The organism is Enterobacter sp. MEB024 (assembly GCF_030209635.1).
GTDB classification, from domain to species: Bacteria; Pseudomonadota; Gammaproteobacteria; order Enterobacterales; family Enterobacteriaceae; genus Enterobacter; species Enterobacter ludwigii.
The window spans coordinates 1-115,343 of record NZ_JARVRQ010000011.1 but is presented as its reverse complement, the minus strand read 5'-3'; the positions used below and the strand labels follow the sequence as shown (position 1 = coordinate 115,343).

The following is a 115,343-nucleotide window of genomic DNA, read 5'->3' as shown; positions in this document are numbered from 1 at the left end:
CGCCAGGGCGCTGGCCACCAGCTCATAGTGTGCCGCCTGGAACATTACCGGTTCGCGGTCTTCGCCCGGCTCGTACTTCAGACCGGAGTTGGTAAACGGTGCAAAGTCTTCGTGGAAGTTGGCCTGGTTATTGATCTCGTTAAAGGTCATCCAGTACTTCACTTTATGCTGGTAACGTCTGAACACAACTTCCGCAAAGCGAACAAAGAAGTCGATCAGCTTACGGTTACGCCAGCCACCGTATTCGGTGACAAGGTGGAACGGCATCTCGAAATGGGAAAGGGTAATAACCGGCTCGATGCCATACTTCAGGCACTCGTCAAACAGGTCGTCATAGAATTTCAGGCCAGCTTCGTTAGGCTCCAGCTCGTCCCCTTTCGGGAAGATACGCGTCCAGGCGATGGAGGTACGGAAGCATTTGAAGCCCATCTCGGCAAAGAGTTTGATGTCCTCTTTATAGCGATGGTAGAAATCGATGGCTTCATGGTTAGGGTAATTTTTCCCTGGCAGCACGCCGTTGGTGATTTCACGCGGCACGCCGTGCGCGCCGGCCGTCATCACATCGGCAACGCTGATCCCCTTACCGCCCTCGTTCCAGCCCCCTTCCAGCTGATGCGCTGCGACCGCACCGCCCCACAGAAAATCTGCTTTGAATCCAGACATACACTTTCCCTCATTCTGCGTTATTTTCTGCAAAAACAATTACAGAAACCGGTTTCATCCTGATGATGTGCAAAGGGGCTTTCTGTTGCAAGGAGAAAACCGAAACCGGTTTCATTTTCGTGAACAGACTCAACTTTGGGCGCATTCGCAGGGCCTGCTGAAAAAAAAATCCTCTCGCCGAGAATAGGCTCGCAAACGTTTGCCTGGACTGTTAGAATTGCGCCGATTTTTCTTACTAGCTATGCAATCGCGTGGGGACTTGAGCCGTGACCAACAAAACTTCTCTCAGCTACAAAGATGCCGGTGTTGATATTGACGCAGGTAATGCGCTGGTTGACCGAATCAAAGGTGTGGTGAAAAAAACCCGCCGCCCGGAAGTGATGGGTGGTCTGGGTGGATTCGGCGCACTGTGCGCGCTGCCGCAAAAATATCGTGAACCTGTTCTGGTCTCGGGTACTGATGGTGTAGGGACGAAACTGCGCCTGGCGATGGATTTAAAACGTCACGACACGATCGGTATCGATCTGGTCGCGATGTGTGTTAACGACCTGGTGGTTCAGGGCGCAGAGCCGCTGTTCTTCCTGGATTACTACGCGACCGGAAAACTGGACGTGGATACCGCAGCAAGCGTCATTAATGGCATTGCCGAAGGGTGTCTGCAGTCTGGCTGTGCGCTGGTCGGTGGTGAAACCGCCGAAATGCCCGGTATGTATCACGGCGAAGATTATGACGTCGCAGGCTTCTGCGTTGGCGTAGTAGAAAAATCAGAAATTATCGACGGCAGTAAAGTAGCTGATGGTGATGTGCTGATCGCGTTGGCCTCCAGCGGCCCGCACTCGAACGGCTACTCTCTGGTGCGTAAAATCCTCGACGTGAGCGGCAGCGATCCACTGACCACCGAGCTTGATGGCAAGCCACTGGCTGACCATCTGCTGGCGCCGACCCGCATCTACGTGAAAAACGTGCTGGAGCTGATCGAGAAGGTTGACGTGCACGCCATTGCCCACCTGACCGGTGGCGGCTTCTGGGAAAACATTCCGCGCGTCCTGCCGGACAACACCCAGGCGGTAATTGACGAATCGTCCTGGCAGTGGCCGTCCGTCTTTAACTGGCTGCAGACTGCGGGCAACGTGAGTTCACACGAGATGTACCGCACCTTTAACTGTGGCGTGGGCATGGTTATCGCGCTGCCAGCAAGCGAAGCGGATAAGGCGATTACGCTGCTGACCGACAAAGGTGAAAACGCGTGGAAAATCGGTATTATCAAAGCATCCGATTCCGAACAGCGTGTGGTCATTGAATGAAAAACATTGTGGTGCTCATTTCCGGTAACGGAAGCAATTTGCAGGCGATAATTGACGCCTGCAAACAGAAGAAAATCAACGGCACCATTCGGGCAGTATTCAGCAATAAGGCCGACGCGTTCGGCCTTGAACGTGCCCGGGAAGAGAACATTCCCGCGCACGCGCTGGAAGCCAGCCAGTTCTCCGGACGTGAAGCGTTTGACCGGGAACTGGTTCAGGAGATTGATGCCTACGCGCCTGACGTTGTCGTGCTGGCGGGGTATATGCGTATCCTGAGCCCGGCCTTTGTCGGGCACTACGCTGGTCGTCTGCTGAATATCCACCCTTCCCTCCTGCCGAAGTATCCCGGCCTGCACACCCATCGTCAGGTTCTGGAAAACGGCGATGAAGAGCACGGTACCTCCGTGCATTTCGTTACCGACGAGCTGGACGGCGGGCCGGTGATCCTGCAGGCAAAGGTGCCGGTCTTTGAAGGTGACAGCGAAGACGACGTTACCGAACGCGTGCAGACGCAGGAACACGCCATTTATCCTCTGGTGGTAAGCTGGTTTGTTGACGGGCGTCTTCAGATGCGCGACGGTGCCGCCTGGCTGGACGGCGTCAGGCTCCCTGCACAGGGTTATGCCGCTGACGAGTAGTTTGTTTGATGTGCCCGGCGGCGCGACGCCTGCACGGGCCTGTGGTCTTCACTGTCGGGTGAGCACCGCGCTTCCCGACATGCCCTTCCCCCAACCCTCTAAAATCCCCCAGAAAAAAAATAACTGTCATACTTTTCTGGCACTGTTGGACATATCGTGGAAATGCTCGCCATAATAAGGACGAGACGGATTTACCACGTCCTGTGATTGAACTGGAGTGTGAGCTGTAATGGGTCAGGAAAAGTTATATATCGAGAAAGAGCTAAGCTGGTTAGCATTCAACGAACGTGTACTCCAGGAAGCGGCAGACAAAAGTAACCCGCTTATCGAGCGTATGCGTTTTCTGGGGATTTATTCCAACAACCTGGATGAGTTCTACAAGGTTCGCTTTGCCGAACTGAAACGGCGAATCATCATCAGCGAAGAACAGGGCTTAAACTCTCACTCGCGCCATCTGCTGGGCAAAATTCAGTCGCGCGTATTGAAAGCCGATCAGGAGTTTGACGGCCTGTATAACGAACTGCTGCTGGAAATGGCACGCAATCAAATCTTCCTGATTAACGAGCGTCAGCTTTCTGTTAACCAACAAACCTGGCTGCGTCACTATTTCAAACATTACCTGCGCCAGCACATTACCCCTATTCTGATCAACCGCGAAACCGATCTGGTGCAGTTCCTGAAAGATGACTACACCTACCTCGCGGTGGAAATTATTCGTGGCGACACGATTCGTTACGCATTGCTTGAGATCCCGTCCGATAAGGTGCCGCGCTTTGTGAACCTGCCGCCGGAAACCCCGCGCAGACGCAAGCCAATGATCCTGCTCGATAATATCCTGCGTTACTGCCTGGACGACATCTTCAAGGGCTTCTTCGATTACGACGCGTTAAACGCCTACTCCATGAAGATGACCCGTGATGCCGAATACGATCTGGTGCACGAGATGGAAGCCAGCCTGATGGAGCTGATGTCATCCAGCCTGAAACAGCGCCTGACGGCGGAGCCGGTGCGTTTTGTTTATCAGCGCGATATGCCAGATGCCATGGTGGAAATGCTGCGCGACAAGCTGACCATTTCTCGCTATGACTCCATCGTGCCGGGCGGTCGTTACCATAACTTTAAAGACTTTATTGGCTTCCCGAACGTCGGCAAGGCCAATCTGGTGAACAAACCGCTGCCGCGTCTGCGCCATCTCTGGTTCGATAAATTCCGCAACGGTTTCGACGCCATTCGCGAGCGCGATGTCCTGCTCTACTATCCGTACCATACGTTTGAACACGTGCTGGAACTGCTGCGTCAGGCTTCGTTCGACCCGAACGTACTGGCGATCAAAATCAACATCTACCGTGTGGCAAAAGATTCCCGCATCATCGATGCGATGATCCATGCGGCGCACAACGGCAAAAAAGTGACCGTGGTGGTTGAGCTGCAGGCACGCTTCGACGAAGAGGCAAACATTCACTGGGCGCGCCGTCTGACGGAAGCCGGTGTCCACGTTATCTTCTCAGCACCTGGGCTGAAAATTCACGCCAAGCTGTTCCTTATCTCCCGTAAAGAGGGGGAGGACGTGGTGCGTTATGCCCACATCGGGACCGGGAACTTTAACGAAAAAACCGCGCGAATTTATACCGACTACTCGCTGCTGACTGCCGATGCACGCATCACTAACGAGGTTCGCCGGGTGTTCAACTTTATTGAGAACCCGTACCGCCCGGTCAGCTTCGATTATCTGCTGGTCTCGCCGCAGAACTCACGCCGCTTGCTGTACGACATGATCGATAAAGAGATCGCCAATGCCCAGAAAGGGCTGTCGTCGGGCATTACGCTGAAACTCAACAACCTGGTCGACAAAGGGCTGGTGGATCGTCTGTATGCGGCGTCCAGCTCCGGCGTTCCGGTCAATCTGCTGATACGCGGTATGTGCTCACTGATCCCTGAACTCGAAGGCATTAGCGACAATATTCGCGTGATCAGCATTGTTGACCGCTACCTGGAACACGATCGGGTCTATATTTTCGATAATGCGGGTGATAAACAGGTCTATCTCTCTTCTGCAGACTGGATGACGCGCAATATTGACTACCGAATTGAAGTCGCGACACCGCTCCTGGATCCGCGGCTGAAACAGCAGATCCTCGATATCATCGAGATTCTGTTCAGCGATACGGTGAAAGCACGCTATATCGACAAAGAACTCAGTAACCGCTATGTACCGCGCGGCAATCGCCGTAAAGTGCGGTCGCAACTGGCGATTTACGACTATATCAAATCACTCGAGCAACCCGATTAACCTATGCCGATAAATGATAAGACCCCACGCCCGCAGGAATTCGCCGCGGTCGATCTTGGTTCTAACAGTTTCCACATGGTCATCGCCCGTGAGGTGGATGGCGCGTTGCAGATCATCGGTCGTCTGAAGCAGCGTGTACACCTGGCGGATGGTCTTGATGAGCGCAGCATGCTCAGCGAAGAGGCAATGGAGCGAGGCTTAAACTGCCTGTCGCTGTTTGCTGAACGCCTGCAGGGCTTCTCGCCCTCCAGCGTATGCATTGTAGGCACCCACACGTTGCGCCAGGCGCTGAACGCGCCTGAATTCCTCAAGCGGGCCGAAAAAGTGATCCCCTACCCCATTGAGATTATCTCCGGTAACGAGGAAGCCCGTCTGATTTTCATGGGTGTTGAACACACTCAGCCGGAAAAAGGACGCAAGCTGGTCATCGACATCGGCGGCGGCTCTACAGAACTGGTGATCGGCGAAGATTTTGAGCCGCGTCTGGTCGAAAGCCGTCGTATGGGCTGCGTCAGCTTTGCGCAGATGTATTTCCCGGGTGGCACAATCAGCCGCGAAAACTTCCAGCGCGCGCGCATGGCCGCTATCCAGAAACTGGAGAACCTGGCCTGGCAGTACCGTATTCAGGGCTGGAACGTAGCGCTGGGCGCATCGGGCACCATCAAAGCGGCACATGAAGTGCTGCTGGCGATGGGTGAAAAAGATGGGTTTATCACCCCTGAGCGCCTCACCTTGCTGACCGAAGAGGTGCTGAAACATAAAAGCTTTGACGCCTTAAGCCTGCCGGGTCTTTCCGACGAGCGCAAAGCGGTATTCGTACCGGGGCTGGCTATCCTGTGCGGCGTATTTGATGCGCTGGCAATTAAAGAGCTGCGTCTTTCCGACGGCGCGCTGCGTGAAGGTGTGCTGTATGAAATGGAAGGCCGTTTCCGCCATCAGGATATTCGTAGCCGCACCGCGCAAAGCCTGGCAAACCAGTACAATATCGACCGCGAACAGGCGAAGCGCGTGCTGGAAACAACCGTTCAGATATACGACCAGTGGCAGGAGCAGAACCCTAAGCTGGCGCATCCGCAGCTTGCCGCCCTGCTGAAATGGGCAGCGATGCTGCACGAAGTGGGACTGAATATTAACCACAGCGGAATGCACCGCCACTCAGCCTATATCCTGCAAAACAGCGATCTGCCTGGCTTCAACCAGGAGCAGCAAACCATGATGGCGACCCTGGTGCGCTACCATCGTAAAGCCATCAAGCTTGACGATCTGCCGCGCTTCACGCTGTTTAAGAAGAAGCAATTCCTGCCGCTTATCCAGCTGCTGCGTCTCGGCGTGCTGCTCAATAACCAGCGTCAGGCCACCACCACCCCGCCCACGCTGAAGCTCAAAACGGATGACAACCACTGGACCCTGAGCTTCCCGCCAGACTGGTTTAGCCAGAATGCGCTGGTGCTGCTGGATCTGGAAAAAGAGCAGCAGTACTGGGAAGCGGTCACCGGCTGGCTACTCAAAATCGAAGAAGAGAGCTCAGACGTCGCGGCGTAACCCCTCAGGCCTCGACCGGCGACGCCTCTGCTTCCAGCAGTGACTCAAGCGCCACCGGTCTGCCAATCAGATAACCCTGCACATAATCGATACCTAGCGCGTGAACCGCGCTACGTATCTCTTCTGTTTCGACATACTCCGCGACCACCAGCATTTTCTTCATTCGCGCCAGATGGCAAATCGAGGCCACTATCTGATAGTCCAGACTGTTGTTGACGATATTGCGGATAAAGCTTCCGTCTATCTTAAGGATATCGGCGTCCACACTTTTCAGCCGCGCGTAGCTCGCATAGCCGGTACCGAAATCATCAATCGCAATGCGTACCCCCATTTTTTGCAACTGCCTGAGGGTATGTAACGCCTGCTCACCACTGCCGAAGGTGCTGCACTCGGTCACTTCAAATATCAGCTGCCAGGGTTCGACGGCGTATTTCGCCAGCAGACGACTCACCTCAGCCGGGAACTGCGCACGGCACACTGTGGAAGGGCCCAGATTAATGGCAAAACGCTGGCCAGGCAGATTTACCCGATGCTCTGCCAGGAAGCGTAGCGTGTTCTCCAGTACCCACAAATCAACCCGCGACGACAGACCAAATTCCTGGGCGACGGGCAGGAATTGCAAGGGAGAGAGCAACGCCCCGTTTGCATCCGACATCCGCAGCAACACCTCGTGGTAGCAATCGCCCCGCACGCCGCAAACCGGCTGGACCAGCAGAGTAAACGCGTTACTGTCGAGCGCACTTTGCAGACGGCTCATCATCGCAACCTTGTCCTTCAGGCTACGCTGGAGATGGACAGCACCGCGCTGCTGCAGATTTTCCGGATGGTTGGTCGAAATCGACAGATCGGCAATCACCCCCAGTTCACCGAGGACCAGATAGAGGTGGGTCACCGGTGAGCGCACATAGCAGTAGCTCACGCCCACCTGAGGCTGCAGCGGCATCCCATCCCAGACAAAGCGGAACTGTTTAATATGCTCGTCCAGCGCCTCGATGCGTTGCTGGTGCGATTCCGCGTTAAGGCGAACCGCCAGGTCACAGCCGGTGAGGTGATAGACCCGCTCACTGGGCTGCAAGGTGCCATTGACCCATTGCGCCAGCTGCTGTTTATACAGGATCCGCAACAACACCCCGTAATTTCGGCCCAGCACCTCCAGCTCCGGAATGCGCAGCAAACAGAGCGCCGACCACGGGTTTTTGGCAAGATCGCGCGACAAGGCCCGCAGGTTCGGCATATGGACAACCGGGTCGAGTAGCGCCAGCCTGCGGGAACGTTTATTTGCGGCGCGCTGGCAGGTGGCCAGCATCGACATGTAAATCACCACAAACGAAAAGACCAGATAGCTGGAAGAGGTAATTGCCAGCTGAATGTCATACCCGGACTGTTGAGGGATATAGCGGTAAAAATAGTGGATGGACACCAGCAGCACCGGGGTCCAGATAAGCGACATCAGCTTATAGCCAAACCGCATCGCTCCCCACAACATCACCGGCATCAGCAACGACAGGGTGTAGTTGGTGGTGAAAATCGAGCTGTTTTCATTCATCGGGAGCAGCAGCAGGGTAAGCAGCCCGCCAAGCGCAATGGCCCACAGCAGAAATTCAATGACCGTCACCTTTTTGTCTATCTGCATTCGCACCTGCGAGACAAGACTTCTGATATACCGCGGATGGCGAATCAGACGGATCAGTAAATAGCTTAACGGCACGCCCGTCAGCCCGCTGACCAGCAGCGCCTGATAGTTAATCAGCGTGCGAATGTTAAGCGGGGTCAACCCCTCGAGGCTCTGACAGCTCTCATACACACCCAGATAGAGGGCAAACTGGAACAGCACCAGAAACAGCGTCGCGGGGCAAAAGGCCTGCCAGAAGATACGCTGCGCCATCAGTCTGACATCCCCGTAAGCCGTCATGCTGCGTCTGGGCGCAAACACCCGATAACCTCCCCAGCTGAGCACAACAGGGACAATAAAATGAAAAATGCCGGCGATGGTTTCGAACAACCCAACCGACGGGTAGTAGCGGATGAACAGTGACAATACGATGCCGGGAAGCGCTTCCAGACCAAAAAACATCATCACCGAAAGCAGAAAGGAGAGAGGTAAATAATAGAGTGCCACCAGACCATCGCCCAATCGGGTAAAGGTATTGGCAACGCTTAATACAGGCAGTAAACCCACCGGTAAAATAAGCGGTAAAGCCCACCAGCGGTCTTTATTGTTTTTCAGGAAAGAAATAATGTTCATAGATGCCCGTTTAAACCCCTTTCGCTCCAGAGGGAAATGAAGACAGGCATCCAACCTGACGTACCTGCCGCCCGACAACGTGCGGGGCGAACAGTATGGAGGTGGGATTTTAAATACCAGGCCAGGGAAACCGTTGACTTAAATCAAACTAATTTACTCAAACGATCCTTTCTTACATTTTTTTTGAAATAGTTTTCTTCATATTATCAATATGGTAAATGCAATTATTAATTTCAATAACATTAATTAATGTAACTATTGACGGTTATTTACACATTTGCGAATTGACCCTCTCTTCCCGCTGTGCCTTAATATCCCTGTCGCCCAAAAGGGCATGCCCAGGAAAAACACAGTGAGTCAGGCCACGCGTATGCGAAAACGACATCAGTTCAACACCCGGATGACCCGCATCATACTGCTTATCAGCTTCCTGTTCTTCTTCGGCCGCTTCGTTTACTCCTCTATTGGCGCCTGGTATCACCATCAGGACAAGACCCAGTCACAGCAATCCAGCCTGACCGTTGATTCAGCCGATCGCTAACGCGTCGAAGGATTTTGTAATATCCGAATTATCCCTGCTATTCCTTTGCTCAGGATTTTATCCTGGCGCATCACCACAGCCAGCTGTCGCTGCAGCACGGGCGTGAGCGACATCATGCATAGCCCTTCGCGGTCAGCCGCCAGATCTACGGCCATACGCGGCACGATACTGTAGCCAAGCCCCGCACGTACCATCCGCTTGATCGCCTCGATGCTGCCCAGCTGCATCACCGGCGTGAGGATTCGCCCCTCGGCCGCAAACCAGTCGTCGATCAGCGCCCGGGTTCCGCTGCCTGATTCAAAAGCAATGAATGGCTGCGCGTGCAACGCAGCCGGCGTCAAAGACTGAAAACCGTCCTGCTGGTCCAGCGACGCGATAAAAACAAACTCTTCGTCCATCACCGGCGTAACGTCGAGCGCTCTTCCGCTCACCGGTAACGTCACCAGCCCCATATCAAGTCGGTTTTCTTCAATTGCCCGGACGATGTCGAGCGTATTGCCGGTCGTCACGCCCACTCTGAGAAGCGGATAGTCGCGTCCGAGCTGCTGCAACAGCGGCGGCAGAAGATGAATGCAGGCCGTTGCGCCCGTGCCAAGCGTAATGGTGCCACTCACGTCGTGGCTGAACTCACTCACAGACCGAATGGCTTCATCCACCGCCTGCTGAATACGCTCCCCGTGCACCAGCAACGCCTGCCCGGCAGCCGTGGGTTTGATACCCCGCCCGGTACGCTCTACCAGCCGGGTTTGCAGAAACTGCTCCAGCTGGCGGATTTGCAGGCTGACGGCCGGCTGGGAAATGCCCAGCAGGTCCGCCGCCGCGGAAAAACTGCCGCGCTGGATAACCAGACGGAACGTCGCGAGATAGCCCAGGTTGAGCGTTGTCATTCAAAGTTTCTCTTATACAGCGCATAAGGTGACTGACCTGCCAGCACAATAGCGCGCTCGCTATGCTCAGGACAACTGCATAACGGAATGAAAAACAATGAAAACACATGTCCTTCCCCGTCACCTCGCCCTCCGGGCAGGTTGTCATCAGCTTATCAACTGGGGGATCTCGTTTTATATGCCCGGGACCTTTGCCCAGGCCATTGTGGCCGACCGGGGGTGGTCATCACCGCAGCTCTACCTCGGCCTGACGCTGGCGATGCTGGTAATGGCGATGGTCTCCCCTTTTGTCGCCCGACTGCTGGCGTACGCTGGCGGGCAGAACGTGGTGATGAGCGGAACGTTACTGATTGCTGCAAGCTGCGCGGGCATGGCATATACGCAGACGCTGTTCGGCTGGTACGGTGCCTGGCTGGTTGCCGGTATCGGAATGCGGCTGTCGCTGTATGATGCGCTGTTCGCCGCGCTGGTGAACCTGTACGGCCAGCAGGCACGCAGAACGATCTCGCGCATCACGCTTGCAGGCGGGCTGGCCTCAGCGGTTTTTTGGCCGCTGGGTGATGGACTGCTGAAAGTGATGAGCTGGCAACACGCATTGCAGATCTACGCCCTCTTTGGCCTGCTGAGTGCGGTGCTGATTCGCACGCTTCCCCACCAGCAGCTGGCGGCCCCCCCGCACGTTACCGCGCCGCCCGTGCGCGAGGAACGGCGTAACGGCTGGCGGTATGCCACGTTTATTGCCCTCATGACCTTTGTCTCTAACGGCACGTCCACCCATCTGCCAGAGTTTATTGCCAGTTTTGGCCTGCCGGTCGCCATCGGCATGCTGTGGGGAGTAGGCCAGACGGGCGCACGCGCCACGGAGGTGCTGGCGGGTGCACGCTTAACCCCGCTCAACCTGACGCTCCTGACCGCCCTCGCCATGCCGCTCTGCTTTGTTATCGGGTTAAGCAGCTCGCTGTTTGTCGGGTGTGCCGCCGGTTTTGTGCTGGGCTACGGCGCCATCAACGGGCTGATGACGATAGTAAAAGCCACCCTGCCGCTGACGCTTTTCAGCGCCGAAAGCTATGCCCGCCGCACCGGCATGCTGCTCATTCCCGCACAGCTTTTGGCCGCGGCATCGCCGTTTGCCTATGCGTGGCTAAACAAAACGCTGGGGATCGCCGGCGCAATGTGGGTTTCCACCGCGCTGACGCTGGTGATTGCCGGGCTGGCGATAGCGATTGTGCGCAGTACCAACCCCGCGCGAAATGATGAAATGTATCCCACTGTATCCGGAGCGCCACGCTGACAAGCCGGTACAAAACGCCGTTCCCCGCAAACATCCCGGATACATAAAAATGGTTTTCTGTGTCTGTCATTGTTTGAAACCGAATTTGAAACCGATTGAGGAGAGACTCAGATGATCCGTCGTTATTTACTGCTCCCTGCACTTGTTCTGGCGTCAGCAACCTGCTCCTGGGCCGCACCGCTGGATAACCTCAGCGCTGCCGACGTCAACGGCCCTGCCGCTGTTGCCCCGCTGGAACGTCCACAGCCGGCCGCTAAGCTGATTGTCGATCCACCGCTTGCCGGCCCGCTGAGCAAGGGGGCGGTCTTTATTCAATACCGGGCTGAAAACCTGCGCATCGAGCCGGTATTCGGGCCCGATGCGCTGAAGGTCACACCACGTATCGGCCATATCCATGTCGTGGTGGATGACGCCCCCTGGCACTGGGCCGATACCAGCGGAGAGCCAATCATTCTGGTTGGGTTACCCGCCGGGAAGCATAAAGTGACCATAATTCTGGCCGACCCCACGCATAAACCCATCGACCATAAAACCATTGAATTCACCGTACCGCCTCACGCAACGGTCCATCATTTTTAAGGAGCCAGACAATGAAAGCACGTTCTGTACTGACGGCGGGTCTGCTGGCGCTTTCAGCCAGCGCCTTTGCTGAGAGCAAAACCAGCGTGGTGCTGGTCCATGGCGCGTTTGCCGATGGCAGCAGCTGGAACAAGGTCATTACCCGGCTGCAAAAACAGCATACCGAGGTGATTGCCGTCCAGCTGCCGCTCACGTCGCTTAAAGATGACGTTGCCGCCACCCGGCGCGCCATTGCACGGGCGCATGGCGATGTGGTGCTGGTAGGTCATTCCTGGGGCGGAACGGTGATCAGCGAAGCGGGCAACGATGCACGGGTAAAATCCCTGGTCTACGTAGCGGCCTTTGCGCCTGATTCCGGCCAGTCGACGGCGGACCTGGCGGGAAGTTACCCACCGCCAGCGGGGAATGCGGATATCGCAAAAACGGCAGACGGGTATTTGTATCTCCCGCCAGAAGCCGTGATGAAAGACTTCGCACCGGATGCAGGCGCCGTTGAACAGCAGACCATTGCAGCCACTCAGGGGCCGATCAAGGCCGACGCGTTTGCGGAAAAAGTGGGCCATGCGGCCTGGCATGAAAAGCCAAGCTGGTTTGTGGTCAGCAAAAATGACCGGATGATTAACCCGGAGCTTGAACGTGCGATGGCGAAAACGATCCACGCGAAAACCACGGAAGTGGCAGCAAGCCACGTGTCGATGGTGAGTCAGCCGGATGATATTGCCCGCACGATTGAGCAGGCAATCACAAACCATTAAGAATGACACAACAGCCCGCGATGAGCGGGCTTGCGAAGGGTGAGTTACTTCACTTTCTGCACTTCAGTATCTTGCGCCTTCAGCGCCGTTCCATCCTGCGCTGCTGGCGCCATCAGGGGAACCGGCTTGCCGGTACGCCTGTCGATCAACAGCGAGTGGCGCTCCCCGCGTTCAAACAGATGCTGCTCTCCCCACTGGCGAAGCGCAACGACGATGGGAAACAGGCTTTCGCCTTTGTCCGTCAGGACATATTCCTGATACGACGTACCGTCCGACGCCCCCTGCATCGCGAGAATGCTCGCGTCGACCAGCTTGCGCAGCCGGTCAGCCAGAATGTTACGCGCAACCCCGAGATCCCGCTGAAAATCCCCGAAACGGCGCATGCCGTCAAAAGCATTGCGCACAATCAGAAGCGACCAGCGATCGCCAATCAGATCGACGCTGCGGGCAACGGGACAAAATTCCTGTTCAATCGGTTTACGAGACGGCACAGCGTTACCTCGGCAGGTCAGTCAACAATAACTGGTTGCATTTTAAAACTGCATAGCCTAGCCTTCAACTGGTTTCTTTTTAAAACTAGATTTTCAAGGGCGAGGATTTGAACATGTCACACGCGTCACCACTACCGTCAGATCGAAAAACCGGGCACGTCCGCTCAGGCGACATGCCGCGTAGCCTGGTGTGGCTGTTCGCCCTCGCCAGCGGCTTAAGCGTGGCCAACGTCTATTACGCACAGCCGTTGCTTGACGCGTTGTCCAGAGACTTTGGCATCAGCCATGGTGCCATTGGCGGCGTGGTCACCGCCACGCAGATTGGCTGTGCTCTGGCTCTGCTGTTCGTGGTTCCTCTGGGGGATAAAGTGGATCGCCGGCGCCTGATGGCGCTACAGCTTGTCGTACTGGTGGCCGCTCTGGTCGCGGTCGGCATGGCGCAGACGTCAACGATGCTGCTGGCGGGTATGCTCGCCACTGGCTTGGCAGGAACGGCCATGACGCAAGGGCTTATCGCCTATGCCGCCAACGCCGCGTCGCCGCATGAGCAAGGCCGCGTTATTGGTGCGGCACAAGGCGGGGTATTTATGGGCCTGTTAGTGGCCCGCGTCGTCTCCGGAGGCATCAGTGATATCGCGGGCTGGCGTGGCGTGTATCTCTCTGCCGCCGGGCTGATGATCATTATTGCGTTTCCGCTGTGGTGGAGGCTGCCCCGCTTGCCTGCGGTGCCTGAAACGATGAGTTATCCGCGCCTGATTCACTCAATGCTGACCCTGCTGCGGGAAGAAAAAGTCCTGCAGGTGCGCGGCGTACTGGCTTTACTGATGTTCGCTGCGTTCAATATTTTCTGGAGCGCTCTGGTGCTACCGTTAAGTGCCCCACCCTATAACTTATCGCATACCGCCATTGGTGCTTTTGGCCTGGCCGGAATGGCAGGCGCGTTAGCGGCAACCCGGGCCGGCGAGTGGGCCGATCGGGGATATGCCCGGCGCACCAGCGCGGCTGCGCTGGTCATGTTACTCCTGGCGTGGTGGCCGATTTCACTGATGGATCGTTCGCTCGGTATTTTGCTCATTGGCATCGTGCTGCTCGATTTGGGCGGGCAGGCGCTGCATGTCACCAACCAGAGCCTGATCTTTCGCGCCCGCCCCGAGGCGCATAGCCGGCTGGTCGGGCTTTACATGCTGTTTTATGCCGTCGGCAGCGGTCTGGGCGCGCTGAGCACCACGATGACGTATGCCATCGCGGGCTGGCAGGGCGTCTGCCTGACTGGCGCAGCGGTGAGCCTGGTGGCGCTGGTGTTCTGGTGGGTAACGCGCAAGACAGGATAATGTTGATAAAAAAAGCCCGCGGGGTGCGGGCTTCTGCAACGTCAACGTGGATAGTCGCGGTTGATCCACGCGTGATCGTCTTCCCAGGTGAACATCCATTTTCGCACCGGACCGGCCATCACGTTGAGATAGTAGCTGTCATAACCAGCCAGCGTCGCCACCGGATGGTACCCCTTCGGCACCATCACCACGTCGCGGTTATAAACGGCCATACACTCATCCAGCGACCTGTCGTCGGTATAGACCCGCTGCATGCAGAACCCCTGCCCGGGATTGAGGCGATGATAGTAGGTCTCCTCCAGGTAGGTTTCCTGCGGTGGATTATCCGTATCGTGCTTATGGCTCGGGTATGAACTGGTACAGCCTTCGTGGGTCCAGACCTCAACCACCAGCAGGCTGTCGGCGGGTTGATCTTCCGGCAGAATGTTGTGCACGTAGCGCTGGTTATGGCCTTTGCCACGCGCTTGCGCGTCGATATCCTGCGGAGCGATAAGCCGTGTCGGGAAGGTCCCTTTGCCGGGTGCGACACAGACCGCCAGCTCCAGCGTCGTCAGCGCCTTAATCTGCACCGTCTCCTGCGGCGTGACGTAGACCGCCCAGGGCTTTATGCGCTCAAACGGGCTCATCCGCTCGCCGATGTCAGTAAACTGCGCGGTAGGTGTGCTGACAGAGGCCCGTCCGGCCACCAGCACCAGACAGCGCTCTTCGCTGACGGCGGGCAGCGTCAGCGTCTGCCCTTCCTGCAGTTCATACGCTTCAAAGCCAACGTATCCCCAGCCCGCGCGTTCCGGCGTGACGGACTGGGTACGGCCCTCCGCACTCGGCGGTTGCCAGCGTGATAACAGACGTGACATGTCACCTCCTCAGATAAGCCCGGCGTCGCGCGCCAGACGGCTCAGGTTGTTATACCCCAGACGGGCGTAGGTCAGCGGGTGAGCGATAGCAGGATCCTGCTCCGCCTCCACCACCAGCCAGCCGTGATAACCCTGCGCCTTCAGCAGCCGCATGATGGGCGGATAGTCCACGCAGCCGTCACCCGGTACGGTGAAGACCCCACTTAGCACCGCATCAAGGAAGCTGGTTTTGCGGTTTTTGACGTCCGCCAGCACGTCGGCACGCACGTCTTTGCAGTGAACATGGTTAATGCGAGATGCCCAGAGCTGGGCCACCGCCAGCGGATCAGCCCCGGCAAAGGTCAGATGGCCCGTGTCCAGCAGCAGGCCCACCTCTTCACCGGTATGGGTCATCAGGTTATCGACATCTTCAGCGGACTCAATGACCGTTCCCATATGGTGATGGTAGGCAATCTGCACCCCCTGCTGCTGCGTGTAGCGGGCAAAAGCGGTCAGCTTCTCGCCGTACTCTTTCCAGCGCGCCTGAGGGAAGCGCGGGCGAAGATGAACCGGCGTCTGTTGCTCGCCGTGAATACAGCCGCTCACTTCGGCGAATACCAGCACCTTTGCCCCCAGTTCGCGCAGCAGCGTCAGGTGGGACTGCACGGCGGCAATCTCCTCCTCCACGCTACGCTCCAGCAGACGCCCTGAATACCAGCCGGAGACCAGCTGCAGATCGTGGCGCTGCAAAATGGGGCCAAGCAGGCGCGCCTCACGCGGGAATTTATTGCCCAGTTCGAAACCGGCAAAACCGGCCTCTTTCCCTTCGCTCAGACAGGTATCCAGCGGCGTCTCCGCGCCGAGTGAAGGCAGATCGTCGTTCGTCCATGTCAGCGGGTTAATGCCTAATTGCACACTCATTGTCGTCTCCTGAATTATGCGTGTCCGCGCTCGCGCCACCAGGCGATAAGCTGCAGGTAATTGTCCCGGATGCGTGCCACCAGCTGCGCATCGTCAATATCGTGTTTCAGCCATGCACGGGACGCATCGCCAAACAGCGTGCGTCCTACGGCAAAGCCCTTCACCAGCGCGTGTCCCGAGGCGGCTTTAAAATCAGCACGAAGCTGCTCAGCCGGGGCGTCCAGCCCGAGGATCACTACGCCACGGCAGTGCGGATCCCGACGTTCAATAATCTTGCTCAGCGCCGTCCAGCCATCGGCAGAGAGCGGCGGCAGTTTCCACCAGTCGGGAGAGATCCCCAGGTTGTAAAAACGCGAGATGGCGCGCAGGTAAAGCTCATCGCTGCGCGGCATGCTGGCAGGCAGAATCACCTCCAGCAGCAGTTCATGACCGGACTGGCAGCAGGCGTGGTAGACCTCTGCGATTTTCTGCTCCTGTTCCAGACGCAGGCCGTGCGCATCTTCCGGATGGAAAAAGACCAGGCATTTCACCACATGCTCCTGCGGCCAGCTGATGAGCTGCGTGCCGATGTTACCGTGCTCCATCTCCAGCGGCCGGGAGCCCGGCAGCTCAATAGGGCGGCCTATCCACCACCCTTCGCCGGTAATCGCGTTCAGGGCGTCCTGACCAAAAGTGCCGTCACACAGCAGGCCGGCTTTGCCCTCAAGCCCTGCGCTGCTGGCCGCCTCACGGCTGGCCTGCAGAATAAGCTGCTTCAGCGCCGGGATGCGCTTCAGGGATGCCCCGCACTGCAACGCCATATCTTCCAGCTGGCTGCGATGATCGAAGGCCATCACGCACAGCTCCGGCCACTCGCGGCGGCGGGTAGTGACGCGGTGCAGATGGTTCAGGCGCGTGTCAAGATCGGGACGCGGCACCGACGCCGCACGCGACAGGTAGTCGTCCAGCTCAGCCTTGCTCGGCATCGCCGGGGCACAGCCGTGGCGGGAAACCACCAGCGCACCACACGCGTTGGCATAGCGGCAGGCCTGCTCCCAGCCTTCGTCGTTAAGGTAGCCGCGCAGCAGGCCGGACATAAACGCGTCGCCCGCACCGAGCACGTTCAGCACCTCAACGCGCACGCCGGTCACCGTCAGACCCTCATCCAGCCGGGGCGGTATAGCGTCGGTGTACACCGAACAGCCAAGCGCTCCACGCTTGCAAACCAGCGTGGCGTTACTCACGGCGCGCACGCGACCCAGCGCCTGCAGGGTATCGGTACTGCCACCTGCAATGTGGAACTCTTCTTCGGTGCCGACAATGACGTCGAAAAGGTGCAGCACCTCCTGCAGTTCACGGGTCACGTTTTCCGCGGCAATAAAGCGCGTCTCCCCGTCCCCTAATGAGGTCAGCCCCCACAGTACCGGCCGGTAGTCGATATCCAGCACCGTGCGAACACCGTGACGGCGGGCATAGTTAAGCGCCGTCAGCACCGCGTCACGGGTCTGAGGGTGCGAGAGATGGGTCCCGGTGATGGCAAGGCACCGTGCGGAGGCAATGTAGCGTTCGTCCACATCGCTGGCCGTGATGGCCATATCCGCGCAGTTATCGCGATAAAAAATCAGTGGAAAGGTGTCCCGGTCTTTAATGCCGAGGAGCACCAGCGCCGTCAGGCGTTCTTTGTCGGTGATCAGATGGCTGGTATCGCAGCCCACCTGGTGTAATTCTTCTCGCAGGAAGCGTCCCATATGTTCATCACCGACGCGTGCCAGCATCGATGAGCGCAGCCCCTGACGCGCCGTCCCGTAGGCTACGTTGCCGGACGAGCCGCCGAGATATTTCGCGAAGCTCGACACATCTTCAAGACGGGCACCAATTTGCTGACTGTAGAGGTCTACCGCCACGCGGCCCATGCATATCACATCAAACTGCTTTTCCACGTTGATACCTCATCAGACAATGTCGTTCACGTTCAGCCAGCGGCCTTCCTGGTGCGAGAGTGCGATGGCGTCCAGCACCCGCGAAACCTTCCAGCCCTCTTCAAAGTCCGGCCACATCGGCACATCAGCGGCAATACCGTCGACCAGGTCGCGTACTTCCACCGTTTTTTGATCGTTAAAGCCGATACCATGGCCCGCCCCCATGCAAAACGCACCATAGTCCGGATGTGACGGACCCACGAGCAGCGTGCGGAATCCCTGGCGGTTTACCGGGTCGTCATGCAGATAGAGCTTCAGTTCCGCCATCCGCTCCTGGGTAAAACTGATGGCCCCTTTGGTGCCGGTTATCACATACGACAGTCCCATCTTGCGCCCGCAGGCGACGCGGGACGTTTCAATCACCCCTTGTGCTCCGCCGGCGAAACGGACCATCGCGTGCGCCTGATCTTCATTTTCAACCGCAACGTTTTGCGACGAACCGGCCTGCGCCGGGCGCTCAGGCACAACAATTTTTAAATCACCGCAGACCTGCTGAATGTCCCCGACCAGATACTGCGCCATGTTGACGATATGCGCCGCCAGGTCCCCCAGTGCACCCAGCCCGGCGGTCTCTTTAAAACAGTGCCAGTGAATGGGAGAAAGCGGGTCGGCCATATAATCTTCGTTGTGGGTACCGTAGAAGTGGATCACCTCGCCAATCTCGCCGCGGGCGATGATCTCTTTCGCCAGCTGTGCCGTCGGGTTTTTCATGTAGTTAAAACCCACCAGCGTTTTCACCCCTGCCCGCTTCGCGGCGTCCACCATTTCACGTGCGTCATGGGCATTCAGCGCCAGCGGCTTTTCCGAGTAGACATGCTTACCGTGGCGAATGGCCTCCAGCGCCATCTCTTTATGCAGATGGTTGGGCGAGCATATATCCACGACATCAATCGCCGTGTCAGCCACCAGTGCCCGCCAGTCGCCGGTTGAGCGGTTGAAGCCAAAGGCCTGCGCCCGCTCTGCCGCCAGCGCGGGCGTCACTTCCGCCACCATCTCGCGCACCAGTTTGCCGCGCAGGGTAAATACCGTCGGCGCCTGAGCATAGGCGATGGCATGTGCCTTGCCGATATACCCGGTGCCAATCAATCCAATACGAACCTCTTTCATCCTGATCCTCACAATGCGCCGCGACGGCTCTTGGCATAGGTGTCGAATGCCACCGCCAGAACGATAATTAATCCGGTGATTATTTGCTGGTAATAGGCCGAGACGTTCATCAGCACCAGACCGTTAATCAGGATCCCCATAATGATGGAACCAATGATGGTGCCGCCGATGCGTCCATAGCCGCCCATCAGCGAAGTACCGCCAATGACTACCGAGGCGATAACGCGCAGTTCAAAGGAGATCCCGGCGACCGCTTCCGCACTGCCAAGACGAGCGCTGAGAATGAAGCCCGCCAGTCCCGCCAGACAGCCAATCAGCACATAGACACTCACCAGCACGCGCTTCACGTTGACCCCCGCCAGGCGCGCTGCCTCCGGGTTACCGCCGATGGCATAGACGAAGCGTCCCCAGCGGGTTTTATGCAGCGCCAAGTACCCGCCAAGCGCCACGATGGCGAAAATCCAGATTGGAATGGAGATGCCAAGCAGCTCCCCGCGTCCCCACCAGCGATAACCCGGGTCGAAACCTGCAATGGGCGCGCCGTCGTTAATCACCAGCGTCAGGCCACGCCAGATGGTCATCCCGCCGAGCGTGACGATAAACGGCGGCAGGCGCAGGCGGGTTACGCCCAGGCCGTGCAGGAAGCCAATCGCCGTGCCCATCGCCAGACAAATCCCCAGCCCAATCAGCCAGCTCATGCCGCCCCAGGCGTTCGGATCAACGGTGGTGAAGTTGTCGCCCTTAATCACGTATGCGGCGGTCATGGCGCAGACCGCCAGGATGGAGCCGACAGAAAGATCGATACCGGCAGTCAGAATGACGAAGGTCATCCCCACGGCCATGATCCCGTAGATGGATACCTCGGTCAGGATGTTGAAAATATTGCGTTCAGAGAAAAAATTGCTGTTCTGCGACTGAAAGAAAATCAGCAGCAGGATCATGAAAATCAGTACCCCGAAGCGCTCGAAGAAGGCGATGGGATCGAGGCGTCCGCTGCGTTTCACCGGAACCTGCGTTTTAGAAATCATCTGCGTCATGGAAAACTCCGTTATGCCGCGTTGAGGGCGTTGTGGTTGATGGCCATCATCGTCATCAGCCGCTCTTCGTTAGCGTCGTCGCCGTGGATCTCACCGGTCACCCGGCCTTCACTGAGCGTGATGATCCGATCGGATACCGCCATCACTTCAGGCAGATCGGAGGAGATCACGATCACCGCCACGCCCTGTTTGGCCATATCAAACAGCACCTGGTGCACTTCCGACTTGGTGCCCACGTCGATACCACGCGTCGGCTCATCGACAATCAGCACCCGAGGGTTCAGCGCCATGCAGCGCGCCAGGATAACTTTCTGCTGGTTACCGCCGGAGAGCTTGCGCACCTCCTGCGCGCTGTTGACCATTTTGATCTGCAGCGCCTTGCGGTAGGACTCAATCAGATCGTCCTCTTTGCGGGTATTCACAAACCAGCGCCACTGCATCAGAGAAGAGAGACTGGAGAGCGACAGGTTGTCGCGAATCGATAACCCCAGCACCGCCCCCTCTTTCTTGCGGTCTTCCGGGACCAGCGCGATGCCCTGCTCAAGGGCGTACATCGGGTCGCGCGGTTGATACGGGACGCCGTCCAGTTCAAAGCTGCCCGAGGTAAAGGCATCCGCCCCGAACAGGCAGCGCGCCACTTCGGTGCGCCCTGCCCCCACTAAGCCGGCAATGCCCAGTACTTCTCCGGCGTGGACATGGAAGCTGATGTCATGCAGGGCAATGCCGTGCGGATCCAGCGGCGGTTTTTCGCGGCTCAGCCCTTTTACTGCCAGACGGACCGGCTTGTTTTCATGATGGGTTTCGCTGGCGGGACGACGATTAAAGGCCACGTCACGCCCCACCATCAGACGGATCAGCTGCTCGACATTGGTTTGCGCCACGGCACCACTGCCGGTGAAACGGCCGTCCTGGAAAACGGTAAAGCGATCGCAAAGCTGGAAAACTTCGTGCAGTCGGTGGGTAACGTAAATAATGCTCACCCCCCGGTTTTTCAGCTCGCACACCACGCGGTGCAGGCTTTCCACCTCGCTGTCGCTCAGCGCCGCGGAGGGTTCATCCATGATGATCAGCCTGGCGTTCAGCGTCAGCGCCCGGGCAATCTCGACCATCTGCTGCTGGGCTACGCTCAGACGGGCGACAGGCGTGGTTGGCGCAACGTTCAGCTGCAGATAATCGAGGATCACCTGCGCCTCCTGGTTCACCGCTTTTTCGTCGACAATCAGGTTACGTTTACGCGGCTCACGCCCGAGAAACATGTTTTCCGCGACGGTCATATTGGGCAGCAGGTTAAATTCCTGATAGATAGTGATAATGCCCTTGTTCTGCCGCTCAACCGGTGAATCGTCCACCGGCAGCGTGTCGCCGTTGAACCAGATATCCCCGCGCGTTTGCGGCTGTGCGCCCGCCAGGGCTTTCAGCAGCGTGGATTTCCCCGCTCCGTTCTCACCCAGCAGCGCGTGGATCTCCCCGGCACCGACGGTGAGCTGTGCGCTGCTCAGCGCCCAGACACCAGAAAAGCTTTTTGCCAGGTCGGTCACTTTCAGTAAGGGTTGCGACATCGGTCTGCTCCTCCTTAATAGGGAGCCGCCACCTGCGCGGCGGCTCCGGATAAATCAGTTACCGGCCTCACTGATGCGCTCAGCCTGCTGCAGATTTTCTTTGGTGATAAGCGTTGGCGGGTAGTCCGCGCCGGTGATGGCTTTCTTCTCACGCACGTTGGCCACCAGCTGGCTCATCGCCGTTTGTACCGCGAAGCCCGGGCGCTGATCCGCCGTGACCGCCAGCCAGCCGTCGCGCACGCGCGCCAGCGCCTCAGGGACCGCGTCAAAGCCGGTCACCAGAATTTCGCCTGGCTTCACGCCCTGGCCCTGCAGCGCTTCAATTGCGCCCAGTGCCATGTCGTCATTGGCGGAGAGGATCACCTGTGGGCGTTTCGGCAGTGACGGCAGAACGCTTTCCACAATGCGCATCCCTTCAGAACGCATCCAGTTGCCGGTCTGATCGGCAACGATCTTGTACTTGTCCCCGCCCGCCTTCAGGCTGTCGCGGATCCCTTTGGTACGTTCAATGTTGGAGGAGGAACCTGGCTGGCCGGTGAGCAGAATAATGTCTGCCCCGTTGGGGAATTTGCTTTTAACGAAGTCGCCAATCGCCTGCCCGCCTTTGTAGTTGTTGGCACCAAAATGCGGCACCTTCTTCTGGCTGTCGACGGAGCGGTCAAGCGTCACAACGGGCAGATTCGCATCCTGAATTTCATCCACCGCGCTGGAGACGGCATTGACGTCATTCGGGGAGACGATGAACCCCTGCGCACCACGGGTGATGGCGTTTTCCAGGTCAGCGACCTGTTTCGGCGAGCTGCCCTGCCCGTCCAGTACCTGAAGCTTTACGCCCATCTCTTTTGCGGCTTTTACCGCGGTACGCTGCATGTGAACTTCAAACGGCATCGCCAGGTTTGGTGTACTGAAAACAATTTGCTCGTTTTCGGCCATTGCTGCCCCGGCGGTCATGGCGATGAGGGCGGCTAAGATCAGTTTTTTCATTATTATGTCTCTCTGTGAAGGGTGGTTGTGTTTAGAGGACGATCTCACGTTGGCTACGCAGGGATTCCAGCGCTTTATCCGCCAGGTACAGCGCACGTTCACCATCGTCGCCGCTACAGTCAGGCGTCGCTTCGCCGCGCAGCACCGCAACAAAGTGTTCCCATTCCGCGGCGTAAGCGGATTTGTAGCGCTGCAGGAAGAAGTGTTCCGGCAGCGCGCCGGTGCAGCCCTGTTTGCCGTAGTGCTGCACCTGATTTTCAAGAATATTGCCCGCGCACAGCAGGCCTTCTGAGCCGTGCAGTTCCAGGCGCTGGTCGTAGCCATAAGAAGAGCGGCGGCTGTTGACGATGGTCGCCATCGCGCCGGAGGCATACTTCAGTACGATAAACGCGGTATCGATATCCCCCGCCTCGCCAATTGCCGGATCCACCAGATTGCTGCCCTGGGCATACACCGACACCGGCTCTTCGCCCATGATGAAGCGCGCCATATCAAAATCGTGAATGGTCATGTCGCGGAACATACCGCCGGAAACGCGCACATATTGCGCCGGTGGCGGGGACGGGTCGCGGGAGATAATCAGCAGCGATTCGGGCTTACCGATCCGCCCGGCCTGCACCTCGGTTTTGACCCGACGAAACTGCGGGTCAAAGCGGCGGTTAAAACCGATAAACAGCGGTACGTTGTACTCGTTAACCACTTTCAGGCAGTCGCGCACGCGGGCAAGATCCAGGTGTACCGGCTTTTCACAGAAGATCGCTTTGCCGTGGCGGGCGGCCATCTCAATCAGATCCGCGTGGGTGTCCGTCGCAGACGCGATCAGCACGGCATGAACGTTTGGGTCGCTCATCGCGTCCTCCAGGCTCTGCAAACGAGCCTGATATTGCGTGGCGAGGCGGGTGGCAAATTCCTGATTCGGGTCGACCACAGACCAGAGCGTGGTCTCACTGTGGCTGGCGATGTTAGCTGCATGTACCTGGCCAATTCGGCCAGCGCCCAGTAAAGCAATGTTAAACATAACGGCTCCCGGTGTTGGTGAATGCTGTGAACTAACGACCCCTTAAATAAAACATTTATTTCATTTTTATAAATAGTGAAAATTATATTTTTGAGTGCGGGTTAACACTTTTGAGATGATTGAGATAAATTTTGTTATCAATATCACAACATTGCAGCCGCGCCGCGATGCATTTGCCACAGGAACACAGGAGACAAAATGGCGACAGGTGTGCCCTCTCCCGTGGCGGGAGAGGGTGAGAATGAAGCCAGTGAAAAATGAAATGAAAATTTCGTTATGGCGGGAAATACTTAATACTGGCGTGCTTTTTTCAGCTGCGCCTGGGTTTGCTCGGCGGCTTTGCGCACCGCAGACGATCCCGCGACCTGCGCATCACCGGTTCGCCACCATGACGCGTAATCATGGGTCATGGTTTTTGGCAGCACTTTGATATCCAGCAGCGTTGGGCCAGGATGCGCCCGCGACGCCGCCAGCGCCGCCAGCAGACTCTGCTCGTCGTGGACCCGCCACGCGCGACAGCCGTAGCTTTCCGCGTTCTGGGCGAAATCGACTTTTACCAGCGGTCCGTCAAGCCGGCCTGAATCTGGATTTCGATGACGGTTTTCCGTACCGAAGCTCCCCATCCCGTGCCCCATCTGCAGGTTATTAATGCAGCCGAAGCTGGCATTATCAAACAGCAAAACGGTGACGTTAATCCCCTCCTGCACCGCGGTTTGTAGCTCGGAGTGCAGCATCATGTAGGAGCCATCCCCCACCATGGCGTAAACCGGCTGATGCGGGCTGGCAAGCTTCGCGCCTATCGCCGCCGCAATCTCATACCCCATGCAGGAGTAGCCGTACTCCAGGTGATAACTGTCCGGCGTCTTCACCTGCCAGAGGCGCTGTAAATCCCCGGGCAGCGATCCGGCCGCGCCCACAACGATGGCGTTATCTTCAATATGTTGATTGATAAGCCCCAGCACCCGCGTCTGGGTCAGACGGGTGTTGAGCGCCTCACCGTATTCCGCCAGCTGCACATCAAGGTGCCCTGCCACTTCAGGCACATCGTCGGGATGCCACTGACGGCCCCATAAGCGCTGGCACTCCGCATGCCAGGCAGATTTCGCCTGAGCGATCTCCTCTCCCCAGTGGCTTCGGTACGCGGGGAGCGCCTGCGTTAAAGCGTGCAGCCCGGTTTGCGCATCGGCAATCAGCGCCGTGGCATCCAGTTTCAGGGCATCAAACTCGGCGACATTCAAAAGCAGGAACTCGACGTTCGGATGGGAAAAGAGCGCTTTGGAGCCGGTGGTAAAGTCCGTCAGGCGCGTGCCGATGCCAATCACCAAATCCGCCCTGGGTGCAAGCTGGTTAGCGGCCATTCCGCCCGTCACACCGATCCCCCCCAGATTAAGGGGGTGATCGCTTACCAGCGCCCCCTTTCCGGCCTGGGTTTCGGCAAACGGCAGCCGCAGCGTCTCGACAAATTCCCGAAATGCCTCATGCGCGCCGGAATAACGCACGCCCCCGCCACATACCACCAGCGGACGGTGTTTACGGGCAATCAACGCCTGTGCCTGGGCCAGACGCTGGGGGTCAGGCGGACGGCGTTCAATGTGATGCACGCGACGCGCAAAGAAGCTCAGGGGATAATCCCAGGCTTCGCCCTGCACGTCCTGCGGCAGGCAAATGGTCACTGCCCCCGTCGCTGCAGGGTCAGTAAGCGTTCGCATCGCATTTAACATCGCGCTCATTAACTGTTCCGGACGGTTAATGCGGTCCCAGTAGCGTGAAACGGGACGGAAGCAGTCGTTGGTGCTGATACTGAGATCGTGGTACTGCTCGATTTGCTGCAAAACCGGATCGGGCTGGCGGCTGGCATAGATATCCCCCGGTAACAGCAGGAGCGGAATGCGGTTCGCGGTGGCGGTCGCCGCGGCCGTCACCATATTAGCCGCGCCGGGCCCGACGGATGAGGTGACGGCAAAAATGCGCCGACGGCGATGCTGTTTAGCGAATCCGGTCGCCATATGGGCGATGCCCTGTTCGTTACACCCCTGCATCACCTGCAGGTGGCCAGGATCCTGCTCCAGTGCCTGGCCTATACCCAGCACGTTGCCGTGACCAAAAATGGTCGCCACGCCCTTCACAAAGGGCGTTTCGTGTCCATCAATGGAGACATATTGTTGATTAAGGAATCTGACCAGGGCCTGAGCCATGGTCATACGTTCGGTTTGCATAAAACCTCCTGTCAGCCCAGCGTCGGCATGGAGAACGCAGCGCCAGTCTCCTGCTGCATTTCCGGCCAGCGTGCGGTGATGGTTTTCATTCGGGTGTAGAAACGCACGCCGTCGTTGCCGTGGACATTCAGCGCACCAAAGATCGAACGCTTCCAGCCACCAAAACTGTGGAACGCCATCGGCACCGGGATCGGCACGTTCACCCCAACCATCCCCGCCTGCACCTCTTCGCAGAAGCGGCGCGCGCAGCCACCGTCACGGGTAAATATTGCCGAGCCATTACCATATTCATGCCGGTTAATCAGGTCCACCGCGCTGCTGTAATCTGCAACACGCACCACAGAAAGTACCGGCCCGAAAATCTCTTCTTTATAAATGGTCATCTCCGGCGTGACGTTATCGAACAGCGTTGGTCCAACAAAATAGCCCTGCTCGTGGCCTTTCACGCTGAACCCACGGCCATCCACGCGCAGGCGGGCTCCCTGAGTTTCCCCGCTGTCGATATAGCCCAGCACTTTGTTACGGTGTGCCGAGGAGATAAGCGGCCCCATTTCGTTCTCTGGCGTCTGGTCCAGACCCGGTCCGACGCGCAGCGCGGCAATCTGTTTTTCCAGCCGGGAACAGAGTTCATCAGCGGTGTTATCCCCCACCGCCAGCACCACCGACAGCGCCATGCAACGTTCTCCCGCCGCGCCGAAGGCAGCGCCCATAATCGCGTTCGTCGCCATATCCATATCGGCATCCGGCATTAAGATGCAGTGGTTTTTTGCCCCGCCCAGCGCCTGACAGCGTTTACCGTGGGCGGAGGCGGTCTCGTAAATGTATTGGGCGATCGGCGTTGAACCGACAAAGCTCACAGCCTGCACGCGCGGGTCAGTCAGCAGCACGTCAACCGACTCTTTATCGCCCTGCACCACGTTAAACACGCCGTCAGGCAGGCCGGCGTCTTTCAGCAACTTTGCCAGCGCGAGCGCCAGAGAGGGATCTTTTTCCGACGGTTTCAGCACGAACGTGTTGCCGGTGGCCAGCGCAATCGGGAACATCCACATCGGCACCATTGCCGGGAAATTAAACGGCGTGATCCCGGCACAGACGCCGAGCGGCTGCATCAACGAGTGGCTGTCGACACCGGTGCCGACATTAGCGGAGTGCTCACCTTTTTGCAGATGCGGGATGCCGCAGGCAAACTCCACCACTTCCAGGCCGCGGGTCAGCTCGCCCACCGCGTCGGAGAAGACTTTGCCATGCTCTTCGCTGATGATGCGTGCCAGGCGCTCCATGTTCTCTTCCAGCAGCGCTTTGAAGCGGAACATCACGCGTGCGCGTTTAAGTGGAGAATGACGCGCCCAGCCAGGAAAAGCCTGCTGTGCTGCGGCAATCGCCTGTTCGGTTTCCTGTGCCGTACTCATCACCACCTGGCGGATCTGCTCTCCGGTGGCCGGGTTGAAGATTGCCTGAACGCGCTGGCCTGAACCGGTGACACACTCGCCGTGAATAAAATTCGCTACCGTCTCCATCCTTAACCTCTCGCTGTTGATACGTGACTGTTACCTGAACACTATATATGAAACAAATATTCCATTTTAAGTTGAAATAAAATAAATGATGATTATTGTGATCAAGGATGGATTTTTATGTTAACAGCCACCATCACCGGTGCAGCCTGCGCTATTAAGGCATTTCAGGCGTTGAAAAGCGTGAAGCTTCTGTTTCATTTTTGAGGCCAGATGGACGGCCGGCATTTAAAAGACGCGGTTTTGCGTTTAGAATCATAAAACTATGCATAGGGGGTAAAATGACCACAGCAACCAGCCTGAATGAGCTGCAGCAGCAAATCCGCGATCGCTACGATAGCCTGAGCAAGAGGCTGCAGCAGGTCTCCCGCTATGTGCTGGATAATACCAACAGCGTGGCCTTTGATACGGTCGCCGTCATTGCCGAGCGTGCCGATGTGCCGCCGTCAACGCTGATCCGTTTTGCCAATGCTTTTGACTTCACCGGCTTCAACGAGATGAAACAGCTGTTTCGTATGAACCTGGTGGAAGAGACCGCCAGCTACAGTGACCGCGCCCGGCTGTTTCGCGAAATGGAAAGTCAGGCCGTCCCGGAAACCCCGCTCGATATCCTTCAGGAGTTCGCCCGTTCAAATGCGCAGGCCCTCCAGCAGCTGGCCGCCCGCGCCGAGCCGGAGATGCTGGAGCGCGCCGTGCAGTTGCTGGCCGACGCCGACACAATCTATATCGCCGGGTTACGCCGCTCGTTTAGCGTCGCCGCCTATCTGACCTACGCCCTGAGCCACCTGGAGTGCCGCCCTATTCTGCTCGACGGAATGGGGGGGATGCTGCGTGAGCAGATCAACCGCATCAAGGCGCAGGACATTGTGGTATCGATCAGCTTCTCGCCGTATGCGGAAGAGACGGTGATGGTCAGCGAAACCGCCGCCAGCGTCGGCGCGCGGCAGATTGTGATCACCGACAGCCAGATAAGCCCGCTGGCCACCTTCAGCGATCTCTGTTTTGTGGTGAAAGAGGCGCAGGTTGACGCGTTTCGCTCGCAGTCGGCGACGCTGTGCCTCGTGCAGTCGCTGGTGGTAGCGCTGGCATATCGGCTGGGCAGTGGGAAGTAACGGAGAATAAAAAACCCCCTGCGCAAGCAGAGGGTTTGGGGTGATATCAGGGGAAAATCATTCCCACTCAATCGTAGCCGGTGGCTTACCGCTGATGTCATACACCACGCGGGAGATACCGTTCACTTCGTTGATAATGCGGTTAGAGACGCGGCCCAGGAAGTCGTACGGCAGGTGCGCCCAGTGCGCGGTCATGAAGTCGATGGTTTCTACCGCACGCAGGGAAACAACCCAGTCGTACTTACGGCCATCGCCCATCACGCCGACAGAGCGCACCGGCAGGAACACGGTGAACGCCTGGCTCACTTTGTTGTACAGGTCAGCTTTGTGCAGCTCTTCAATGAAGATAGCGTCCGCACGACGCAGCAGGTCGCAGTACTCTTTCTTCACTTCGCCCAGCACACGCACGCCCAGACCAGGACCCGGGAACGGGTGACGGTAGAGCATGTCGTATGGCAGACCCAGTTCCAGGCCGATCTTACGTACTTCATCTTTGAACAGCTCACGCAGCGGTTCAACCAGGCCCATCTTCATCTCTTTCGGCAGGCCGCCCACGTTGTGGTGAGATTTGATGACGTGTGCTTTACCGGTTGCGGAAGCCGCAGATTCAATCACGTCAGGGTAGATGGTGCCCTGCGCCAGCCATTTAACGTCTTCCAGCTTCAGCGCTTCTTCATCGAACACTTCAACGAAGACGCGACCGATGATTTTACGTTTCGCTTCCGGATCGTTCTCGCCGGCCAGCGCGTCGAGGAAGCGCTTCTCGCCTTCCACGTGAATGATGTTCAGACCGAAGTGGTCGCCGAACATATCCATAACCTGCTGCGCTTCGTTCAGACGCAGCAGACCGTTGTCCACGAATACACAGGTCAGGTTTTTGCCGATTGCGCGGTGCAGCAGCATCGCGGTGACAGAGGAGTCAACACCGCCGGACAGGCCGAGGATCACTTTGTCATTGCCAACCTGCTGGCGGATACGCTCAACGGCGTCGTCGATGATTTTTGCTGGCGTCCACAGTGCTTCACACTGGCAGATATCACGCACGAAGCGTTCCAGCATGCGCATACCCTGACGGGTGTGGGTCACTTCCGGGTGGAACTGCACACCGTAGAAGCGTTTTTCTTCGTTCGCCATAATCGCAAACGGGCAGTTATCGGTGCTGGCAACGGTCACAAAGTCAGACGGGATTGCGGTGACTTTGTCGCCGTGGCTCATCCACACGTCCAGCAGCGGTTTGCCGTCTGCGGTCAGGGAGTCTTCGATACCGCGAACCAGCGCGCTGTCGGTGACGACTTCAACCTGCGCGTAGCCAAACTCACGCTCGTTAGACCCTTCTACGTGGCCGCCCAGCTGCATGGCCATGGTCTGCATACCGTAGCAAACGCCGAATACCGGCACGCCCGCTTCAAACACGTACTGCGGTGCGCGTGGGCTGTTCTCTTCGGTGGTGCTTTCCGGGCCGCCGGACAGGATGATGCCGCTTGGATTGAATTCGCGAATCTGTGCTTCCGTGACATCCCATGCCCACAGTTCACAGTAAACGCCCAGTTCACGCACGCGACGTGCCACCAGTTGAGTGTACTGAGAACCAAAGTCCAGGATGAGAATGCGATGTTTATGAATGTTTTCCGTCATTGACGCTAATTCCGAGGCAAGTGAAACAAATACAGAGCGCCCGGCATGAGCCGGGCGCGGAAATTTATCAGGAGCCCAGACGGTAGTTCGGGGACTCTTTGGTGATCGTCACGTCGTGAACGTGGCTCTCCTGGATACCCGCACCGCTGATGCGTACGAATTCCGCTTTAGTACGCAGCAGGTCGATGGTACCACAGCCGGTCAGACCCATACAGGAGCGCAGGCCGCCCATCTGCTGGTGAATGATCTCTTTCAGGCGGCCTTTATAGGCAACGCGGCCTTCGATACCTTCCGGTACCAGTTTGTCAGCGGCGTTATCGCTCTGGAAGTAACGGTCGGAAGAGCCTTTGGACATCGCGCCCAGGGAGCCCATACCACGGTATGATTTGTAAGAACGGCCCTGGTAGAGTTCGATTTCGCCCGGGGATTCTTCAGTACCGGCCAGCATGGAGCCAACCATGACGGCTGCAGCACCTGCAGCGATCGCTTTCGCGATGTCGCCAGAGAAGCGGATACCGCCGTCAGCGATAACCGGAATACCGGTGCCTTCCAGCGCTTCAACCGCGTCGGATACCGCGGTGATCTGCGGAACGCCTACGCCAGTCACGATACGGGTGGTACAAATAGAGCCAGGACCGATACCGACTTTCACCGCGCTGCAGCCTGCTTCAGCCAGTGCGCGAGCGCCTGCGCCCGTTGCAACGTTACCGCCGATGATCTGCAGGTCTGGGTATTTCGCACGGGTTTCACGAATACGTTGCAGAACGCCTTCGGAGTGGCCGTGAGAGGAGTCAATCAGCAGTACGTCAACGCCCGCAGCCACCAGCGCGTCAACACGCTCTTCGTTACCTGCACCCGCGCCAACGGCAGCACCTACGCGCAGACGGCCATGCTCGTCTTTACAGGCGTTAGGTTTACGTTCTGCTTTCTGGAAATCTTTAACGGTGATCATGCCCAGCAGGTGGAAGTTCGCGTCCACAACCAGTGCTTTCTCAACGCGCTTCTCGTGCATTTTAGCCAGCACGACGTCACGGGTTTCGCCTTCACGGACGGTTACCAGACGCTCTTTCGGGGTCATGTATACGCTGACAGGCTGGTTCAGGTCAGTCACGAAACGCACGTCACGGCCGGTGATGATACCCACCAGTTCGTTATCTTCGGTGACAACCGGGTAACCGGCGAAACCGTTACGTTCGGTCAAGGCTTTCACTTCGTGCAGGGTGGTGGTTGGCAGAACGGTCTGTGGGTCAGACACGATGCCGGATTCATGTTTCTTCACGCGGCGAACTTCTTCAGCCTGACGCTCGATAGACATGTTTTTATGAATAAAGCCGATGCCACCTTCCTGTGCCAGGGCGATAGCCAGGCGCGCTTCAGTCACGGTGTCCATTGCCGCAGAGAGCATAGGAATGTTCAGGCGAATCGTTTTCGTCAACTGCGTGCTGAGATCGGCAGTATTCGGCAGAACGGTGGAATGAGCGGGAACTAGGAGGACGTCGTCAAACGTCAGTGCTTCTTTAGCGATACGTAGCATGGGCAATATCTCTGACCTGGTGGGTGGTTAAATATTGCCGTGGCATTATACAGAGCGTAACCGATTGCATCCACACTTTTTTATAAAAAAACCTTGCACTCCCCTCTCAGCAGGTTACTATCGACTGAATAACTTGCTGATTTAGAATTTGATCCCGCTCACATGTTATCCACTCAATCCCCCTCAATTTTTACTGTCAGCCGCCTTAATCAGACGGTTCGTTTGCTGCTTGAGCAGGAAATGGGGCAGGTCTGGATCAGCGGTGAAATCTCTAACTTCACGCAGCCTTCATCTGGTCACTGGTACTTCACGTTAAAAGACGACACCGCTCAGGTGCGCTGTGCAATGTTCCGCAACAGCAACCGCCGCGTGACGTTTCGCCCTCAGCATGGTCAGCAGGTTCTGGTTCGCGCCAATATCACCCTGTATGAGCCGCGCGGCGATTATCAAATCATCGTCGAAAGTATGCAGCCTGCGGGCGAAGGTGTGTTGCAGCAGAAGTACGAGCAGCTAAAAGACAAACTCTCGCAAGAGGGTCTGTTCGATCAGCAGTTCAAAAAACCGCTCCCCTCACCTGCCCACTGCGTTGGGGTGATTACGTCAAAAACCGGGGCGGCACTGCATGACATACTTCATGTCCTCAAACGCCGCGACCCGTCCCTGCCCGTTATCATCTACCCGACCGCTGTTCAGGGTGATGACGCACCGGGTCAGATTGTCCGCGCTATTGAACTTGCAAACGCACGTCAGGAGTGCGACGTGCTGATTGTCGGGCGTGGCGGCGGTTCGCTGGAAGACCTGTGGAGCTTTAACGACGAACGCGTGGCACGGGCCATTTTCGCAAGCCAGATCCCGGTCGTCAGCGCCGTCGGCCACGAAACGGACGTGACAATAGCTGATTTTGTGGCGGATTTACGCGCGCCAACGCCCTCCGCAGCCGCGGAAGTGGTGAGCCGCAATCAGCTGGAGCTGCTGCGCCAGCTGCAGAATGGTCAGCAGCGTCTGGAAATGGCGATGGACTATTTCCTGGCCAACCGGTCGCGCCGGTTTACCCAGCTTCATCATCGCCTGCAACAGCAGCATCCGCAATTGCGGCTGGCCCGTCAGCAAACCGTGCTGGAGCGTCTGCGTCAGCGAATGAACGTCGCACTGGATATTCAGCTCAAGCGCGCGGTCTCGCGCCAGCAGCGTATTACTCAGCGCCTGAACCAGCAGAACCCACAGCCGAAGATTTATCGCGCGCAAACGCGTATCCAACAGCTTGAGTATCGACTGGCAGACACTATCCGCGCACGTCTTAGCATCACACGTGAACGCTTTGGCAACGCCGTGACCCACCTCGAGGCGGTCAGCCCGCTCTCGACGCTGGCACGAGGCTATAGCGTAACGACCGCCACCGACGGTAAAGTGCTGAAGCAAACGAAGCAGGTGAAATCCGGAGATGTTCTCACCACCCGTCTGTCAGACGGCTGGGTGGAGAGCGAAGTGAAAGAGATTAAACCGGTGAAAAAAACGCGCCAGCGAAAAACCGGATAATTCTTCGTCGGTTACAAACTATACTGCTGCTATTCCCTTTTATCTGGCCTTGCCCGAACTAAGGAGAGCAGCATGTCATATCTTCACAGCGTCATTCCCCCCTATATTCTTCGTCGCATTATCGAAAGTGGTTCTGAGCCGCAGCAGCGCTGCGCCCGTCAGACGTTAACGCATGTGCAAACGCTCATGGCGCATATGCCGGGCAAACCCGCCGCGCCGCACGTCAATAAAGCCGGTCAACTGGAGCGTGATATTTACGATGCCAGACAGACGCAGGAGCTGCCGGGTACTCAGGTGCGTTATGAGGGCCAGCCGTCAAATGGCGATGTGGCGGTTGATGAAGCCTACAATTATTTGGGGGTCACCCATGATTTCTTCTGGAAAATGTATCAGCGCGATTCGCTTGATAATAAAGGCCTGATCCTGACCGGTACCGTGCACTATGGCCGGGAATATCAGAACGCCTTCTGGAATGGTCAGCAGATGGTCTTTGGTGATGGCGACGGCGAAATATTTAACCGCTTTACCATTGCCATTGACGTCGTGGCCCACGAGCTAAGCCACGGTGTCACCGAGACCGAAGCCGGGCTTATCTATTTTGAGCAGTCTGGCGCGCTGAATGAATCATTGTCAGATGTGTTTGGCTCGCTGGTCAAACAGTACCACCTCAAACAGACCGCCGATGAAGCCGACTGGCTGATTGGTGAGGGGCTGCTGGCAGACGGTATTAACGGCAAAGGGCTGCGCTCCATGTCAGCGCCCGGCACCGCCTATGACGATCCTCTGCTCGGTAAAGACCCGCAGCCTGGGCACATGAAAGACTTTATCAAAACGCGCGAAGACAACGGCGGCGTACACCTGAATTCAGGTATTCCCAACCGGGCGTTTTATCTGGCCGCGAAGGCGATTGGGGGTCATGCCTGGGAAAAAGCGGGATATGCCTGGTACGACACAGTTTGCGACCGTCACCTGGCGCAAGATGCCGATTTTGAGGCCTTCGCAAAACTGACGGTTGCCCACGGCGAGAAACGGTCCGGTGGCGACGTGGCGGCTGCGATAAAACAAGCCTGGGAACAGGTGGGAGTGCTGTAAATGCAGGTTCCGGAACTCACAGATGACGCCGTCGTTGAGCTGGCCCGGGAAGGCGGCGTCGCTTTTATCCCTAAGCTAAGCGGCCAACGCACCATTACGCTTTCGTCACTCAATGAGGCCCAGCGTCAGCGCGTGGTAAGCATCCTGGAGCAGGCATTTCCACGCGGCCAGCCGCCGGGTGAACCCACCTCGCCGGGGAGTGGCGATCAGCGTTATTTTCGCATCCAGATAATCTGGACTCAGCACAATCAGGCCCAGTACACCGATATGATTGTGCTGGTGCCTGAGCAGGAAGCCCCTGAGTCGCTGGTCGAGCTATGGCAGAAAGGCGAAGGCTGCGTGTGTGATTAAGCTTCAGCCGGGACAAACTCCACGCGCTTTTTAGAAATCAGGCCGTGGCCGTTCTGGCAGAAATAATCCACCGCACCGCAGGCTTTTAAGACCTGGAGTGGCTGATGACACTCCGGGCAGCGGGCTTCGAGCGCGATATCCTTATCGCAGTGCTCACAGTGGGCGACGCCATTTTGCACTTCAAGCTCTGCTTGGCAATCCGGGCAGGTAATCGACATGATGACTCCTTTGCTGGGCATTCTGTAATACGTTGATATTAACACGCAGCACTCAGTGCGGGCCACGCAGCTGTTGCTGTAAGGTCAGCAGCAGTTCTACTTCCGCCATTCGACGGCGTGTCGTCCGGCTCACTTCTTCCGGGTCACATTCGAAAAGACTTTTCTGCCCCAGAATGCGCTCTACCAGGCAGTGCATATAAATCGTGCCTGGAATATGCCAGCGCTGAACCCGATCGCCGTCCGTCAGCACGAGCACATCTTCTGCTCCGTGACGATCGTGGCTTATGACGCGCCCGTCATGCAGATACAGCCGTAACCCTTTTTGCCCGCCTGACGGTCCCGCATATTTGTTGAGCCAAATCTCCACCGGAATGCCACTAAGCTGCCCGCGAAGATGAGCGCTGCCCTCTGCCGTGGTGAGATCGCCCTGTTTGATCTCACGCCCAAGCCGGTCAGTAGCGGCCACCACCTGCAGCGTCATATCATCCCCGCCCCCCAGATAACGCACCGTTTCACGCAGCATCGCCAGCACATGCGTGCCGATGTCCAGGATAACGCCGTCAGGATGGCGAAGCGTGCGGGTGTCCACTTCACCCGTGGCGAAGTTAAGCGCGACAGGTTCTCCTTTTGCGTTAAACCCGCTCGGTTCCTGCAAAAAACCGTCAATTCTGGCGATATCAGCAAAAGTCCCGATCAGCCCAAGCTGAACCGTTGCGAGGCGCGCCATCCAGTGGTCAAGTGCGAGCACACGGGACGCCGCACCGGGCAACGCCAGCAGCCTGTTCAGTTTTTCGAGCTGCGCGAGCGTGGCGACGATGGGTTTTTCAACCACGATCCGCACCACAGGAGACGCCAGGGCGTGCTCCAGAACCTCAAGATGCTGCAGAGAAGCCGTGGTAATAAACAGGGTATCAAGAGGATGCGAGAGAAGTTCGGTGAGAGAGGCGCAGCGCGTCACGCCTTCAGGGTGTCTGCCAGGCTGAACATCAAAACCCAGGCAGTGCAGTGAATCGCCATACAGATTGTGTAATGCAGGTAAATAAGCGGTTTCCACCACCGCGCCAAGACCAACAAACCCTAACAGCATCTTCTACCTCGTCGAGTAAATTACCGGGGCAAACGCCTGCCCCGGTATTGACGAGCGAGGCGTTATCAGGCGTTAGCGGCCGGTTTAGTCTGCGCATTTTCCAGCATGCGACGTACCGGAACAATGAGGACGATCAGCACCGCGGCACAAATCAGCAGCGCGATGGAGCAACGTGCGAAGAGATCCGGCAGCATATCCAGCTGGTCGGCCTTCACGTGACCGCCAATCAGACCTGCCGCCAGGTTGCCCAGCGCACTTGCGCAGAACCACAGGCCCATCATCTGCCCACGCATTCTTTCCGGTGCCAGCAGCGTCATGGTCGCCAGACCAATCGGGCTCAGGCACAGTTCCCCCAGCGTCAGCATCAGGATGCTGCCCACCAGCCAGAATGGCGACACGCCCGCGCCACCGTTATTCAGTACGTTCTGCGCAGCCAGCATCATCAGACCAAAGCCTGCGGCGGCACACAAAATACCAATAACAAACTTGGTGATACTGCTCGGACGAATGTTCATGCTGGCAAGTTTCGGCCAGGCCCAGCTGAATACCGGTGCCAGCAGGATGATGAACAGGGCGTTAATCGACTGGAACCATACCGCCGGGATTTCGAAATCACCGATCATGCGGTTAGTGTAGTCGTTGGCAAAGAGGTTGAATGACGTTGGCTTCTGCTCGAAGGCGGACCAGAAGAACGCGGCGGAGACCAGCAGAATAAAACAGACCAGAAGTCTGGCACGCTCTTTACGATTCAGGCCTGCAAAAAGGAACAGGTAGATAAAGTAGAGGGCAACGGACGCCGCAATCACGTAAACCAGCACGCTGGCTACCGCAACCGGGTTAATCACAATCACACCCTGCGCGATCAGCGTAACGATAACCGCCACACCCACAGCCAGCGCCAGCAACCATGCGCCCACGCCGTTTCTTTTCACCACCGGGCTGTTCCAGGTCGAGTCCAGCCCCACTTCGCTGTCATAGCGTTTCATTGCCGGAACGGCAAACACGCGGAAGATGATCAGGGCAACCAGCATCCCGATGCCACCAATGCCGAAGCCCCAGTGCCAGCCGTGAGATTTAATCAGCCAGCCGGAAATCAGCGGCGCGATAAACGAGCCCATGTTGATGCCCATGTAGAACAGCGAGAAACCACCGTCACGACGCGCATCGCCTTTTTTGTACAGCGTCCCCACCATGACCGAGATACAGGTCTTAAACAGACCAGAACCGAGCACGATGAACATCAGGCCGATAAAGAACAGGTTATCGCCCATGATGGCCGAAAGCGCAATCGACAGGTGGCCGAGCGCAATCAGGATGGATCCGTACCAGACGGCTTTCTGCTGGCCGAGCCAGTTATCCGCCAGCCAGCCCCCCGGCAGTGCGGCCAGGTACATGGTGCCGGCAAAGATGCCCACAATTGCCGACGCGTTTTCACGTGCCAGCCCCATCCCGCCGTCATACACGGTGGCGGCCATAAACAGGATCAGTAATGGGCGAATGCCGTAAAACGAGAAACGTTCCCACATTTCGGTAAAGAACAGCGAACCGAGCGGATAAGGGTGGCCGAAGAACGTTCGGCTTTCTTTTTGATTAACAGAGGATTGCATAATTCTCCCAGGAAGGTATGTGTCGTGCTTGTAAACACCAGCATGTACGCCGGCCAGTTACGTATCTGACCGATTTTTTACATGCGGCGAAAAGTTAGTTAACCATTTGATAACCAGTCGCTAGTTTTGTCTAGTACCGGCCCCTGGACTTTAAGATGAAAATTCGATGATTGTCTACTTTCTTAGATTTAAACTTGGTTAAAAGTGAATAGTGATTGACATCACACAGAGTGGACTGGCGGTATGAGCGGGCGAAAAAAAGCCCGCGATCAACGCGGGCTTCAGAAAGAACGGCAAAGCTTATTTGCTTTTCTTAATGTGCTTAATCAAACGCTTACGCTTACGCATCTGGTTTGGCGTCAGGGTATTGCGCTTGTTGGCGAACGGGTTCTCCCCTTCCTTGAACTGGATGCGGATTGGCGTGCCCATTACGTCCAGTGATTTACGGAAGTAGTTCATCAGATAGCGCTTGTAAGAATCCGGCAGGTCTTTAACCTGGTTGCCGTGAATCACCACGATTGGTGGGTTATAACCACCGGCGTGAGCATATTTCAGCTTCACGCGACGACCACGCACCAGCGGCGGCTGATGGTCTTCTGCTGCCATGTTCATGATACGGGTCAGCATGGCGGTGCTCTGACGACGGGTGGAGCTGTCGTACGCTTCACGCACGGACTCAAACAGATTACCTACACCGCTGCCGTGTAACGCAGAGATAAAATGCACGCGAGCAAAGTCGATAAAGCCCAGACGGAAGTCGAGCGTCTCTTTCACCTGCTCTCTCACCTCATTACTCAGGCCATCCCATTTGTTGACCACGATAACGAGTGAGCGCCCACTATTCAGAATGAAGCCGAGCAGAGAAAGGTCCTGATCGGAGATACCTTCACGCGCATCGATGACCAGCATGACCACGTTGGCATCTTCAATCGCCTGCAGGGTTTTGATAACGGAGAATTTTTCCACCACATCGGTGATTTTCCCGCGCTTACGTACGCCTGCGGTATCAATGAGCACATACTCACGCTCATCGCGCTGCATCGGGATATAAATACTGTCGCGGGTGGTGCCCGGCATGTCGTAAACGACCACACGCTCTTCGCCGAGGATACGGTTAGTAAGTGTAGACTTACCTACGTTTGGACGGCCCACGATAGCCAGTTTGATCGGCAGGTCCTGCGGGTTGAAGTCGTCTTCAGGCTCTTCCTCGCCCGCTTCGCCGTCTTCGAACTGCGCCCAATATTCGGCGTCTTCATCGATCTCTTCCGGCGGGTTAACTTCATCAACCCACGGCAGCAGAACGGTTTCCAGCAGGCTGGTCACGCCACGGCCATGAGATGCCGCGATCGGGTAGATTTCGCCCAGACCTAAGGACCAGAAATCCGCAACCGCCTGGTCTGCATCAATACCGTCAGTTTTGTTCGCCACCAGGAAAGTGGGTTTTTCACGCGAGCGCAGATGTTTCGCAATAGCGGAGTCCGCCGGCATCAGGCCTGCGCGAGCGTCCACCATAAACAGAACCACGTCAGCTTCTTCAATCGCCAGCAGCGACTGTTCCGCCATACGGGTTTCAACACCATCTTCTGTCCCGTCAATACCACCGGTATCAATACAGATGAACTCGCGTCCTTCTACTTCTGCACGACCGTACTTACGGTCACGCGTCAGCCCCGGGAAATCCGCAACCAGCGCATCACGGGTGCGTGTTAAACGGTTAAAAAGAGTGGATTTTCCAACGTTAGGGCGCCCGACAAGCGCGACCACAGGTACCATGTTTGAAGCCTCATAAAATTCAAATAAACGTCGCATTTGCGGCGTTTTTAAAAATGTCAAAACGGCTCCTGAGTGAACAGGAGCCGTTTAGTATACTACAACCGCTGGGTAATTAACGCGTGATCGCGTACAGCGTGCCGTCTTTTGCCTGAATCAGCAGTTTGCCGTCAGCCACGACCGGTTCCGTCAGGAAACCTGAGCTGTCGACTTTTTGCTGAGCAACAAAACGACCGTTGTCCGGGTCAATCCAGTGCATATACCCTTCGCTATCACCCACCACCAGGCTACCGTTATACAGTGCTGGTGCGGTCAGCAGACGGTGCAGCAGATCGCTTTGCGTCCACAGCGTAACACCACCTTCGGTGCTGAGCGCCAGCAGACGGTCGTTCTGATCGACCATATAGATACGGTTGCCATCAACCACGAAATCATTTACCGAGCCCAGTTCACGTTTCCACATGACCTGGCCGCTGCGCAGATCCAGCGCGGTCAGGTTACCGTTATAGGCCAGTGCGTAAACCACACCGTCTACGATAACCGGGGTCGTGTCGACATCGCTCAGACGATCGATTTCCGTTGAGCCTGTCGCCTGGGAAATACGCTGCTGCCAGATCATCTGGCCTTGCTGCATCAATACCGCGCTTACACGACCGTTGTCACCGCCAACAATGGCAGCACCAAAGGCGGTAGCCGGCGCAGATTCACCGCGCAGGGACAAGGAAGGCATATCCAGGTTCACGGTCCATTTCACCAGACCATCGGCTTCGTTCAGCGCCTGCAGCTGGCCGTTGCTGGTGTGGATCAGTACCATGCCGTCGCTCACGACCGGACGAGACAGAGACTCACCGGCCACGGAGGTTTGCCATGCAACAGAACCATCGCTGGTGTTGAGAGCATAGACCTGGGCTTTTTCGCTACCCACGTACACATGCCCACCGGCAACGGTCAGACCGCCAGAAAGCAGTGCCGGTTTACGAGAGAACCAGCCGTCTTTTTCCGCCAGGTTAACCGACCACACTTCTTTCCCGTCATCGGCATTAACCGCCTTCACGGTACCTTTGCGGTCAGCCGCATAGATAACGCTGTCGGCAAAAGCCGGGTGCAGGTTGGAATAAAAATCACCAATACCATCGCCCACGGAGGTGCTCCACGCGGTGGACGGGGTAAACTGGTTTTCAACAGTCGGCAGTGGGGACATTTTCACAACGTCTTCTTCGCCACTGAACAGTGAACAGCCACTCAATAACGTAACAGAAAGCAGTCCTGGCAGAAGTAATTTACGCAATTGCATCGGGTCCCTCTCAGACGGACAAATTATTTATTTTCATCTGCATCATTTCGCTCAGCGCAGGTGAAGCTTTGCTCTCTACGCCAGCTTGCCACGCTTTACGCGCGCCCGCTTTGTCACCTTTGCTCAGCAGTGCTTCACCGCGCAGATCGGCAACAATGGCAGCAAAACCTTCACCTTTGATGGTATCGAGCGTTTTCAGCGCATCGTCAGCTTTTTTCTGCTGAACCTGAATACGAGCCAGGCGCAGATTGATTACCGCTTTCAGATTTTCATCACTGGCGGCGGTTAGCCCTTGTGACAGCAGGCTAGCGGCTTTATCCAGCTCGTTCTTATCAACGTACTGCTGCGCCACTTCCAGTGCGGCCAGCGCACCGTAGGTGTTTTTGTTGTCAGCGGCAAATTTCTCTGCCGCCGTCAGCGTTTGCGGCTGATCGGCACGGATTGCGCTAACGGTATTTTCATACGACAGCGACGCGTCACGCGCGGAGTCCGCCTGATGACTGTTCCAGTAACGCCAGCCTACCAGCGCACCGACACCTAAAATAACCCCAACAACCAGCGCCTTGCCGTTTTCGACAAAGAAGCGTTTAATCGCGTCGACCTGATCGTGTTCGTTCTCGTAAATTTCCACGCAGTCCTTCTCCTTAGCCCAATAGAGTGCGCAAGTGCGCCGCAACGCCGTCCTGCGTTACCGTTGTCTGCTCACCAGAGCGCAGGTCTTTCACAACCACTTCGCCGTTAGCCACTTCGGACTCGCCCAGCACCAGTGCAATACTTGCGCCCCATTTATCGGCACGAGCAAACTGTTTTTTGAAGTTGCCGCCGCCATGGTTGGTCATCAGCTTCACGTCCGGCAGTGCATCACGCACGCGTTCCGCAAGCTGCATTGCCGCAGGCTGCGTTTCCGCGCCTGAGGCTACCAGGTATATATCGACAACGGAATCTGCTTTAAATTCCGGATTAACTGCCTGAACAAGCAAAACAAGTCGTTCAAGACCCATGGCGAAGCCAACGCCAGGGGCTGGACGACCACCAAGCTGCTCAACAAGACCGTCATAACGACCGCCGGCACACACGGTGCCCTGGGAACCGAGGCTGGATGTCACCCACTCGAACACGGTGCGGTTGTAGTAGTCCAGACCGCGCACCAGACGCTGGTTCACGGTATAAGCAATGCCCGCGGCTTCCAGCAGTTTGCACAGACCCGCAAAGTGCTCACGTGACGCTTCGTCCAGGTAGTCGCCCAATGCAGGTGCATCGTTCAACAGCGCCTGTACGTCAGGGTTTTTGGAATCCAGCACGCGCAGTGGGTTGCTGTACATACGACGTTTGCAGTCTTCGTCCAGCTTCTCTTTGTGCTGCTCCAGGAACGCAACCAGTGCGTCACGGTAGTTCGCACGTGCTTCCAGAGAACCGATGGAGTTCAGTTCCAGTGAGACATGCTCAGCAATGCCGAGCGCACGCCACCAGCGGGCAGTCAACATAATCAGTTCGGCGTCAATGTCCGGGCCCTGCAGGCCAAAGACTTCCACACCCAGCTGGTTGAACTGGCGATAACGACCTTTCTGTGGACGTTCGTGGCGGAACATCGGGCCGATATACCACAGGCGCTGCTCCTGATTGTACAGGAGACCATGTTCGATGCCGGCGCGTACGCAGCCCGCCGTACCTTCCGGACGCAGTGTCAGGCTGTCGCCGTTGCGGTCCTCAAAGGTGTACATCTCTTTTTCAACCACGTCGGTCACTTCGCCGATCGCGCGTTTGAATAACGGGGTCTGCTCTACAATCGGCAAACGGATTTCGCTGTAACCGTAGCTGCCGAGCACCTGTTTGAGTGTGCCTTCAATGCGCTGCCAGATGGCGGTTTCGCCAGGCAGATAATCGTTCATGCCGCGGATGGCTTGAATGTTTTTTGCCACGTTTATTCTCTTTCTATATACAAAAAAGAACCCAAAGAATGGGTTCAATCATACATGGGAAGCGCCACGCTTCCCATCACGTTATTTTTCAACCTGCTGAATGCTGATGCGCTGCGCTTCATCCATCATTGTTGCTTTGGCACGGATGCGGGCTTCAAGCTGGTCGATCATGTCACTATTATCCAGACGATCTTTACGCACGCCATCTTCATAGAGACCACTTTTCTTGTTACCGCCGGTGACGCCGAGCGTTGACACCAGGGCTTCACCCGGACCGTTCACCACGCACCCGATGATGGAGACGTCCATCGGGGTGATGATATCTTCCAGACGTTGCTCAAGCGCATTCACCGTGCCAATCACGTCAAATTCCTGACGTGAACAGGTTGGGCAGGCAATGAAGTTGATCCCACGTGCGCGGATACGCAGTGATTTGAGGATATCGAAACCGACTTTGATCTCTTCTACCGGATCGGCCGCCAGCGAAACGCGCAGGGTGTCACCGATCCCTTCCGAGAGCAGCAGCCCCAGACCGATCGCCGATTTAACGGAACCGCTACGAAGGCCACCGGCTTCCGTAATCCCGAGGTGCAAAGGCTGATCGATCTGTTTTGCCAGCAGGCGATAAGACTCTACTGCCAGGAACACATCTGAGGCTTTTACGCTGACTTTGAACTGATCGAAGTTCAGACGATCAAGATGATCAACGTGACGCATCGCGGATTCAAGCAGCGCCTGCGGCGTTGGCTCACCGTATTTTTCCTGCAGATCTTTTTCCAGGGAACCGGCGTTAACGCCGATACGGATAGGAATATTTTTATCGCGGGCGCAATCCACCACCATGCGGATACGCTCTTCGTTACCGATGTTGCCCGGGTTAATACGCAGGCAGTCGACGCCATATTCAGCAACTTTCAGCGCAATGCGGTAATCGAAGTGGATATCAGCAACCAGCGGAACGCTGACCTGCTGTTTGATCAGTTTGAACGCCTCTGCGGCATCCATTGTCGGCACGGAGACGCGAACAATGTCCGCGCCTACACGCTCTAACGCTTTGATCTGATTGACCGTCGCTTCCACGTCAGTGGTGCGCGTGTTGGTCATCGACTGGACGGCGATAGGAGCCCCATCGCCGATTGGCACATTACCAACGTAAATCCGTTTCGATTTTCTACGTTGAATCGGAGCCTGGTTATGCATGAAAAATCTCCCGCGTTGCCCGTCTGTTACTGTGCTGCTGATTGTTCGGCATTAACGGTAAGACGCGCAACCTGGTTAGTTCTGATAAAGCGGCTCAGGTCGACAGGTTTTCCTTGATACTGGATCTGTACTGCTGCCGGAGCGCCGATTTTAAGTTTATACGGTGCCTGGCCGGTTAGGTTTAACGTGCCATCTTTACGCTGCAGACCGCTGAACAGTTTTTTACCTGTTGCATCGGTCACTTCCAGCCAGCAGTCAGCAGAGAAGTTCATCACCAGCGCATTTGGGTCCGCCGCCGGCGCAGCCGTTCCGGCCGGGTTGGTTGGCAGTGACGCAGCACCGTTGTCCGCAGGCTGAGTGGCCGCTGGCGCGTTGGTCGCGGTATCCACGTTTGCCTGAGAAGGGGCAACCACCGCGTTTGGATCCTGAGCCTGAGGCGCAGGGGTATTAGCCGTTGCGGCGGGTGCCTGCCCGGCATCGGTTGCAGGCGCATCGGTCGCGGCAGTCTGCGGCTCGCTGGAGGTGGCAGCACCTTCGGTATTCAGCGGCACGCTCTGAGCGTTGTCATTGCCGGACTGATTGAGCTCGGCGGAGGATTGATCGGCCATGGTGGTGATCTCTTCCTGCTGCGCCTTGTGGTTTTGCCACCACCATGCGCCCGTCAGGCCGATTACCACAAACAGCACCAGCCAGGTAAAGCTCATCAGCCAGCCATCACGTTTTTTACGACGTTTTCCCAGGGAGAAGGTCTGCATCGGCGCAACTTTTGCTGCGCGGACCGGTGCCTGCTTCTCCATCATTGGCAGTAATTCTTCTTCAGGGATATGCACCAGTTTTGCATAAGAGCGGATGTAACCACGCAGAAATGTTGAAGCCAGATCGGCCGGAGCCTTATCTTCTTCAATATCGCGAACCGTGGAAACCTTCAGACATAAGCGTTCTGCAACGGCTTGCTGGCTGAGTCCGAGTTGTTCACGGGCGTTGCGAAGACGAACGCCAGTGGAGAGTGCTTCATGTTGGTCGTGAGTGGCTTCAGTATTCATTCGCTACAACTACTGGTACGTGAAAAAAAAGGGTTCAGGTGCCGGTAAGTCACAATGCCACCCGCACCGCGAAAGTTCTGATCAGTTAACCTTGAACAGACAGTATAAGACTGTCAGCCCGGAGATGACAGCACAGCCCTGCCCGTCAGGATAAACTGTTGTTACGTCGTTACATACTGCCCGAAAGTCGGATGAAACGCACCGTAATTATTGATCAGTCATCACGAATCTGACTGATTATTCAGTAAGATTATGCTTCACGGCGCAAATAATGCGCCGTGAGTGCATAAGAATCAAACAGCTTTGACCGCAATCGTCTCGCCCTGCATACGTTTACGCAGGGTACGTTTGGTACGGTCAATCACATCACCTGCCAGCTGTCCGCATGCAGCATCGATATCATCACCACGGGTTTTACGCACGATAGTGGTGAAACCATACTCCATCAGCACCTTGGAGAAACGGTCGATACGGCTGTTCGAGCTACGGCCATAAGGCGCGCCCGGGAACGGGTTCCATGGAATCAGGTTGATTTTGCACGGCGTATCTTTCAGCAGTTCAGCCAGCTGATGCGCATGCTCGGTACCGTCGTTTACATGATCGAGCATGACATACTCGATCGTCACGCGGCCCTGGTTCGCGTTGGATTTCTCCAGGTAGCGACGCACGGCGGCGAGGAAAGTTTCGATATTGTACTTTTTGTTGATGGGTACAATTTCGTCACGGATTTCGTCGTTCGGTGCATGCAGGGAGATCGCCAGCGCAACGTCAATCATGTCGCCCAGCTTGTCCAGTGCAGGCACTACGCCTGACGTCGACAGCGTTACGCGACGCTTGGACAGACCAAAGCCGAAGTCATCCAGCATGATTTCCATCGCCGGAACGACGTTGGTCAGGTTCAGCAGTGGCTCGCCCATGCCCATCATCACTACGTTGGTGATTGGACGGGTCCCGGTCACTTTCGCCGCACCGACGATTTTCGCCGCACGCCACACCTGGCCGATAATTTCAGACACGCGCAGGTTACGGTTGAATCCCTGTTGAGCGGTTGAGCAGAACTTGCACTCCAGCGCACAGCCCACCTGAGAGGAGACGCACAGCGTGGCGCGGTCTTCTTCCGGGATGTAGACGGTTTCAACGCGCTGATCGCCAACAGCAATCGCCCATTTGATGGTGCCATCGGCAGAGCGCTGCTCCTCCACCACTTCTGGTGCACGGATTTCAGCCACTTCTTTGAGCTTATTGCGCAGCACTTTGTTGATGTCAGTCATGTCATCAAAGTTGTCGCTGCAATAGTGGTACATCCATTTCATGACCTGATCGGCACGAAACGGCTTCTCGCCCATCTCTTTAAAGAACTCGCGCATCTGCTGACGGTTCAGATCCAGCAGGTTAATTTTTCCATTTTTATTTGGAACCGCAGGAATGGCGACTTCGGAGGTATTCACTAATTCAGACATAATTTTTTCCGGCCTCGTTGTTACACGTTATGGCCCATGGAGGGTTGAAAAGAAACGCCCCGGAAAGCAGTCTGCTCGTCCGGGGCGTTGCATTGTACAAAGTCTGGCGCAGGGATGCCACGTCTGCACGCGGCATTTACGAAAATAATGTGTAAACGAAACCGTTAAATTAACGGGTACGTGGACACACTTCGCCTTCAGCGAAGAAGAACGCGATTTCACGAGCGGCAGATTCAACAGAATCGGAACCGTGGGTGCCGTTCTCGGTGAAGCTGTCTGCATAGTCAGCGCGCAGGGTACCAGCCAGTGCGTTATCCGGGTTGGTCGCACCCAGCAGGTCACGGTGACGCTGTACTGCGTTTTCGCCTTCCAGTACGGATACAACGATCGGGCCAGAAGTCATGAACTCAACCAGGCCGTCGAAGAATGGACGACCTTCGTGCTCAGCGTAGAAACCGCGAGCCTGCTCAACGGTCAGGTGCAGCATTTTGGTGCCAACGATTTTGAACCCTGCTGATTCAAAGCGAGCAAAGATGCTGCCAATAACGTTTTTTGCCACCGCGTTTGGTTTGATGATGGAAAAAGTACGTTCAATAGCCATGATAACCTCTGTAAATGTTCTGTTGTTTTTCATACCTGAGTATGGTGTGGCGCGGATTATAATGAGCAATAGCGCCATTGCCTATGGATTCAGGTAACATTTTTTTAAAATGAGACGAAGATTAGCAACAGCTCACAGCAGAAGAGACGTTTAACGCTACTGCAGCGTGAAATTCACCGTCGCCACCTGCCCCGCTTCATCCATCACCAGCACCTGATAATCACCTGATTTATCAAGCTGCAAGGTGTAAACCCGGCTCTTCACCGCCAGCGGTTCGCCATTCAAAAACCACCAGCGTTCACCGCTATTGCCGGTGGCCTGTAGCGGTAACGAGACGCGGGATTCCCCCGGCAGACGCTTGATAACCGCGCCTTCACGCACGCCAGTCAACATCAGCGGTGCAGGTGAGTCCTGCGACAAGGGCGGACAGGTAGCCGATGGCGAAGGGATCCGTGCTGAGCGCCGCTCGGCTGCAGGCAGCCAGGGTTCCAGCGGCAGCGGCCAGACATCCAGAACTTTCTCGATCGCATCCGGGCAGTCTGCCGCCACGCGTTTGCCCTCTTTATCCAGCCAGACCGGGAAATGGATCCCGCGAATACCTTCCTGTTCCGGTAGGAGCAATGTCGGCGGCTCGCTGCCGTCCAGCAGCCAGGTCGCCAGGCGACGACGGCAATTTTCGCTCCCTTCCGGCAGCGACTGGCCGCCCGGCCAACAGATGACGCCGCGTCCCACACCGTCAGGGCGCGGGTCGCGTGGCAGACGCGCCTGATCGAGCGTTGAACCAGACTGCAGTACATTATTCACCTGGTTAAGCAGAGGTACCGCGCTCGCAAACCCAAACTGACCCGCCACAGGCGTGCCGTCCGGTCGTCCGGTCCAGATCCCAATAACGTAACGGGCATTCAGCCCTACCGCCCATGCGTCACGGTAGCCATAGCTGGTTCCCGTTTTCCATGCCAGAGGTACCACCTGCGGCAGCGCATTGTCCGGCAGCGGCTGCGCCTCATTGGCCAGAATACGGCGAATGATCCACGCCGCCCCCTGGGATAACAACGGCCGCTCTGACAAGGGATCGCCTGGCTGTAAGCGCAGCCGGCCCGCTTTACCGTGTCGGGCGAACGCGCTATAGGCCGCGGTGATATCGGCCAACCGCGCCCCTGCCCCGCCCAGGATCAGCGATAAATTCGGCTGTGCGCCAGCAGGTAAAATCAGCGGCAAACCTGCATTACTCAACATCGCAGCAAAACGTTTTGGTCCGTATGCCTCGAGCACCTGCACGGCGGGCAGATTAAGGGAACGTACCAGCGCTTCACTCATACTCACCGGCCCATGGAATCCACTGTCGAAATTACCCGGGCGATAATCCCCCGTTTTTCTTGGAACATCCTGGAGCAGCGATGCCGGGTGGATCAAACCGTCGTCCAGCGCCATACCGTAGATAAAGGGTTTGAGCACCGATCCCGGCGATCGGATCGCATTCACCATATCCACATGGCTAAACCGGGTGTCATCGTTAATGTCGACCGATCCCACCCAGCCACGCACTTTCATATCCGTGTGATCGACGACGATCATTGCCAGCGAACTGCGAGCCGGCAGACGAGATTTCCAGTTCATCGCCAGTTCTTCAAGCTGCCGCTGCAGGGACGCATCCAGGGTAGTCACAATTTTAGTATCGCGACTTTTACTGAGCATCATGCGCGAAAAGAGCGGTGCCAGCTGCGGCATTTGCCGGGGCGCCAGCCATACCGCTTCTTCACGGGACTCCTTAACCTGGCTTGCCGACCAGACGCCCTGCGTCACCATCCGGTCGAGCACTTTGTTGCGTGCCGCTTCTGCACGTTCCGGCCAGCGGTCAGGACGTAACCGGCTTGGCGCCTGCGGCAATACGGCGAGCAGCGCCGCTTCGGAATAGCTAAGCTGCGAAGGTGGTTTGCCGAGATAGGTCCAGCTTGCCGCACCAATCCCCTGCAGCGTACCGCCAAACGGGGCGCGGTTAAGATAAAGCGTGAGGATGTCGCGCTTAGAGAGGTGCCACTCAAGCTGCATGGCTCGCCAGAGCTGACGAATTTTGCCACCAAAAGTGCGCGGATGCGGATCCAGCAGGCGCGCCACCTGCATGGTGAGCGTGCTGCCGCCTGAGACAACCCTCCCGGAGGTAAGATCCTGCCAGGCGGCGCGCAGCACAGAGAACGGATTCACGCCTGGATGGTCCCAGAACCAGCGATCTTCATACTGGATCAAGGCTTCAAGATAGCGGGGAGAAACCTCTTCGAGAGTGACCGGATAGCGCCAGATCCCTTCGCTGTCGGCAAAACGCCAGAGCGGTGTGCCCTTTTCGTCCACCACCACCCGTGCGGGGTTGACCTCTTTCAGAGGCAACGGCCACAGGCGATCAGCGGCCAGAATGAGCCCCCATAAAACGAGAAGCGCTCCCGCCAGCCACAGCCAGCGGGAGCGTATCAGACGTACAAGGCGCATATTACGGTACAACAATCAGCGGGCCACTGGCCGCACCTGTTGCCCGCCACTGCGGAACATACATGGACTCCACCATCGGGACCGGCACCTCATAGGTTCCCGGCGTCACGGCGCGCGCCAGATAAACCAGCGTGACCGGCTGCCCTTCGTTAACCGGCACCGCCGCCACAAAGCGATCGTCGCGGAATTCCATATGCTGAATATCCGCCTGCTGCATCTGACTGAGCAGGTTCTGCACTTCGCTGCCGCTGTCCTGCAGGCTGGCGCTGCTGCTCGCCAGGTTCTGGTTTTCCAATTCCAGTCCCGCCGGGAGGAGATCGACAACCAGCGCATCCGGCACGTTCTGGCTGGCCTTCACTTCAAGCCATACCAGCACCAGCTCGCCGCTCTTCAGGGACGTGAGCGACTTTGTGCTGCCGTCGGTTGCCAGAATATGGCGCTCAATCTGCAGCACGTTAGACGATGGCTGAGGTGCAGATGCCGGATAACCGGTGCTATCAAGGCGTACCCACAGCGGTGTGCTACCGGTATTGGTCACCTGCAGCGCGCCAAGCTGGTCGCCGTTCACGTTCTGTACCAGGGCTTTATCACCGCCTGATGCGGTATCCGCCAGAGACGTTTGCGCCTGCCATGCACCGGACAAAGTTTGCAGCGAACGTCCGGCCAGGAACAGGGCGTTACTCTCCTGGGTCGAGAGCCAGCGCTGGCTGAAAGCTTGTTCCGACAAGGCGTTCAGCAGCGTATTTTGCGCATCCGGCAGAAGCTTGTACTCCTCAAGCAGAGAGAGCATCAGCGCATTATCACGAAGCGCACTGCCATAATCGGCCATCCAGTTTTTGCTGTCGTTACGCGGCGTTTTGATGGCCAGACCCAGCGCCTGCTGGCTGCGCGGTGCGTCGCCCATCAATTTAAGCGCCATCCCCAGCTGCATCAGCGGCAGCCCGGAAGCGGCCTGTCCGTGACGTTCCCAGATTTCACGCAACGCACCAAGCGGGGCTTTTTGCTGACGAGCCAGCACCAGCGCGGCATAGGCCTGCACCGCAAATTTACTGGCCTGGGTATCATCGCTGTAGCGGATGGACATCATGCCCGGGTCCTGCAGGTAACGAAGCAAGCGGCTGTTGGCGTTGTTAACCGCCTCAGCAGGCACGCTGTAGCCCTGCTCGCCTGCACGAACCAGGAAGTCAGTGACATAGGCGGTGAGCCAGTACTCCTCCGGACCGTTTTTATCCCAAAGCGCGAAACCTCCGTCATCACGCTGCATCTGCAGCAGACGGGAGATTCCGATATCAATGGCCGCACGGCGCTTGTCATCCGTATCCCCTTTGATGCCAAGCGCGGTCAACTGCGCCGCGTTGGTGTAGAGCGACGGGAACAGACCACTGGTGGTTTGCTCCAGACAGCCATACGGGTATGCCTGCAGCTCACGAATATAGCGCGCCAGATTCAGAGGCGGTTTCCCGCTCAGCAGCAATTGTCCCTGTAGCGTGGCAGGAGAGAAGCCATTAAGGTGCTGCGCCGGTGCACTCCACGACTCACCGGGATTCAGCATGGCACCGGTGTTAACGGTCTGCGCCGGGAATGCCGGACGAACGCCGATTTTCCAGCTCTTCTGTTGTGCAGCGAAAGTCTCGCCCGGCAGCTTCAGGCCGGTCACCTGAGCGGTCACTTCACCATCACCGTAGCCATCCAGCGCACGTACCGGTATAAACAGGGTGCTGCGCGCGCCCGGCGGTAACTTCACGGGCTGCGGCTGTGCGCCCTCAAGCGACAGCTTGCCGGTAGCGGTAAAGGCAACGTTCAGCGTTTGCGGCTGGTCCGTCAGGTTGGTCACATCCAGCGTCAGGCGTGAGGTATCGCCACTTGCCAGGAAGCGCGGCGTGTTCAGTTCGGTAATGATTGGGGCGGCGACAATCACTTTACCTTCGCTGCTGCCGAAATCATCTTCCGTCCAGGCCTGCGCCATCAGACGCAGCTCGCCGTTGAAGTCTCCAATGGGCAGTGTCACGGTCCCTTCACCGTTAGCATCGAGCTCGACCGGCTGCGCCTGCTGGGCAATGATAGTCACGTGGTTCACCGGTGGTTTACCGCCGCGCTTAAGCTCATCGCCGTCACCACCAAAGCGCAGTGCAGCCATGCGGCCCTGCCCTTCAATGACCTGACCGTAAATATCGTAGATATCCGCGCCGTAGCGCTTCTGACCGAAGAACGCTTCCCACGGATCCGGGGTAACGTAATCGGTGATGTTCAACACGCCGCTGTCCACTGCCGAGATCAGCACATTCACTTTCTGCGGAACGGCGCCTTCTTTGACGCTGGCCTTCACCTTCACGGACAGCGTCTGGTTTGGCCGCATTTTCTGCGGATTTTCCAGCGCGACATTCAGGCGGCGATTCTCATCGCCCATCGGCAGATGCAGTAACCCGACGGCACGTTTCGGCGTCGCTGATTTGGATTTATCGCCAGGGCGTACCACCAGCGTGCTGAGATAGAGATCGTGACGTTTCCAGGCCTTATCCACCGGGATTGAGAGATCGAGCCCGTTGGCCGGTACGTCGATCTCTTTCCACCACAGCGGCCCTTCGCTGGACTCGATCATCGCATAGCCTTTACCCGCCGCCGGAGCAGCGATATGCAGCTGGATGGTATCTCCCGGCTGATAGGAAGGCTTGTCCAGTTTCATGGTCACACGGTCAGGGCGAGCGGCACCGGTGCCGTCGCTATTATCCTGCCAGCTGTAGCCGGCCCAGAAGCGCACGCTGCTGACCATGTCGTCCGGCGCTTTGACCTCCAGACGGTACGAACCCCACTCCACCGGGAAGGTCACTTTACCGGTTTCATCGGCCTTAAGGGTCAGCTCCTGCTCGCCCTCAACCAGGTCTTTCTGATCAAACTGTGACTGCCAGCCATCGCTCTCTGACCAGTTCCAGTAGTAGTCACGGCGCTCACGGATCAGGCGAACCTGTAACCCGGAAACCGCCTTTTTTGCCCCGCTGGCATCGGCATAGACGATATCAAAGCTGGCATTGCCGTTTTCATCCACGATCGGCTGGTTGACGGTAGTGTCAGTGCGGTAGTCGTAAACGGCCTTACTGGCAAACTGAGGACGGATACCCGGCAGATCGGCCGCCGGCCAGATGGCCTGCTCAGCACGGCGCGTCACCGGGCGACCGCCCGATTCCAGAAGGCTGGCCTGCAGGATCAGCTGCAGCGGTGAATGCGCCTCTTTCCACTGGCTTTCGGTCGAGACCTGTCCGCGCCCCTGTTCATCAAGGGTTAGCTGAACTTCATCCAGGCTGCGGCTCAGGTTCTCTTCGGCGATATCACCGAACTGGAAGCCCGGTAGTGCAGCGACGGCTTCGCGCAGCGGTCGCAGGAAAAGCTGGCCTTGCAGGGAATTTCCGTTGGCAGGTGCGCCATACAGGTAATAACCCGCAATGTTAAAGTCGACGTTATCCTCGGTGGAAACCGGCGCTTTTTGTCCCGTCAGATTAAGCGCCATACGCTCCGGCATAAAATCTTCAACGTGGAAATCCCACAGGCGCTGTTGGTTATCGCCGGTATTGGCGCGGATATGCCACATACCGGTCTGCGCCCCGCCGTCCAGGGAATAATTGAAGCGATAGAGGCCGTTCTCAGGCTGTATGACAACCGTGCGTGCCACCTGTCCGTCCGGGCGCAGTACGTCGAGTTTAACCGGCTGGGCAGGAAGCGGTTTACCGTCGCTGTCGCGCAGCAAACCATTGAGGATCACCGTTTCGCCAGGGCGATAGAGATCGCGCGGGCCAAACATAAAGAATTGCTTGCTGTAGCCTGGGCTACCTGCGATATCAAACTCCGCCAGATCGAGGGCCGGAAGCTTGAGGTCAAGCAGCGTGGTCTGTCCGTCTTTGCTGGCCAGAATCAGCGCGGCTTCTTTGTCAGTCTCAAGTTTTGCGTGGCCGTCAGCATCGCTGTTCGCTTCGGCAAGCGTCTGCCCTTTATCATTCAACAGGGTGACGGTAACGCCGGATTGCGCCGCGCCATCTTCCAGGCTCTGGGTGAAAATATCCAGACGGTTATGATAACGGTGAGCGGACAACCCAATATCACTTAAGGTAAAGAGCGTCGCGGCATTGCTGTAGTTATAGTGCCCGGCCTGATTCATGACCGCGATGTACACGCCTGACTGCTGGAGCGGCTTAATATCCCGCAGCGGCAACAGCAGTTTTTCACGGGTGTTGCGTGCCGGATTGAGGTCAAACCGGCCGGTATACACCAGGTCCGCCATTTTGAGCAGATTATCGGACTCCCAGTTGGTCAGGGAGTTACGGTACTCCCACTGGCTGACAAAGGAGGCCAGGGATTCAGGCTTCACGCGGTAGAAATTCACGTCAACATTGTTGACGTTGAGCGCCATTACCGGCAGACCTTCCACCACCTTGCCCGGCAGCAGCGAGCCACGGCTGGCAAAACCGACCGTCGGTTCAACATCCCGGGTAGTCAGGGCTTTTTCGTAATCGATACCAAATGTCGCTTTGTTCAGCGCCTGCAGATCACGTTCAACGGTGACAACCAGATTGCGGTTGGGTTCCAGATGGCGCAGGCGTAGCTCTTTCAGGTTAGGTGCGAGTTCCCACGCCCCGTCAACCTTGCCGCTTTTTTTATCCACCACATGCACTGTTTTGGCGAAATCCTGATCGGGATTAAGCGGAACAGAGAAGGTCAGCACCAGCGTGGCCGCGCCATCAAGCTGCACCTCTGAAGTATCCAGCAGGGTGAGCGCTTTGCCCTGACTCTGTGCCGCCAGCGTTGCCAGCTTTTCAGCGTCCGGCTTTTCCGGTGCTTTCGGTGTCGTTGCTGTGGATGCTGCGGGAGCCGCAGCCTGAGAGTTATCGTCGCTGTTATCACAGCCGACAAGCGAAAATGTGGTAAGCAGCGCGAGAGAAATCGCGGCTAAGCGAAACGGTGTCATCCTTTGTCCCTGGCCCATGGAGCCTGTTGGTCGTCTTCCGGATAAGTATTATCCGCAAGTTTCATTAATACAAAAAGTCTAATTTTAGAATCTGGAAAGCACCTCGCAGAGCGACGACGCCTTTACTCAGGCACTGCTATGCCGATCACAGTCGCAAACGTCACATGTTACCTTTTACGTCATTTGTTTTTAAAACAAGAAGATAGCTGGATTACCTCGCCTTTAGCCTGCTAGCTTTAAGCTCAAGACGCACCCCGAGTGCGCGGTTCACTAAGAGAGACAGTCATGAAACGAGCCGTGAACGCCCTACAAAATTTCGGAAAATCGTTGTACGGACCGGTACTTATCTTACCGATCGTCGGTCTGTTTATCGCATTCGGTAACGTCCTGGGGAACGGTAACCTCGCAGAGTATGTGCCGTTTCTCGGCCATCCGCTGATTCAGCATGTTGGTCAGCTTATCGCGAAATCGGCCGTGTCAGTACTGGTTAACCTGGCACTGGTGTTTGCCGTCGGGATACCGATTGGCCTGGCCACGCGTGATAAAGGCTATGCGGCCCTGATCGGCCTGGTGACCTTTGTTGTTTTCATTAACGCGATGAACGTTACGCTGCAGCTCCAGGGCGAACTGGCTCCCGCTGACCAGATGAAAGCCGCCGGGCAAAGTATGGTGCTGGGCGTGCAGGTGCTGGAGATGGGCGTTTTCGCCGGGATCCTGACAGGGGCGCTGTCCGGATACTTGTACAACAAGTACTCCGGCGTACAGTTTAACGGCGCGATGGCCATCTATTCCGGCCACTGTTTCGTCGCCATCGTCATGCTTCCTGTCTCAATGCTGCTCGGCGTCGTGATGAGCGAACTGTGGCCATTTGCCCAGCATGGCATCAGCGCACTGGCGCTGGCGATCAAAGGTTCCGGGCCTTTTGGGGTGGCCATTTACGGCTTCCTGGAACGCATTCTGGTGCCGACCGGCCTGCATCATCTGGTCTATACCCCCTTCCTGTATACCGAACTTGGGGGGACGCAAGAGGTATGCGGCACGGTTTATCAGGGCGCACGCAATATCTATTTCGCCGAAATGGCTTGTCCGGAAGTGAAGCAGTTGAGCAGCACGGTAGTGTGGGACGCGCGCGGCATCAGCAAAATGTTTGGCCTGCCCGCGGCGGCGCTGGCGATGTACATGACCGCCAGGCCGGAGCGCAAAGCGGCAGCCAAAGCCATCCTGATCCCGGCAGCATTAACCTCTTTGCTGGTGGGCGTTACCGAGCCGATTGAGTTTTCGTTCCTGTTCGTCGCTCCACTGCTGTTTGTGGTACATGCGGTGCTGACCGGCATCGGCATGATGCTTTTCTCCCTGTTCGGTGTTCATGCCATCGGCGCTAACGGAATTATCGATTTTATTCTTTATAACCTGCCGCTCGGCACGGAGAAGTCCAACTGGCCGATGTACATCGTGGTCGGGCTCATCATGTTCGCGCTCTATTTTGTGGTGTTCCGCTTCCTGATCCTGCGCTTCAACATGAAGACGCCGGGACGCGAGGATGACGATCAGGAGACGCGCCTGTACAGCAAACAGGAGTATCAGGCGAAGGGGAACAATGACGGGCTGGGTGAATCCATCGTGGTGGGACTGGGAGGCCGGGAAAACATTGAGGTAGTGGATAACTGCTACACCCGCTTACGCGTCACGGTGAAGGATGTCTCCATCATCGACGAGCCGCGTCTGAAAGCGACCGGCGCGAAAGGGATTATCAAACAAGGTAACAACGTTCAGGTGGTCTACGGGCTGCATGTCAAAAAAATGCGAGAAGCCGTTGAGACGTTTCTCTGAGAGGAGCTAAAGATGTTTACACCCCCTTTTATTCTGTCGATTGCCGGTGGCGGCAGCACCTATACGCCAGGTATCGTGAAAAGCCTGATGGTACGCCTGCAGGACTTCCCGCTGGCCGAGATTCGCCTATACGATATCGACGAAGCACGCCAGAACACCATTGCACCGGTGGTGGAGAAGGTCATTCGCGACCACAGCCAGAGCATTACCTTCACCGTGACTACAGACCCGGAAGTCGCGTTCAGCGGGGCGCACTTTGTCTTCGCCCAGATGCGTGTCGGCCAGTACAGAATGCGTGAGCAGGATGAGAAGATCCCGCTGCGCCACGGCGTGGTGGGCCAGGAAACCTGCGGTCCTGGCGGGCTGGCATACGGCCTGCGCACGATCCTGCCGATGGTCGAGCTGATCGATCTGGTGGATCGCTACGCGCATGAAAAAGCCTGGATCGTGAACTATTCCAACCCGGCAGCGATCGTTGCGGAAGGGGTGCGCCGCCTGCGACCGGACGCCCGCGTGCTTAATATCTGCGATATGCCAGTGGCGGCGATGCGTAACATGGGGGCCATTTTGGGTGTGGACCGCCACAAGCTGGAGGTGGACTACTTTGGTCTGAACCACTTCGGCTGGTTTACCCGCGTGCGGGTGGACGGCGAGGACAAGCTGCCGGAACTGCGTCGGCATATCGCGAGGTTCGGCCTGCTGACGGAAGATGCGGCCAAAACCGATCCGCAGCACTCGGATCCGTCGTGGGTGAAAACCTGGCGCAACATCAAGCCCATCATGGATAACTTCCCGGAATATCTGCCAAACCCCTATCTGCAGTACTACCTGATGCCAAACCAGATTGTGGGGCATCAGAACCCGGACTATACCCGCGCGAACGAAGTGATGAACGGGCGTGAGAAAAAGCTGTTTGCCGCCGCAGAAGAGTATAAGCGTACCAGGATTTTACCGGATGCCTTCCACGTGGGCGTCCACGGCGAGTTTATTGTCGATGTCGCCTGCTCGCTGGCATTTAACCTGCGTCAGCGCCATCTGGTAATGGTGGAAAACCGCGGGGCGATAACCAATCTGCCGTACGACGCGGTGGTGGAAGTCCCGGCCTACATCACCTCTGAAGGGCCAGAGCCTATCCGCGTGGGTCGGGTCCCGTTGTTCCATCAGACGCTGCTACAACAGCAGCTCGCCTCTGAACAGTTGCTGGTGGAAGCGACCATTGAAGGCAGCTACGAAAAAGCGCTACAGGCGTTCACCCTGAACCGTACCGTGCCCACCATGGAGCACGCAAAAGCGATTCTCGATGAGATGATTGACGCCAACCGTGACTACTGGCCTGCGCTGCAAAAAGCCTGGCAGAACGGTGAAGCGGTGAAAAAATAGGGTCGTGCTCGCGAGTTGAACGTGGTTTGCTTGTCGGTGTCAGAAAAAACACCGACAATCCTTTTTTACGGAAAAGAATGGAGGCAACCCATGTCCACCTCATATTTTGTCGCCGCCGACTGGCTGATTGAGCACGGTGACGATCCGGAAGTACAGATTATTGACGCGCGTATGGCACCTGCCGGGCAGGAACACCTTCGCGATATGGTCGCAGAATACCGCGCAGGGCATTTGCCGGGCGCGGTATTTTTTGATATTGAAGCCCTGTCCGACCATAACTCCCCTCTCCCGCACATGCTGCCGCGACCGGAAGCGTTCTCCGTGGCGATGCGCGAACTTGGCGTCAATCGTGACAAACACCTCGTGGTTTACGATGAAGGTAACCTCTTCTCCGCACCGCGCGCCTGGTGGATGCTGAAAAACTTTGGCGTGGAGAAAGTCTCAATTCTTGCAGGCGGCCTCGCGGGCTGGAAGCGTGATGAACTGCCATTGCAGCAGGGCGACGTGACGCTGCCGGAAGGCGAGTTCGACGCGACGTTTGATGCGCATCAGGTAAAACGTCTGACCGACGTGCTGGTGGTCAGCCATGAAAAAACGGCGCAAATTGTCGATGCCCGCCCTGCAGCGCGCTTTAACGCCCAGGCGGATGAACCGCGTCCGGGGCTGAAGCGCGGCCATATTCCCGGCGCGTTGAATGTGCCGTGGGGCGATCTGGTGTTTGAAGGTGAATTAAAAACGACCGATGAGCTGCGCGCTATTTTTGATCGTCAGGGCGTGGATTTGCATCGTCCCGTTATTGCCAGTTGCGGGTCCGGCGTCACGGCCTGCGTGGTGATTCTGGCGCTCGCCACACTCGGTGTAAACGACGTGACGCTCTATGATGGCGCCTGGAGTGAATGGGGTGCACGAGACGATTTGCCCGTTGAACCGGCCAAATAATGGATAACCGTCTGGCCACGCTGTTAACGCGCGGGGCGTCACTGACCCGCGCGGAATATCGCGTGCTGGCCCACCTCACAGAGCATCCTCTGCTGGTGGGCAATATTACGGTGCGCGAACTGGCGCAGGCGACGTTCGTCTCAACCGCTACCATTATGCGTTTGTGTCAGAAATTAGGCTTCAGCGGTTTCAGCGAATTTATCTGGCACTGCAAACAGCTGTTAACCGAGACGCCGTATATCGCTGCGCAGGCACAACAGCGCCCCGAACTGCCGGCGCTTTTCAGTCAATTTATCGCGAACTATCAGCACACCTTTCAGTGGGTAACGCAGGAGAAGCGCGCGCAATTTTCGACGTTACTGCGCCAGAAAGAGAGTTTCTTTCTTTATGGCGCCGGCTTCTCTTATCTCTTCGCCGAGTACCTCACCAAGAAATTGCAGGTGCTGGGCAAAACGGCGTTTATTTCCGGGCCGGGCGATAGCCGAAACATTTTCCTCAGCAACGCTGCGCGGTATCAGGTGTTTATCGCCGTCTCACGCAGCGGTGAAACCGAACAGGTGCTGGATAAAGCGCGGATCGCGAAAAACGTGGGGATGACGGTCGTGGCTTTTACGCGCGCTTCGGCCAATACGCTGGCGGGAATGGCAGATTTGCACTTTGCCTTATATGACGAGGCGGTACATTACGCCGCAGAAGCCGCTGGCGTGACGTCGTTTGAGTCGAATCTGGTCCTGCTGATGGATTTACTGCTGCTGGAAGCGACGGGGTGAAAAATCACCCCGCGTAATCAGATAATGCGGGTGGTTTTGAGATCGCGCAGGAATCCGCCCCAGCGACGCTCGTAAAACGGCGTGATGTGCTCGGTAATAAAGTGGCTGATGCCCTTCTCATCCTTCTTCACCTGACAGATATCGATCGGCTCATCACCCGGCAGCGTATCGGTGGCAACACTGCCCGCAGCCTGAATAATCTCCTCGATATCGCCATCTGCTTCAATGCCAATCAGCAGTACCGGCTGTTCATCCGTGCTCTCTTTAACAGAGCAGAGGAACGCGCGCCTCACGGGTTTGAGGGTTTTGAACAGCGTGGTCAGCGAATCAATCATCTGCGCAGGGGGGTCGGCTACTTCAGACAACAGCAGCGTTTCGCCCCCTTCCAGCACTTCCTGCGTACTGAGCGGGTTGCCCTCCTCGCCAATCAGATGATTGATTTCACGCGGGGTGAACTCTTTCCCGGTTGGCAGTTTGGCATTGAGGAACAAGGTCTGGCCCAGCGTCATTTCGAAGAGAGTGCGCACCGGCATCACCACGAACGCCTGCTCGTCTTCAACGGCCTGCTGCAGCGCTTCCAGCGAGGTGAAGAACGGGATCACCGACGTGCCGTCGTCTTTCTCCCAGTGGAGCAGGTCCAGCGCGCTGTCTTCAACAACCTGTTCGCCTTCCGCTGCGGTACCCGGAACCCAGACGGTGGACTCCAGCAACGTGCGGAAAAATGCCGGACGGTGGGCGGGCTCGGTCGCCGCCTGTTCCAGCAGAGTTTCTAATTCGTTTTTCGTTTCAGACATAGTTTGGTTACTTCAACATAATGTCGGCTGGCGCAAGGCTAACAGGCCTACAAAACCGTAGGCCCGGACAAGCACAGCGCCGCCGGACAAAGACAATTACTCGGCAGTCAGCAGGTTCGCGATAGTACGCACGCCCAGTCCCGTTGCCCCTGCAGACCACTGCTCAACGGCCGCTTTACGGTAGGTTGCGGAGCAGTCGATGTGCAGCCAGCCCTCGTGATAGTTCTCAACGAAGTGAGACAGGAAGCCGGCCGCCGTGCTCGCACCCGCCGGATAGGCTGCGCTCGCGGTGTTGTTCAGTTCGGCGAAGTTAGACGGCAGCTGGCTGCGGTGGAATTCGGCCAGCGGCAGACGCCAGAACGGTTCGTTCTCCGCGGCCGCACTTGCCAGCAGGCGGGCTGCCAGTTTGTCGTCAAAGCTGAACAGCGCATGGTAGTCGTTGCCCAGCGCGGTTTTCGCCGCACCGGTCAGGGTCGCCATGTCGATAATCAGCTCTGGCTTCTGCGCAGACGCGTCGATGAGACCATCGGCCAGCACCAGACGACCTTCCGCATCGGTGTTCATCACTTCCACGTTTTTACCGTTACGGTAGCGAATGATGTCGCCGAGCTTAAAGGCATTACCGCTCACCATGTTGTCCGCACAGCACAGGTAAAGCTTCACGCGCTTGTTCAGACCGCGCGTAATGGCAAACGCCAGCGCGCCGGTGATGGTTGCCGCGCCGCCCATATCGGACTTCATGGAGTCCATGAACGCGCTCTGCTTCAGGCTGTAACCGCCGGTATCGAACGTGATGCCTTTCCCGACCAGGCAGGCAAATACCGGTGCTGCTTTATCACCGGTTGGGTTGTAATCCAGCGCCAGCAATACCGGAGGACGCTCGGAACCGCGACCCACGGTGTGGATCCCCATATAGTTCTGCTCGCGCAGGTCTTCACCTTTGGTGATGCGGTAAGACATTTTGTCGCCCGCCACGCCGCACAGCAGATCAACGGCGCGCTGCGCAAGTTGTTCAGGACCCAGCTCTTCTGCCGGGGCGTTAATGGTATCGCGCACCCAGTCGATAATGGTCAGACGGCTTTCCAGCTCTTTCTGACCCGCTTCGTCGAGCGTCGCCCACTCGAGTTTACGGCTGCCTTTCGGTCCTTTGTAACCCGCCCAGAATGCCCAGCTGCGGTCGATATCCCAGCCTTCGCCGTCCAGGGTGACATGTTTAATGCCCAGACCATCAATTTTGCGCGCCGCGCGCTGGATCAGACCCAAATCATCGTTGCCAGTCAGGTGCAGGGTAATACCGTCGTTGTTGATACTGTAGGTGGCTTTCTCGCCCCAGCGCGCGTCAGCAGGCTGATTCGAGATCGTAATCTTCATCGCTTCGGTCATTTTATTTATCCTTATTAGCAAACGGGCCGCCTGAAGGCAGCCCGTAAGGTGATTTATTCTGCTTCATCTAACCAGACTAACAGAATCGCCTCCAGAATTTTTTCATTGGATGCGTTTGGATCGTCGTCAAAATCGTCTAAATCGCAGATCCACTGATGCATATCGGTGAAGCGTACGGTTTTAGGATCGAGATCCGGGTTAGCGTCGTAGAGCGCTTCGCCGATTTCACGGCTGTCAGTCCACTTCAGTCCCATATCAGTGCTCGCGTGCGTGGTTGATGGTGTAGCGTGGGAATTCCACGACCAGATCTTCATCGGTCACCAGAGCCTGGCAGCTCAAACGGCTGTCTGGCTCCAGACCCCATGCTTTATCCAGCATGTCGTCTTCATCTTCGGTGCTCTCGGCCAGAGAGTCAAAACCTTCACGCACGATGCAGTGGCAGGTTGTGCAGGCACAGGATTTTTCACAGGCGTGTTCCACTTCGATACCGTTACGCAGGGCAACATCGAGAATGGTCTCACCGGTCTTCGCTTCCAGAACAGCACCATCCGGACAGAGGTCCGCATGAGGCAAAATAACAATCTTTGGCATATTAAACCTCGTCCACGGACTGGCCTTTCAGCGCGACGCGGACAGATTTGTCCATGCGGCGAGCAGCAAAGTCCTGGGTTTGTTTATCAACGTTTTTAATGGCTTCTTCTATTGCATCAGCATCATTGCCTTCGGCCACTGCGCTTAAGCGCGCGGCAGCCTCGTCAATCACCTGACGCTCAGCGGCGCTTAACAGCGCGGCGTCGGCAGCGAGCGCACCGTTCAGACTTTCCAGCACGCGTGCGGCTTCAACTTTCTGTTCTGCCAGCATACGCGCCTTCACATCCTGTTCGGCGTAGCTCATTGAATCCTGAATCATGGAGGCGATCTCACCATCGGTCAGGCCGTAGGACGGCTTCACCTGGATAGACGACTCAACGCCGGTGGATTTCTCCATCGCCGTGACGTTCAGCAGGCCGTCCGCATCCACCTGGAAGGTAACGCGAATATGCGCACCGCCCGCAGGCAGCGCAGGAATACCGCGCAGCGCAAAGCGCGCCAGTGAACGACAGTCCTGCACCAGCTCGCGCTCGCCCTGCATCACATGGATGGACATCGCGGTCTGGCCGTCTTTGAAGGTGGTGAATTCCTGCGCGCGCGCCACCGGAATGGTGGTGTTACGCGGAATGACTTTCTCCACCAGTCCCCCCATGGTTTCTAAACCCAGGGAGAGCGGAATAACATCCAGCAGCAACATCTCGCTGTCCGGCTTGTTGCCGACCAGAATATCCGCCTGGATAGCCGCGCCCACGGCAACCACTTTATCCGGGTCGATGGACGTCAGCGGCGTGCGGCCAAAGAATTCCCCCACACGTTCACGCACCAGCGGTACGCGCGTGGAGCCGCCAACCATGACCACTTCCAGCACCTCGTCAGCCTCAACGCCCGCATCTTTCAGTGCGCGACGGCAGGCCAGCAGAGTGCGTTTCACCAAAGGCGCGATCAGGTCGTTAAACTGTTCCCGGGTGATTTCCCCCTGCCAGCCCGCCACGTTGACGGTGACAGACTGCGCATCGCTCAGCGCGATTTTCGCGTCGATGGCCACGTCCAGCAGTTCACGCTGCACGCGTGCATCGCTGCGATCGGGAATACCCGCCTGCTCGCGAATGAAATCGGCCAGCAGATGGTCGAAGTCATCGCCACCCAGCGCAGAATCACCGCCGGTAGCCAGCACTTCAAACACCCCACGGCTTAAGCGCAGGATAGAAATATCAAAGGTCCCGCCACCCAGATCGTAAACCGCAATCACCCCTTCCTGACCGGAGTCCAGGCCGTAGGCAATGGCGGCCGCCGTCGGTTCGTTCAGCAGGCGCAGAACGTGCAGTCCCGCCAGACGCGCCGCGTCTTTGGTGCCCTGACGCTGTGCATCATCAAAGTAGGCCGGAACGGTAATGACCACGCCATCGAGATCGCCGCCGAGCGTTGCCGTAGCACGCGCCGCCAGCGCTTTGAGGATATCAGCAGAAACGCGGATCGGGTTCAGCAGCCCCGCTGCCGTGGCAATCATTGGCAGGCCGTTTTCACTGGCCTGCAGCTGATACGGCAGATGCGGATAACGGGTCTGAATATCGGCGAGGGAGCGGCCCATCATGCGTTTTACGGAACTGATGGTGTTCGCCGGATCGCGCGCGGCGTTCGCGCGTGCGTCGTAGCCAACCGCGTGGCCCTGCTGTTGGTAGTGGACCACGGAAGGCAGCAGATGACGGCCCTGCTCGTCAGCCAGCGTTTCCGCCTGGCCGCTTCGCACGGTCGCCACGAGAGAATTGGTGGTGCCCAGATCAATACCTACCGCCAGACGACGCTGGTGCGGTGCGGCACTTAAGCCAGGCTCACTAATTTGTAATAAGGCCATAATTGCTTCCGAAATTAAAAATCGAGCAGCTTTTCTTCGAGTTGTTCAGCACTGCTTCGCAGTTTATCGAGAAAACGGAGTTTGCGCACAGTGTCTGCCGCCACATCCCAGGTCTCGTTGTTCAGTTGCTCCACCATCAGTTGATGGCGGGTATCGAACATGCCTTTTACGCACTTGATGAAGCTTTCCAGACGCGCTTCATCTTTGGCCTGTTCAATCTCATCCAGCTCTTCACGCAGTTCCAGCTGTTCCATCAAAAACGCCGTATCACGCACGGTGTGCTGTTCACTCGCCAGATCAAAGCCATGAAGCGAGAGCAGATACTCAGCGCGAGACAGTGGATGGCGCAGCGTCTGCCAGGCCTGATTGATGGTCGCAGATTGCGATACCGCAGCCAATTGCTCTGACTGAGTACCACTGGCGAATTTATCCGGATGATACTGACGCTGCAGATCCTGGAAGCGGATCGTCAGCGCCTGCAGATCAATCGGGTATTGAGCGGGTAGTCCGAAGAGAGTGAAGTAATCCATAACAATCTCAGGGGTAGCCTGTTAGAACAAACCCCACGCACAGGAGTCCTGCGGTGGGGTTTCGGATGACGCGCGGTTAAACGTGGAAGCTTTCGCCGCAACCACACTCGTCTTTGACGTTCGGGTTCGTGAATTTGAACCCTTCGTTCAGGCCTTCTTTTACAAAGTCCAGCTGAGTGCCATTGAGGAATTGCAGGCTTTTGCCATCGACCACCACCTTCACGCCCTTGTCTTCAAACACGGTGTCATCAGACGCCGGTTCGTCAACAAACTCCAGTACGTAAGCCATACCAGAACAGCCGGAGGTACGTACGCCCAGTCGCAGGCCAAAGCCTTTACCACGGTTCGCCAGAAAAGAGCTTACTCGCGCGGCAGCGCTGTCGCTAAGGGTAATCGACATACTCAAACCTCAATTATTTTGCTTCACGTTTGCTTTTGTAATCCGCAATGGCGGCTTTGATCGCGTCTTCTGCCAGGATAGAACAGTGAATTTTCACGGGTGGCAGTTCGAGTTCTTCAGCAATATCCGTGTTCTTGATTGCCTGTGCTTCGTCCAGAGACTTGCCCTTCACCCATTCGGTGACCAGGGAGCTGGAGGCGATAGCAGAACCGCAGCCGTAGGTCTTGAAGCGCGCGTCTTCAATGATACCTTCATTGTTGACTTTAATCTGCAGCTTCATCACGTCGCCACACGCTGGCGCACCGACCATACCGCTACCTACGCTTTCGTCGCTGTTGTCAAAAGAGCCAACGTTGCGCGGGTTCTCGTAATGATCAATAACTTTTTCGCTGTATGCCATGTTGAATTCTCCTTATGTACCGATTAGTGATGTGACCATTCAATGCTGTTCAGATCCACGCCCTGCTTGAACATTTCCCACAGTGGAGAAAGGTCACGCAGACGACCGATGGAGTTGCGAACCAGCTTGATGGTGTAGTCAATCTCTTCTTCGGTAGTGAAACGACCTAAAGAGAAACGGATAGAGCTGTGTGCCAGCTCGTCAGTCATGCCCAGTGCGCGCAGCACATAGGATGGCTCCAGGCTTGCAGACGTACAGGCAGAACCGGAAGAAACCGCCAGGTCTTTCAGCGCCATAATCAGCGATTCACCTTCAACATAGTTGAAGCTGACGTTGAGAATGTTTGGTGCGCCCTGTTCGAGATCGCCGTTCAGATACACTTCTTCCATATCTTTCACGCCATCCCACAGACGGTTACGCAGCGTGCGCAGGCGCGCCATCTCGGTTTCCATCTCTTCTTTCGCAATACGGTAAGCTTCGCCCATACCCACGATCTGGTGAACAGGCAGCGTACCGGAACGCATACCGCGCTCGTGACCGCCACCGTGCATCTGTGCTTCGATACGGATACGCGGTTTACGACGAACGTACAGTGCACCAATACCTTTCGGGCCATAGATTTTGTGGCCGGAGAAGGACATCAGGTCCACTTTCAGCTGGCTCAGATCGATAGGCAGTTTGCCCACGCTCTGGGTGGCGTCTACGTGGTAGATGATGCCGCGCGCACGGCACATTTCGCCGATGGTCGCGATATCTTGCACAACGCCAATTTCGTTGTTTACGTGCATGATGGAGACCAGAATGGTGTCATCACGCATGGCCGCTTCGAGCTCTTTCAGGTCGATGATACCGTTGCTCTGTGGTGCCAGGTAAGTCACGTCGAAACCTTCACGCTCGAGCTGACGGCAGGTGTCCAGCACGGCTTTGTGTTCGGTTTTGCTGGTGATGATGTGCTTGCCTTTTTTCTGATAAAAGTTGGCCGCACCTTTGATCGCCAGGTTATCGGATTCGGTCGCACCGGAGGTGAATACAATCTCACGCGGGTCGGCACCCACCAGGTCAGCAATCTGATTACGGGCGATATCTACCGCCTCTTCAGCATGCCAGCCAAAACGGTGTGAACGGGAAGCTGGGTTACCAAAGTTTCCGTCCAGGGTCAGACACTGCATCATTTTCTCGGCAACACGCGGGTCCACCGGCGTGGTTGCGGAGTAGTCGAGATAAATCGGTAATTTCATTGCTCTATAAACTCCGTACATCGCTTCAATGCAAGGAATCAGGCAACCGGCTGGATGTACGACCGAGTACACGGAGCGAGCGAACGCTCCGGCCTGATTCTGAAATACTTATCTTTTTATTACGCGCGTAATTTGACGTCGATCGCGTCCTGCCCGCGGGTGCTGCGTTGGGAGTCCTGGCTGTGCTGACGGCCAGAGACATCCAGAACTTCCTGGTTATTTACCAGCTCACCTAAGGTGATGTTGTTCAGGAAGCCGGTCAGACGATCGCTCAGGTCGCGCCACAGCGCGTGGGTCAGGCACTTATCGCCGCCCTGGCAGCCGCCTTTACCCTGGCAACGGGTCGCATCAACGGATTCGTCAACGGCACTGATCACTTCGCCAACTGCAATACTGCCCGCGTCTTTACCCAGCAGATAACCGCCGCCTGGGCCACGAACGCTGGAAACCAGTCCATTTTTACGCAGTCTGGAGAACAGCTGCTCCAGATAGGAGAGGGAGATCCCTTGTCGTTCAGAAATATCAGCCAACGGAACCGGGCCCGCTTCGGAGTTGAGCGCAACGTCCAGCATCGCGGTCACGGCATAACGCCCTTTAGATGTCAGTCTCATGTCTTACTTAACCTCAAACTCGCCCCTGCCCGGGGTTTTTTATAGTAAAATGGGGGTATTGCATAGCAGGGCCAAGTCTGACATTCCTGACTAAAATGGTCAACTATTTACTTGACTGTTTTAGTCAGGTATTTAACCTTCCGTGCCGTATCACCAGGATGGGCACTACTCTTTATTCTTTTGCTCAATCGACGCCAGAATCCCGCGCAGAATGTTCAGTTCCTGGCTTTCCGGACGCGCACGAGTAAACAGGCGGCGCAGCTTGTTCATTACCTGCCCCGGGTGACCTTCACGGATGAAACCGGTAGAGAGCAGGGTCTGCTCCAGGTGACCATAGAAGCGCTCCAGATCGTCCACCAGCGGGTAGACGGCCTCTTCCTGCGGCTCTGCCGTTGCTTTTTCCTGCGTCGCCAGCCACGCCATACGCACTTCATAGGCAATCACCTGAACGGCCATTGCCAGGTTCAGGGAGCTGTATTCCGGGTTAGCGGCAATGGCCACGTGGTAATGGCACTTCTGCAGTTCATCGTTGGTCAGGCCCACGCGTTCACGGCCAAACACCAGCGCTACAGGAGCCTGTTCGGCTTCAGAGACGCTTTTCATACCGCATTCACGCGGATCCAGCATCGGCCACGGCAGTGTACGGGAGCGGGCGCTGGTCCCGACCACCAGACTGCACCCTGTCAGGGCTTCGTCCAGGGTATCCACGATCTGCGCGTTACCAATGACATCGCTGGCACCCGCAGCCAGAGCGATAGCCTGTGAGTCGGGTTTCACCAGTGGGTTAACCAGCCACAGGTTCGTTAAGCCCATGGTTTTCATAGCGCGGGCTACGGAGCCCATATTGCCAGTGTGCGATGTTTCGACCAGCACGATTCGAATGTTTTGCAGCATAGTTTTAATGTCTGGATTCTGTGTCTGAAGAATATTCGGCCATATTATCATAAACGAGAGACATATTCCGATCTCGCTGCTATACTCTGCGCCGATTTTCCCGTTCTTTAACATCCAGTGAGAGAGACCGATGCATCCGATGCTGACCATCGCCGTGCGCGCAGCGCGCAAGGCGGGTAATGTAATTGCCAAGCACTACGAAACGCCAGATTCTGTTGAAACCAGCCAGAAAGGCAGCAATGATTTCGTAACCAACGTCGATAAAGCCGCTGAAGCGATTATTATCGATACCATCCGCAAATCTTACCCGCAGCACACCATCATCACCGAAGAAAGCGGTGAACTTGAAGGTACCGATCAGGATGTTCAATGGGTTATCGATCCACTGGATGGCACCACCAACTTCGTCAAACGTCTGCCACACTTCTCCGTGTCTATCGCTGTACGCATTAAAGGCCGTACTGAAGTCGCCGTGGTTTACGATCCAATGCGTAACGAACTGTTCACCGCGACCCGCGGTCAGGGCGCGCAGCTGAACGGCTACCGTCTGCGCTGCAGCAATGCACGCGACCTCGACGGTACCATTCTGGCAACCGGCTTCCCGTTCAAGGCGAAGCAGCACGCAACCACTTACATGAATATCCTGGGCAAACTGTTCACCGAATGCGCGGACTTCCGTCGCACCGGTTCTGCCGCGCTGGACCTGGCCTATGTGGCTACCGGTCGCGTTGACGGTTACTTTGAGTTGTCACTGAAGCCATGGGATTTTGCAGCGGGCGAGCTGATCGCGCGTGAATCAGGCGCCATCGTTTGCGATTTCACCGGCGGCCACAACCATCTGACGACTGGCAACATCGTTGCAGGTAACCCACGTGTTGTTAAAGCCATGCTGGCAAACATGCGTGATGAGCTGAGCGACGCGCTGAAGCGTTAATCCAGCCTGCGGTGCCCTCTCCCGCCGGGAAAGGGCACCATGCTGTACCTGACTAAAACGGCCTTAATCCCCTTCCCACCGGCACCGCGCTCATCCACATCGTTACCGCAGCCACCAGCAGAATCATCCCGCCCGCCAGCGCGAGCGTTGTCCATCCGACCTGCCGCCACAGCACCGGCGTTTTATTGCCGCTGAGTTTGACCGCCAGTTGACGGAAACTGTGCACCAGCAGTGCCAGTGACGAAATCGTGAGTGACGTCCCGGCCGCCATGGCCAATGCCGAGAGCATTCCCCAGCCAAATACACCCATCACCTTACTGAACAACAGCACCATGATTGCCCCTGAACACGGACGCATGCCCATTGAGAGCACAACCATTAGCCGCGCTCGCCAGTCATCACCGTTCTGCAGCTGCGCCTGCGTCGGCAGATGCTGATGTCCACAGCCGCAGTTCGCAGTGTGTTCATGGTGCGGCGTAAAAGCCCTGAACTGGGGTTTGTGCAGCAAAGTCCGCAGTTTTTTCAGTGCCCGCCAGCACAGGAGCAAGCCCAGCACACCGACCAGCGCGTAACTGCCCTTCTCCAGCCAGAAACTGCTAATATGCAGCTGACGAGCAGGAAGGCGTAATAACGACAGGACGACCACCACCAGCGCAATCGCCACGCCGCCCTGAAGCAGCGAAGATGCGAGGGTCAACCCAATGCTTGATTTGAGCCTGGACGGATGGGTCGCAAGCCAGGTCGCGATCACAATTTTGCCGTGTCCCGGCCCCAGCGCATGCAGGACACCGTAGAGAAAGCTGAAGGCCAGAAGAGAACCGCCTGCCTTCGTCGGGTTCTCCGCCACCGCCTTCAGTAAGCCACTCATCTGCTGGTTGACCTCGCGCTGCCAGACAATGCTTTTCATCATCACCTGCGGCCAGGCGTGCCATAGCCACAACGCGCCGCACACGGCCAGCAGCAAAAAGAGCGCCAGCGGCCAGAGATGAAGCCAGCGGCGTGATTTTCGTGCCGGAGATGCGATCACTGACATTGCAACGTCACCTGCTGTGCGAACTGTTTACCCAGCTCCATGTCTTCGGGTGGTGCATCTTCTTTATCGAGAGAGACCGCAAAATTGAGCGTCTCTTCGCTCGGTTTTGGCGTGTGCATTGCCATCGTGCAGATTTTTTGCAGGGCTGCCGGTAGCGTCACATCACTCTCCTCTGCGTAATGCATATCGACATAGTAAGTGGGATCAAAGGTGGAAAACGTATAGGTCTGCCCAGCCAGCGGCTGCGGATGCGCCAGCGGCAGGACAAACGTCAGTACCGCCTGATGTCCGTCGCGGGTCATGCCATATTCCGTCGGCCGATTCATAAATTTCACCTTTTGTCCGTTGTGCCAGAACTCGGTGAAATAGTGCTGACCAAGCACGTTGGCCATCACTTCCGCCGCCAGCTTTTTCCAGATTTCATCCCCGGGTTTTGCATTCCCGGCATCGTACAGCAGGTCAGCCGAGGTGATTTCATCCATCGTCCAGCGCATTTTCAGGCCACTGAGCTGCGTTCCGTCCGTTACCAGCTCGGTTTTCAGGCTGATAAAACTGTGAGGATGCGCGACGACAGCAAAGGGGATCACCGTCAAAAATAACGCCATTGCGCTTTGTTTAACTGTTTGCATCAATTCCTCACGTCATAAATTCTGTGATGTTCGCCAGCAATCCTGAGTGAAAGGCCTGCCGGCGCGCTTTTCAGCGCCCATCCTTTAGCTATTCTTATCAAACATTCCCACTGGATACCCGACAGATGATGACGACGCTTGAAATTCCATCTGTGCTTTCCAGTTCGCAGCGCCGCTGCCAGGTGCTTTTAATGCTTTACCTGCCCGATGCTGCCGTTACCGCACAGAGCATTATCGCTGCCAATGGCGTGGACGACGCTATGGCACGGCAAGATATAGCCGAGACGCGCGATGAAATCCAGCGCTATCACCGGCTCGACATCGTCACGTACCATGACGGCAGCTACCGGATTGAAGGCTCAGCCCTGAATCAACGTTTATGCCTGTTGCACTGGCTGCGCAGGGCTATGCGGCTGTGTCCGCAATTCGTTTCGCATCAGTTTACCCCCGCGCTGAAAACCGCGCTTAAACAGCAGGGCATTGCCCGGCCTCTCTATGACGATACCAACCTGCGGGCGTTGATCAGCTTCTGCTCGCGCAAGCTTCAGCGCCCGTTTGATTGCCGGGACGTACAGTTTTTGCAGCTCTATCTGCAGTATTGCCTGATGCAGCATCATCTGGGGAATACCCCGCAGTTTTCATCGGTGCAGCGTAACTGGACGCAATCAAGAGGGGAATATTTCACCGCTCAGGAGATTGTTCGTCACTGGAAACGCCGCGTGCCACAAGGGACCCACAGCGATGAACAACTGTTTCTTGCACTGCTTTTTATGATGCTGCGCATCCCTGACCCTGTGCTTGATAAGCATCAGCAGGATCAGCGCCTGCGTCGGGCAATTGTGCGCATGGTCGCCCGTTTTCGGGCGCAAACCGGGATGAACTTCAGCGATGAACAGGGGCTGACCGATCAGCTTTATATTCATCTGGCCCAGGCGCTGGACCGTTCGCTGTTTGAGATAGGCATCGACAATAGCCTGCCGGAAGAGATCCATCGTCTCTACCCCCGCCTGTTACGCACCACCAAAGAGGCGTTGTTTGAGCTGGAAGCGGAATTCGGGCTGCGTTTTTCTGATGAAGAGATGAGCCTGGTGGCGGTCATTTTCGGCGCCTGGCTGATGCAGGAGACCGATCTGCATGAGAAGCAGGTGGTGTTATTGACGGGAGAGGATAAATCCTGTGAGGACGTGATAGAGCAGCAACTGCGCGAATTGACGTTGCTGCCGCTCAACATTCGATATCAGACGCTGCAGGCTTATCAGAAAGAGGGGGCACCGCGCGAAGCGGCGCTGGTCATCACCCCTTATCCGACCGCCCTGCCCCTGTTCTCACCACCGCTGATCCACGCCGTTGAGACGCTGAACACGCAGCAGCAAGAACATATTCGCGCCATGCTGGAATCGTAGCTACGCGCGCGCGGCGACTTTAGGGCGAACGAACATCGCCGGTAGGGCGACAAGCGCCATGACCCAGAAGACCCCGTGTCCCAGATGCTGGTAAAGGAAGCCCGCAAAGACCGTCATCACCGCAATGCTGCCGCCCATCGCCACCGCCGAATAAACCGACTGCAACCGAATGACATCCCCGCCTTCACGCGCGGCGATATAGCGCATGGCCGCCAGATGACATACCGTGAAGGTACCGCAGTGCAGAATTTGCGCCACGATCAGCCACGGCAGCTCCGTCGTCCAGCCCATAATGCCCCACCGTACGACACCACAGACAGCAGAAAGCAGGAGCAGATCGCGCGCGCCGAAGCGCCGGAACAGCTTTTTGCTCAGCGCGAAGATAATCACCTCAGCGACCACACCGAGCGACCACAGGTAACCCACTGCAGATGCGGAGTACCCTGCCCCCTGCCAGTAGATGGCGCTGAAACCATAGTACGCCGCGTGCGCGCCCTGCAGCAGACAGACGCAGGCCAGGAAACGCCAGCTTTGTGCCACCAGGCTTCGCCAGGCCGGCCAGCCGGCGCTTTCATGATGACGGCCCTCACCTTGCGGCATTACCGATGGACGCAACAGCATCCCCAGCAGCATGGAGGCAATGCCGATACTCAGCAGCGCAAGGATCGCACGGTAATCGTAAAGGCTAACCAGTTTACCCACCACTGCAGAGCCGATGACAAAGGCAATTGAGCCCCACAGCCGCACGCGGCCATAATCCATCGTTATCTGTTTTTGCCAGGTGTTTGCCAGGGCATCCGTCAGCGGAACCAGCGGCGAGAAAAAGAGGTTAAAACCGACCATCACCACCATCAGCCATGCAAACTGGTGGCTCACCCAGAAACAGGCGACAAAGACCAGCGTCAACAGCGCCAGAATGCGTACCGCCTTAATCAGCAAGGAGGGATCGCTGACGCGCGGTGCGATCAGCAGGCTTCCCAGGAAACGTGCCACCAGACCAGCGCCAAGCAGGATACCTATGGTCTCGGGCGTCAGGCCGATCCCCTTGAGCCAGACGCTCCAGAAAGGCAGAAAAATACCGTAGCTAAAGAAATAGGTGAAATAACTGAGCGCCAGCCAGCGCGTGGAATGCAAGACCATGAATCCCTCCCGAAATGGAGGCCATAGTCTGGCGAGAATACAAAAATTAAGCAAGTAGATAGCCTGCTATAAATTAACGAAAATTTAACATATTGTGCAGTCATCTGACTTATGGCAGGGAATGAAAATGTGTATTACGTTTAAATTACTCCACTTGCAGAGGTATTTCTGCCATGAACTCACTTCGCTATTTAGATTTCGGCCAGGCACGTCACCTGTTGCTGTTAATAGGTCGTATCGCGCTTGTCGTACTGTTTATTATCTTCGGCTATCCAAAACTGACGGGGTTTAGCGGGACCGTACAATATATGACGTCGCTGGGTACACCCATGCCCATGCTGGCGGCCATTATTGCGGTGGTAATGGAGGTGCCTGCCGCCATCCTGATCGTGCTGGGCTTTTTCACCCGCCCTGTTGCCGTACTCTTTGTATTTTACACGCTGGGTACCGCGATAATCGGCCACCACTACTGGGATATGACCGGTGATGCCGTCATGCCGAATATGATTAACTTCTACAAGAATATCAGTATTGCCGGAGCGTTTATTTTACTGGCGATAGTGGGACCGGGAGCCCTCTCCCTTGACCGGCGTTAACCCATAAAAAAGGCCGCAATCGCGGCCTTTTTTATTTCTGCAAACAGAAAGATTAAGCGTATACCGGGAAGCGTGCGCAGATTTCCAGAACTTTACCTTTAACGCGCTCGATAACCGCTTCGTCATTGATATTGTCCAGAACGTCACACATCCAGCCTGCCAGCTCTTTCACTTCCGCTTCTTTAAAGCCGCGGCGAGTAACAGCCGGAGAACCGATACGGATACCGGAGGTCACGAACGGGCTCTTCGGATCGTTTGGCACGCTGTTTTTGTTCACGGTGATGTTGGCACGGCCAAGGGCAGCGTCAGCTTCTTTACCGGTCAGGTTTTTATCAACCAGGTCCAGCAGGAACAGGTGGTTCTCAGTACCACCGGAAACCACTTTGTAACCGCGGTTCAGGAAGACTTCCACCATCGCTTTGGCGTTTTTAGCAACCTGCTGCTGGTAAACTTTAAACTCTGGCTCCATCGCTTCTTTCAGCGCCACCGCTTTCGCCGCGATAACGTGCATCAGTGGGCCGCCCTGCGCGCTTGGGAATACGGCAGAGTTCAGCTTTTTGTACAGCTCTTCGTCGCCACCTTTTGCCAGGATCAAGCCACCGCGTGGGCCCGCCAGGGTTTTGTGCGTGGTGGTGGTTACAACGTGAGCATGCGGAACCGGGTTCGGATAAACGCCTGCAGCAATCAGGCCGGCAACGTGCGCCATGTCAACGAACAGGTAAGCACCGATGCTGTCTGCGATTTCACGCATTTTTGCCCAGTCAACGATACCGGAGTAAGCAGAGAAACCGCCGATAATCATCTTCGGTTTGTGGGTCTGCGCCTGCTTCGCCATGTCTTCGTAGTCAATTTTACCGGACTCATCAATGCCGTAAGGAATGATGTTGTACAGTTTGCCAGAGAAGTTAACCGGAGAGCCGTGAGTCAGGTGGCCGCCTTGCGCCAGGTTCATACCCAGAACGGTATCGCCCGGTTGCAGCAGCGCGGTGTAGACCGCGAAGTTAGCCTGAGAGCCAGAGTGCGGCTGTACGTTAGCGTAGTCGGCGCCAAACAGTTCTTTAGCGCGATCGATGGCCAGTTGCTCAACGATGTCAACGTACTCGCAACCGCCGTAGTAGCGTTTGCCCGGGTAACCTTCAGCGTATTTGTTGGTCAGCTGAGAACCCTGCGCCTGCATTACGCGCGGGCTGGTGTAGTTTTCGGAGGCGATCAGTTCGATGTGCTCTTCCTGACGTACTTTTTCCTGCTCCATAGCCTGCCACAGTTCGGCATCATAATCGGCAATGTTCATTTCACGCTTTAACATCCGCATCTCCTGACTCAGCTAACAATAAAATTTTGGCCTGAAAAGGCAGTCCTGTTGGACGACGGGCAACAGTATAACTGATTAGTTCTGTGATAACAGGTCTTGACAAACGATTTTACGCAAACGTTTTCCTACCCGCCACGCAAGGGTTTGAGGAATAAAGCCCTCATCATTTTCAACGGATTTCTTTTCAGGTTTGTGATGCATATTTTTCACGTTGCAAAGAACCATTTACAACGCAGGGGTATTTTTTATAAGATGCATTTAAAATACATCATTAAAAACACCACTGAAGGACGCTGCTATGCTCGACGCTCAAACCATCGCCACAGTTAAAGCCACTATTCCCCTGCTGGTCGAAACCGGCCCGAAACTCACCGCCCATTTCTACGATCGTATGTTTACGCATAACCCGGAGTTGAAAGAGATTTTCAACATGAGCAACCAGCGTAACGGCGATCAGCGCGAAGCCCTGTTCAACGCCATCGCAGCCTACGCCAGTAATATCGAAAATCTGGCGGCGTTGCTGCCTGCCGTGGAAAAAATTGCGCAGAAGCACACCAGCTTCCAGATCAAACCGGAGCAGTACAACATCGTCGGCGGCCATCTGCTGGCCACACTGGATGAGATGTTTAGCCCGGGTCAGGAGGTGCTGGACGCGTGGGGGAAAGCCTACGGCGTGCTGGCAAACGTGTTCATTAACCGTGAAGCACAGATCTACAGCGAAAACGCCAGTAAGGCAGGCGGCTGGGAAGGTACCCGCGCTTTCCGCATCGTCGAGAAAACGCCGCGCAGCCAGCTCATCACCAGTTTTGAGTTCGAGCCGGTGGATGGCAAGCCGGTCGCTGATTATCAGCCGGGGCAGTATCTGGGCGTGTGGCTGAAGCCTGAAGGTTTCCCGCACCAGGAGATTCGCCAGTACTCCCTGACCCGCAAACCAGACGGTAAACGTTATCGCATTGCCGTAAAACGCGAAGATGGCGGCCAGGTATCAAACTGGCTGCATAACGAGGCTAACGTGGGTGATGTGGTTCATCTGGCCGCGCCTGCGGGCGATTTCTTTATGGCGGTTGAGGCGAATACGCCGGTCACCCTGATCTCAGCCGGGGTGGGTCAGACGCCAATGCTGGCGATGCTCGACACCCTCGCTAAATCAAACCACAGCGCGCAGGTAAACTGGTTCCACGCGGCCGAGAACGGTGAAGTGCACGCGTTTGCCGATGAAGTGAATGCGCTGGCTTCCGGTCTGCCACGCTTTACCGCCCATACCTGGTATCGTCTGCCGACGGATGCCGACCGTGCAGCCGCACGCTTTGACAGCGAAGGTCTGATGAATTTGAGTCAGCACGAGGGGGCATTCAGCGCGCCGGAGATGCAGTTTTACGTCTGCGGACCGGTAGCGTTTATGCAGTATGCCGCGAAGCAGCTGGTGGAGTTGGGTGTGAATAAAGACAACATTCATTACGAATGTTTCGGGCCGCATAAAGTACTGTAATCGCCCGATGGCGCTACACTTTCCCGGCCGGTGAGGTTTTGCAGGCCGGGTAAGCATAGCGCCACCCGGCTGAATCAGGAATCAGGTACTGACGATCAAATCGCGGCGTCGTCTTCTTCACCGGTACGGATACGGATCACGCGTGCCACATCAAAGACGAAGATTTTACCGTCGCCAATTTTGCCGGTCTGCGCCGTACGGATAATGGTATCCACACAGGTATCCACGATATCGTCGCTCACCACGATTTCAATTTTCACTTTTGGCAGAAAGTCCACCATGTACTCTGCGCCACGGTAAAGTTCGGTGTGGCCCTTCTGGCGACCAAAACCTTTCACTTCCGTCACTGTCATCCCGGTGATGCCCACTTCCGCCAGCGCTTCACGCACATCATCCAGTTTGAAAGGTTTAATAATCGCATCAATCTTTTTCATGGTGGGTCCTTAAACTCTTGCCTGTAAGCTGCTTCGTAATCGGTTGCTCACAGTATCATACTCATTCAGATTTTGCGGTACTACTCTTTAAAATCGTTTGCTTCCAGCTCATGGCGGGAGAGCAGCTTGTAGAACTCGGTACGGTTGCGCCCGGCCATACGCGCCGCATGGGTTACGTTGCCTTTGGTTATCTGCAGGAGCTTGCGCAGATAGTTCAGTTCGAACTGATTACGCGCTTCTGCAAACGTCGGCAGCGCGGTGTTTTCCCCTTCCAGCGCCTGCTCCACCAGCGCGTCGCTAATGACGGGTGACGAGGTCAGCGCCACGCACTGTTCAATAACGTTCACCAGCTGGCGCACGTTGCCCGGCCAGCTTGCGGCCATCAGCCGTTTCATCGCATCGGTGGAAAACGCCCGGACAAAAGGCTTATGCCGATCGGCCGCCTGGCGCAAAAGATGGTTTGCCAGCAGCGGAATATCTTCCGCCCGCTCGGCCAGTGCCGGAATTTTCAGATTCACCACATTCAGACGGTAGTAGAGATCTTCACGAAACTCGTTGCGCGCCATGACTTTTGGTAAATCGCGGTGCGTGGCCGAAATGATACGCACGTTAATATCGATATCGCGGTTACTGCCGAGGGGGCGCACTTTTCGCTCTTGCAAAACACGCAGCAATTTGACCTGCAGCGGTGCCGGCATATCGCCAATCTCGTCCAGGAAAAGTGTGCCGCCTTCTGCCGCCTGGAAAAGCCCTTCCCGGCTGCTCACCGCCCCGGTGAACGCCCCGCGGGCATGACCAAACAGTTCAGACTCAAGCAGTTGTTCAGGGAGCGCACCACAGTTAATCGCGATAAAGGCGTTTTTGCTGCGCGGGCTGGCGTTATGGATAGCCTGGGCAAGGATCTCTTTCCCGGTACCGCTCTGGCCGTTAATCAGCACGCTAACGTCTGACTGCGCCACCATCCGGGCCTGTTCGAGCAGACGCAGCATAATCGGGCTGCGGGTGACGATAGACTCCCGCCACGCTTCATCATTCGACGGAGCCGCGTGCTCAAGCGCGCTGTCGATAGCCTTATAGAGGGCATCTTTATCTACCGGCTTGGTCAGGAAGCTGAATACCCCCTGCTGCGTCGCGGCAACGGCATCCGGAATCGATCCGTGCGCCGTCAGGATGATCACCGGCATGCCAGGCTGCTGCTTCTGGATCTCCGCGAACAGCTGCAGGCCATCCATTTCATCCATTCGCAGGTCGCTAATCACCAGATCAACCTTCTCGCGGCTCAGGACTTTCAGCCCCTCCTGCCCGCTTTCCGCCGTCACCACGCTGTAGCCTTCACTGACCAGACGCATCCCCAGCAGCTTTAACAGCCCCGGATCGTCATCCACCAGTAAGAGATGGGCAGGTTTTCGGCTTGTCATGGCTTCACATCCTCTTGTTTCTGCGCATCACCGTCTGGCGCCGCGGCTGACCCTTTTGGCGCGTCAGGCAGATAATTTCCGGCCGGTTTACGCGTCGAGAGCTGTCTTTCGATGTCGGTCAGGTTTTCAAGCTTGCGTGTCGTGGTATCCAGTTGAGCACGCAAGTGCTGCTCCTGCTGGCGCAGCGTATCAAGCTCGCTGTCGGTGGATTGCTGTAATTTGCTGTAGCGAAAACGCTCTTCAGACAACTGCAGTTGTAACGCCTGACCATCACGCCAGAGCTGATACACCGGGCGCACCTGCGCCGGAAGATTTCCGACAAACGTGTCCAGCCGCGTGACGTTGGTGCGACGCTCGACGGGGGTGATTTTCGCATCCGCGAGTAAAATCCCGCGCTTGAACGCGTCCTGCCAGGTATCGTCACTGAGCATCGCCGCTTGCGAGCGCGCCTCAACCGGCGCCAGACGCTGGGCGCAATCTATTCCACGTAGCCAGAACAGCGGATTGCTCTCGACGTCATGCCCCGACAGATTCCAGATGTCGTCACAGCGGGTCGACAGGAAATCTGCCAGCTGATTATCTGGCCATTTATCTTGTTGTTTATCGCTAATCGCACTTTGCGGCACATGGGAAACACAGCCCGCCAGAAATAAACAGGGCAGGCTCAGGCGAAACATATTGCTGAAAAACACCGCGCGCACGGCGCGGGAAAAGACGTGTGACATACTCACCAGGCATAGATTCATTTCATTGATTTTTCCGGCTCAGGGGCAGTTCAATACGGAAGCAAACATCTGACCGTTCGTCCGTGGCAATTTTCAGCTCACCCTGCATGCGTCGTATGCAGTCCCGGGCAATACTCAGGCCCAGCCCACTTCCTTTTACCGCCCCTTTCCGCTGATGACTTCCCTGGAAAAAGGGTTCAAAGATCATGGTTTTTTCGTCATCAGGGATTGGAGTGCCGGTGTTAGCGACGTCAATAAACACCCGTGAACCATTCGTATAACTTCGGATATAAATGTTACCGGATTCAGTACCATAGTGCACCGCATTGGAGTAAAGATTATCCAGAACGCTCATCAACAGCATCGGTTCCGCGAGGCAGGTTGGCTCACTGAGCTCCACCCCGGTATGCATCATTTTAGCTCTTGCTGGCAAGCTATGGGCGGAGATCACCATATCCACCAGCGGCGCAATATCGACGTTTTCCAGTACCACCGCGCCATCCGCCAGCTTGCGGTTGTAGTCCAGCAGTTGCTCAATCAGCTTTTGCAGATTGCGGCTGCTGGCATCCAGGATGTCGACAATCTCTTTCTGTTCGGGCGTAAGCGGCCCCGCCACTTCATCTGCCAGCAGTTCCGTTCCTTCGCGCATGCTGGCAAGCGGCGTTTTAAGCTCATGGGAAATATGGCGCAAGAACTGATGGCGCTGGGATTCCAGCCATGCCAGACGTTCAGAAAGCCAGATAATGCGCTGGCCAACGGAGCGCAACTCGCGCGGGCCTTTAAAGGCGACCGTATCCCCGAGAGACTTCCCCTCGCCCAGGCGGTTAATCATGCGCTGGATACCCTTCACCGGGCCGATGATCATGCGGGTAAAGAGCAGAACAAGACCGAGGCTGACGAGGAACAGCACCAGCGCCTGCCAGCCAAAGAACTGGCCACGTTCCGCAATCTCCTGCTGCAGCTGTTGCCCGCGAGAGAAGATAACCGTGCGGGTAGACTGCACCATCTCGGTATTGGCATTCGCAAAGGCTTCAAGACGGGCAGCCGCTGCGGCATCCGGGCCGCTGTTCTTACACTGCAGTTGCGCCAGATCGTTCAAATCCTGACGTAACGCCTGATAAAGCTTATCGTCCGGCAGCACCCCTGCATGGGCGTCCAGCATTTCACTGTAGCGTTTACGTTGATTCTGATAGACCTTTTCCAGAGTAGGATCGTCAAGCACGCAGTACTGGCGATAGCTGCGTTCCATCTCCAGCGCGGCGTTAGTCATCGCTTCGCTGCGTCGGGCGTCGATCAGCGTCGTGCGGTTAGTCAGTGCCGCCTGCGCACTCAACGCGTTAAGACTCTGCCACGCCTGCCATGCCAGGATCAGCAAAGGCAGCAGGATCAGCAGAAAGGCCATCATGACAAGCTGTCGCAGGGAACGAGGAAAAACGGGCCAGCGTTTCAACGCATTACTCTCTTTATCGGGGTTTAAGGAGAGCGTAACTGAGTCTGCCCTTCAGATACAACAAAGCCGGGTAAAAACCCGGCTTTGTCATGGAATGAGGCGGTGCCTAACTCGACGTTTCGCCCTGGCCTGATAAAGCAACGCTATGATCAGTAGTTGGACGGCAGGCACCTTTTTGTGCGTCATTCGAAGTTTATGTAGCACGTCCCGAAGGGGCTGACATAAGAAGGTGAATGAGCCACTGATTAATATTATGCAACACTCGTGCCATAATGCAAAACAATAAATTATCTTGTTGATATTTATGCATTTTATGCAATTACGCCGTTAATTGCCCGCTTAATGATTTCCAGGCTAAGTGTCGCTAAAAAGCAACACCTTAACGACAACCCACCACACCCTATACAATTCAATGAGTTAAATGTCTCCTTTTGGAGACACTACGAATAGCGGATTGTCGCGGTTTTGCGACAGGCACAAAAAAGCCCGGTGGCGTTTTCGCGCACCGGGCCTGCTGTGGGAGTAGCGGTACGCTTAACCTAGCTGTTTACGCGCATTACGGAAGATACGCATCCACGGGCTGTCCTCGCCCCAGTTTTCCGGGTGCCAGGAGTTGCTCACGGTACGGAACACACGTTCCGGGTGCGGCATCATAATGGTCGCACGACCGCTTTCGCTGGTCACCGCAGTGATACCGTTCACCGAACCGTTCGGGTTAGCCGGGTAGGATTCTGTCACCTTGCCGAAGTTATCGACAAAGCGCAGCGCCACCAGGCCTTTGCTTTCAAGCTGAGCCAGATGAGCTGCATCGCGCACTTCAACCTGGCCTTCGCCATGGGAAACGGCGATGGGCATCTGCGACCCTACCATGCCCTGCAGCAGCAGAGACGGGCTTTGGGTCACTTCCACGAGGCTGAAACGCGCTTCAAAGCGGTCAGACTGGTTACGCACAAAGCGCGGCCAGGCTTCGCTACCGGGGATCAGCTCGCGCAGGTTGGACATCATCTGGCAACCATTACATACGCCCAGCGCCAGCGTTTGCGGACGGTGGAAGAAGGTTTCAAACTCGTCGCGGACACGGCTGTTGAAGAGGATGGACTTCGCCCAACCCTCACCTGCACCCAGCACGTCGCCGTAAGAGAAACCACCGCAGGCGACCAGCGCCTGGAAATCTTCCAGACCGGTACGCCCGGCCAGCAGGTCGCTCATGTGAACGTCGATGGCATCAAAACCCGCACGGTAGAAGGCAGCAGCCATCTCAACGTGGGAGTTGACGCCCTGCTCACGCAGTACGGCCACTTTCGGACGCGCGCCGGTCGCAATGTACGGCGCGGCGATATCTTCGTTGATGTCGAAAGAGAGCTTCACGTTCAGGCCAGGATCGTTGTCGTTAGCCTTCGCGTTGTGTTCCTGATCGGCACACTCCGGGTTGTCACGCAGGCGCTGCATCTGCCAGGTGGTTTCAGCCCACCACATACGCAGGGTAGAACGGCTCTCGCTGAACACCGCGTGGCCATCCGCTTCAATGACAAAGCGGTCGCCCTGCACGGCTTTACCCAGATAATGCACGCAATCTGCCAGGCCGTGTTGAGCCAGTACGCTTTCAACCGCGTCACGATCTGCGGCACGCACCTGAATCACCGCGCCCAGCTCTTCGTTAAACAGCGCCGCCAGACGATCCTCGCCCAGCGTCGCGATGTTCGCTTCAACGCCGCAGTGGCCGGTGAAGGCCATCTCAGCCAGAGTAACCAGCAGGCCACCGTCGGAACGGTCGTGGTAGGCCAGCAGTTTACGCTGTGCCACCAGGGCCTGGATGGCGTCGTAGAAACCTTTTAACTGCGCCACATCACGCACATCTGCCGGCTTATCACCCAGCTGACGATAAACCTGCGCCAGCGCGGTCGCTCCCAGTGCGTTATGGCCTTTACCCAGGTCAATCAGCAGCAGGGCGTTATCTTCAGTCACCAGCTGTGGCGTCACGGTATGGCGCACATCTTCTACGCGGGCAAACGCGGAGATGATCAGCGACAGCGGAGAGGTCATCTCGCGCTGCTCGTTACCGTCCTGCCAGCGGGTCTTCATCGACATGGAGTCTTTACCCACCGGAATGGTCAGGCCAAGTGCCGGGCAGAGCTCTTCACCCACCGCCTTCACGGCTTCATACAGGCCCGCATCTTCGCCCGGGTGGCCCGCTGCGGCCATCCAGTTCGCGGAAAGTTTGATACGTTTAATGTCGCCAATCTGCGTTGCGGCAATGTTGGTCAGTGCTTCACCAACGGCCAGGCGAGCAGACGCGGCGAAGTCCAGCAGAGCGACCGGGGTACGTTCGCCCAGCGCCATCGCTTCACCGTAGTAGCTGTCGAGACTCGCGGTGGTGACGGCACAGTTAGCCACCGGGATCTGCCACGGGCCAACCATCTGATCGCGCGACACCATACCGGTCACGGTACGGTCGCCGATGGTGACCAGGAAGGTTTTCTCCGCCACGGCCGGCAGGTGCAGAACGCGATTGACCGCGTCAGCCACGGTAATGCCCTGACGATCCAGCGCTTTGCCAGCTGCTTTACGGGTCTCAACGTCGCGGGTCATCTTCGGCGTTTTACCGAGCAGCACGTCCAGCGGCAGATCGATCGGCTGGTTGTCGAAATGGGTGTCGCTCAGGGACAGGTGCAGCGCTTCGGTCGCTTCACCGATGACGGCATACGGGGCACGCTCGCGGCGGCACAGCTCGTCAAACAGCGGCAACTGATCGGCAGCGACGGCCAGAACATAACGTTCCTGGGATTCGTTACACCAGATTTCCAGCGGGCTCATGCCTGGCTCATCACTCAGGATGTCGCGCAGGTTGAAACGACCGCCACGACCACCGTCACTGACCAGCTCCGGCATGGCGTTGGACAGACCGCCCGCGCCTACGTCGTGAATAAAGAGGATGGGGTTGGCATCACCCAACTGCCAGCAGCGGTCAATGACCTCCTGGCAACGGCGTTCCATCTCCGGGTTATCACGCTGTACGGATGCAAAATCGAGATCCGCATCAGACTGACCGGAGGTCATAGAGGAGGCAGCCCCGCCGCCCAGGCCGATGTTCATAGCCGGGCCACCCAGGACGATCAGCTTCGCACCGACTACGATCTCGCCTTTTTGCACGTGATCGGCGCGAATGTTACCGATTCCGCCAGCCAGCATGATCGGTTTGTGATAGCCGCGCAGCTCTTCGCCGTTGTGGCTCTCCACTTTCTCTTCGTAGGTACGGAAGTAACCGTTCAGCGCAGGACGTCCAAATTCATTGTTGAACGCCGCCCCGCCCAATGGGCCTTCGGTCATGATATCCAGCGCGGTCACAATACGTTCCGGCTTGCCGAAATCCTCTTCCCACGGCTGCTCAAAGCCCGGGATGCGCAGGTTGGAGACGGAGAAACCGACCAGACCGGCTTTTGGTTTAGCACCCCGTCCGGTTGCGCCTTCGTCGCGGATTTCCCCGCCAGACCCGGTCGCCGCACCCGGCCACGGCGAGATCGCCGTCGGGTGGTTATGCGTTTCGACTTTCATCAGGATATGCGCCGGCTCCTGATGGAAATCATAGCGCCCTGCTTCGCGATCGGCGAAGAAGCGGCCCACGTCAGAACCTTCCATCACCGCGGCGTTGTCTTTGTAGGCAGACAGCACGTGGTCAGGCGTTTTTTCCATGGTGTTTTTGATCATTTTGAACAGCGACTTCGGCTGCTCTTCACCGTCGATAATCCAGTCGGCGTTGAAAATCTTGTGACGGCAGTGCTCAGAGTTTGCCTGAGCGAACATGTAAAGTTCGATGTCGTTCGGGTTGCGGTTCAGCTTAACAAACGCATCCTGCAGGTAGTCAATTTCGTCTTCTGCCAGTGCCAGACCGAGACGCAGGTTGGCGTCAATCAGCGCCTGACGGCCCTGCCCCAGCAAATCGACGCTCTGTACCGGCGCAGGCTGATGGTGGGAGAAGAGTTTCTGCGCATCGTCCAGAGAGGCAAAGACACTCTCCATCATGCGGTCATGCAGCTCAGCGGCAACGGTTTGCCACTGCGCATCGGTCAGGGTAGACGCTTCAACGTAGTACGCCACGCCGCGCTCCAGACGGTTAATCTGGTTCAGACCACAGTTGTGGGCGATGTCGGTGGCTTTGGAAGACCAGGGGGAGATGGTGCCTGGACGAGGCGTCGCAAGGATCAGTTTGCCGGTTGGCGTATGGCTGCTCAGGCTTGGACCATATTTGAGCAGGCGTTCCAGCTGTACTCGCTCCTCTGCATTCAGGGGTGCATTCAGGTCAGCAAAATGGACATACTCAGCGTAAATATTGCTTACCGGAAGGTCGGCTGCCTGAAAACGTGCCAGCAGTTTATTGATACGGAAGGCAGACAGTGCAGGCGAACCACGCAGAATTTCCATCATAAGTCTCTCGTCTTCGAAGCGCCGGGGCGCTTACAGTGTGCGCAAGGGGGGAAAACGGGCGTCATTATAGAGAATCCTGAGCGTCGACGAAACCGTTTGCGTCGAAATAAAATCAACGTTTACGTTTAACAATAGATGTGACCTCTCTCTCTAATTTGTTGCCAAGTGGCGTAACTTTACGCAAAATGCCGCTCATTCAATGGCAAACCTTATTCTTAACATGGCTACAGCATACTGAGGCATCCGGCGTCGCAGAGAATTAACTAATTGAAAAAATTAAAGATTAATTATCTGCTCATCGGCATTGTAACGTTGCTGCTGGCAGTGGCCCTCTGGCCTTCCATCCCCTGGTTCGGTAAAGCCGAAAACCGTATCGCCGCCATACAGGAGCGGGGGGAATTGCGCGTCAGTACCCTCAACTCGCCGCTGATTTACAGCGACATTAACGGCAAAACGATTGGCCTGGATTATGAACTGGCGCAACAGTTTGCCGACTATCTTGGCGTGAAGCTCAAAATTACCGTCCGTCAGAATATCAGCCAGCTGTTTGATGACCTGGATAACAACGACGCCGATATCCTTGCGGCCGGGCTGGTGTACAACAGCGAGCGCAGCAAGAACTATCAGCCAGGCCCAACCTACTACTCCGTTTCTCAACAGCTGGTCTACCGGGTCGGGAGCCTGCGCCCGCGAACGCTGGCGGCGATTAATGCACAACAGTTGACCATCGCCCCGGGTCACGTCGTGATTGACGATCTGCGTGAGCTCAAGGAGAAGAAATTCCCGGACCTGAGCTGGACGGTTGATCCTAAGCTCGGTACGACTGAGCTGCTGGACCAGGTAAAAGATAAAAAACTGCCCTACACCATCGCTGATTCGGTCGCGATCAGCCTTTTCCAGCGCGTGCACCCCGAAATCGCGGTGGCGCTGGACGTGACAGACGAACAGCCGGTGACCTGGTTTAGCCAGCTTGATGACGATCAGACCCTCTCTGCGGCGATGCTCGATTTCTTCAACACCATCAATGAAGACGGTACGCTGGCGCGTCTGGAAGAGAAATACCTCGGCCACGGTGACGATTTTGATTACGTCGACACCCGAAGCTTCTTGCGCGCGGTCGATAGCGTGCTGCCAGACCTGCAGCCGTTATTTGAGAAGTATGCCCAGGAGATCGACTGGCGATTACTGGCAGCGATCTCTTATCAGGAATCCCACTGGGATACTCAGGCCACCTCGCCCACTGGCGTTCGCGGCTTAATGATGCTCACTAAAAATACCGCTCAGAGCCTTGGGCTGACTGACCGCACCGATGCAGAACAGAGCATCAGCGGCGGCGCACGGTATCTGCAGGATATGATGGGCAAAGTCCCGGAGACGGTGCCTGAAGAGGAACGGATCTGGTTTGCGCTGGCAGCCTACAACATGGGTTACGCGCACATGCTTGACGCGCGCGCGCTGACGGCGAAAACGAAAGGTAACCCGGACAGCTGGTCAGACGTAAAACAACGCCTGCCGCTGCTGAGCCAGAAGCCGTGGTACAACAAACTGACCTACGGTTACGCGCGCGGGCATGAAGCCTACGCCTACGTGGAAAATATCCGTAAATATCAGATTAGCCTGGTGGGTTATCTGCTGGAGAAGGAAAAAGAGGCGGCAGAGGCAAATCAGCTGGCCCAGAGTTATCCGGTGGTGGCACCGGATGAACTTACTCGCCCGACAACTTCAATTCTGCCTTTTGTTGCTTTTTCTGCTGACGGCGCATTCGAAAGAAATCACTTAATAGCCCCGCACACTCTGGTGCAAGTACCCCACCGATAGTCTGCACCTGGTGGTTCATCCCCGGGTGTCCCAGTACGTCCATCAGCGAACCGGCCGCTCCGGTTTTTTCATCCCGCGCGCCAAAGACCAGCGTGCCGATACGGCTATGCACCATCGCGCCGGAACACATAACGCATGGCTCAAGCGTGACATACAGTGTGGTATCAAGCAGACGATAGTTTTGCAGCACCATTCCGCCCTGACGAAGGGCCATGATTTCAGCGTGCGCAGTCGGATCGTGACGGCCAATCGGGCGGTTCCACCCTTCCCCTATCACCTGGTTATTGTGGACAAGCACAGCACCCACGGGCACTTCCCCCTCGTCCCAGGCACGCTGGGCAAGCGTAAGCGCATGGCGCATCCAGTATTCATGATCGCGTTCAGGGTTGCACAACGGTTGATACTCCAGTCTAAAAGCGGGCGGCATTATACACACCCGCTATAGATAAGACTATTCGAGTTGCTGAAGTTCGCCTGCGGGCGTGACGCGCCAGCGATGCTGGCAAAAATAGAGCAGCGGGTTGTCCTGCTTGCTGTCGCTGTAGCCGCTGTAAAGACGCAGTGGCGTACCGATTCGCTTCTCCAGTTGCACCACCTTTTCATGCCCCAGGCAGCGCATGGTCAGTACCCATCCACCGTACCCGCGAGTAATTTGCGTGGCGATAAGATTCACCCGCGGCAGCCACGGGGTATCATAATAGACCTGTTCCACCAGCGCTTGCGGGGATCCGGTAATCAACCAGATGTCGGCATCGTTCGCGTCGAGATAGCTGGTGAGCCTTGCCTGAACAACCGGAAACGCGGTCACATGCCCGCGAAACCAGTGCACAAAGTCCTGCTGAAGCTGTTTAAGCCGCGCTTCGCTGCGTCCAAAGGTACAGCCCCAGAGCAACAGGCTCATTGGCCAGCGCGCTGCCCGACCTTTTAGCAGCAACGCAATGCCAATTACGGGTAAGAGAGGTAATACGAGCAGCGCATTCAAAGGCTGACGCCGCAGCAGGTAGCGCATAAACGTACCAAACATATCCTGCTGATGCAGCGTACCGTCCAGGTCGAAAAAAACAACGCGACGCTCGTGATTTGCCAAACCTTACTCCTCTGGATCGTTGAATCCTAACAGCCAGGTAAACAGGAACCCGGCGATCACCGCTACCAGATAGCCTAACAGATAGAGCATAACTTTTCCGGTCACGATGGTGAGCGCCAGCGGCAGCCCGGAGATCCCGAAGGTGATCACCGTTGCCACTTTCCAGTAGCTGATCAGCGCTCCGCCTACCGCCCCTCCCAGGCAAGCACCGAGGAACGGTTTCCCCAGCGGCAGCGTGACGCCGAAAATCAGCGGCTCGCCAATTCCGAGTAATCCGACCGGCATCGCACCTTTGATCACTTTTTTCAGCCGCGCGTTGCGGGTTTTCATCAGTACGGCAATCGCCGCCCCGACCTGCCCCACGCCAGCCATCGACAGGATGGGCAGCAGCGCGTTGTAACCGTGCGCCTGCACCAGCTCGACGTGGATCGGCACCAGCCCCTGATGCAGACCGGTCAGTACCAGCGGCAAGAAGGTGCCTGACAGCACGGCACCCACTAACAGACCGCCGCGATCGATAGCCAGCGATGCGCCATGGGCGATGGCCTCAGAGATCCAGCCACCCAGCGGTTGCAACGCCACAATAGCCACGCTGCCGGTGATCAACGTCGTTAACAGTGGATTGAGGATCAGCTCAATTGATCCAGGCAGGAGGGTGCGCAGTTTCTTCTCGATCCAGCACATCAGGATGACCACCAGCAGCACGGCAATCACCCCGCCGCGGCCAGGCTGGAGCGCCTCACCAAACAGGGTTATCTGCGCCAGTTGTGGGCTGGACAGAATACCTGCCATCACCCCGCCCATGGCCAGCGAGCCGCCAAAGACCTTCGCGGTGTTGACCCCCACCAGAATGTTCATGATGGCAAACACGGCGCTGCCGAAAATACCGAGAATGCCTAATAAATTAGGGTAGTGGGTCGCGAAGTCCCCTACGATATCCGGACGCTTAAGAATATTGATGATCCCGGTGATTAAGCCAGAGGCAATAAACGCCGGGATCAGCGGAATAAAGACGTTGGCCAGTTGTCGCAGCGCATCGCTCATGGGGGCTTTGTATCGGGCCTTTGCCTGCGCCTTCGTACGTTCGACGTCGTCGATCGCCACGCTTTCGCCGCCGACCATCAGCGCACGCATGGCATCCACAACCTGCGCCGCCTTTCCCGGCCCGACAATCAGCTGGTGCTGTTGCCCCTGTTTAACGTAACCACTCACGCCGGAAAGCTGCTTCAGACGCGGCACATCAAGCTGCTCGTCGTTATGCACCTCGACGCGCACGCGCGTCATGCAGTTTTCCAGACGCTGAATATTTTTTTCCCCACCGATCCCCTGCAGGATATCGCTGGCGAGCGCTGCTGTTTTGTCCATACACGCCTCTGTTAGTTTTCTAATGCCGCCCGTAAGAACCCGTTATGGGCATTGAGCCTTGCTCTGGCGGCCGCAGCGTCCAGTCCGCTCAGGATCATCAGAATGGCCGGTTTAACATCGTGATCGGTTTGTTTCAGTACCGCTTCCGCCTCTTCGCGGCTTGCTCCCGTCGCCTCCATGACCATACGGCAGGCTCTGTCCACCAGCTTGACGTTGGTCGCTTGCATATCCACCATCAGGTTCTGATAAACCTTGCCAAACTTCACCATCGCGCCAGTGGAGATCATGTTGAGCACCAGCTTTTGCGCGGTGCCAGATTTCAGACGCGTAGAACCGGTTAACGCTTCCGGGCCGACAACCGGAGAGATAGCGATAGCAGCGACCTGCGCAATCGGCGAGCCAGGATTACAGGAAATCGCCACCGTGGTACAGCCCACCTTGTTGGCATACTCCAGACCGCCGATAACGTACGGCGTACGCCCGGAGGCCGCCAGCCCAACAACCAGATCCTGAGCGGTCAGATTTAGCCCCTTCAGGTCATCCTCGCCGAGCTGTTTGTTGTCTTCCGCTCCTTCCACGGCTTTCAGCAGCGCGCCAGGGCCGCCAGCAATCAACCCGACCACCAGACCGTGCGGCACACCAAACGTTGGCGGGCATTCAGAGGCATCCAGCACACCAAGACGCCCGCTGGTTCCGGCGCCCATGTAGATAATGCGACCACCGGCCTTCAGTGCTTCCGCCGCCGCATCGACGGCTTTCGCCACCTCCGGTAATGTCTCTTTCACTGCCTGCGCGACCAGCGTATCCTGTTGATTAAAACGGTTAACCAGTTCCAGGGTGCTGAGCGCATCCAGCTCCATGGTTTGTGGGTTACGCGTTTCAGAAACAAGTGAGCCAAGATTCATCTTTTGTACCTCAAGAATTTTTAATTCATAATAATCTCACTATAATGGAATATAAAATTCATTCAGGCGAGCAAAATTCGTATTTGCGCAGACAATCACAATTTCGCCAGGAGAACCTATGAACTGTTTAATTCGCATTCGCCAGCGCTATGCAGGCTTTGCTCAAAGCGATAAAAAGTTGGCGGATTTTCTGCTCTCTCAGCCCGACCATGCCCGCCATCTCAGCTCGCAGCAGCTGGCGAGTGAGGCCGGAGTGAGTCAGTCGAGCGTGGTGAAATTTGCCCAGAAGATTGGCTTTAAAGGCTTCCCGGCTCTCAAGCTGGCGATTAGCGAAGCGCTGGTGAGTAACCCCAATCCGCAGTCGATGCCGGTACATAATCAGATTCGTGGCGATGACCCGATGCGTCTGGTGGGAGAGAAGCTCATCAAAGAGAATGTCGCGGCCATGCATGCCACCCTTGATGTGAATACTGAAGAAAAATTACTGGAAAGCGTGGCGATGCTGCGTGCAGCGCGACGTATTATTTTGACCGGGATAGGCGCGTCCGGACTGGTGGCACGTAACTTTGGCTGGAAGCTGACAAAAATAGGTTACAACGCCATTGTCGAGCAGGATATGCACGCCCTGCTGGCAACCGTGCAGGCGATGGATGCTAACGATCTGCTGCTGGCGATCTCCTATTCCGGCGAACGCCGCGAGATCAATATGGCTACCGATGAAGCCTTACGCGTAGGCGGTAAGATTCTGGCCATCACCGGGTTTACTCCCAACGCGCTGCAGCAGCGGGCTACGCGCTGTTTATATACGATCGCGGAAGAGCAGGCTACGCGCAGCGCGGCGATCTCCTCGACAAGTGCGCAAATGATGTTGACCGACCTGCTGTTTATGGCCCTGGTGCAACAGGATCTGGAGCACGCGCCAGAGCGTATCCGGCACAGTGAAGAGCTGGTAAAAAAACTGGTTTGAACAGGTAATGAGCGTATAATGCCCGCCCTGTTTGTGTTGTTTCTGAGAATTTCCTGATGGCGCTGTTAATCACCAAAAAATGCATCAATTGCGATATGTGCGAACCGGAATGCCCGAACCAGGCGATTTCGATGGGCGAGAGCATTTATGAGATTAACAGCGACCGCTGCACCGAATGCATCGGCCACTACGAAACGCCGACCTGTCAGAAAGTGTGCCCAATCCCCAATACCATCCTGAAAGATCCGGCACACGTCGAGAGCGAAGAGCAGCTTTGGGATAAGTTTGTCCTGCTGCATCACGCGGACAAACTTTAACTTTCGATAATCACCGTCGCGCAGGCGTAGTGGCGTTCATCGGCGAGCGTCACGTGCATGTGATTTACGCCGAGTTTCTCTGCCAGCGTTTGCGCCTCACCCCATAAACGCAGGCGTGGTTTACCCAGCTCATCGTTAAACACTTCAAACTGGTTAAACGCCAGACCGTTACGAATACCGGTGCCGAAGGCTTTGGCTGCCGCCTCTTTGACGGCAAAGCGCTTGGCCAGAAAACGTACCGGCTGCTGATGCGTCTCCCAGATGGCCCATTCGTTATCGCTCAGCACGCGTCGTGCCAGGCGATCGCCGCTACGGGCGATCACCGCTTCAATGCGGGCTATTTCAACGATATCGGTGCCTAAGCCCAGAATAGCCATTACTGACGCGCTTCCAGCATCAGGCGTTTCATTTCTGAGACCGCCTCTTTCAGGCCACTCATTACCGCACGGCCAATAATAGCGTGGCCGATATTCAGCTCATGCATTTCTGGCAGGGCTGCAATAGCCTTGACGTTATGGTAGGTCAGGCCATGCCCGGCGTTAACTTTCAGCCCCAGGCTCGCGGCATAGGTGGCCGCATTGGCGATACGCTCCAGCTCTTTGGCCTGCGTAGTTTCGTCTTTCGCATCAGCGTAACAGCCGGTATGAATTTCAATATAGGGCGCGCCCACTTCGGCAGCCGCTTTGATCTGTGCTACATCGGCGTCGATGAACAGAGAGACCAGGATACCCGCCTCAGCCAGACGCTTGCAGGCATCACGCATTTTGTCGCGTTGACCCGCTACGTCCAGGCCCCCTTCGGTGGTCACTTCCTGACGTTTTTCCGGTACCAGGCAGCAGAAATGCGGCTTCGTCTCGCAGGCAATCGTCAGCATCTCTTCCGTGACCGCCATCTCCAGGTTCATGCGGGTGTCCAGCGTCTGACGCAGAATGCGCACATCGCGGTCGGTAATATGACGGCGGTCTTCACGCAGGTGAACGGTAATGCCATCGGCGCCAGCCTGCTCAGCGATGAACGCCGCCTGAACCGGATCGGGATAAGCCGTGCCGCGTGCATTACGCAGCGTGGCGATGTGATCAATGTTGACGCCTAACAGTAATTCAGCCATGACAATCCTCGGTATTTTAGTTCGTGTCCCTGCCTCCCTCTCCCTCAGTGAGAGGGCTGGAGCGAGGGTCTGATACGTTAACGTTTCGGCATAAACTGCCTGAACAATTCGCGGCTCTTTAAGGGCTTGCCGCCAAGATACGGCTTGAGCGCAATCCGGGTAAAGCGTTTTGCTGCGCGAAGGGTATCCTGATCGGGAAACTCACGCGCATACAGCGCTCTAAGCTGTCGCCCGGTAAAGGTGCTGTTATCTATCACGACGCTGGCGATAAAGCCTTTTTCTTCACGGTAGCGATAGGTCATCGCATCTTCTACCTCGTCTCCGCTCCCTGCACAATGCAAAAAATCGACCCCATAGCCCAAGTGTCCAAGCAGCGCCAGCTCAAAACGACGCAGGGCAGGTTCGGGCGTACCGGTAGCGCCGGCCAGCGCCTGGATACAGTGCAGGTAATCAAAGAAAAGTTCAGAGAAGCGAGTCTCATGCTCCAGAACACGTGAGATGAGTTCGTTGACATAGAGACCGCTGTACAGCGTGATACCAGAAAGGGGGAGCGCCAGAGAGACGGCTTCGGCACTGCGCAGGGTTTTGACTTCCCCACGCCCGCCGAAACGTACCAGCAGCGGAGTGAAAGGCTGTAAGGCGCCCTTCAGGCCGGAGCGTTTGGAACGTGCGCCTTTAGCAACAAGGCGCACACGGCCCGACTCTTCCGTGAAAACGTCCAGCATAAGGCTGGTCTCGCTCCACGGACGGCTATGGAGGACAAAGGCACGCTGCCATCCATCCACGATGTTCAGTCTTAGACGTCGTCGCCGTAACCGAGGCTGCGCAATGCACGCTCATCATCGGCCCAGCCTGATTTCACCTTCACCCACAGTTCAAGGTGAACCGGGGCTTCAAACATGTCCTGCATGTCTCTGCGCGCTTCAATGCCGATGGTTTTGATCTTGGCACCTTTGTTGCCGATCACCATCTTCTTCTGCCCTTCACGCTCAACGAGGATCAGGCCGTTGATGTCATAGCCGCCGCGTTCGTTGGTCTGAAAACGTTCAATCTCAACCGTTACGGAGTACGGCAGTTCCGCGCCAAGGAAACGCATCAGTTTTTCACGGATGATCTCAGAGGCCATAAAGCGCTGAGAACGATCGGTGATGTAATCTTCCGGGAAGTGATGAATCGCTTCCGGCAGATGTTTGCGCACGATGCCTGCGATGGTATCGACGTTCAGACCGGTCTCGGCAGACAGCGGGACGATATCAAGGAAGTTCATCTGGCTTCCCAGCCACTGCAGGTGCGGCAGCAGATCGGCTTTTTCCTGCACGTTGTCCACTTTGTTGACCGCAAGGATCACCGGCGTTTTACCGTCGCGCAGTTTGTTGAGCACCATTTCGTCGTCAGGCGTCCAGCGGGTGCCTTCCACCACGAAAATCACCAGCTCTACGTCGCCAATCGAGCTGCTCGCCGCCTTGTTCATCAGGCGGTTGATGGCGCGCTTCTCTTCCATGTGCAGGCCCGGGGTATCAACGTAGATCGCCTGATAGGCGCCTTCCGTGTGGATACCGACGATGCGGTGACGCGTGGTCTGCGCCTTACGGGAAGTAATGGAAATTTTCTGCCCAAGCAGATTATTCAACAGGGTAGATTTACCAACGTTCGGACGTCCGACGATGGCAATAAACCCGCAATACGTTTTTTCTTCGCTCATTCCAGCTCCAGCATTTTTAACGCCTGTTCGGCGGCAGCCTGTTCAGCCTTACGACGGCTAGAACCTGTGCCGACCACCGGTTCACTCAGGCCACTGACCTGGCAATGGATGGTAAATTCCTGATCGTGCGCTTCGCCCCGCACCTGTACCACCAGATAGGATGGCAGCGGGAGGTGGCGACCCTGCAAATATTCCTGCAGACGCGTTTTCGGATCTTTTTGTTTATCGCCCGGACTGATTTCGTCCAGACGGGTTTGATACCAGTTAAGGATCAGCTTTTCTACGGTCTGAATATCGCTGTCCAGGAACACACCACCAATTAATGCTTCGACCGTGTCGGCAAGAATAGATTCACGACGGAAGCCGCCGCTTTTCAGTTCACCCGGCCCAAGTCGCAGACATTCGCCCAGTTCAAATTCACGAGCGATTTCCGCCAGGGTATTACCCCGAACCAGCGTCGCGCGCATGCGGCTCATATCACCTTCGTCCACACGTGGGAAACGATGATAAAGCGCATTCGCGATCACGAAACTTAAAATAGAGTCACCCAGGAACTCGAGGCGCTCATTATGCTTGCTGCTGGCACTGCGGTGGGTTAATGCCTGTTGCAACAACTCCTGATGATGAAAAGTGTAGCCCAGCTTCCGTTGAAGCCGATTAATTACGATGGGGTTCATGCGATACCAGTAAATGAATGCGTCAAAAATGCAGCACACGAAACCGACCTGAGAAGACCAACGCGGTTTCGTGTGCCGTGGCACCCTTGCAGGGCCAACCTTAAACTTCGGGGGAATATTCTATACACAACGACAGGGGATGTCGTTAGTCCAAAGAGATTTATCGCTGAAATAATTCACGTAGCCGCTAATTAACGCGGCTACGCGTTCATTTAATGAGAATTAATGGATCCCGCCGATACGATTCAGGCGAACGCCGGTCGGCCATTCGCCTTCCTGCTTCTCAAAACTCATCCAGATAGCGGTCGCTTTACCTACCAGATTCGCTTCCGGCACAAAGCCCCAGTAACGGCTGTCCGCGGAATTATCGCGGTTATCACCCATCATGAAGTAGTGTCCCGGTGGTACGATCCAGCTGGCCAGCTGTTGGCCAGGCTGCCGGTAGTACATCCCCACTTGATCCTGCGCGATTGGCACGGTGAGGATACGGTGGGTCACATCACCCAGCGTCTCTTTACGTTCTACCAGGCGAATACCGTCCTCTTTGGTCTCTCCTTTGGGCACCTGGAAGAAACCGCTGGTCGCTTCACCGCCGTTACGGCGAGCAAAGGTCTGCACAAAATCACTTGGCTCAACGTTTGAGTAAGTGATTGGCAGCGCGTTTTCACACGCGGTACCGGAGCTGCAGCCAGGCTGAACGGTAACTTCTTTCGCCACCGGATCGTAGGTGACTTTATCACCCGGCAGACCCACTGCACGCTTGATGTAATCCAGACGCGGATCTTCCGGGTATTTAAACACCACGATGTCGCCACGTTTTGGATGACCGGTTTCGATCAGCGTTTTCTGGTAGATCGGATCTTTAATCCCGTAGGCAAACTTCTCAACCAGAATAAAATCGCCAATCAGCAGCGTTGGCATCATTGAACCAGACGGGATCTGGAACGGCTCGTAAATAAACGAGCGGACAACCAGCACAATCGCCAGCACCGGAAATACCGATGCCCCGGTTTCCAGCCAGCCCGGTTTCGGGCCGACTTTCTTCAGGGTTTTCGCGTCCAGCCCATCGCCAGTGGCTGCCTGTGCGGCAGCCTGACGTTCATGGCGTTTTGGGGCGAAAATAAACTTATCCAGACACCACAACAAACCTGTCACCAGGGTAGCAATGACCAGAATCAGGGCAAACATGTTCGCCATGCCAACTCCTTAGGGTTATTTGCCGTCTTTACCAACATGAAGGATGGCAAGGAATGCTTCCTGCGGCAGTTCGACGTTACCGACCTGCTTCATACGCTTCTTACCTTCTTTCTGTTTCTGCAGCAGCTTTTTCTTACGGCTGACGTCACCGCCGTAGCATTTCGCCAGAACGTTTTTACGCAGCTGTTTCACAGTAGAACGGGCAATAATGTGGTTACCGATGGCGGCCTGAATCGCGATATCAAACTGCTGACGCGGGATCAGCTCTTTCATCTTCTCAACCAGCTCACGGCCACGGTATGGCGCATTGTCGTTGTGAGTGATGAGTGCCAGCGCATCCACACGCTCGCCGTTGATCAGCACGTCCACACGCACCATATTAGACGCCTGGAAGCGTTTGAAGTTGTAATCCAGTGACGCATAGCCACGAGAGGTAGACTTCAGACGATCGAAGAAGTCGAGGACCACTTCCGCCATAGGGATTTCGTACGTCAGCGCAACCTGATTACCGTGGTAAACCATGTTGGTCTGTACGCCACGTTTCTCAATACACAGCGTAATAACGTTACCCAGGAACTCCTGCGGCAGCAGCATATGACACTCTGCAATGGGCTCGCGCAGTTCTTCGATATTGTTCAGCGGTGGCAGCTTGGACGGGCTATCGACGTAGACGATCTCTTTGTTGGTGGTCTGCACTTCGTACACAACGGTCGGTGCTGTAGTGATCAGATCCAGATCGTATTCACGCTCCAGACGCTCCTGGATGATCTCCATGTGCAGCAGACCAAGGAAGCCGCAGCGGAAGCCGAAGCCCAGCGCCGTGGAGCTTTCTGGTTCATAGAACAGGGAAGCATCGTTGAGGCTCAGCTTGCCGAGCGCATCACGGAAGTTTTCATAGTCGTCAGAGCTGACCGGGAACAAACCCGCGTAAACCTGCGGTTTAACCTTTTTAAAGCCTGGCAGCGCTTTGTCTGCCGGGTTACGTGCACCGGTCAGGGTATCGCCCACTGGCGCGCCGAGGATGTCTTTAATGGCGCAGACCAGCCAGCCTACTTCGCCACATTTCAGCTCGGTACGGTCAACCTGTTTTGGCGTGAAGATACCCAGACGGTCAGCGTTGTAAACCTGACCAGTACTCATTACCTTGATTTTGTCGCCTTTACGCATGGTGCCGTTTTTAATACGCACCAGTGAGACAACGCCCAGGTAGTTATCAAACCAGGAGTCGATGATCAGCGCCTGCAGCGGGGCATCCGGGTCACCTTCTGGTGCCGGGATATCACGTACCAGGCGTTCCAGCACGTCGGTCACGCCCACGCCCGTTTTAGCGGAGCAGCGCACCGCATCGGTCGCGTCGATGCCGACAATATCTTCAATCTCTTCCGCTACGCGCTCAGGATCGGCAGCTGGCAGGTCAATTTTGTTCAGAACCGGCACAACCTCGAGATCCATTTCCATCGCGGTGTAGCAGTTTGCCAGAGTCTGGGCTTCAACGCCCTGCCCGGCATCCACAACCAGCAGCGCGCCTTCACAGGCCGCCAGCGAGCGTGAAACTTCATAGGAGAAGTCAACGTGGCCTGGGGTGTCGATAAAGTTCAGCTGGTAGATTTCGCCATCAGCCGCTTTGTAATCAAGCGTAACGCTCTGCGCTTTGATGGTGATACCGCGTTCGCGTTCCAGGTCCATGGAGTCCAGAACCTGGGCTTCCATTTCACGATCAGACAGGCCACCGCAAATCTGGATAATACGGTCAGACAGCGTCGACTTACCGTGGTCAATGTGAGCAATGATCGAAAAGTTACGTATGTTCTTCATATAGTTAAATAATTATGCCTTACGAATTCCTGGAGGCCGCTGTTCTTAGCCTGACGTTTTTCAGTGCGAAAACGCCGCATTCTACACTACATCCCCGTTACCTGGAAATGTACTTAGCGCCAGGTATAGCGTGAAGAAATGACGTTTTCTGTTTTAGGACGTAAAAAAGGACAAAGCCCGATGGATCACCGGGCCTCAGAAGAGAGCGTCTCAACACGAAGCTGGTCGGGTGCCAGCCCAACGCTGAGAATAACAGGCTGCCACTCTTCGCGTGCGGCAAGCTTCGGGGAGAGAGCTTTAGCCAGCCAGAATCCCCCTACGCCGCCCAATGCCGCACCACACATGGCGGCCACATCGGTACCAAACAGCATCTGGAATACGCCGCCCATAACAAACAGCCCCACCAGCGGAGAGAGATAAACCAGCATGGCGGACGTGAGCAGGCTACCTTCTGCAATTCCCAGCTCCACCTTTTGCCCCACCATCAGCGGCCGATCGCTTGGCACGGAAATGGTATGTGAGGTTTGCGGCCCGAGCTTGTTCAGCACGCGGCTACCGCAACCGGCTCTGGAAGCACAGCTATTGCATGAGGCCTTAACATCACAGCTCACCAGCGCAATGCCATTCTGCCACGATACGACCGTAGCCCACTCTTTAATCATTGTGCAGCCCTGAATTTAATGCTGTCGGAAATACGCTTCGCCGTTTGTGGCGGTAATTCACCCACAATGGTGATCTCTGCGTTATCGCGAACCGTGGTGCTGACCGTCCTGCGTCCGGTACGAAGCATTTGTTCAGAACTGTTTGCCGATGCGCGGTTTATGTTCACCGAGAAACTGAACAAACCATCGGAATAAAGACGCGATTCAACCGGTGTTTCAATGGTTGGCAATTGTCGACGGCTGCTGGAGACTTCGCTAAACCCTTGCGGGATCCAGGAAGGAACCCAGTTGAAGTTGACGGAATCACCCGCCGGTACCGAAAGCAGCGGCGGCAGGCTGGCTTTCGCCAGATTCTGCATGCTATTACCCACCTGATTGTTCACGCTAAAGGAGATAACGCGGAACTGCTCCAGCGTTTCACCATCACGGTCAAGCAGGTCTACACGCATTGGCAGCTTGGTTTCGGCGTCAATCCAGACGATATAGCTGTAGCGCGTTCCGTCACGGGCAACAACGCGGATCACCTCACACAGTCTGTCCGCAATGCGCGTACGCCCTACTGAAATGAAATCATAGTAAGGCGCAAGACGTTTGAAGTCGGTGTAGATAAGCGATGGCAGAGAATCGACGATATAATCGCCATTCAGCGTGAAAGGCTCCAGACCGGGTTCGAAATAACTGATTTCGTTACCACGCTGGACAACTTCCCGACGCGGGCCATCCATCTGTAAAAGCTGGGCGAGCGGCTGGTTATCAAGACGGGCATGGCGGTATCGTAACGACTCGACGCCCTGCTTATTGATACTGATAAATGCCAACTCGTAATTGAGTGACTGGCTGGCCAGATTCATTTGCTGCAACAACGCCCCGGATGAAACATCAGCCGAGGCGTTGGCAGAGAAGAACAGGCTACCCGCCATCAGAGACATGGCGAACCAAAGTTGCTTCATTACTGCGATTGCGTTCCTAAAGTTTGGTTTCCGGGCACCTGCACAGCCGCTTGCTGGGTTTGTGCCTGCTCAAACTGAAGCTGTTCAGAGTGCAGACGACGCTGCAACTCGTAATCCTGCAACATCGCATTAATGCGACGGCGTTGCTCCTGAACCTGCTGTTGCTGGCCGCCGCTGGCGGATGCATCAGCCGGAACACCCAAACTTACCGGGCTGGCTTTGCCCATCATCGGCAGTGTGTTGAACACTGGCGCTTCTGGCTGCTGATTAGTTTCAGACTGAGTATTATAGTGCTGGACGCCAACGATAACTGCAAGCGATACGCATGCAGCCACACCCATTTGGGTGAGCTGGCTGGCCCACGGACGCACCTTGTGCCAGAACGGCATTTTCTGCCACTGGTGAGGCGCAGGTTGAGCTTCAGGAATCAGCGGAGTGGTCTGACGGACAGGCTCATTTTCAATGGCCGCCATCACGCGAGCTGAGATATCGAAATGGAGAACCTCGCCGGTGTCACCGCGAAGGGTGTCACGGATGAGATGGTAACTCTCCCAGGTCTCTTGCATTTCGGGAGAATGAGACAGCTCGTTGAGCAGCTCACTATCCAGCGTTTCACCATCCATTAAAGCGGAAAGTTTTTCTTTCTGCATGCCTAATACCTTTTCCAGTATCCCGCTATCGTCAACGCCTGATAAGCGGTTGAACTTTATTATCAATTGCTTCTCGCGCACGGAAAATACGTGAACGTACCGTGCCGACCGGACAATCCATGATGGCGGCTATCTCTTCATAGCTCAGACCATCCAACTCCCGTAACGTAATTGCCATGCGTAAATCTTCCGGGAGCGACTCGATCGTGCGAAAAACGATTTGTCTCAGTTCTTCTGACAACATTAAGTTCTCAGGGTTCGAAATTTCTTTCAGCGCACCGCCACTTTCGAAGTTTTCGGCGTCGATTGCGTCCACATCACTTGAAGGCGGACGGCGGCCCTGAGCGACCAGATAATTCTTTGCCGTATTGACCGCAATACGGTACAGCCAGGTATAAAAAGCACTATCTCCCCGGAATGAATCCAGCGCGCGATAGGCCTTAATAAAAGACTCTTGTACTACATCAGGCACATCGCCTGACGGTACATAGCGGGAAACCAGGCTCGCCACCTTATGCTGGTAGCGCACCACCAGTAAGTTAAAGGCTTTCTGATCTCCCTTCTGGACCCGTTCAACCAGGACCTGGTCCGTTAACTGCTCGCTCATCCGAGGTAATGTCTCCCCAAACCTAAATTCCACGCGTTATCGAAACGCCACTCTTAAAAAACCGCACTTTGAGCAAGCACCGAATTAGAGTGTCTGATCTTCAATAAGTTCCGTAACGCCTTTGTTTTTGTTCATCGCGCCGCAGACTGTTCATTTTCTCTCATTATAAGTCTGTTCACGATACGCACCACTTTATGACAAGAAACATCTCTTTTCCCGCCAGAAGAGTAACGCAACCCAGTCTTTATTTCACCACAAAATCTGACGCTAACGATCTGCTTCGCAAAATATTTTCTTTCTTTTACGTGGTTTTAATCCTCCGCCTCGAGTTTAGCGGTTACAACTCACATCAAAAAAAACGTGCGATATCTCGCATTCGGATGCTATTCTGACCAAACACTGTTTAGTAAATTAAACAAAAATCATGAACACAACACCTGAACTGCATTGTGATGTACTGATCATCGGTAGCGGCGCTGCCGGTCTCTCCCTGGCACTGCGTCTGGCCGAACATCAGAGCGTTATCGTTCTGAGCAAAGGGCCGATAAGTGAAGGTTCTACGTTTTATGCCCAGGGCGGTATTGCCGCCGTGTTTGATGAGACAGACAGCATTGCGTCGCATGTCGACGATACGCTGATTGCCGGGGCCGGGATCGTGGATGCGCATGCCGCAGAGTTTGTGGCCAGTAATGCCCGTCATTGCGTGCAGTGGTTAATCGATCAGGGCGTATTATTTGATACACAGGTGCAGCCAAACGGTGAAGAGAGTTACCACCTGACCCGCGAAGGCGGGCATAGCCACCGCCGTATCCTGCATGCCGCAGACGCTACCGGTAAAGAAGTCGAAACCACGCTGGTCAGTAAAGCCCTCAGCCATCCTAACATTCGGGTCCTTGAGCGCAGCAATGCCGTTGACCTGATTATTTCCGACAAGATTGGCCTTCCGGGTACGCGTCGTGTCGTGGGTGCCTGGGTCTGGAATCGCAATAAAGAGAAGGTTGAGACCTGTCAGGCGAAGGCCGTGGTGCTGGCGACTGGCGGTGCATCCAAAGTGTATCAGTATACCACCAACCCCGATATTGCCTCCGGAGACGGCATCGCCATGGCCTGGCGCGCCGGTTGTCGCGTGGCAAACCTTGAATTCAACCAGTTTCACCCGACCGCCCTGTTCCATCCTCAGGCGCGTAATTTCCTGCTGACGGAAGCCCTGCGCGGTGAAGGCGCATACCTGAAACGTCCTGACGGCTCCCGCTTTATGCCGGACTTTGACCCCAGGGGCGAGCTGGCACCGCGCGATATCGTTGCCCGCGCCATCGACCATGAAATGAAGCGTCTTGGCGTGGACTGCATGTATCTGGACATCAGCCATAAGCCGGCAGAGTTTATCCGCCAGCATTTCCCGATGATCTACGAAAAGCTGCTGGGTCTGGGGATTGATTTAACCCGCGATTCGGTGCCCATCGTGCCTGCCGCCCACTATACCTGCGGGGGCGTAATGGTTGACGATCATGGTCGCACCGATGTGGATGGCCTGTATGCTATCGGTGAAGTAAGTTATACCGGGCTTCATGGCGCGAACCGGATGGCGTCGAACTCACTGCTGGAGTGTCTGGTTTACGGCTGGTCTGCCGCGGAAGATATCACGAAGCGCATGCCTTACGCCCGTCAGACTGAAAACCTGCCTGCATGGGATGAAAGCCGCGTGGAGAACCCGGATGAGCTGGTCGTTATTCAGCATAACTGGCACGAACTGCGGCTGTTTATGTGGGACTACGTCGGGATTGTGCGGACCACGAAACGTCTTGAACGCGCATTACGCCGTATCACGATGCTGCAGCAGGAAATCGATGAATATTATGCCAATTTCCGCGTATCCAATAATCTGCTGGAGCTGCGCAATCTGGTTCAGGTTGCCGAATTGATTGTTCGCTGCGCGATGATGCGCAAAGAGAGCCGCGGTTTGCACTATACCCTCGACTACCCCGATCAGCTGGCCGAGTCCGGGCCGTCGATCCTCTCCCCGCAGGTTCACATAAACAGATAAAACGCCTGGGTCAGGGCGGTGTAATCTTCGGAATAACGCTGGTCTGGCCCACGGATCACCATTCGGTCGTTAAAGCATTCACCTTCTTTGGGTGAGAGCGCCAGCAGCACGCGGTGCGGCAATCGCCCTTCGGTATCCGCAATATCGGTGCGTAAACGTAATTTCCAGCCAATCTCTTGCGCTATGCCAATAAACGCATTGCCTGTGCTTTCTGGCAGAACCACGCAGAAAAACCCTTCTTCTGAAATAAGCTCTGCGGCACTGATCAGCAGCGCCTTATGGTCGAGAGAGCCGGAATAACGGGCCTGTTCACGCTCAGGCGTTCCGCACTCAACACCGGGCGCGTAGTAGGGAGGATTGCTGACAATCAGGTCGTAACGCGCGGTTTGCTCCGGCGTCCAGTCGAGCACATCTGCACATTCAACGTTAATCCGGGCGGCCCACGGAGATTCAGCCGCATTTTCACTCGCCTGCTCCGCCGCCTGCGCATCCAGCTCCACCGCATCTATGGTGACATGCGCTTCGGTACGTTGCGCCAGCATCAGCGCCAACAGTCCGCTGCCCGTCCCAATATCCAGAATACGCTTTACACCTGCGACAGGTGCCCAGGCACCCAGTAAAATACCGTCTGTACCGACTTTCATGGCACAGCGATCGTGAGCGACAAAAAATTGTTTAAACGTAAAACCATCGCGGCGCAACTGCGCTTTGAGTTGAGACATGTCAGGGCAACCTTCTAAGTGAAACTGGAGTAGCATAGGGGAAAGCGAAGTGGCCGCAAAGCGATATCCATACAAACAGATGAAGATTACAGCCGTAACGTCTATAATCAGCGCCCCACACAGAGGTAGAACATGACTGTAACGACTTTTTCCGAACTTGAACTCGATGAAAGCCTGCTCAATGCACTTGAGAGCAAAGGCTTTACACGCCCGACCGCCATTCAGGCAGCGGCCATTCCGCCTGCGCTTGAGGGCCGCGATGTGCTCGGTTCTGCGCCAACCGGCACGGGGAAGACAGCAGCTTACTTGCTGCCTGTGTTGCAGCATCTGCTCGATTTTCCACGTAAAAAATCAGGCCCGCCGCGTATTTTGATCCTGACGCCGACGCGCGAGCTGGCGATGCAGGTTGCCGATCACGCCCGCGAGCTGGCGGCCAATACCCATCTGGATATCGCCACGATCACTGGCGGCGTTGCGTATATGAACCACGCCGAAGTGTTCAGCGAAAATCAGGACATCGTCGTTGCGACGACCGGTCGCCTGCTGCAGTACATTAAAGAAGAGAACTTCGACTGCCGCGCGGTAGAAACACTGATTCTGGACGAAGCTGACCGTATGCTGGACATGGGCTTCGCGCAGGATATCGAACATATCGCGGGTGAGACGCGCTGGCGTAACCAAACGATGCTGTTCTCTGCCACCCTTGAAGGGGACGCGATCAAAGACTTCGCAGAGCGCCTGCTGGAAGATCCGGTGGAAGTTTCCGCGACGCCGTCCACGCGCGAACGCAAGAAGATCCACCAGTGGTATTACCGTGCAGATAACCTTGAACACAAGGTTGAGTTACTTAAGCACCTGCTGAAGCAGGACGATGCCACCCGTACCATCGTCTTTGTGCGTAAGCGCGAGCGTGTGCATGAACTGGCTGAAATGCTGCGTAATGCCGGAATCAATAACTGCTATCTCGAAGGCGAGATGGCGCAAGTTAAGCGTACCGAAGGGATTAAACGTCTGACTGATGGTCGCGTGAACGTGCTGGTCGCAACAGACGTTGCTGCACGCGGGATCGACATTCCGGACGTCAGTCACGTCATTAACTTCGATATGCCACGCAGCGGCGACACCTATCTGCACCGCATTGGCCGTACCGGCCGTGCCGGACGCAAAGGTATCGCGATCTCTCTGGTCGAAGCGCATGACTACCTGCTGCTGCAGAAAATTGGCCGCTACGTTGATGAGCCACTGAAAGCACGCGTTATTGATGAGCTTCGCCCGACCACACGTGCACCGAGTGAAAAAATGACGGGCAAACCGTCTAAAAAAGCGCTCGCAAAACGTGCTGAGAAAAAAGAGAAAGAAAAAGAGAAGCCGCGCGTGAAGCAGCGCCACCGCGATACCAAGAATATTGGTAAACGCCGTAAACCAAGCTCTGCCGCACCAGAGACGAAAACTGAAGAGTAAAAAAAGCCGGGGAAAACCCCGGCTTTTTTATTCCACCCCCGAGACTGAAACCTTACAGGCTTTCAGTAAAGGTACGCGCAATAACGTCGCGCTGCTGTTCCGGGGTCAGAGAGTTAAAACGTACTGCATAACCTGATACACGAATGGTCAGCTGTGGGTATTTTTCCGGGTGCTTAACCGCATCTTCCAGCGTTTCACGACGCAGCACGTTCACGTTCAGGTGCTGACCACCTTCAACGCGCACTTCCGGTTTTACTTCCATTGGGATTTCACGGTATTCGATTTCGCCCAGTTTGTTCACCGGAACGATTTCATCTTCAGCAAAACCCGCTTTCGCTACTACACAGCGCGCTTCATTTTTCTCGCTGTCCAGCAGCCAGAAAGAGTTGAGCAGGTCGTCATTTGCAGCTTTAGTAATCTGGATACCTGTAATCATGTGTTGCCTCCCTTAGGTTACATTAACTGGTGTCGGCCTCGCGCGGCCAATTGGTAAAACCATTGTTTCTTGTGTGTATATATATCACTCGCACCCCGGTCATTTATTGATTTAAATCAACAAAAACACCAACCACACAAAGAGTGTGGTTTGATTTTATTGTTCCAGATCAATTTCATTGCTTTACCAGCTCAACTCCTTTCGCATCTATTCAAAATAAATTGAATGACTTACGGTGATTTTATGCCTGGGATTTTGCACCCCGGGTTTTAGCGGTTAAGCTAGGCGCAGAATGTGATTCGCAGGAGAGCGAGATGACGACACCGTTGACCTGGCACGATGTGCTGGCAGAAGAGAAACAGCAGCCCTATTTTATTAACACCCTCAGCACCGTTGCGGCAGAGCGGCAGTCTGGCCAGACGATTTATCCGCCACAAAAGGATGTTTTCAACGCGTTTCGCTATACCGAACTCAGCGATGTAAAAGTTGTTATCCTCGGTCAGGATCCTTACCACGGACCGGGACAGGCTCACGGGCTTGCTTTCTCTGTACGTCCTGGGGTTGCTATCCCCCCTTCGCTTCTGAACATGTACAAAGAACTCGAAAAGACCGTGCCCGGGTTTACCCGGCCCACTCATGGTTATTTGGAAAGCTGGGCGCGCCAGGGCGTGCTGTTACTGAATACGGTACTCACCGTACGTGCCGGTCAGGCACATTCTCACGCCAGCCTGGGCTGGGAAACCTTTACCGATAAAGTCATCAGCCTTATCAACCAGCATCGTGAAGGGGTGGTGTTTTTACTGTGGGGTTCCCACGCGCAGAAGAAAGGGGCGATTATCGACAGGCAGCGTCATCATGTCCTGAAGGCACCGCATCCGTCACCGCTGTCAGCGCATCGTGGTTTCTTTGGTTGTAATCATTTTGTTCTGGCGAACGAGTGGCTGGAAAAACGTGGCGAAACGCCAATTGACTGGATGCCAGTGTTACCGGCTGAGAGTGAGTAACGCAGCGAATGTGCCCGTTTTAGCGGGCACACCCGATGCACAGTGTTATGCTTTATTCTGACGCCACCATTCCGCCAGCAGTACGCCAGTCGCAACGGAAACGTTCAGACTTTCAACATTGCCTGTACCGTCGATAGAGACGCTCAGATCCGCGCTGGAAAGCGCAGCATCCGACAGGCCATCACGCTCCTGACCCAGCACCAGCACCATTTTACGCGGCAGTGTTGCTTTAAACAGCGGCGTAGCGGCATGGCTGGAGGTTGTGACGATGGCATATCCCGCATTACGGAACTGCTCAATAGCATCCAGAACGCTGTCGCCGGTGATCGGCTGAACATGCTCTGCTCCGCCCTCTGCGGTACGGATCGCGGCACCCGATTCCAGCAGCGCGGCATCCTGTAACAGCACGCCTTTCACGCCAAAGTGCGCGCAGCTACGCATCATTGCACCCAGATTATGCGGGTTGCCCACATCTTCAAGCGCCAGCACGCAGTCATCGGCTTCCGCCTGGCTAACCCACTGCTGTACGGTAGTCCCGTTACGTTTTTTGATCAGGAAGCACACGCCACCGTGGTGTTCAGTGCCTGATGCTTTCGTCAGCTCAGCGTCATCCACCACATGGTAGGCTTTACGGTTTGCCGCCATCCAGCGCAGCGCTTCTTTAAAGCGCGGGGTTACGCTCTGGATAAACCATGCGCGAACGATGCACTCAGGACGGCTCTGGAACAGCGCCTGGCAGGCGTTCTCGCCATAGACTCGGGTCTCTTCTGCACGCTGACGGCGCAGCACTTCCGGGTCAATAAAGCTTTTCCCGCTGATACCGCCGTGATCGGCTTTTTCAGGCGCCTCATCACCAGGGGCGCGAGAAACGGTACGCCAGGGGGATGAACCCTCGCGCGAGAAATCATCGCGTTTGCGATCGTCACGCTTGCGGTCATCACGTTTGCGGTCATCACCGCGGTTATTTCTGTCATCGCGGGCGGGGCGACGGCCACCGTCTGCACGAGAAGACGCCGGACGCCCGCCACCTTTTCCGGTACGCGGATTTTGGGTGCGTTTATCAGAGTCATCATCACTGCGGACATACATCACTTTGACCTTGCCGCTTTTGTTTTTCATTTCGTCGTTCATGCTTTTCTCCACCAGCGCTGCGCGAAGCGCGCAGATTACCCGATGTGCAAGCTCATAGCCATAAATTCGTACAAAAGCCTGTGACTATTGTTCTCATTGAATAAAACGCATTGTCGTTTCAAACAGGCTGAATGATAATATGTAACATATTAGAAACATTATCGGCATTCTGCCGCTGTCCCACGGCTCTATCAGAGGTTAGTTATGAATACCGTATGTGCCAACTGTCAGGCTCTTAATCGCATTCCGGACGATCGGATTGAAGATGGTGCGAAATGCGGGCGTTGTGGCCATGAACTGTTTGATGGCGATGTTATCAACGCTACGGGTGCTACGCTGGACAAACTCCTCAAGGACGATCTTCCGGTGGTTGTCGATTTTTGGGCACCGTGGTGTGGTCCGTGCCGTAGCTTCGCGCCTGTCTTCGAGGATGTTGCCGAAGAACGCAGCGGCAAAATGCGTTTTGTTAAGGTTAATACCGAAGCAGAACGTGAGCTGAGCGCACGCTTTCGCATTCGCAGCATCCCAACCATCATGATTTTCAAAAATGGTGAAGTGATCGACATGCTTAACGGTGCCGTTCCTAAAGCACCGTTTGATAGCTGGTTAAACGAATCGCTGTAACATTAACGGGGCGCATCTTGTGCCCCGTTCCTTCCTCTGCGAAAATAGGGTTTTTCCTGCACTTCGCCCATGACTGATAACGCTGTTCTTCAACTGCGCGCCGCACGCCTGGCCCGCGCGACTCGCCCTTTTCTTGCCCGCGGCAATCGTGTTCGCCGCTGTCAGCGTTGTCTGCTGCCGCTAAAAGTTTGTCTGTGCGAGACCCTTGCGCCGAGCACCGCGAAGAGTCGTTTTTGCCTGGTCATGTTCGATACCGAACCAATGAAACCCAGCAATACCGGACGCCTTATTGCCGACATTCTGCCGGATACCGCGGCATTTCAGTGGTCACGCACGGAACCGCCTCAAGCCCTGCTCGACTTAGTGGCAAACCCGGACTATCAGCCAATGGTCGTATTTCCGGCCTCGTATGCTGGCGAAGATCGCCAGGTGCTTTCGGCACCGCCATCTGGTAAACCGCCGCTGTTTATTATGCTAGACGGAACCTGGACCGAAGCGCGAAAAATGTTCCGCAAAAGTCCTTATCTCGATTCATTGCCGGTGATTTCGGTCGACCTTTCCCGCGTCTCGGCCTACCGCCTGCGAGAAGCGCATGCTGACGGGCAGTACTGTACCGCTGAAGTGGCGATTGCCCTTCTGGATTTAGCGGGAGATACCGTCGCGGCAGGTGCGCTGGGGAGCCATTTCTCCCGCTTTCGTGAACGCTACCTGGCAGGAAAAACCGTTCATAAGGGCAGCGTCACAGCAACTGAGACAGAAAACGTTTAGAATCATCAGGTCGCTTGCATTCACAGGAGGCCTGCATGAGCCAGCGAGGGTTAGAAGCGCTACTTCGTCCTAAATCCATTGCCGTTATCGGTGCATCAATGAAACCGGATCGCGCAGGCTATCTGATGATGCGTAACCTGCTGGCTGGCGGATTTAATGGCCCCGTCATGCCTGTGACGCCTGCCTATAAGGCTGTTCAAGGGGTGCTGGCATGGCCGGACGTGCAGAGCCTGCCTTTCATACCGGACCTTGCCATCCTGTGTACAAATGCGAAACGTAATCCAGCCCTGCTGGAGTCGCTCGGCAGGAAAGGATGTAAAACCTGCATTATTCTCTCGTCTCCGCCCGAACAGCAGCCGGAGCTTCTGGCATGCGCCAGTCGCTACCAGATGCGCATTCTTGGGCCAAACAGTCTGGGCCTGCTCGCCCCGTGGCAGGGGCTGAATGCCAGCTTCTCCCCGGTCCCTATCCGCAAAGGCAAACTCGCTTTCATTTCGCAATCGGCCGCGGTATCGAACACGATCCTCGACTGGGCGCAACAGCGTGAGATGGGGTTTTCCTACTTCATTGCTCTGGGTGACAGCCTGGACATCGACGTTGATGAACTGCTCGATTTTCTGGCTCGCGACAGCAAAACCAGCGCCATTCTTCTTTATCTTGAGCACCTGAGCGACGCCCGTCGTTTTGTGTCAGCTTCCCGTAGCGCGTCCCGTAACAAACCGATTCTGGTGATCAAAAGCGGGCGTAGCCCCGCCGCCCAGCGTCTGCTGCAGTCGCATTCCGGCATGGATCCCGCCTGGGATGCCGCGATTCAACGCGCAGGTTTGCTACGGGTTCAGGATACACACGAGCTTTTTTCCGCCGTCGAGACGTTAAGCCATATGCGTCCATTACGCGGTGAGAAGTTAATGATTGTCAGTAATGGCGCGGCTCCTGCCGCACTTGCACTGGATGAACTGTGGCTGCGCAATGGCAAGCTGGCCACCCTGGGTGAGGAGACGCTACAACGCCTGAAAGAGGCGCTGCCGGCAAGCGTTAGCCCAGGCAATCCCCTCGATTTGCGCGATGACGCCAGTAGCGATCACTATATCAGGGCGATCTCCCTTTTACTGGATAGCCAGGATTTCGACGCGCTGATGATTATTCACTCCCCCAGCGCGGTCGCTCCCGGGAGTGAAAGCGCGCGCGCACTGATTGACGCCGTCCGGAACCATCCTCGTGGAAAATATGTCACCCTGCTGACCAACTGGTGCGGTGAGTTCTCTTCCCAGGAGGCACGACGCCTGTTCAGTGAAGCCGGTCTACCCACCTACCGCACTCCGGAAGGCACGATTACAGCGTTTATGCATATGGTGGAGTATCGCCGCAACCAGAAGCAGCTCCGTGAAACCCCGGCTTTACCGGGTAACCTGACGGCGAACACCGCCGATGTTCATCGGCTTTTACAGCAGGCTATCGAAGAGGGAGCCACCTCGCTTGATACGCACGAAGTGCAGCCGATTCTGGGCAGTTACGGGATGCAAACCCTGCCCACCTGGATTGCCGGCGACAGCGCCGAAGCCGTGCATATTGCCGAACAAATTGGCTATCCCGTTGCCCTCAAGCTTCGCTCACCGGATATCCCGCATAAGTCTGATGTCCAGGGAGTGATGTTATACCTGCGGACTGCGACCGAGGTACAGCAAGCCGCTGATGCCATATTCGACCGGGTCAAAATGGCCTGGCCTCAGGCTCGGATCCACGGGCTGCTGGTGCAAAGCATGGCTAATCGCGCAGGCGCTCAGGAGCTGCGCGTGGTGGTTGAATACGATCCCGTCTTTGGCCCGCTTATCATGCTGGGGGAAGGCGGCGTCGAGTGGCGTCCTGAGGAGCAGGCGGTCGTGGCTTTGCCACCACTGAACATGAACCTGGCGCGCTATCTGATCATTCAGGCCATCAAAAGCAAAAAAATACGGGGCCGAAGCGCGCTGCGCCCTCTTGATATTGCCGGGTTGAGTCAGTTCCTGGTGCAGGTGTCTAACCTGATTGTTGATTGCGCGGAGATCCAGCGGCTGGACATCCACCCGCTGCTCGCCTCCGGCAGTGAGTTTACGGCTCTGGACGTCACGCTGGATATCGCGCCTTTCGAGGGTGACAGAGAGAGCCGCCTTGCGATCCGCCCGTATCCTCTGCAGCTGGAGGAGTGGGTGGAGATGAAAAACGGGGAGCGCGCGTTGTTCCGCCCTATCCTGCCGGAAGATGAACCGCAGCTGCGCACGTTCATCTCTCAGGTAACGAAAGAGGATCTTTACTATCGCTATTTTAGCGAAATCAACGAATTTACCCACGATGATTTAGCCAATATGACCCAGATCGACTACGATCGAGAAATGGCATTTGTCGCCGTTCGTCGTTCCGATAAGGGCGATGAGATCCTCGGCGTTACGCGTGCTATTTCCGACCCGGATAATGTTGATGCGGAGTTTGCTGTGCTGGTGCGCTCCGATCTGAAAGGGTTGGGTCTGGGGCGACGGCTGCTGGAAAAACTCATCAGTTATACGCGAGATCACGGATTGTTACGCCTCAATGGCATTACTATGCCTAACAATCGCGGTATGGTGACCCTGGCGCGAAAACTTGGATTTGACGTTGATATTCAGCTGGACGAAGGTATTGTGGCCTTATCCCTGAGCCTGATATCAGCGGATAAAGCCGAGTAAGCTACTGGAAATGTTACCCACTTTGGACGGGACTGGTGGTATCATTGTCCGCTTATGTTGTTTGCATGGTACAGACAACCCTTCAATGAACAGAGAAGAAACGCACTGTGATGTTGTCAAAATTTAAGCGTAATAAACATCAACAACACCTTGCTCAACTACCGAAGATTTCTCAGTCAGTTGATGATGTAGAGTTCTTTTACGCTCCCGCCCATTTTCGGGAGACGCTTCTGGAAAAGATTGCCGGCGCTACGCGTCGCATTTGCATTGTGGCCCTGTATCTTGAACAAGATGAAGGTGGGCGCGCGATCTTAAATGCGCTCTATGAAGCCAAGCGTCAACGTCCGGAACTGGATGTTCGCGTGCTGGTCGACTGGCACCGCGCTCAGCGTGGCCGTATAGGCGCTGCTGCTTCAAACACCAATGCTGACTGGTATTGCCGCACGGCGCAGGAAAATCCTGGCGTCGATGTGCCCGTTTACGGCGTACCTGTAAATACCCGAGAAGCGCTCGGCGTCCTTCATTTCAAAGGGTTCATCATTGATGACAGCGTGCTGTACAGCGGCGCGAGCCTGAATGATGTTTACCTTCATCAGCTCGATAAATATCGATATGACCGTTACCATCTGGTTCGTAATCCGCAGATGGCGGATATCATGTTTAATTGGGTTGATAAGAACTTAGTACAGGGTCGCGGCGTAAATCGTCTTGACGATCCACACCGTCCTAAAAGCCCGGAAATTAAAAATGATATCCGCGCGTTCCGCCAGGAACTGCGTGATGCGGTCTACCATTTCCAGGGCGATGCCAATAACGAAGAGCTGTCCGTTACACCGCTGGTGGGGTTAGGCAAATCAAGCCTGCTGAACAAAACGATTTTCCACCTGATGCCGTGTGCGGAGCAGAAACTCATCATCTGCACCCCTTACTTCAACCTTCCCGCCGTGCTGGTGCGTAATATCATTCAGCTGCTGCGTGATGGTAAAAAAGTTGAAATTATCGTCGGTGACAAAACGGCTAACGACTTCTTTATTCCTGAAGATCAACCGTTCAAGATTATCGGTGCCCTCCCTTATCTCTATGAGATTAACCTGCGCCGTTTCCTGAGCCGTTTACAGTATTACGTTAACACTGACCAGCTGGTCGTGCGTCTGTGGAAAGATGAAGACAACAGTTATCATCTGAAAGGGATGTGGGTCGACGATGAATGGATGCTGCTTACGGGCAATAACCTGAACCCTCGCGCCTGGCGTCTGGATCTCGAAAATGCCATCCTGATCCATGACCCGAAACATGAGTTAGCGACCAGTCGTGAACGTGAGCTCGAGCTTATTCGCACGCATACCACTGTGGTTCAGCATTACCGTGAACTGCAGAGCATTGCCGATTACCCGGTGAAAGTCCGCAAGCTTATTCGTCGCCTGCGTCGAATCCGTATTGACAGACTTATCAGCCGTATTCTGTGATGTCCAGGCCCTGTCAGCGACAGGGCTTTTTTTTGGAGTCCGCTAATGCGTATTCTTCTCTTGCTGAGTGCTCTCTTTCTCAGTGGCTGTAGCCACATGGCTAACGATAGCTGGTCCGGGCAGGATAAAGCGCAACACTTTCTCGCCTCCGCGATGTTGTCCGCTGCCGGTAATGAGTATGCACAACATCAGGGGTACAGTCGGGATCGTAGTGCGGCAATCGGCCTGATGTTCTCTGTAAGCCTTGGGGCTTCAAAAGAACTGTGGGATAGCCGCCCCGCGGGGAGCGGCTGGAGCTGGAAAGACTTTGCCTGGGACGTAGCCGGTGCCACGACCGGCTATGCCGTGTGGCAGATGGCTCGCTATTAGAGACGAATACCTTTACCCTTTCGATGCAACATCAGGGAGACAATAAAGGCCAGTGCCCCCATCACCGTCACGTACCAGAAGAAGGTTGTTTCCGTTCCCCATGATTTAAGCGACAGCGCGACGTACTCCGCAGAGCCACCGAACAGCGCATTGGCGACCGCATAAGAAAGCCCTACCCCCAAAGCGCGTACCTGTGCCGGGAACATCTCAGCCTTCAGGATCCCACTGATCGATGTGTAAAAACTGACAATGACCATCGCCAGCATGACCAGACCAAAGGCGGCATACGGTGAGGAAACGTGCTGAAGCGCAGTTAAAATGGGAACAGTACATAACGCGGACATGCCGCCAAAAATCAGCATTGACGTACGACGTCCTATTTTATCGGAGAGCGCGCCAATAAGTGGCTGAATCAGCATAAAGACGAACAACGCGGCGGTCATGATAGCGCTGGCGACGTTGGCGTGCATGCCCGTGGTGTTCACCAGATATTTTTGCATGTAGGTGGTGAAGGTGTAAAAGCTGAGAGAACCGCCCGCGGTGAACCCGAGAACCATCAGGAAAGCTTTGCGGTTACGCCACAGCCCTTTAAACGACCCCGCCTCCTTCAGCGCCCGGACCTCTTTTTGCGAGGTTTCATCCAACTGACGACGCAACCAGAGTGCGACGACCGCCAGTACAGCGCCCATCGCGAAAGGAATTCGCCATCCCCACTCATGAAGCTGGCTGTCGGTAAGGACCTGCTGCAGAATAACCACCACCAGAATGGCCAGAAGCTGGCCACCAATAAGCGTGACGTACTGGAAAGAGGCGTAAAATCCTTTCCGGCCCTCGAGGGCAATTTCACTCATGTAAGTGGCGCTGGTACCGTATTCTCCTCCAACAGAAAGTCCCTGGAACAGACGAGCCAGTAGCAAAAGAGCCGGCGCCCATGTCCCGATAGCGTCATAACCGGGAAGACAGGCGATCACCAGCGAGCCAAAGCACATCATGCAGACCGAAATCAGCATGGATGCCTTACGTCCTCGACGGTCTGCGATCCGTCCAAACAACCATCCACCAATGGGGCGCATTAAGAAGCCCGCAGCAAATACGCCAGCCGTTTGCAGAAGCTGTGTGGTGGTGTTGCCGGACGGGAAGAAGATATGTGCGAAGTAAAGTGAACAGAATGAGTAGACGTAAAAGTCGAACCATTCCACCAGGTTCCCTGAAGAGGCACTGACGATTGCCCATACCCTTCTACGGGAATCACTGGCAGCCAGCGTCCCGTTCGATGTTATGCTTTCTGTCATTGTGATTATGCTCCTGCCATAAAAAGGGCATGCTGAGTCCTGAGAACTCACGATCTTGTAAAACAAATGTTATTATTTTGTTATAAATAACATTGAGAGTAAGATCACATTTTCTGTTAGCAAGGTAAGTTATAGGATAAAGACTAAGGGTAGTTGGCTGGTGTGGTGGTGTGCAGTCTGATGCCATCTCCGATGGCGGGAAAAACCCAAAGCAAAAAACCCCGCACCATACGGTACGGGGTTCTTTTAATTGATGCCTGGCAGTTCCCTACTCTCACATGGGGAGACCCCACACTACCATCGGC

At 56.1% G+C, this 115,343-nt stretch carries 100 protein-coding genes (1 of these 100 running past the window's edge); 32 read left to right on the top strand and 68 right to left on the bottom strand.

The genetic code is table 11. The features are described 5' to 3' along the window. Positions 1–663: the 5' end (the start) of a 6-phospho-beta-glucosidase gene (locus QRN24_RS17450; RefSeq protein ID WP_277491899.1), read on the bottom strand. 768 nt of this gene lie to the left of the window's left edge; 663 of the gene's 1,431 nt are visible here — the first part of the coding sequence; it begins with the start codon at positions 661–663; its stop codon lies beyond the left edge, outside the window. A gap of 266 nt (positions 664–929) precedes the next feature. On the opposite strand from QRN24_RS17450, the gene purM reads away from it, so the two are divergent. The 4 genes from purM (at position 930) to ppx (ending at position 6,437) form a co-directional block, all read left to right on the top strand. Then, positions 930–1,967 (top strand): phosphoribosylformylglycinamidine cyclo-ligase, encoded by a 1,038-nt coding sequence (gene purM / locus QRN24_RS17445; protein WP_014171131.1) that lies wholly within the window; start codon positions 930–932, stop codon positions 1,965–1,967. Continuing rightward, positions 1,964–2,605 (top strand): phosphoribosylglycinamide formyltransferase, encoded by a 642-nt coding sequence (purN, locus tag QRN24_RS17440; protein ID WP_014171132.1) that lies wholly within the window; start codon positions 1,964–1,966, stop codon positions 2,603–2,605. Before purM ends, purN begins: the two co-directional genes overlap by 4 nt. Positions 2,606–2,834: 229 nt before the next feature. Beyond that, positions 2,835–4,895 (top strand): polyphosphate kinase 1, encoded by a 2,061-nt coding sequence (ppk1, locus tag QRN24_RS17435; protein WP_014171133.1) that lies wholly within the window; start codon positions 2,835–2,837, stop codon positions 4,893–4,895. Between the two features lie 3 nt (positions 4,896–4,898). Beyond that, on the top strand, positions 4,899–6,437 hold the full coding sequence (gene ppx, locus QRN24_RS17430) for an exopolyphosphatase (RefSeq protein ID WP_014171134.1): 1,539 nt from the start codon (positions 4,899–4,901) through the stop codon (positions 6,435–6,437). Between the two features lie 4 nt (positions 6,438–6,441). Here ppx and QRN24_RS17425 read toward each other — a convergent pair whose 3' ends face one another. Then, the gene (locus QRN24_RS17425) at positions 6,442–8,682 is read right to left on the bottom strand and encodes an EAL domain-containing protein (RefSeq protein WP_284942916.1); all 2,241 of its coding nucleotides are present in this window, start codon (positions 8,680–8,682) and stop codon (positions 6,442–6,444) included. A 370-nt stretch (positions 8,683–9,052) separates the two neighbouring features. Here QRN24_RS17425 and QRN24_RS17420 point away from each other — a divergent pair, with 370 nt between their 5' ends. Then, a complete protein-coding gene (locus QRN24_RS17420) occupies positions 9,053–9,223 on the top strand; it encodes a YfgG family protein (RefSeq protein ID WP_086463593.1) in 171 nt (56 codons plus the stop codon). Here QRN24_RS17420 and QRN24_RS17415 read toward each other — a convergent pair. Continuing rightward, a complete protein-coding gene (locus tag QRN24_RS17415; RefSeq protein ID WP_228176522.1) occupies positions 9,220–10,110 on the bottom strand; it encodes a LysR family transcriptional regulator in 891 nt (296 codons plus the stop codon). The genes QRN24_RS17420 and QRN24_RS17415 overlap by 4 nt on opposite strands. A gap of 97 nt (positions 10,111–10,207) precedes the next feature. Here QRN24_RS17415 and QRN24_RS17410 point away from each other — a divergent pair, with 97 nt between their 5' ends. The 3 genes from QRN24_RS17410 (at position 10,208) to QRN24_RS17400 (ending at position 12,735) form a co-directional block, all read left to right on the top strand. Next, positions 10,208–11,401 (top strand): MFS transporter, encoded by a 1,194-nt coding sequence (locus tag QRN24_RS17410; protein WP_032678669.1) that lies wholly within the window; start codon positions 10,208–10,210, stop codon positions 11,399–11,401. Positions 11,402–11,512: 111 nt separating this feature from the next. Beyond that, complete coding sequence (locus tag QRN24_RS17405) at positions 11,513–11,980, top strand: DUF6130 family protein (RefSeq protein WP_020883054.1); 468 nt, start codon at positions 11,513–11,515, stop codon at positions 11,978–11,980. Positions 11,981–11,991: 11 nt separating this feature from the next. After that, positions 11,992–12,735: an alpha/beta fold hydrolase gene (locus tag QRN24_RS17400; RefSeq protein ID WP_134180139.1), complete on the top strand. Its 744-nt coding sequence runs from the start codon at positions 11,992–11,994 to the stop codon at positions 12,733–12,735. Positions 12,736–12,779: 44 nt separating this feature from the next. Here the strand turns inward: QRN24_RS17400 and QRN24_RS17395 are convergent, their stop codons facing one another. After that, a complete protein-coding gene (locus QRN24_RS17395; protein WP_134180137.1) occupies positions 12,780–13,226 on the bottom strand; it encodes a winged helix-turn-helix transcriptional regulator in 447 nt (148 codons plus the stop codon). Positions 13,227–13,339: 113 nt separating this feature from the next. On the opposite strand from QRN24_RS17395, the gene QRN24_RS17390 reads away from it, so the two are divergent. Next, positions 13,340–14,557: an MFS transporter gene (locus tag QRN24_RS17390; protein ID WP_134180135.1), complete on the top strand. Its 1,218-nt coding sequence runs from the start codon at positions 13,340–13,342 to the stop codon at positions 14,555–14,557. 41 nt (positions 14,558–14,598) lie between these two features. On the opposite strand, the gene iolB is transcribed toward QRN24_RS17390, so the two are convergent. The 10 genes from iolB to QRN24_RS17340 all read right to left on the bottom strand — a co-directional run bounded on the left by iolB (position 14,599) and on the right by QRN24_RS17340 (position 27,707). After that, a complete protein-coding gene (iolB, locus tag QRN24_RS17385) occupies positions 14,599–15,411 on the bottom strand; it encodes a 5-deoxy-glucuronate isomerase (RefSeq protein ID WP_284942915.1) in 813 nt (270 codons plus the stop codon). A gap of 9 nt (positions 15,412–15,420) precedes the next feature. Next, positions 15,421–16,311, bottom strand: coding sequence for a myo-inosose-2 dehydratase (gene iolE, locus QRN24_RS17380; protein WP_284942914.1), 891 nt, complete (start codon positions 16,309–16,311; stop codon positions 15,421–15,423). A 14-nt stretch (positions 16,312–16,325) separates the two neighbouring features. Continuing rightward, positions 16,326–18,230, bottom strand: coding sequence for a bifunctional 5-dehydro-2-deoxygluconokinase/5-dehydro-2-deoxyphosphogluconate aldolase (locus QRN24_RS17375; RefSeq protein ID WP_284942913.1), 1,905 nt, complete (start codon positions 18,228–18,230; stop codon positions 16,326–16,328). A 12-nt stretch (positions 18,231–18,242) separates the two neighbouring features. Next, complete coding sequence (locus QRN24_RS17370; protein WP_284942912.1) at positions 18,243–19,376, bottom strand: Gfo/Idh/MocA family protein; 1,134 nt, start codon at positions 19,374–19,376, stop codon at positions 18,243–18,245. Between the two features lie 8 nt (positions 19,377–19,384). Continuing rightward, positions 19,385–20,413 carry an ABC transporter permease gene (locus QRN24_RS17365; RefSeq protein ID WP_014171147.1) on the bottom strand — a complete coding sequence of 343 codons (1,029 nt, stop codon included), beginning with the start codon at positions 20,411–20,413 and terminating at the stop codon, positions 19,385–19,387. 11 nt (positions 20,414–20,424) lie between these two features. Then, complete coding sequence (locus QRN24_RS17360; protein WP_284942911.1) at positions 20,425–21,972, bottom strand: sugar ABC transporter ATP-binding protein; 1,548 nt, start codon at positions 21,970–21,972, stop codon at positions 20,425–20,427. A gap of 54 nt (positions 21,973–22,026) precedes the next feature. Continuing rightward, a complete protein-coding gene (locus QRN24_RS17355; RefSeq protein ID WP_020883045.1) occupies positions 22,027–22,956 on the bottom strand; it encodes a sugar ABC transporter substrate-binding protein in 930 nt (309 codons plus the stop codon). A gap of 31 nt (positions 22,957–22,987) precedes the next feature. Further along, positions 22,988–23,974 (bottom strand): inositol 2-dehydrogenase, encoded by a 987-nt coding sequence (gene iolG / locus QRN24_RS17350; RefSeq protein WP_025203474.1) that lies wholly within the window; start codon positions 23,972–23,974, stop codon positions 22,988–22,990. Positions 23,975–24,264: 290 nt separating this feature from the next. Beyond that, complete coding sequence (iolD, locus tag QRN24_RS17345; RefSeq protein WP_284942910.1) at positions 24,265–26,190, bottom strand: 3D-(3,5/4)-trihydroxycyclohexane-1,2-dione acylhydrolase (decyclizing); 1,926 nt, start codon at positions 26,188–26,190, stop codon at positions 24,265–24,267. Positions 26,191–26,201: 11 nt separating this feature from the next. After that, the gene (locus QRN24_RS17340) at positions 26,202–27,707 is read right to left on the bottom strand and encodes a CoA-acylating methylmalonate-semialdehyde dehydrogenase (protein WP_014171152.1); all 1,506 of its coding nucleotides are present in this window, start codon (positions 27,705–27,707) and stop codon (positions 26,202–26,204) included. Positions 27,708–27,985: 278 nt separating this feature from the next. Between QRN24_RS17340 and QRN24_RS17335 the strand changes: the two genes are divergently transcribed. Further along, on the top strand, positions 27,986–28,816 hold the full coding sequence (locus QRN24_RS17335; RefSeq protein WP_020883041.1) for a MurR/RpiR family transcriptional regulator: 831 nt from the start codon (positions 27,986–27,988) through the stop codon (positions 28,814–28,816). 57 nt (positions 28,817–28,873) lie between these two features. Here the strand turns inward: QRN24_RS17335 and guaA are convergent, their stop codons facing one another. Both guaA and guaB read right to left on the bottom strand, forming a co-directional pair. Next, positions 28,874–30,451 (bottom strand): glutamine-hydrolyzing GMP synthase, encoded by a 1,578-nt coding sequence (guaA, locus tag QRN24_RS17330; RefSeq protein WP_014171154.1) that lies wholly within the window; start codon positions 30,449–30,451, stop codon positions 28,874–28,876. A 67-nt stretch (positions 30,452–30,518) separates the two neighbouring features. Next, entirely contained in the window at positions 30,519–31,985 is a 1,467-nt protein-coding gene (guaB, locus tag QRN24_RS17325; RefSeq protein ID WP_020883040.1) for an IMP dehydrogenase, read from the bottom strand. A gap of 162 nt (positions 31,986–32,147) precedes the next feature. Here guaB and xseA point away from each other — a divergent pair, with 162 nt between their 5' ends. The 3 genes from xseA (at position 32,148) to QRN24_RS17310 (ending at position 34,964) form a co-directional block, all read left to right on the top strand. Then, positions 32,148–33,521 carry an exodeoxyribonuclease VII large subunit gene (gene xseA, locus QRN24_RS17320; protein ID WP_284942909.1) on the top strand — a complete coding sequence of 458 codons (1,374 nt, stop codon included), beginning with the start codon at positions 32,148–32,150 and terminating at the stop codon, positions 33,519–33,521. Between the two features lie 72 nt (positions 33,522–33,593). Then, entirely contained in the window at positions 33,594–34,613 is a 1,020-nt protein-coding gene (locus QRN24_RS17315) for a M4 family metallopeptidase (protein WP_014171157.1), read from the top strand. After that, on the top strand, positions 34,614–34,964 hold the full coding sequence (locus QRN24_RS17310; RefSeq protein ID WP_020883037.1) for a protealysin inhibitor emfourin: 351 nt from the start codon (positions 34,614–34,616) through the stop codon (positions 34,962–34,964). Here QRN24_RS17310 and QRN24_RS17305 read toward each other — a convergent pair. The 13 genes from QRN24_RS17305 to QRN24_RS17245 all read right to left on the bottom strand — a co-directional run bounded on the left by QRN24_RS17305 (position 34,961) and on the right by QRN24_RS17245 (position 54,598). After that, positions 34,961–35,182 carry a zinc ribbon domain-containing protein gene (locus QRN24_RS17305; protein WP_284942908.1) on the bottom strand — a complete coding sequence of 74 codons (222 nt, stop codon included), beginning with the start codon at positions 35,180–35,182 and terminating at the stop codon, positions 34,961–34,963. The genes QRN24_RS17310 and QRN24_RS17305 overlap by 4 nt on opposite strands. Before the next feature lie 52 nt (positions 35,183–35,234). Further along, on the bottom strand, positions 35,235–36,269 hold the full coding sequence (locus QRN24_RS17300; RefSeq protein WP_079231780.1) for a Gfo/Idh/MocA family oxidoreductase: 1,035 nt from the start codon (positions 36,267–36,269) through the stop codon (positions 35,235–35,237). Positions 36,270–36,334: 65 nt separating this feature from the next. Next, positions 36,335–37,876 carry a peptide MFS transporter gene (locus QRN24_RS17295; protein WP_025203468.1) on the bottom strand — a complete coding sequence of 514 codons (1,542 nt, stop codon included), beginning with the start codon at positions 37,874–37,876 and terminating at the stop codon, positions 36,335–36,337. Between the two features lie 300 nt (positions 37,877–38,176). Next, positions 38,177–39,649 (bottom strand): ribosome biogenesis GTPase Der, encoded by a 1,473-nt coding sequence (gene der / locus QRN24_RS17290; RefSeq protein ID WP_020883033.1) that lies wholly within the window; start codon positions 39,647–39,649, stop codon positions 38,177–38,179. 112 nt (positions 39,650–39,761) lie between these two features. Further along, positions 39,762–40,940, bottom strand: coding sequence for an outer membrane protein assembly factor BamB (bamB, locus tag QRN24_RS17285; protein ID WP_014171163.1), 1,179 nt, complete (start codon positions 40,938–40,940; stop codon positions 39,762–39,764). Between the two features lie 10 nt (positions 40,941–40,950). Then, positions 40,951–41,571 carry a YfgM family protein gene (locus QRN24_RS17280; RefSeq protein ID WP_020883032.1) on the bottom strand — a complete coding sequence of 207 codons (621 nt, stop codon included), beginning with the start codon at positions 41,569–41,571 and terminating at the stop codon, positions 40,951–40,953. Between the two features lie 13 nt (positions 41,572–41,584). Continuing rightward, positions 41,585–42,859, bottom strand: coding sequence for a histidine--tRNA ligase (gene hisS / locus QRN24_RS17275; RefSeq protein ID WP_020883031.1), 1,275 nt, complete (start codon positions 42,857–42,859; stop codon positions 41,585–41,587). An 81-nt stretch (positions 42,860–42,940) separates the two neighbouring features. Beyond that, positions 42,941–44,059 carry a flavodoxin-dependent (E)-4-hydroxy-3-methylbut-2-enyl-diphosphate synthase gene (ispG, locus tag QRN24_RS17270; protein WP_014171166.1) on the bottom strand — a complete coding sequence of 373 codons (1,119 nt, stop codon included), beginning with the start codon at positions 44,057–44,059 and terminating at the stop codon, positions 42,941–42,943. A 26-nt stretch (positions 44,060–44,085) separates the two neighbouring features. Next, positions 44,086–45,102 carry a cytoskeleton protein RodZ gene (gene rodZ / locus QRN24_RS17265; RefSeq protein ID WP_014171167.1) on the bottom strand — a complete coding sequence of 339 codons (1,017 nt, stop codon included), beginning with the start codon at positions 45,100–45,102 and terminating at the stop codon, positions 44,086–44,088. Positions 45,103–45,395: 293 nt separating this feature from the next. Next, the gene (rlmN, locus tag QRN24_RS17260) at positions 45,396–46,562 is read right to left on the bottom strand and encodes a dual-specificity RNA methyltransferase RlmN (protein WP_014171168.1); all 1,167 of its coding nucleotides are present in this window, start codon (positions 46,560–46,562) and stop codon (positions 45,396–45,398) included. A gap of 169 nt (positions 46,563–46,731) precedes the next feature. Next, the gene (gene ndk / locus QRN24_RS17255) at positions 46,732–47,163 is read right to left on the bottom strand and encodes a nucleoside-diphosphate kinase (RefSeq protein WP_003860625.1); all 432 of its coding nucleotides are present in this window, start codon (positions 47,161–47,163) and stop codon (positions 46,732–46,734) included. 156 nt (positions 47,164–47,319) lie between these two features. Next, positions 47,320–49,644, bottom strand: coding sequence for a peptidoglycan glycosyltransferase PbpC (gene pbpC / locus QRN24_RS17250; RefSeq protein ID WP_182268892.1), 2,325 nt, complete (start codon positions 49,642–49,644; stop codon positions 47,320–47,322). A 1-nt stretch (position 49,645) separates the two neighbouring features. Then, the gene (locus QRN24_RS17245; RefSeq protein ID WP_284942907.1) at positions 49,646–54,598 is read right to left on the bottom strand and encodes an alpha-2-macroglobulin family protein; all 4,953 of its coding nucleotides are present in this window, start codon (positions 54,596–54,598) and stop codon (positions 49,646–49,648) included. A gap of 285 nt (positions 54,599–54,883) precedes the next feature. Between QRN24_RS17245 and QRN24_RS17240 the strand changes: the two genes are divergently transcribed. The 4 genes from QRN24_RS17240 (at position 54,884) to QRN24_RS17225 (ending at position 59,517) form a co-directional block, all read left to right on the top strand. Then, a complete protein-coding gene (locus tag QRN24_RS17240) occupies positions 54,884–56,428 on the top strand; it encodes a PTS transporter subunit EIIC (protein ID WP_020883028.1) in 1,545 nt (514 codons plus the stop codon). Positions 56,429–56,440: 12 nt separating this feature from the next. Beyond that, positions 56,441–57,808 (top strand): 6-phospho-alpha-glucosidase, encoded by a 1,368-nt coding sequence (locus tag QRN24_RS17235; RefSeq protein ID WP_284942906.1) that lies wholly within the window; start codon positions 56,441–56,443, stop codon positions 57,806–57,808. A 90-nt stretch (positions 57,809–57,898) separates the two neighbouring features. Further along, positions 57,899–58,747 carry a 3-mercaptopyruvate sulfurtransferase gene (gene sseA, locus QRN24_RS17230; RefSeq protein ID WP_032678689.1) on the top strand — a complete coding sequence of 283 codons (849 nt, stop codon included), beginning with the start codon at positions 57,899–57,901 and terminating at the stop codon, positions 58,745–58,747. Then, positions 58,747–59,517: a MurR/RpiR family transcriptional regulator gene (locus tag QRN24_RS17225; protein WP_020883026.1), complete on the top strand. Its 771-nt coding sequence runs from the start codon at positions 58,747–58,749 to the stop codon at positions 59,515–59,517. Before sseA ends, QRN24_RS17225 begins: the two co-directional genes overlap by 1 nt. A 17-nt stretch (positions 59,518–59,534) precedes the next feature. On the opposite strand, the gene sseB is transcribed toward QRN24_RS17225, so the two are convergent. From sseB to trmJ, 11 genes are all read right to left on the bottom strand, one after another. After that, complete coding sequence (gene sseB / locus QRN24_RS17220) at positions 59,535–60,311, bottom strand: enhanced serine sensitivity protein SseB (protein ID WP_025203462.1); 777 nt, start codon at positions 60,309–60,311, stop codon at positions 59,535–59,537. Between the two features lie 96 nt (positions 60,312–60,407). Beyond that, positions 60,408–61,694 carry an aminopeptidase PepB gene (pepB, locus tag QRN24_RS17215; protein ID WP_284942905.1) on the bottom strand — a complete coding sequence of 429 codons (1,287 nt, stop codon included), beginning with the start codon at positions 61,692–61,694 and terminating at the stop codon, positions 60,408–60,410. A gap of 53 nt (positions 61,695–61,747) precedes the next feature. Next, positions 61,748–61,948: a Fe-S cluster assembly protein IscX gene (iscX, locus tag QRN24_RS17210; RefSeq protein ID WP_014171178.1), complete on the bottom strand. Its 201-nt coding sequence runs from the start codon at positions 61,946–61,948 to the stop codon at positions 61,748–61,750. 1 nt (position 61,949) lies between these two features. Further along, the gene (gene fdx / locus QRN24_RS17205; RefSeq protein ID WP_014171179.1) at positions 61,950–62,285 is read right to left on the bottom strand and encodes an ISC system 2Fe-2S type ferredoxin; all 336 of its coding nucleotides are present in this window, start codon (positions 62,283–62,285) and stop codon (positions 61,950–61,952) included. A 1-nt stretch (position 62,286) separates the two neighbouring features. Next, a complete protein-coding gene (hscA, locus tag QRN24_RS17200; RefSeq protein ID WP_284942904.1) occupies positions 62,287–64,137 on the bottom strand; it encodes a Fe-S protein assembly chaperone HscA in 1,851 nt (616 codons plus the stop codon). Positions 64,138–64,151: 14 nt separating this feature from the next. Continuing rightward, positions 64,152–64,667: a co-chaperone HscB gene (hscB, locus tag QRN24_RS17195; RefSeq protein WP_284942903.1), complete on the bottom strand. Its 516-nt coding sequence runs from the start codon at positions 64,665–64,667 to the stop codon at positions 64,152–64,154. 76 nt (positions 64,668–64,743) lie between these two features. Further along, a complete protein-coding gene (gene iscA, locus QRN24_RS17190) occupies positions 64,744–65,067 on the bottom strand; it encodes an iron-sulfur cluster assembly protein IscA (protein WP_003860659.1) in 324 nt (107 codons plus the stop codon). Between the two features lie 13 nt (positions 65,068–65,080). Further along, entirely contained in the window at positions 65,081–65,467 is a 387-nt protein-coding gene (iscU, locus tag QRN24_RS17185) for a Fe-S cluster assembly scaffold IscU (protein WP_003860661.1), read from the bottom strand. A gap of 23 nt (positions 65,468–65,490) precedes the next feature. Then, a complete protein-coding gene (gene iscS, locus QRN24_RS17180; protein WP_020883022.1) occupies positions 65,491–66,705 on the bottom strand; it encodes a cysteine desulfurase in 1,215 nt (404 codons plus the stop codon). 119 nt (positions 66,706–66,824) lie between these two features. Then, entirely contained in the window at positions 66,825–67,316 is a 492-nt protein-coding gene (gene iscR / locus QRN24_RS17175) for a Fe-S cluster assembly transcriptional regulator IscR (RefSeq protein ID WP_020883021.1), read from the bottom strand. A 165-nt stretch (positions 67,317–67,481) separates the two neighbouring features. After that, positions 67,482–68,210, bottom strand: coding sequence for a tRNA (cytosine(32)/uridine(32)-2'-O)-methyltransferase TrmJ (gene trmJ / locus QRN24_RS17170; RefSeq protein WP_284942902.1), 729 nt, complete (start codon positions 68,208–68,210; stop codon positions 67,482–67,484). A 130-nt stretch (positions 68,211–68,340) separates the two neighbouring features. Between trmJ and suhB the strand changes: the two genes are divergently transcribed. Next, positions 68,341–69,144 (top strand): inositol-1-monophosphatase, encoded by an 804-nt coding sequence (gene suhB / locus QRN24_RS17165; protein ID WP_020883019.1) that lies wholly within the window; start codon positions 68,341–68,343, stop codon positions 69,142–69,144. Between the two features lie 52 nt (positions 69,145–69,196). On the opposite strand, the gene QRN24_RS17160 is transcribed toward suhB, so the two are convergent. Next, complete coding sequence (locus QRN24_RS17160; protein ID WP_284942901.1) at positions 69,197–70,177, bottom strand: nickel/cobalt transporter; 981 nt, start codon at positions 70,175–70,177, stop codon at positions 69,197–69,199. Then, complete coding sequence (locus QRN24_RS17155; RefSeq protein ID WP_284942900.1) at positions 70,168–70,806, bottom strand: DUF1007 family protein; 639 nt, start codon at positions 70,804–70,806, stop codon at positions 70,168–70,170. The genes QRN24_RS17160 and QRN24_RS17155 overlap by 10 nt, the downstream gene beginning before the upstream one ends. A gap of 125 nt (positions 70,807–70,931) precedes the next feature. Between QRN24_RS17155 and csiE the strand changes: the two genes are divergently transcribed. Next, on the top strand, positions 70,932–72,209 hold the full coding sequence (gene csiE, locus QRN24_RS17150) for a stationary phase inducible protein CsiE (protein ID WP_277491887.1): 1,278 nt from the start codon (positions 70,932–70,934) through the stop codon (positions 72,207–72,209). On the opposite strand, the gene QRN24_RS17145 is transcribed toward csiE, so the two are convergent. Beyond that, positions 72,210–73,349, bottom strand: coding sequence for a 3-phenylpropionate MFS transporter (locus QRN24_RS17145; RefSeq protein WP_183516104.1), 1,140 nt, complete (start codon positions 73,347–73,349; stop codon positions 72,210–72,212). It lies immediately after the preceding gene. Positions 73,350–73,522: 173 nt separating this feature from the next. Here QRN24_RS17145 and QRN24_RS17140 point away from each other — a divergent pair, with 173 nt between their 5' ends. After that, positions 73,523–73,945, top strand: coding sequence for a DoxX family protein (locus QRN24_RS17140; protein ID WP_014171191.1), 423 nt, complete (start codon positions 73,523–73,525; stop codon positions 73,943–73,945). Positions 73,946–73,997: 52 nt separating this feature from the next. Here the strand turns inward: QRN24_RS17140 and glyA are convergent, their stop codons facing one another. Beyond that, positions 73,998–75,251 carry a serine hydroxymethyltransferase gene (gene glyA / locus QRN24_RS17135; protein WP_020883014.1) on the bottom strand — a complete coding sequence of 418 codons (1,254 nt, stop codon included), beginning with the start codon at positions 75,249–75,251 and terminating at the stop codon, positions 73,998–74,000. Positions 75,252–75,555: 304 nt separating this feature from the next. Here glyA and hmpA point away from each other — a divergent pair, with 304 nt between their 5' ends. Then, complete coding sequence (hmpA, locus tag QRN24_RS17130; RefSeq protein ID WP_025203455.1) at positions 75,556–76,746, top strand: NO-inducible flavohemoprotein; 1,191 nt, start codon at positions 75,556–75,558, stop codon at positions 76,744–76,746. Between the two features lie 95 nt (positions 76,747–76,841). Here the strand turns inward: hmpA and glnB are convergent, their stop codons facing one another. The 5 genes from glnB to purL form a co-directional block, all read right to left on the bottom strand. Beyond that, positions 76,842–77,180 carry a nitrogen regulatory protein P-II gene (gene glnB, locus QRN24_RS17125; RefSeq protein ID WP_003860685.1) on the bottom strand — a complete coding sequence of 113 codons (339 nt, stop codon included), beginning with the start codon at positions 77,178–77,180 and terminating at the stop codon, positions 76,842–76,844. A gap of 80 nt (positions 77,181–77,260) precedes the next feature. Next, positions 77,261–78,598, bottom strand: a complete 1,338-nt coding sequence (glrR, locus tag QRN24_RS17120) for a two-component system response regulator GlrR (RefSeq protein ID WP_014171196.1) — start codon at positions 78,596–78,598, stop codon at positions 77,261–77,263. Beyond that, positions 78,595–79,344, bottom strand: a complete 750-nt coding sequence (qseG, locus tag QRN24_RS17115; protein WP_277491886.1) for a two-component system QseEF-associated lipoprotein QseG — start codon at positions 79,342–79,344, stop codon at positions 78,595–78,597. Before qseG ends, glrR begins: the two co-directional genes overlap by 4 nt. Position 79,345: 1 nt before the next feature. Continuing rightward, a complete protein-coding gene (gene qseE / locus QRN24_RS17110; protein ID WP_025203453.1) occupies positions 79,346–80,773 on the bottom strand; it encodes a two component system sensor histidine kinase QseE/GlrK in 1,428 nt (475 codons plus the stop codon). A gap of 534 nt (positions 80,774–81,307) precedes the next feature. Continuing rightward, positions 81,308–85,195, bottom strand: a complete 3,888-nt coding sequence (gene purL, locus QRN24_RS17105; protein WP_153853128.1) for a phosphoribosylformylglycinamidine synthase — start codon at positions 85,193–85,195, stop codon at positions 81,308–81,310. 267 nt (positions 85,196–85,462) lie between these two features. On the opposite strand from purL, the gene mltF reads away from it, so the two are divergent. Beyond that, entirely contained in the window at positions 85,463–87,013 is a 1,551-nt protein-coding gene (gene mltF / locus QRN24_RS17100; protein ID WP_014171200.1) for a membrane-bound lytic murein transglycosylase MltF, read from the top strand. On the opposite strand, the gene tadA is transcribed toward mltF, so the two are convergent. From tadA to murQ, 4 genes are read right to left on the bottom strand one after another with little or no spacing between them, the layout of a single operon-like run. Further along, positions 86,901–87,440, bottom strand: coding sequence for a tRNA adenosine(34) deaminase TadA (gene tadA / locus QRN24_RS17095; protein WP_020883010.1), 540 nt, complete (start codon positions 87,438–87,440; stop codon positions 86,901–86,903). The two genes, mltF and tadA, sit on opposite strands and share 113 nt — an antisense overlap. A gap of 24 nt (positions 87,441–87,464) precedes the next feature. Beyond that, positions 87,465–88,100, bottom strand: a complete 636-nt coding sequence (yfhb, locus tag QRN24_RS17090) for a phosphatidylglycerophosphatase C (RefSeq protein ID WP_020883009.1) — start codon at positions 88,098–88,100, stop codon at positions 87,465–87,467. Positions 88,101–88,103: 3 nt separating this feature from the next. Continuing rightward, a complete protein-coding gene (locus QRN24_RS17085; protein ID WP_284942899.1) occupies positions 88,104–89,465 on the bottom strand; it encodes a PTS transporter subunit EIIC in 1,362 nt (453 codons plus the stop codon). A gap of 11 nt (positions 89,466–89,476) precedes the next feature. Further along, entirely contained in the window at positions 89,477–90,370 is an 894-nt protein-coding gene (murQ, locus tag QRN24_RS17080) for an N-acetylmuramic acid 6-phosphate etherase (RefSeq protein WP_284942898.1), read from the bottom strand. 118 nt (positions 90,371–90,488) lie between these two features. Between murQ and QRN24_RS17075 the strand changes: the two genes are divergently transcribed. Both QRN24_RS17075 and QRN24_RS17070 read left to right on the top strand, forming a co-directional pair. Continuing rightward, positions 90,489–91,337 (top strand): MurR/RpiR family transcriptional regulator, encoded by an 849-nt coding sequence (locus QRN24_RS17075; RefSeq protein WP_014171207.1) that lies wholly within the window; start codon positions 90,489–90,491, stop codon positions 91,335–91,337. Between the two features lie 56 nt (positions 91,338–91,393). Then, entirely contained in the window at positions 91,394–91,654 is a 261-nt protein-coding gene (locus QRN24_RS17070; RefSeq protein WP_020883006.1) for a YfhL family 4Fe-4S dicluster ferredoxin, read from the top strand. On the opposite strand, the gene acpS is transcribed toward QRN24_RS17070, so the two are convergent. The 11 genes from acpS to rpoE form a co-directional block, all read right to left on the bottom strand. Beyond that, on the bottom strand, positions 91,651–92,031 hold the full coding sequence (gene acpS, locus QRN24_RS17065) for a holo-ACP synthase (RefSeq protein WP_014171209.1): 381 nt from the start codon (positions 92,029–92,031) through the stop codon (positions 91,651–91,653). The genes QRN24_RS17070 and acpS overlap by 4 nt on opposite strands. Beyond that, positions 92,031–92,762, bottom strand: a complete 732-nt coding sequence (gene pdxJ / locus QRN24_RS17060) for a pyridoxine 5'-phosphate synthase (RefSeq protein WP_014171210.1) — start codon at positions 92,760–92,762, stop codon at positions 92,031–92,033. Before pdxJ ends, acpS begins: the two co-directional genes overlap by 1 nt. A 77-nt stretch (positions 92,763–92,839) precedes the next feature. Continuing rightward, the gene (recO, locus tag QRN24_RS17055) at positions 92,840–93,547 is read right to left on the bottom strand and encodes a DNA repair protein RecO (protein ID WP_014171211.1); all 708 of its coding nucleotides are present in this window, start codon (positions 93,545–93,547) and stop codon (positions 92,840–92,842) included. An 11-nt stretch (positions 93,548–93,558) separates the two neighbouring features. Continuing rightward, positions 93,559–94,464 carry a GTPase Era gene (gene era, locus QRN24_RS17050; protein WP_014171212.1) on the bottom strand — a complete coding sequence of 302 codons (906 nt, stop codon included), beginning with the start codon at positions 94,462–94,464 and terminating at the stop codon, positions 93,559–93,561. Further along, entirely contained in the window at positions 94,461–95,141 is a 681-nt protein-coding gene (gene rnc / locus QRN24_RS17045; protein WP_003860711.1) for a ribonuclease III, read from the bottom strand. Before rnc ends, era begins: the two co-directional genes overlap by 4 nt. Positions 95,142–95,363: 222 nt before the next feature. After that, on the bottom strand, positions 95,364–96,338 hold the full coding sequence (gene lepB / locus QRN24_RS17040; protein WP_014171215.1) for a signal peptidase I: 975 nt from the start codon (positions 96,336–96,338) through the stop codon (positions 95,364–95,366). Positions 96,339–96,353: 15 nt separating this feature from the next. Further along, positions 96,354–98,153 (bottom strand): translation elongation factor 4, encoded by a 1,800-nt coding sequence (gene lepA, locus QRN24_RS17035; RefSeq protein ID WP_014171216.1) that lies wholly within the window; start codon positions 98,151–98,153, stop codon positions 96,354–96,356. 185 nt (positions 98,154–98,338) lie between these two features. Then, positions 98,339–98,815 (bottom strand): SoxR-reducing system protein RseC, encoded by a 477-nt coding sequence (gene rseC, locus QRN24_RS17030; RefSeq protein ID WP_014171217.1) that lies wholly within the window; start codon positions 98,813–98,815, stop codon positions 98,339–98,341. Beyond that, complete coding sequence (gene rseB, locus QRN24_RS17025) at positions 98,812–99,765, bottom strand: sigma-E factor regulatory protein RseB (protein ID WP_014171218.1); 954 nt, start codon at positions 99,763–99,765, stop codon at positions 98,812–98,814. The genes rseC and rseB overlap by 4 nt, the downstream gene beginning before the upstream one ends. Next, the gene (gene rseA / locus QRN24_RS17020; RefSeq protein WP_025203448.1) at positions 99,765–100,415 is read right to left on the bottom strand and encodes an anti-sigma-E factor RseA; all 651 of its coding nucleotides are present in this window, start codon (positions 100,413–100,415) and stop codon (positions 99,765–99,767) included. Before rseA ends, rseB begins: the two co-directional genes overlap by 1 nt. A 31-nt stretch (positions 100,416–100,446) precedes the next feature. Then, positions 100,447–101,022 carry an RNA polymerase sigma factor RpoE gene (gene rpoE, locus QRN24_RS17015; RefSeq protein WP_006176728.1) on the bottom strand — a complete coding sequence of 192 codons (576 nt, stop codon included), beginning with the start codon at positions 101,020–101,022 and terminating at the stop codon, positions 100,447–100,449. A 424-nt stretch (positions 101,023–101,446) separates the two neighbouring features. Between rpoE and nadB the strand changes: the two genes are divergently transcribed. Continuing rightward, positions 101,447–103,066 carry an L-aspartate oxidase gene (nadB, locus tag QRN24_RS17010; RefSeq protein ID WP_020883000.1) on the top strand — a complete coding sequence of 540 codons (1,620 nt, stop codon included), beginning with the start codon at positions 101,447–101,449 and terminating at the stop codon, positions 103,064–103,066. On the opposite strand, the gene trmN is transcribed toward nadB, so the two are convergent. Next, positions 103,051–103,788, bottom strand: a complete 738-nt coding sequence (gene trmN / locus QRN24_RS17005; RefSeq protein WP_284942897.1) for a tRNA(1)(Val) (adenine(37)-N(6))-methyltransferase TrmN — start codon at positions 103,786–103,788, stop codon at positions 103,051–103,053. The genes nadB and trmN overlap by 16 nt on opposite strands. Positions 103,789–103,920: 132 nt before the next feature. Here trmN and srmB point away from each other — a divergent pair, with 132 nt between their 5' ends. Continuing rightward, positions 103,921–105,249, top strand: coding sequence for an ATP-dependent RNA helicase SrmB (gene srmB, locus QRN24_RS17000; RefSeq protein ID WP_020882998.1), 1,329 nt, complete (start codon positions 103,921–103,923; stop codon positions 105,247–105,249). A 52-nt stretch (positions 105,250–105,301) separates the two neighbouring features. On the opposite strand, the gene grcA is transcribed toward srmB, so the two are convergent. After that, on the bottom strand, positions 105,302–105,685 hold the full coding sequence (grcA, locus tag QRN24_RS16995) for an autonomous glycyl radical cofactor GrcA (protein ID WP_013098327.1): 384 nt from the start codon (positions 105,683–105,685) through the stop codon (positions 105,302–105,304). A gap of 314 nt (positions 105,686–105,999) precedes the next feature. Between grcA and ung the strand changes: the two genes are divergently transcribed. Next, entirely contained in the window at positions 106,000–106,689 is a 690-nt protein-coding gene (ung, locus tag QRN24_RS16990) for a uracil-DNA glycosylase (RefSeq protein WP_073396262.1), read from the top strand. Positions 106,690–106,734: 45 nt separating this feature from the next. Here ung and QRN24_RS16985 read toward each other — a convergent pair whose 3' ends face one another. Beyond that, positions 106,735–107,820, bottom strand: a complete 1,086-nt coding sequence (locus QRN24_RS16985; RefSeq protein ID WP_025203443.1) for a tRNA/rRNA methyltransferase — start codon at positions 107,818–107,820, stop codon at positions 106,735–106,737. 204 nt (positions 107,821–108,024) lie between these two features. Between QRN24_RS16985 and trxC the strand changes: the two genes are divergently transcribed. The 5 genes from trxC (at position 108,025) to QRN24_RS16955 (ending at position 113,746) form a co-directional block, all read left to right on the top strand. After that, a complete protein-coding gene (trxC, locus tag QRN24_RS16980; protein WP_014171226.1) occupies positions 108,025–108,444 on the top strand; it encodes a thioredoxin TrxC in 420 nt (139 codons plus the stop codon). Between the two features lie 69 nt (positions 108,445–108,513). Then, positions 108,514–109,212, top strand: coding sequence for a tRNA-uridine aminocarboxypropyltransferase (gene tapT, locus QRN24_RS16975; protein ID WP_020882995.1), 699 nt, complete (start codon positions 108,514–108,516; stop codon positions 109,210–109,212). 35 nt (positions 109,213–109,247) lie between these two features. Further along, entirely contained in the window at positions 109,248–111,911 is a 2,664-nt protein-coding gene (locus tag QRN24_RS16970; RefSeq protein ID WP_025203442.1) for a bifunctional acetate--CoA ligase family protein/GNAT family N-acetyltransferase, read from the top strand. A gap of 110 nt (positions 111,912–112,021) precedes the next feature. Then, positions 112,022–113,377, top strand: a complete 1,356-nt coding sequence (pssA, locus tag QRN24_RS16960; RefSeq protein ID WP_020882993.1) for a CDP-diacylglycerol--serine O-phosphatidyltransferase — start codon at positions 112,022–112,024, stop codon at positions 113,375–113,377. Between the two features lie 45 nt (positions 113,378–113,422). Then, entirely contained in the window at positions 113,423–113,746 is a 324-nt protein-coding gene (locus QRN24_RS16955) for a YfiM family lipoprotein (protein WP_014171230.1), read from the top strand. Here the strand turns inward: QRN24_RS16955 and QRN24_RS16950 are convergent. Beyond that, on the bottom strand, positions 113,743–115,038 hold the full coding sequence (locus QRN24_RS16950) for an MFS transporter (RefSeq protein WP_025203439.1): 1,296 nt from the start codon (positions 115,036–115,038) through the stop codon (positions 113,743–113,745). The genes QRN24_RS16955 and QRN24_RS16950 overlap by 4 nt on opposite strands. Positions 115,039–115,343: the final 305 nt, after the last annotated feature.

Coding starts and splice junctions, on each gene's coding strand:
- ndk (WP_003860625.1), bottom strand. CDS start 47,163: ATGGCTATTGAACGTACTTTTTCCATCATCAAACCAAACGCGGTGGCA.
- rseA (WP_025203448.1), bottom strand. CDS start 100,415: ATGCAGAAAGAAAAACTTTCCGCTTTAATGGATGGTGAAACGCTGGAT.
- glnB (WP_003860685.1), bottom strand. CDS start 77,180: ATGAAAAAGATTGATGCGATTATTAAACCTTTCAAACTGGATGATGTG.
- QRN24_RS17315 (WP_014171157.1), top strand. CDS start 33,594: ATGTCATATCTTCACAGCGTCATTCCCCCCTATATTCTTCGTCGCATT.
- iscS (WP_020883022.1), bottom strand. CDS start 66,705: ATGAAATTACCGATTTATCTCGACTACTCCGCAACCACGCCGGTGGAC.
- srmB (WP_020882998.1), top strand. CDS start 103,921: ATGACTGTAACGACTTTTTCCGAACTTGAACTCGATGAAAGCCTGCTC.
- murQ (WP_284942898.1), bottom strand. CDS start 90,370: ATGAATCTTGGCTCACTTGTTTCTGAAACGCGTAACCCACAAACCATG.
- iscU (WP_003860661.1), bottom strand. CDS start 65,467: ATGGCATACAGCGAAAAAGTTATTGATCATTACGAGAACCCGCGCAAC.
- QRN24_RS17335 (WP_020883041.1), top strand. CDS start 27,986: ATGACCACAGCAACCAGCCTGAATGAGCTGCAGCAGCAAATCCGCGAT.
- QRN24_RS17225 (WP_020883026.1), top strand. CDS start 58,747: ATGGATAACCGTCTGGCCACGCTGTTAACGCGCGGGGCGTCACTGACC.
- QRN24_RS16985 (WP_025203443.1), bottom strand. CDS start 107,820: ATGAACGACGAAATGAAAAACAAAAGCGGCAAGGTCAAAGTGATGTAT.
- glrR (WP_014171196.1), bottom strand. CDS start 78,598: ATGACAAGCCGAAAACCTGCCCATCTCTTACTGGTGGATGACGATCCG.
- QRN24_RS17155 (WP_284942900.1), bottom strand. CDS start 70,806: ATGCAAACAGTTAAACAAAGCGCAATGGCGTTATTTTTGACGGTGATC.
- iolB (WP_284942915.1), bottom strand. CDS start 15,411: ATGTCACGTCTGTTATCACGCTGGCAACCGCCGAGTGCGGAGGGCCGT.
- lepA (WP_014171216.1), bottom strand. CDS start 98,153: ATGAAGAACATACGTAACTTTTCGATCATTGCTCACATTGACCACGGT.
- csiE (WP_277491887.1), top strand. CDS start 70,932: ATGATGACGACGCTTGAAATTCCATCTGTGCTTTCCAGTTCGCAGCGC.
- QRN24_RS17140 (WP_014171191.1), top strand. CDS start 73,523: ATGAACTCACTTCGCTATTTAGATTTCGGCCAGGCACGTCACCTGTTG.
- hscA (WP_284942904.1), bottom strand. CDS start 64,137: ATGGCCTTATTACAAATTAGTGAGCCTGGCTTAAGTGCCGCACCGCAC.
- QRN24_RS16970 (WP_025203442.1), top strand. CDS start 109,248: ATGAGCCAGCGAGGGTTAGAAGCGCTACTTCGTCCTAAATCCATTGCC.
- ung (WP_073396262.1), top strand. CDS start 106,000: ATGACGACACCGTTGACCTGGCACGATGTGCTGGCAGAAGAGAAACAG.
- QRN24_RS17245 (WP_284942907.1), bottom strand. CDS start 54,598: ATGACACCGTTTCGCTTAGCCGCGATTTCTCTCGCGCTGCTTACCACA.
- acpS (WP_014171209.1), bottom strand. CDS start 92,031: ATGGCTATTCTGGGCTTAGGCACCGATATCGTTGAAATAGCCCGCATT.
- QRN24_RS17340 (WP_014171152.1), bottom strand. CDS start 27,707: ATGGAGACGGTAGCGAATTTTATTCACGGCGAGTGTGTCACCGGTTCA.
- QRN24_RS17305 (WP_284942908.1), bottom strand. CDS start 35,182: ATGTCGATTACCTGCCCGGATTGCCAAGCAGAGCTTGAAGTGCAAAAT.
- guaA (WP_014171154.1), bottom strand. CDS start 30,451: ATGACGGAAAACATTCATAAACATCGCATTCTCATCCTGGACTTTGGT.
- hscB (WP_284942903.1), bottom strand. CDS start 64,667: ATGGATTACTTCACTCTCTTCGGACTACCCGCTCAATACCCGATTGAT.
- nadB (WP_020883000.1), top strand. CDS start 101,447: ATGAACACAACACCTGAACTGCATTGTGATGTACTGATCATCGGTAGC.
- QRN24_RS17240 (WP_020883028.1), top strand. CDS start 54,884: ATGAAACGAGCCGTGAACGCCCTACAAAATTTCGGAAAATCGTTGTAC.
- tapT (WP_020882995.1), top strand. CDS start 108,514: ATGACTGATAACGCTGTTCTTCAACTGCGCGCCGCACGCCTGGCCCGC.
- QRN24_RS17370 (WP_284942912.1), bottom strand. CDS start 19,376: ATGAAAGAGGTTCGTATTGGATTGATTGGCACCGGGTATATCGGCAAG.
- iscA (WP_003860659.1), bottom strand. CDS start 65,067: ATGTCGATTACCCTTAGCGACAGCGCTGCCGCGCGAGTAAGCTCTTTT.
- iolG (WP_025203474.1), bottom strand. CDS start 23,974: ATGTTTAACATTGCTTTACTGGGCGCTGGCCGAATTGGCCAGGTACAT.
- iolD (WP_284942910.1), bottom strand. CDS start 26,190: ATGCAAACCGAACGTATGACCATGGCTCAGGCCCTGGTCAGATTCCTT.
- lepB (WP_014171215.1), bottom strand. CDS start 96,338: ATGGCGAACATGTTTGCCCTGATTCTGGTCATTGCTACCCTGGTGACA.
- trmJ (WP_284942902.1), bottom strand. CDS start 68,210: ATGCTGCAAAACATTCGAATCGTGCTGGTCGAAACATCGCACACTGGC.
- bamB (WP_014171163.1), bottom strand. CDS start 40,940: ATGCAATTGCGTAAATTACTTCTGCCAGGACTGCTTTCTGTTACGTTA.
- QRN24_RS16950 (WP_025203439.1), bottom strand. CDS start 115,038: ATGACAGAAAGCATAACATCGAACGGGACGCTGGCTGCCAGTGATTCC.
- grcA (WP_013098327.1), bottom strand. CDS start 105,685: ATGATTACAGGTATCCAGATTACTAAAGCTGCAAATGACGACCTGCTC.
- QRN24_RS17425 (WP_284942916.1), bottom strand. CDS start 8,682: ATGAACATTATTTCTTTCCTGAAAAACAATAAAGACCGCTGGTGGGCT.
- QRN24_RS17360 (WP_284942911.1), bottom strand. CDS start 21,972: ATGTCGCAACCCTTACTGAAAGTGACCGACCTGGCAAAAAGCTTTTCT.
- der (WP_020883033.1), bottom strand. CDS start 39,649: ATGGTACCTGTGGTCGCGCTTGTCGGGCGCCCTAACGTTGGAAAATCC.
- QRN24_RS17390 (WP_134180135.1), top strand. CDS start 13,340: ATGTCACACGCGTCACCACTACCGTCAGATCGAAAAACCGGGCACGTC.
- QRN24_RS17310 (WP_020883037.1), top strand. CDS start 34,614: ATGCAGGTTCCGGAACTCACAGATGACGCCGTCGTTGAGCTGGCCCGG.
- QRN24_RS17235 (WP_284942906.1), top strand. CDS start 56,441: ATGTTTACACCCCCTTTTATTCTGTCGATTGCCGGTGGCGGCAGCACC.
- QRN24_RS16955 (WP_014171230.1), top strand. CDS start 113,423: ATGCGTATTCTTCTCTTGCTGAGTGCTCTCTTTCTCAGTGGCTGTAGC.
- rlmN (WP_014171168.1), bottom strand. CDS start 46,562: ATGTCTGAATTAGTGAATACCTCCGAAGTCGCCATTCCTGCGGTTCCA.
- xseA (WP_284942909.1), top strand. CDS start 32,148: ATGTTATCCACTCAATCCCCCTCAATTTTTACTGTCAGCCGCCTTAAT.
- pdxJ (WP_014171210.1), bottom strand. CDS start 92,762: ATGGCTGAATTACTGTTAGGCGTCAACATTGATCACATCGCCACGCTG.
- QRN24_RS17415 (WP_228176522.1), bottom strand. CDS start 10,110: ATGACAACGCTCAACCTGGGCTATCTCGCGACGTTCCGTCTGGTTATC.
- pbpC (WP_182268892.1), bottom strand. CDS start 49,644: ATGCGCCTTGTACGTCTGATACGCTCCCGCTGGCTGTGGCTGGCGGGA.
- trxC (WP_014171226.1), top strand. CDS start 108,025: ATGAATACCGTATGTGCCAACTGTCAGGCTCTTAATCGCATTCCGGAC.
- tadA (WP_020883010.1), bottom strand. CDS start 87,440: ATGCCGCCCGCTTTTAGACTGGAGTATCAACCGTTGTGCAACCCTGAA.
- guaB (WP_020883040.1), bottom strand. CDS start 31,985: ATGCTACGTATCGCTAAAGAAGCACTGACGTTTGACGACGTCCTCCTA.
- rpoE (WP_006176728.1), bottom strand. CDS start 101,022: ATGAGCGAGCAGTTAACGGACCAGGTCCTGGTTGAACGGGTCCAGAAG.
- QRN24_RS17400 (WP_134180139.1), top strand. CDS start 11,992: ATGAAAGCACGTTCTGTACTGACGGCGGGTCTGCTGGCGCTTTCAGCC.
- ispG (WP_014171166.1), bottom strand. CDS start 44,059: ATGCATAACCAGGCTCCGATTCAACGTAGAAAATCGAAACGGATTTAC.
- ppx (WP_014171134.1), top strand. CDS start 4,899: ATGCCGATAAATGATAAGACCCCACGCCCGCAGGAATTCGCCGCGGTC.
- purL (WP_153853128.1), bottom strand. CDS start 85,195: ATGATGGAAATTCTGCGTGGTTCGCCTGCACTGTCTGCCTTCCGTATC.
- QRN24_RS17075 (WP_014171207.1), top strand. CDS start 90,489: ATGAACTGTTTAATTCGCATTCGCCAGCGCTATGCAGGCTTTGCTCAA.
- rnc (WP_003860711.1), bottom strand. CDS start 95,141: ATGAACCCCATCGTAATTAATCGGCTTCAACGGAAGCTGGGCTACACT.
- qseG (WP_277491886.1), bottom strand. CDS start 79,344: ATGAATCTATGCCTGGTGAGTATGTCACACGTCTTTTCCCGCGCCGTG.
- glyA (WP_020883014.1), bottom strand. CDS start 75,251: ATGTTAAAGCGTGAAATGAACATTGCCGATTATGATGCCGAACTGTGG.
- era (WP_014171212.1), bottom strand. CDS start 94,464: ATGAGCGAAGAAAAAACGTATTGCGGGTTTATTGCCATCGTCGGACGT.
- suhB (WP_020883019.1), top strand. CDS start 68,341: ATGCATCCGATGCTGACCATCGCCGTGCGCGCAGCGCGCAAGGCGGGT.
- iscR (WP_020883021.1), bottom strand. CDS start 67,316: ATGAGACTGACATCTAAAGGGCGTTATGCCGTGACCGCGATGCTGGAC.
- hmpA (WP_025203455.1), top strand. CDS start 75,556: ATGCTCGACGCTCAAACCATCGCCACAGTTAAAGCCACTATTCCCCTG.
- QRN24_RS17085 (WP_284942899.1), bottom strand. CDS start 89,465: ATGGACAAAACAGCAGCGCTCGCCAGCGATATCCTGCAGGGGATCGGT.
- sseA (WP_032678689.1), top strand. CDS start 57,899: ATGTCCACCTCATATTTTGTCGCCGCCGACTGGCTGATTGAGCACGGT.
- QRN24_RS17355 (WP_020883045.1), bottom strand. CDS start 22,956: ATGAAAAAACTGATCTTAGCCGCCCTCATCGCCATGACCGCCGGGGCA.
- rodZ (WP_014171167.1), bottom strand. CDS start 45,102: ATGAATACTGAAGCCACTCACGACCAACATGAAGCACTCTCCACTGGC.
- purN (WP_014171132.1), top strand. CDS start 1,964: ATGAAAAACATTGTGGTGCTCATTTCCGGTAACGGAAGCAATTTGCAG.
- rseB (WP_014171218.1), bottom strand. CDS start 99,765: ATGAAGCAACTTTGGTTCGCCATGTCTCTGATGGCGGGTAGCCTGTTC.
- fdx (WP_014171179.1), bottom strand. CDS start 62,285: ATGCCAAAGATTGTTATTTTGCCTCATGCGGACCTCTGTCCGGATGGT.
- ppk1 (WP_014171133.1), top strand. CDS start 2,835: ATGGGTCAGGAAAAGTTATATATCGAGAAAGAGCTAAGCTGGTTAGCA.
- iscX (WP_014171178.1), bottom strand. CDS start 61,948: ATGGGACTGAAGTGGACTGACAGCCGTGAAATCGGCGAAGCGCTCTAC.
- pepB (WP_284942905.1), bottom strand. CDS start 61,694: ATGACCGAAGCGATGAAGATTACGATCTCGAATCAGCCTGCTGACGCG.
- iolE (WP_284942914.1), bottom strand. CDS start 16,311: ATGAGTGTGCAATTAGGCATTAACCCGCTGACATGGACGAACGACGAT.
- QRN24_RS17145 (WP_183516104.1), bottom strand. CDS start 73,349: ATGGTCTTGCATTCCACGCGCTGGCTGGCGCTCAGTTATTTCACCTAT.
- rseC (WP_014171217.1), bottom strand. CDS start 98,815: ATGATTAAAGAGTGGGCTACGGTCGTATCGTGGCAGAATGGCATTGCG.
- QRN24_RS17365 (WP_014171147.1), bottom strand. CDS start 20,413: ATGACGCAGATGATTTCTAAAACGCAGGTTCCGGTGAAACGCAGCGGA.
- pssA (WP_020882993.1), top strand. CDS start 112,022: ATGTTGTCAAAATTTAAGCGTAATAAACATCAACAACACCTTGCTCAA.
- QRN24_RS17070 (WP_020883006.1), top strand. CDS start 91,394: ATGGCGCTGTTAATCACCAAAAAATGCATCAATTGCGATATGTGCGAA.
- QRN24_RS17405 (WP_020883054.1), top strand. CDS start 11,513: ATGATCCGTCGTTATTTACTGCTCCCTGCACTTGTTCTGGCGTCAGCA.
- QRN24_RS17420 (WP_086463593.1), top strand. CDS start 9,053: ATGCGAAAACGACATCAGTTCAACACCCGGATGACCCGCATCATACTG.
- QRN24_RS17300 (WP_079231780.1), bottom strand. CDS start 36,269: ATGCTGTTAGGGTTTGTTGGTCTTGGCGCGGTGGTGGAAACCGCTTAT.
- QRN24_RS17295 (WP_025203468.1), bottom strand. CDS start 37,876: ATGCAATCCTCTGTTAATCAAAAAGAAAGCCGAACGTTCTTCGGCCAC.
- QRN24_RS17160 (WP_284942901.1), bottom strand. CDS start 70,177: ATGTCAGTGATCGCATCTCCGGCACGAAAATCACGCCGCTGGCTTCAT.
- QRN24_RS17410 (WP_032678669.1), top strand. CDS start 10,208: ATGAAAACACATGTCCTTCCCCGTCACCTCGCCCTCCGGGCAGGTTGT.
- trmN (WP_284942897.1), bottom strand. CDS start 103,788: ATGTCTCAACTCAAAGCGCAGTTGCGCCGCGATGGTTTTACGTTTAAA.
- sseB (WP_025203462.1), bottom strand. CDS start 60,311: ATGTCTGAAACGAAAAACGAATTAGAAACTCTGCTGGAACAGGCGGCG.